Here is a 115,343-nt window from a genome sequence, read left to right as displayed (position 1 = left end):
ATTTCAGGGTTAAACCCAATGCCAGCAATAATGATAAAGGCGTGATCACTGTCAGCATGAACTTCCAGCTGGCACCAAGTTTCACGCTGGCAAACTCGTTCACATGTGTTTCCAGCTGTTTCATCAATGGACGACGGAACCAGGACAATAAAATAATCGAGAACAGTCCACCACCCACAATACCAATGTTGTTAGCGAAGTAGTCAATGATATCGACAAAGGTAATGGCACTATGAGTCGAGAACATCAAGGTGGATACAACTGCTGAACCACCCGCAATAATCGTCACTGACTTGTTCTTTGACCAGCCCAGCTTGTCCTGGAATGCCGCAATCGGCACCTGCAGGATACTGACCATGGAGGTAATACCCGCCACTGTTAATGACGCAAAGAATAGGAAGCCGAACAGGTCACCACCTGCACCTAAACTGGAAATGATTTTCGGGAAGGCAATAAAGGCCAGACCGATACCACCAGATACCACATCTTCAACTTTCGCACCTGAACTGAACGCCATAAAACCAAGTGCTGCAAAAACCCCAATACCTGCCAGGATTTCAAACGACGAGTTAGCTAATGCCACCACGACACCTGAACCGGTCAGGTTTGTTTTACGTTTCAGGTAAGAGGCATAAGTCAACATAATCCCGAAGCCCACTGAGAGTGAGAAGAAGATGTGACCAAAAGCAGCCAGCCAGACTTTATAATTGGTCATGGCTTCCCAGTTTGGGGTAAAGAAGGCATTTAAGCCATCGACTGCACCCGGTAAACGTACCGCCTGAATCACCAGAATCGTGAATAAAATTACCAGCAAAGGCATAAAGATTTTATTCGCCAGTTCCACCCCACGGCGTACCCCACCGTAAAGAATCAGCATCACGGCTGCCCAAACGATCACCAGACCAAAGAACAGTACAGGGACGAAACCGAAGGTTAGGCCCTCACCATTTTGCAGGTAGCTATTGAAGAAAAAGGCTTGAGTATCTGTGCCCCATTGCTGCCCAAAGGAATAAATCATATAGCTGCCGGCCCAAGACAGGACGCTGGCATAATAAATCCCGATGATCAGGGTCACCATGACCTGCCACCAACCCAGAGATTCTGCATTCATGAGTTTTTTATAGGCCATCGGTGGTGCGTTGCGGAACTTATGTCCGACTGCATAATCTAAAAATAATAGAGGTAAACCTGCTGCAAAAATCGCAATCAGATAAGGAATCAGGAATGCCCCGCCGCCGTTTTCATAGGCAACGTATGGAAAGCGCCAAATATTCCCCAAACCAACGGCAGAGCCAATGGCTGCAATAATAAATCCTGATCGTGCCGACCAATTCTCTCGAGTATCTGTCATAGAACACCTAAACTTTAAACTTCATTCAATACTGCTTGTTATGGTTATGTCGCGAGCACTGAAGAAGCATTTCAATTATTTCGGGTGTTTGAATTAGAGTTATACCTTTTGGGCATCGAATTCTAATATACAAACAGGTCAGCTAGCCGGACAGCTTGCTTAAAGTCTGAGTAGAAAGCCGACCTTGTAGATGGTTCAACAATACTGACTTTTTCAATTTTTTTCTGTAATTTCTGCTTAAAACATTCTTTTTTTATAATCTATTCTTATCAAATGCTCAATAATTCTACGCTGAGCCCTTGATTTTATTGGTTATATGTATATAAACTTTTTGGAATATATTGTTTTTAAGTTTTACTACAGTTTTCAAGCTATTTTTCGCTCTTAATTTATCAAGTATTAAATAGAGATTGAAAAAGTGTTTTTAAATCTTCTTCGTTCATTTTCTTCTGAATAAAAACAGAGCTGTGTCTTAGTTTATTCAGCTTATCTTTTCTACCTAGCCTGCTACCTTTTTAAGCAATAAAAAGCAAAATTCCACAACCGACCTGCCTTATGCCGATTGTGGAATAGTACTGATTGATTCGGTCAGCTTAACATTTGATGACAAGCATACGTTCTTCCTGCATGTCACGAATCGCAGACTGAATGCCTTCACGGCCCAGACCGGAATCCTTGACACCGCCATAAGGCATATTATCAACACGGAATGACGGAATATCATTGATAATCACACCGCCGACATGCAGATGCTCCCAGGCATACATCATCTTCTGCAGATTCTGGGTATAGATGCCGGCTTGCAGACCAAAGCGACTACTATTAATACAGGCAATCCCTGATTCAAAATCGCTATAAGCTTCAATAATGGCGACCGGACCAAACACTTCATTACGGTAAATTTCCAGTTGATGGTCTACCTTTTCCAACAGGATCGGTTCAAACATCGCACCCTTCACTTCACCACCAGTCAGTACATTAGCACCTTGCGCTACGGCATCTTCCATCCAGCGATGCAAACGTTTAGCTTCAGCTTCCTTGATCATTGGCCCTAACAAAGTTGTTTCCAGATCCGGATCACCGGCTTTCAGATGTTGCAGTTTCTGAACCAGCTTGTCTTTCAGTTCTTCAAAAATATCCTGATGCACCAGAATACGTTGCACACTGATACACACCTGCCCTGCATGACCATAAGCGCCACCAATCAGACGGTCAATCAGCTGTTCACTGAGTTCAGTATCTGGCTCAATCATCACTGCGGCATTGCCACCGAGTTCCAGAGTAACTTTTTTGCGGCCGGCACGGGCTTTCATATCCCAGCCCACGACATCGGAACCGGTAAAGCTTAGCAATTTAAAACGGTCATCTGTAACCAGTACATCTGCAAGATCGCGTGGACACGGCAGAACTGAGAATGCATTCTTCGGTAAATCAGTTTCTGCCAGAATCTCGGCAATTTTTAAGGCTGAAACTGGAGTCAGACTCGCCGGTTTCAACACGAATGGACAACCTGCAGCAATTGCCGGCGCAATTTTATGTGCGGTCAGATTCAATGGAAAGTTAAATGGACTAATCAGGGAAACAGCGCCAATCGGTACCTGTTTCACCATGCCCTGATAACCGGAAGCTGCGGCGGTGACTGCCAGAGGTAAAATACGCCCCTGATCCATTTGGGTGACCGCATCTGCCGCAATCTGGAAAGTATTGATCAGACGTTCTACTTCTGCGCCAGCTGCTTTACGTGGTTTGCCACCTTCGGCAATCAGGATTTCAGTCAGTTCTTCACGGATTTCATTAAACCGCTTCACACAATGCAACAGAATTTTCTGTTTCTGGAAAGGTTCCAATGCTGCCATTTCTGCTTCTGCCTGAGTCGCAGACTGAATTGCCTTTTCTAAAGTTTCAGCATCTGCCAGCGCGACACGTGCATAAAGCTCCTGACTATATTTATGTTTGACCTCCAACCATTCACCCGTTTGTACCGGCTGTCCTGCCACATATAATGGATAGTCTTGATGATGTTGTGCTGCTGTCGATCCCATTATTCTGCCCTTCACATTAGCATATACATTTTAGAAATTACCTATATCATGCACTTACTGATTACGTTTAAGAAGATGTATTTAGGTAACAAAATCGCTCAATTTAAAGAAAGCGTAAGGAAAATTAGAAATGCGTACACAATTATTCACTGCATTATTACTAGGATTAGGACTGAGCAGCATAGGCCATGCCGATGTGATTGGTCTTAAAGCAGATGCCAGCTACTGGAATTTTGACGGTTATAGCCAATCTGCCAATACCAGCAAACAGGACCTGGATCGCCAAGGCACGGCACAACTGTCGGTTGCATTTGAACATCCAGTACCACTACTGCCAAATGCCAAAATCAAATATGTGAGTCTGGACAATAATAGCGAACAAATTACCCCGCTGAATGCGGCTGATATCGAACTCAATAATATCGACTATATTCTGTATTACGAACTGCTAGATACCATTGTGCATGCTGATATCGGTGCTGGTCTGACCAATCTGGATGGTACAGTCAGAAACCTGAATGCAGGTGCCCTGACTCAGTACGATCTAGATGAATACAGTCCATTACTCTATGCTACAGCTGGGGTAAAACTGCCATTTACTGACATGAGTGCTAAAGCTGAAGCGGTTTACAGTCATGGTAGCGATATTAAAAAGACTGATGTTCAGGCTGAACTGCAATATGACTTTATTGATAACCTGCTGGTCGATGTAGGGGCTAAAGTCGGCTATCGCATCATGAATATTGATGCCGAACAAAATAATGCGCCAGATTTGGAACTGGAATTTAAAGGTCCTTATATCGGCTTAGATATACACTTCTAAGGAATATAATGACTTATGAAAATTGGTCTTCACCCTGTAAGCCCAGACGTATAAAGATAGATGTCATCGACGTCTATGCCAACTTTCAGGTTCAGACTATTCTACAAACATACAGAGCAGGAAGCTCAAATACCTAAGAACAAGAAGAATAAAGTAGTGCACCAGGACGTGAGGTACGACAGGAGTTATACCTAGACACGAGATACGAAAAAAGCCCCAACAGGATGTTGGGGCTTTTTTTATCTATAAATTGTCCCGTCCTGAAATAAGTTTACACCTTAAGAGACTTATTTTATGGAACATGCACAAGAACAACGAGTTAAACGCACACAACGTGATTATAGCTTCGCCTTTAAAATGATGGTTGTACATGAAGTAGAAAAAGGGCAAATTACTTATAAACAAGCTCAGGCAAAATATGGTATTCAAGGAAGATCAACTGTGCTGGTATGGTTACGCAAGCACGGACAACAGGACTGGACTTCGAATATGCCGACTTCTTCTAAACGCCAATTAACCCCCCAACAACGAATCCGCCAATTAGAAAAGCAGTTAGCCGCAGAAAAGCTTAAAACTGAATTTATTCAGGATGTGATTTATCACATTGATAAAGAATGTGGGACTGATCTTGGAAAAAAGTATACCGAGCACGTTTCAAAGATTGGCAAAGCCAAAGAAGACTAAGCGTTTCACGTTATTGTCAGTGGTTGGGAATCACCCGACAAGCTTATTATCAAGCAGAAAAACGTGCTCAAATGGCTGCACAAGCAACTGAACAAATACTTGAGTTGGTTATGGAATATCGTTGTCTCATGCCAAGTATCGGAACACGTAAGCTGTATTGGCTTATTAAAGGCAAATTGTTGCAGCGTGGTTTAAAGTGTGGACGGGATCAGTTATTTAAAATATTGAAAGAGCATAATTTATTGATTCGCCCCAAGCGTCGCTATACAAAAACTACGGATAGCAAGCATTGGATGAAGAAGCATCCAAATTTATTAAAGGATTATTCAGCAGTGCAAGCCAACGAAGTCTTTGTTAGTGATATTACTTATGTTGAGAGTGCTGAAGGCGTACATTATTTATCCTTAGTGACAGATGCTTATACCCGTCAGATTAAAGGTTATAAGTTATCGAATGATATGCGTGCGGAGAATGTTGTGCAGGCTCTACATATGGCGATGCAGCATGTGACGGATCGAGCGACAAGGATGATTCATCATTCAGACAGAGGCTCTCAGTATTGCTCTGAACTATATCAATCGGCATTACGCCATTATGGGGTATGTCCTTCTATGACAGATGGAGGAGACTGTTACCAGAATGCATTAGCAGAGCGGATTAATGGAATATTAAAGCAGGAGTTTTTAATTACACGATGTCAAACCATGAAAGAGTTAGATCACTTAATTGCGGAATCTATCATGATTTATAATTGCTATAGACCACATTTAAGTTTAAATATGAACACCCCGAATCAGACGTATGAGCAAACTAAAACCGAGCTAATTGCTTAACTCGGTTTGAAGTGGAATACTGTCAATCTATTTCAGGACAAGACAAATTCTTAGCATTGTTTAACAGTTCCGAGCTAAAAATCCAACATTGTAAGAATCGCTTTGTTGTTAATCTGAAAATCCTCACATTTTTTGGGAACAGCAATCATGGTAAAAAAGGTCCTCTTTATTACTTCAAACCAAGGCGTTGAACATGATGAACTGGTCGAGCCTCTAAATTTTCTAAAATCCAAAGGATTTGAAGTGATTCATGCGGCAGAAAAAAATGAAGAGGTGGCGACTGTAAAAGGCGATACTAAAGCTGCTACCTCATATACGCCTGATACCAGTTTTGATCATGTCACACTGGATGATTATGATCTCTTGGTTGTTCCTGGTGGCACTGTGAATGCAGATACTTTAAGAATTAATGAATCTGCCCAGAAAATCGTGCAGCATTTTGCTGATCAGCAAAAACCAATTGCCGCAATCTGTCATGCGCCATGGGTTCTGATTGATGCACAGCGAATTAAGGATAAAAACCTGACTTCGTACAAGAGCCTCAAACTGGATCTGGAAAATGCCGGTGGTAAATGGGTCGATGAACAAGTTCACCGTTGCAATACTGGCGACTGGGTACTGATTACTTCACGTAATCCGGATGACATTCCTGCTTTCAATGACGCCATCTTAAAAGAGCTGGAAGGCGATGCTGCCTAAGTTCACACTATAAAAAGCCTCCATCTGGAGGCTTTTTTATTTTCTTGATCTTATTTTATTTAAATGCCGCCTTTCAGGCTTTTTAGATAAGCCACTACATCTTTATTACCGGCCATTTCTGCCAGTTCTAAAGCGGTATAGGTACTGCGATGATCGACATCTGCGCCTTTGCTAACCAAGAGTTTAACTACTTCCAGATGATCGTTTTCAGCCGCGGCTTGCAAAGCGCTATAGCCTTCTTCATCGGCAGAATTGACGTCCAGACCTTCTTGTATGCCGTTCTCAACCTGTTCAACATCACCGATCGAGGCCCAGTATACCAGTTCAGGAAGATGCAGTTCGTCGTCATTTTCAGGGATTGGGGAGATAGAATTGAATTCCATAGTCATTTCCTAATGGTAATTTAGTTGAGTTAGCTTTTTACACAGTTCACTTTCTAAATTTTTTAACCCTTCCCCATTCTTTAAATAGATTAGAGATCTATGATGAATCATATCAGATGGAATATCACTTACACTTTGAGCAATTGGAATAACTAGTTTACCTAAAGTATGTGCAATTCCTGTTTCATACATGACATTTGGATTTTTACCACTGAAATCGACAATTACTACTCGAGCCCTAAATATTAAATCAAATATATCCTGAATGATCGTACTGTTATCCCAAATATCATCCGCTCTTAAACATCTAAAATTGGATCCTTTAGCAGCCTCTTTAATAGAAGAATAGACACCATCAAAACCTGAAAAAGGCATCATTACAGCTATTAAATCATTTTCTAAATCTACACTGGGTACATTAAATACTGAAGGAGAAAATGTAATTTTATTTGTAGCTACTTGATGCGATACATATAGAGTATTTTCATCATGGTATTTGTGATCTAGATAGTCTTTAATTGTTTGTAAGTAATGAGGGTTTTTTAAACTAATTGCCCTTAAAACATCAATAATATTAGCACCATAATCATCATCCCCAAAACTCAAACTTCTTAGCAGCCTAGGATGATTATGGACTATTTGATCCGCATTAACTAAAAGAGCAATTTCACTCCAATCACTAGCATTGAATTCTTTTTCTATTACTCTTTTTAATTCCAAGATAAGTTTATTAGTCTCTATCTGAGTATCATTCGAAGTTAAATTTGAATTAAACATAAATAGTATTTTTTGATTAAATTTTAGACATAATACTATAGATGTGAACAAAAAAAGCCTCCTTTTAGAGGCTTCTTATTTCAGACTTAAGTTTTAAGCTTTTGCAGGAACGGTATCTGCTGAACCAATCTTTTCAGATTCATCATCATGCATGATCAGAGCAACCGCAATCGCTGTAATCAGTACCGGTAAACCGACTGCCATAAAGTTAAAGTGTGCAGGCAGATTCATACCCAGTAAGCCACCGATCAGGATCGGGCCAACAATCGCGCCCATACGACCAATTGCAGATGACCAGCCAATACCTGTTGAACGAACTGCCAACGGGTAGAACTGTGCAACATAGCTGTATAGCAACATTTGCGAACCGATTGATGCTGCACCAGCCAGGAACACCAGGATGTAAAGCAGGAACTGGTTAGATGCAAAGCCCATCGAGCTCATCACAATCGCACCCATCATACCGAGGAACATCAATACCGGTTTCAAGTGGAAACGGTCAGCCAAAATACCACCACCGACAATACCAACTACTGCACCCACGTTCATCGCCATCATGAACATCAGGCTGTTATCCATTGAGTAACCTGCTGCCATCATCAGCTTCGGTAACCAGCTGCTTAGTGCATACATGGTTAGTAGGCAAGTAAAGAAAGCAACCCAGAACAATAACGTATTTACTGCACGACCACGACGGAACAGGCTCACCACGTTTGCTGCTTCAGGTACATTTTCCTGTGGCAGTTTAAATGTAGTAGTTTCTGTAACACTTAGATTTGGAGCCAAACGACGTACAATTTGACGTGCTTTTTCCTGTTTGTTGTCTTTGACGATAAAAGCTAAAGATTTCGGCAGGAATTTCCAGATCACAGGCAATAAAAATAATGGAATACCTGCGATAAAGAACATGATTTGCCAACCAAAACTTGGGGTAAACCATGAACCCAATAAGGCAGCCATCACACCACCTACCGCATAACCACTAAACATGGTGGTCACTAAGGTACTACGCATTTTTTGTGGTGCATATTCAGAGGTCAGTGCCACCAGGTTTGGCATTACACCACCAATACCCAGACCGGCAAGGAAGCGTAAAATACCGAACTCAGTCGGATTTGAAGCAAAACCGCCGGCAAAGGTCAGGCCACTGAATAAGACGATACAGATCATGATGACTTTTTTACGGCCAATTTTATCTGCCAGAGAACCAAAGATCATCGCGCCAAACATCATGCCGGCAAGCGCAGTACTGGCAAGCATTCCCGCTTGAACGGCACTTAGGCCCCAGTCCTGCATTAATAAAGGTAAAACAACACCATTGATTGCTAAATCGTAGCCGTCAAACAAGATAATGAGTAAACACCAAGCAACTACATTGAAGTGAAAAGGCGTAAATTTCGCATTATCGACTACAGAATTTATATCTACTGTTTCCGTTGTCATCGTTCTCATCTCCCATGAGTACTTGTCCATAAAATCCTTTTGAATATCCGGGGGAATATTCAAGTTTTAGCAATATACGCAAGTGAGATTTAGCACACAATAAGACCAAATGATGGAGCAATTTCGGCCATAAAATAGAGGCTATTTGTGTGACTTATCACATTTTTATAAAGCTAAATAATTGAATATTTAGACATTTATCATTCTCATTAAAATGCCTATATAAATAGTCTATAGACCAATGATTTTTTGATTTATTCGATTTTTTATGAATGATTTCTATACTTTAAACAAAAAATCCCTTTCTTATGAAAGGGATCTTTTGACTCAATTTAGATTTATAGCAAGTTGATTGGCAAAAAGTGACTAGGTTTTAATAGAATTCAGCTTCTGTTTCGCCAGTAAGGTCTCAGCATTCCGTTCTGCATTCAGATCTTTACGTACAATCATAGCCACTGAAATCGCACCAATAATGGCTGGAATCGCAACTGCCAGGAAGTTCATTTTATGTGGCAGCTCCATACCCAACAAGAATCCAATAATAATTGGACCAACGATTGCCCCTACCCGACCGACTGCGGACGCACAACCAATACCAGTAGAGCGGATTGCCAATGGATAGTACTGAGCCACGAAACTATAGAGCAGAATACTGCTACCAATTGCCGAAGCACCTGCAGCAGCGACTAACAGATAGATCACAGCCTGTGGAGAGTTAAAGCCTAATCCAACTAATGAAACTGCACCCAACAGGAACATGCCAATAATGACCGGTTTCAGATGGAAACGATCCGCCAGAATACCACCACCAATGGTTCCAACCACTGCACCAATATTCATCGCCATCAGGAACATTAAACTGTTACCCAGAGAATAACCCGCTGCCATCATCAGTTTTGGTAACCAGCTACCCAATGCGTAGACCATAAGCAGACACATAAAGAAGCAGCACCAGAATAATAAGGTACTCATGCTACGACCCTGCTTAAATAAAGCAGCAATGGAAGCATCCGGCGCATGCACTTCATTCAGTACAAACTGGGTACTTGCAGTGACATTTTGCTCAGGACTGATCTGCTGAACAATTTCGCTGGCCTTTGCATTTTGCTGTTTTTTTACCAGGAAAGTTAGAGATTCCGGTAAATATAAATACAGGATAGGCAGCATCAATAATGGAATACCTGCGATATAGAACATGATTTCCCACCCAAAACTTGGGGTAAACCAGGCACCTAATAACGCCGCCATAATCCCGCCAACTGCATAACCACTAAACATGGTAGTGACTAAGGTACTGCGCATTTTTTGTGGCGCATATTCAGAAGTTAATGCGACCAGATTCGGTAAAACACCACCAATACCTAAGCCGGCAATAAAACGCAGGATGCCAAATTCAGTCGGACCAGAGGCAAAACCGCCCCAGAACGTAAATCCACTGAATAAGGTCACACAAATCAGGATGACATTTTTTCGTCCAATTTTATCTGCCAGCATACCGAAGAGCATGGCACCAAACATCATGCCTGCCAGAGCGGTACTTGCAAGCATTCCGGCCTGAACTGCCGTCATACTCCATTCTTGCATCAGTAGGGGTAAAGCAACACCGTTGATTGCCAGATCATAACCGTCAAAAATAACGACAAATACGCACCAAAGTACGATCTTTAAATGAAAAGGTTTAAACTTTGCTTCATCCACTACAGCATTCACATTCACTGTTGTTGCTGTCATTTTTCCTCACCTCCAATTGTGAGCTTTTTTATTCTATGAAAAAATGAACGTTCATTCACTTTTGTATATAAAATGGATGATTCTTTAAACCTTGTCTACTGCAAAACTTACCAAGTTAGATTTTTTTAATAAAATTTAGGCTAAAGTTGTAGATTGAATATTTTTTAGACAGACCAATAAAAAATAAGACGAAGTTGATTAATTATACTTTTCACGTTATTTATATTTTTATTATCTAGGCACAATTAGGAGGTTATTTACTTCTTTTCCTAGAAATCTCACGCATAAAAAAAGCCCCCTGCGCTAGCAGAGGGCTTTTGGAATAATGAGCTGGCGATGACTTACTCTCACATGGGAGACCCCACACTACCATCAGCGCTAAGAGGTTTCACTTCTGAGTTCGGGAAGGGATCAGGTGGTTCACTCTTGCTATGGTCGCCAGCACAACTGTTTATGGATACTTGCTTTGGTCTTATGTCTCACTTTTCAGTGTATGCCAATGCTTTTTCCAAATGAGTTATTAACAGAATATCTGAGTTCTTGCGAGTAGAACTAAGCAGTGCTTAATTATACTCTCATTTGTTCGATTAGCTTAACTAAATCAAGGCTTCGTCTGATCGTTAGATCAATATGAAATCAATTGACGCTTTATATACAACTGCTTGGGTGTTGTATAGTCAAGCCTCACGAGCAATTAGTATTGGTCAGCTTCACATATCGCTATGCTTCCACATCCAACCTATCAACGTCGTAGTCTTCAACGGCTCTTTAGGAGACATAAAGTCTCGGGGAAATCTTATCTTGAGGTAGGCTTCCCGCTTAGATGCTTTCAGCGGTTATCCCTTCCGAACATAGCTACCCGGCGATGCGACTGGCGTCACAACCGGTACACCAGAGGTTCGTCCACTCTGGTCCTCTCGTACTAGGAGCAGATCCTCTCAAATTTCCAGCGCCCACGGTAGATAGGGACCGAACTGTCTCACGACGTTCTAAACCCAGCTCGCGTACCTCTTTAAATGGCGAACAGCCATACCCTTGGGACCTGCTTCAGCCCCAGGATGAGATGAGCCGACATCGAGGTGCCAAACACCGCCGTCGATATGAACTCTTGGGCGGTATCAGCCTGTTATCCCCAGAGTACCTTTTATCCGTTGAGCGATGGCCCTTCCATACAGAACCACCGGATCACTAAGACCTACTTTCGTACCTGCTCGACTTGTGGGTCTCGCAGTTAAGCGCGCTTTTGCCTTTATACTCTACGCGTGATTTCCGACCACGCTGAGCGCACCTTCGTACTCCTCCGTTACTCTTTAGGAGGAGACCGCCCCAGTCAAACTACCCACCAGACATGGTCCTCGCTCCCGATCAGGGAGCAGAGTTAGAACCTCAATATTACCAGGGTGGTATTTCAAGGACGGCTCCATGGCAACTAGCGTCACCACTTCAAAGCCTCCCACCTATCCTACACAAGTAAGATCAAAGTTCAATGTCAAGCTGCAGTAAAGGTTCACGGGGTCTTTCCGTCTAGCCGCGGGTACACCGCATCTTCACGGCGAATTCGATTTCACTGAGCCTCTGCTGGAGACAGCGCCGCCATCATTATGCCATTCGTGCAGGTCGGAACTTACCCGACAAGGAATTTCGCTACCTTAGGACCGTTATAGTTACGGCCGCCGTTTACTGGGGCTTCGATCAAGAGCTTCGCTTACGCTAACCCCATCAATTAACCTTCCAGCACCGGGCAGGCATCACACCCTATACGTCCACTTTCGTGTTTGCAGAGTGCTATGTTTTTAATAAACAGTTGCAGCGGCCTGGTTTCTGAGGCTGCCAACAGCTCAAGGAGCAAGTCCTATCACCGCCGGCAGCGTACCTTCTCCCGAAGTTACGGTACCATTTTGCCTAGTTCCTTCAGCAGAGTTCTCTCAAGCGCTTTGGTCTACTCGACCTGACCACCTGTGTCGGTTTCGGGTACGATTCCAGTGTAACTGAAGCTTAGAGACTTTTCCTGGAAGTATGGTATCAGCCACTTCACCAGTAAACTGGCTTGCTATCAACTCTCAGCATAGAGCACCCCGGATTTGCCTAAGATGCATGCCTACTGTCTTCCACCTGGACAACCAACGCCAGGCTGACTTAACCTTCTCCGTCCTCTCATCGCATTACACTGAAGTATTGGAATATTAACCAATTTCCCATCGACTACGCCTCTCGGCCTCGCCTTAGGGGTCGACTCACCCAGCCCCGATTAACGTTGGACTGGAACCCTTGGTCTTTCAGCGAACGGGTTTTTCACCCGTTTTGTCGTTACTCACGTCAGCATTCGCACTTCTGATACCTCCAGCAGACTTCTCAATCCACCTTCATCGGCTTACAGAACGCTCCCCTACCACTTGCAATAAATTGCAAATCCGCAGCTTCGGTACATAGTTTTAGCCCCGTTACATCTTCCGCGCAGGCCGACTCGACTAGTGAGCTATTACGCTTTCTTTAAAGGGTGGCTGCTTCTAAGCCAACCTCCTAGCTGTCTATGCCTTCCCACATCGTTTCCCACTTAACTATGATTTAGGGACCTTAGCTGGCGGTCTGGATTGTTTTCCTCTTGACTACGGACGTTAGCACCCGCAGTCTGTCTCCCGGATAGTACTCATTGGTATTCGGAGTTTGCATCGGTTTGGTAAGTCGGGATGACCCCCTAGCCGAAACAGTGCTCTACCCCCAATGGTATTCGTCCGAGGCGCTACCTAAATAGCTTTCGGGGAGAACCAGCTATCACCGAGTTTGATTAGCCTTTCACCCCTATCCACAAGTCATCCCCTGGCTTTTCAACGACAGTGGGTTCGGTCCTCCAGTTAGTGTTACCCAACCTTCAACCTGCTCATGGATAGATCACCCGGTTTCGGGTCTATACCCAGCAACTATACGCCCTATTAAGACTCGATTTCTCTACGGCTCCCCTATGCGGTTAACCTCGCTACTGAATATAAGTCGCTGACCCATTATACAAAAGGTACGCAGTCACCACACAAAGTGGCTCCCACTGCTTGTATGCATGCGGTTTCAGGATCTATTTCACTCCCCTCACAGGGGTTCTTTTCGCCTTTCCCTCACGGTACTGGTTCACTATCGGTCAGTCAGGAGTATTTAGCCTTAGAGGATGGTCCCCCTATATTCAGACAAGGTTTCACGTGCCTCGCCCTACTCGACATCATCATATCAGCCCTTTCGTGTACAGGACTATCACCCACTATGGTTGCACTTCCCAGAGCATTCCACTAAAACTGATATGACTTAATGGGCTGTTCCCCTTTCGCTCGCCGCTACTGAGGGAATCTCAATTGATTTCTTTTCCTACGGATACTGAGATGTTTCACTTCTCCGCGTTCGCCTCATAAACCTATGTATTCAGTTTATGATACCGACCTTATAGCCGGTGGGTTCCCCCATTCAGACATCTCCGGATCACAGGATATTTGCCGCCTCCCCGGAGCTTTTCGCAGGCTATCACGTCTTTCTTCGCCTCTGACTGCCAAGGCATCCACCACATGCACTTAATTACTTGACTATACAACCCCAAACAGTCGTTTATCCCACAAGTAAGATAAGCAACAGATTATGATGATTACTCATCACTCTCATACAGTTGGTGTCTCGTAGATTTAACTACCGTACAGCTTCAATTAGATTCATATACCAAAACGCTTGATTCAGTTAATTTCGCTAGTTCTCATTCAATCACTTCAACAATCAATCTTGCGATCTTTCGTTTCCGCTCTTTCATGAGTATGAACAAATTATTTCAACTCAAATATATTCTGTTAATGATTTAATGCATCCTCGTCGGACTGCATTACTGTGATAAATCACAGAGATTAATAACAATGCCGCGTATTATACGCCGCTTTCTTACTAAGCTCTATAAGCTATCAAACCGTTTGCTTAATGTTTAACTCATTGCATCGCAATGAGTGGTGGAGACTAGGAGAGTCGAACTCCTGACCTCCTGCGTGCAAAGCAGGCGCTCTACCAACTAAGCTAAGTCCCCAGCTTATCAATAAGTCAATGTTCTGATTTTCTGTTTTCTGGCAGATGGTGGGTCTGACAAGACTTGAACTTGTGACCCCACGCTTATCAAGCGTGTGCTCTAACCAACTGAGCTACAGACCCTCAGATACATCGTCATGAAGAACAACTTGTTGTGGATTCTTACCAATCGTCAATCTTTCGTTAAGGAGGTGATCCAGCCGCAGGTTCCCCTACGGCTACCTTGTTACGACTTCACCCCAGTCATCGGCCACACCGTGGTAAGCGTCCTCCCTAAGGTTAGACTACCTACTTCTGGTGCAACAAACTCCCATGGTGTGACGGGCGGTGTGTACAAGGCCCGGGAACGTATTCACCGCGGCATTCTGATCCGCGATTACTAGCGATTCCGACTTCACGCAGTCGAGTTGCAGACTGCGATCCGGACTACGATCGGCTTTTTGAGATTAGCATCTGCTCGCGCAGTAGCAACCCTTTGTACCGACCATTGTAGCACGTGTGTAGCCCTGGCCGTAAGGGCCATGATGACTTGACGTCGTCCCCGCCTTCCTCCAGTTTGTCACTGGCAGTATCCTTAAAGTTCCCACCCGAAGTGCTGGCAAATAAGGAAAAGGGTTGCGCTCGTTGCGGGACTTAACCCAACATCTCACGACACGAGCTGACGACAGCCATGCAGCACCTGTATCAGAGTTCCCGAAGGCACCAATCCATCTCTGGAAAGTTCTCTGTATGTCAAGGCCAGGTAAGGTTCTTCGCGTTGCATCGAATTAAACCACATGCTCCACCGCTTGTGCGGGCCCCCGTCAATTCATTTGAGTTTTAGTCTTGCGACCGTACTCCCCAGGCGGTCTACTTATCGCGTTAGCTGCGCCACTAAAGCCTCAAGGGCCCCAACGGCTAGTAGACATCGTTTACGGCATGGACTACCAGGGTATCTAATCCTGTTTGCTCCCCATGCTTTCGCACCTCAGTGTCAGTATTAGGCCAGATGGCTGCCTTCGCCATCGGTATTCCTCCAGATCTCTACGCATTTCACCGCTACACCTGGAATTCTACCATCCTCTCCCATACTCTAGCTAACCAGTATCGAATGCAATTCCCAAGTTAAGCTCGGGGATTTCACATTTGACTTAATTAGCCACCTACGCGCGCTTTACGCCCAGTAAATCCGATTAACGCTTGCACCCTCTGTATTACCGCGGCTGCTGGCACAGAGTTAGCCGGTGCTTATTCTGCGAGTAACGTCCACTTATCCCAGGTATTAACCAGGTAAGCCTCCTCCTCGCTTAAAGTGCTTTACAACCAAAAGGCCTTCTTCACACACGCGGCATGGCTGGATCAGGGTTCCCCCCATTGTCCAATATTCCCCACTGCTGCCTCCCGTAGGAGTCTGGGCCGTGTCTCAGTCCCAGTGTGGCGGATCATCCTCTCAGACCCGCTACAGATCGTCGCCTTGGTAGGCCTTTACCCCACCAACTAGCTAATCCGACTTAGGCTCATCTATTAGCGCAAGGTCCGAAGATCCCCTGCTTTCTCCCGTAGGACGTATGCGGTATTAGCGTCCCTTTCGGAACGTTGTCCCCCACTAATAGGCAGATTCCTAAGCATTACTCACCCGTCCGCCGCTAGGAATCAGGTGCAAGCACCCTATCCCCGCTCGACTTGCATGTGTTAAGCCTGCCGCCAGCGTTCAATCTGAGCCATGATCAAACTCTTCAGTTAAAATCATTTCGAGTTTTATAAGTAAAACTCTTAAACTTGGCTCATCAATTTCCTGACTTAAATTTCGCTCAAATAAACTTCGAGTAATTCAAACCAATCAATCAATGAAAATAATTTCGATCAATCAACCAGTAAAAATCCACACAAGTTGTTCTTCATAATCTCTTAATGATCTTTCTAACATCTCGTCAATGCCAGAAGCTGGACTCCGATAAACTTAACAACTCAGCAATCTGCTTCGTTCGTTTCCGTCTATCTCGTCGGTATGGGTGCATTCTAGAGGATTTCAGAATCATTGCAACCCCCAATTCACTATATTTTTCACGTATGTATCTTTTTTCTACGAATTTCGTTAAAAAATCGCTTTTTTATCTAAATTTTGAGCATTTTTCTTCAATAAAAGCCGTATTCATTGCAATTCAATTTAAAACAGTAAAATTTATTAAGACCTGATAACTATCAAAAAACTGTGATTTTTAAATAAGACCGTACAATTTAAGGGCTGTATCCAGAATTTTCCGAAACTCTCTTATATCAGGTTACATATTTTGCTGTTTTCTATCCGACTTATATATAGAGCTTTTTGTAAGATCAAAATCTTTGCTGTATACAGATTTTTCTTAACACTCGGTTTTAAAGAACAAAAATAAGGATATGATCTTTCTAGGTTTCAGATCATCCGGAAATCTTACTTAAGCGCAGAAGAATAAGCAGAAGATTAAAATCGATTAAGCCACATTTGAGTATTTATCTTTTATCCAGTGCTGCATCACTTCCTCAATCACTTCTTTCTTACCACTATAGTCTTCAGCAGCAAACAATAATTTGGCCCGACGTGGCAGGCGTTCTTTGACTAATGAAAAGAGTAAATAGTGGGAGGCAAGATCTAATTGCTGAAATAAGGCCTGTACCTGATCAAAAGATTTTTGTTTTCGCTCAGCAGACTCATATTCGAAGAGAAAACGCAAAATGAAATCGATGTCTTCATCAAACATCTGTTCAGTCTGGTATTGATACACCTTATTTACCTTTCTTTTTATAGATGGATTGAGATTCAAAGATAATTCATTTACCTCACCATGGATTTAACCTTAATCCAAGCTGATTCATCCATCTTTGTTTTGAATTTATTGAAGATTGAACATATAGCCAGACAACACCAATAAAAAAGGAAGAGATCTCTCCCAAAATCTCTTCCTTAGAATTGAATCTTTACCCGATCCATTACGTCATTATTATAGTTATTCACATTATATTAACTTGTCTCTTTACTTAGAGACCTGATCAATTATGGAGTTGTCTGTTATTGATCATTACCCTCTAGATATGCTTTTCACGGAATCTCTAGACGAATAAATCTTATACACAAAAAACCTGAAATGCAAGCCAAATGGAAAAATTTAAATGTTGTTTTTATAAGGTTTTTTTTGAATTTCTATATTTATATAATTCATATACAACTTAAAAAATAAAAGCAGGTCGAAGCCTGCTTTTATTTCAATAACTTAGAACCAGCTTTAGTCAACGAAGGTCACTTTTGCAATTGCTTTTTTGCTGGCCTGAATAATTAAAGTTACGTTCTCTTTCACAGAAAAAGACGCATCAACCGGTTTCCAGTCCACTTTCACAGTGCCGCGGCCTAAGGCATCTTTAGCTTGAGCAGCATTTTTGGTTAAGCCAGCTTCACGTAAAATTGAAGTAATGAAGATCTCACCACCAAATTCGCCACGTGAAATAGTCACTTCTGGCGTACCTTCAGGCAGTTCACCTTCAGTAATGATATTACCTGCACCTTTATGGGCATGAGCGGCAGCTTCAGCACCGTGGAAACGTTCTACCAGTTCCAGGGCAAGAATGCGTTTCACTTCCTGCGGGTTACGGCCTTCTTCGATTTCTTTCAGCAAGCCTTGAATTTCTTCTATAGATTTGAAGCTGAGCAGATCGAAATAACGCTCAATCAATGAATCTGGCATAGACAGTACTTTCTGATACATCGCGCCCGGTGCATCGAATACACCAATATAGTTGCCTAAAGATTTAGACATCTTGTTCACACCATCCAGACCTTCAAGAATTGGTACAGTGATACACACCTGTGCTTCCTGGTTATAACGGCCTTGCAGGGTACGACCCATCAACAGGTTAAAGGTCTGGTCTGTACCCCCTAACTCCACGTCAGCTTCCAAAGCAATTGAGTCATAACCTTGAACCAGTGGATATAAGAATTCGTGAATCGCAATCGGTTGCTGGTTGTTATAACGCTTGGTGAAGTCATCACGCTCTAACATACGTGCAACTGTTTGTTGTGATGCCAATTGAATCAGGTCAGCTGCAGTTTTTTGTGCAAACCATTCCGAGTTGAACACGACTTTGGTTTTGTTTGGATCAAGAATTTTAAATACTTGTTCCTGATAGGTTTTTGCGTTTTCCAGCACCTGTTCGCGTGACAATGGCGGGCGGGTTGCGCTCTTACCCGTCGGGTCACCGATCATCGCAGTATAATCCCCGATCAGGAAGTACACTTCATGACCCAAGTCCTGGAATACTTTTAATTTATTGATTAAAACTGTATGACCTAGGTGCAGATCCGGTGCAGTTGGGTCAAAACCCGCTTTAATTTTTAAAGGACGATTCTGCTTTAATTTCTTCAGAAGGTCTTCTTCAGAAATAATTTCGTGGGTGCCTCGTTGGATGAGGGCAAGTTGTTCTTCAGCCGGCAGGAAATTTGACATCACAAAATCCAAATACATCAGTTATTCAATTTGTGCGATATACTAACACTTTTTCAGCACATTGCAGGCTTAAGAATAATCATGACAGCGATCTATATTGGGGTAATGACCGGCACAAGCATGGATGGTGTCGATATTGTTGCTGCTTCTTTTGATCCACTTCAGCTTCATGCTACCCTCACCTTGCCTTTTGATCCCGATCTTCGTGATGAACTGATGGCACTGACTTTGCCAGATGACAATGAAATCGACCGCATGGGCAAAGCTGATGTTGCACTGGCACAGATGATTGGTCATGGCATCAATACGCTGATTGAAGAAAATAATTTAAACAAATCGCAAATCAAGGCAATTGGATCGCATGGTCAGACCATCCGGCATCGTCCTGAACATGGCTTTACCCTGCAAATTGGTGATCCAAATATCATTACTGAAATCACCCAGATTCCGGTCATTTCCGATTTCCGTCGTCGCGATCTGGCTGCTGGCGGCCAAGGTGCACCTTTAGTCCCCGCTTTCCATCAAGATATTTTCCAGCATGAGAGTATTCACCGTGTGATTCTGAATCTGGGCGGCATTGCCAATGTGAGTATTCTGCCGGCAGGTCAATCGGATCAGGTCTATGGCTTTGATACAGGCCCTGCCAATATTCTGATGGATGCCTGGTGTCAGCGTTATACCGGCCAGCCTTTTGATGAAAATGGTAACTGGGCAGCTTATGGCACGCCAATCCGTAGCTTATTGGACCGTTTACAGGAACATGAGTTCTTCTCAAAAGAGCCACCTAAAAGTACCGGCCGCGAAGACTTTAATCTGGAATGGCTGGATGAACAGATTGCTGATTGGCGCAATGATCTTCAATATGATGAACTTGAAGATACACCAGAGAATGTGCAAGCTACCTTAATGAAGCTCACGACCCGTGCGATTAAAAAAGCCATTTACCGTTCCGGTCTGGATACCGGTGAAGTTTATGTTTGTGGTGGTGGTGCCTATAATTCACATTTATTGGAACAGTTACGCTGGCGTTTGCGTAAACATCATTGGAGCGTACAAACCACAGCCGACCTTGGCTTAAATCCGACTTGGGTGGAAGGCACGGCTTTTGCCTGGCTGGCGATGCGTTTTATGAATCAACTCAGCGGCAATCTGCCGGCTGTGACAGGCGCATCAGGTTATCGCGTTCTGGGTACAATTACCTCTGTATAAGAGCAGCTTTAAGCTCACTATATAATAGTTATAAAAAGGGTCTGCATATTTGCAGACCCTTTTTATGATGAAGAACTATATTTAGATCATGTCTAAATTCTTCCTAACGCATCATTAGTTTGGCATTTTCATTTCTAAATGCACGCAGGATTTGCTGTCCTGCACGACCGGTCGGGCTTAAACCTAGACGGTTCTGTTCCTGACGAATCGCCTGACGGGTTTTATCTCCAATCAAACCATCCACCTCACCAATATCATAGCCACGGTGTAACAAGAATTGCTGGATCTCACGGCGTTCCGCACGTGACGTACCCGGATCATCGGTTGGCCAAGTTGCCTGGATGCTCCCTTTACCTTGTAAGCGGTCAGATAAATGTGCAATCGCTAAAGCATAACTTTCTGCTGCGTTATAGCTGTAAATAGCATCAAAGTTTTTAAAGACTAAAAATACCGGTCCATTTTCGCCTGCAGGCGCCAATAAGCCAGCCTGAGAAGATTCTGATAAATTGCCCTGCAATAGCAGAGTACCGTCAGCACGCACCACACCACGATTCATCCAGCTACTCAGTGATTTTTTATTGCGTCGGCTTTCGCCTGCAACAGACATGCCTTGTGGAATTTTTACTTCAAAGCCCCAAGGTTGGCCAGTCTGCCAGCCACGTTTTTTCAGGAAATTGGCTGTAGAAGCCAGTGCATCAGGAATACTGCTGACTAAATCACGACGACCATCCCCATCAAAATCAACCGCCAGCTCATCATAAGTCGATGGCATAAACTGGGTATGACCAAAAGCCCCCGCCCATGAACCTTTTAATTGGTTTTCATAGACATCACCCCGTTGCAGCAATTTCATGGTGGTAAAGAACTCACCACGGAAATAACTTTGACGACGACCTTCACAACTCAAGGTACCTAAGGCCTGTAATAAAGGATATTTTCCAGAAATATCCCCAAAATTACTTTCTACGCCCCATACAGCTATGATCGTTTCTGCCGGCACTCCATAGGCTGCGCTAATCCGGTTTAATACCTCACGATGTTGCTGCAGTTTTTGTCGACCCAGCTGTACACGTTCTTCATCCACCAGTCCGGACAGATAATCCCAAATTGGGGTCGAAAACTCAGGCTGATAATTCAACTTTTCAATCACAGAATAATCAGGTGTTAAATTTTGCGTATAACGATCGTAGGTTGAACCACTTACGCCTTGCGCAATCGCCTGACTGCGTAAATTGGCAAGACAATTCTGAAAATTATTTTGGGACGCATAATTGACCGGACTGCTCGGCACAGAAGACATATCCGTTGATGTCACACGCTGACCATTAATAATCAGTTCTGCCTGTGCCTGTGTAGCAGCTAAAACCAAAGAACCAACAAAAAGTGCAAGCCGTTGCATAAGACCCTTAAATATTTAGATTTTGAATTATGTTTCTACCTTAGCAGTTCATGATGAAAATTAAAGCGCCAATACGTAAATTTAAATTCATAATTCCTACACTTTTGAATTCATTTTGTAGCTTTTAAATTTAAAAACTTATCCACAAACTCATTTTAAATTCAAATCAAGCTTATTTTTAAATTTAAATTCAAAATTCAGGAAATTACTTTTGAATTTAAAAATGATTGTGGATAACTTACCTTTAAATCAGGATTCTTCAATCAATCAAAGGCTTATGGTATATAGCATTTCTATTTTAAATTCATTTTTATTAGAAGTAACTATTTTTAAATTCAAAACTTTAAATTCATTAATCAGCTTTTAAATTTGAATTCATATTTTTGAATTTAAATTTAAACAGCAAAGTTTAAATTCAAAGTTCATTTTTAAATTTGAATTTATTTTTATGAATTTAAATTCAAAACCTATTTCCAGTTTTAAATTCAAACTCAATGTTAATTTTATCCACAAGTGAATAACCTAGAATTCAGCTCAAAATAGCAGCAAATTAAATTATTATATTTATACTCAATTGATCAGTTTATAAGCAATTGATTTTAAAAATGATCCGACCAATGGCAAGGGATTTTTAAAGAGGCGCAATCATGCCTGAATCTGGACAAATAAAAAAGCGATCACCGAAGTGATCGCTTTTTTTATCAGCAGCTTAAAGCTTAGATGGTCATATCTTCGCTCAATGCCAGCGGATTTGGCAAAATCTTCGCCAGTTGACGACATAAAGTGGTCAGCTGAGCGCTGTCTGTGGGCATCAAAGTAATGTGGCCAATCTTGCGACCTTCACGCTCTGACTTGTTATATAGATGCAAGTGAGCGCCTTCTAAAGCCAGGACATCTTCAGATTTGGGATGCTGACCGATAATGTTTACCATCACGGTTGGACGCACCACTTCAGTTGAGCCCAGTGGCAGACCTGCGACCGCACGAACATGGTTTTCAAACTGCGAGCAAACAGCGCCTTCAATCGACCAGTGACCTGAGTTATGCACACGTGGTGCCATCTCGTTTGCATACAGGCCTTTGTCTGTCACAAACAGCTCAAGAGTCAATACACCCACATAATCCAAGTGATTCAGCAGGCGAGTGATGTAATCCTGCGCGACTGGTTGCAGATCCGCACTATTGGGTGCCGGAACAATCGAGTGCGACAGGATGCCGTTGTGGTGATAATTTTCAGCCAATGGCCAGGTTTTCACATCACCATTTTGACCACGTACCGCAATGATCGATACTTCACGCGAGAAAGTCACAAAACTTTCTGCGATCAGTTCACCAGCAGGGCCGAGTTCCGCCCAAGCCTGATCAATTTGATCAGCTGAACGTAAAACAAACTGACCTTTACCATCGTAACCACCACGAGAGGTTTTTAGCACGATCGGCAAGCCAAGCTCAGCCACGGCCGTCTGCAAGCTTTCCAGTGAAGTTACCGCTTTATACGGTGCAACCGGAATTTCCAGTTCATCAAATAGGGCTTTTTCAGACAGACGATGCTGTGCGATGGCTAAAGCCTGACGTGGTGGATGCAAATCTTTGTTTTGCGTTAAAACATCGATATCAGCCAATGGTGTATTTTCAAACTCCAGGCTAAAGACATCTGCGCTATTGATAAAGTCCTGCAAGCCATTTACAGCTTTGGTGGAGAAAACCGGACCTAAAGCCGCAGAAGGGCAGTCCGTATTGGCTTCAAAGAACGTACATTGAATATTTAGAGGTAGTGCGGCTTGTGCCATCATCCGGCCTAGCTGGCCGCCACCAAAAATACCGATGGTTTTATCCATTGTGTTTGATCCCGTATTAAGCTTGGACTTACATTTGACCTGGAATATTGTTACTTGCGATTTTCTCGGTTTGTGCCGCGCGGAAATCTGCGACATTTTTTGCGATCTCTGGGCGGGTTAAACCTAAAATCTGTGCTGCCATAATGGCTGCATTGGTTGCACCGGCAGGACCAATGGCCAATGTTCCTACGGCGATACCCGCTGGCATTTGCACGATAGAAAGCAATGAATCGACACCATTTAAAATCGATGATTTGACAGGTACGCCCAGTACTGGCAGATCAGTTTTGGCTGCACACATACCTGGTAAATGCGCTGCACCACCTGCACCGGCAATAATCACCTGAATACCACGATCACGCGCTTGTTCAGCATATTCAAACAGACGGTCCGGGGTACGGTGTGCGGAAACGACTTCGGCTTCAAATGGGACACCAAGCTGCTTGAGCATATTGGCAGTGTGTTCGAGAGTTGCCCAATCTGATTGAGAACCCATGATAATACCTACGAGAGGAGTATCTTGTGCAGCAGCCGCATTCATTGCAAATTTTCCAGAGATTAAAGTAAGAAAGATAAATCTCGACGAGAGAGCCAAGCTTGAATAGGAATGCATATTATAGACTGATTTTTCAGCTTCATAAAATTTAACGGTCAAAGCAAGGCTCGATTTTTCTTATTTTTTTAGCAGATTCTTAAAAACTGGAATAAAAATAGGGAAGTAGTGGCTAGTAGATGATTTCAAGAACTGCGGAATACAAAATAGACACAACCACAGAGACATAGCGCCGCCCATAAATAATCCAGTTTAAACGGCTGTTTGAACAGGAAGATCATAAAGGGAACAAAGACCAGTAGAGTGACGACTTCCTGAGTAATCTTCATTTGACCCACCGCCAGTCCCTGTTGGGCTAATAATTTGGTCGCTGGAATCATCAGGCTATATTCAAACAAGGCAATGGCCCAGCTAAATAAAATCGCCTGCCACAGCGGTGCATCATGCGGCAGGAATTTGAGATGTCCGTACCAGGCCAAGGTCATAAAACAGTTGGCAATCACCAGAAGAAATAGAGCCGGTAGCATCTGCATGCACTCTGCAAAAAGTTCGGGCTTATTTTACGATTTATTTTGCCAAAAGATATTCTGGAAGCTTGAAAATTTCCCTGAATTTGTCTGTGAAACAGGATTTAAAAAATCCCGCAGGAATGCTTGAACTTTGACTATCTTTTCGGTCAAAGCCTTGCTATCGTTGCTTGCAAATCGAATAAATCATGGCAACAGCACCAGTACAAAGTGATGTGTCAGGCAAAATGGAGTGAAGTAGATGCATCTGCATATTTTGGGTATTTGTGGCACCTTTATGGGTTCACTGGCATTACTGGCACGTGATCTAGGCCATAAGGTGACAGGATCGGATCAAAACGTTTATCCACCGATGTCGACCCAGCTGGAAAATGCAGGCATTACTTTAATGCAGGGCTACGACCGCAGCCATTTACAGCCGCATCCGGATCTGATCATTGTCGGCAATGCCATGAAACGTGGTATTGATGCTGTAGAATATATGCTGAATGAAGGCCTGCCTTATATTTCAGGTCCACAGTTTCTGGCAGATCATGTCCTGCAAGGTAAACACGTTTTAGGTGTAGCTGGTACGCATGGTAAAACCACAACTACCACCATGCTGGCATGGGTACTGGATCAGGCCGGTTTAGAACCTGGCTTCCTGATTGGCGGTGTACCGCTTGGCTTTTCTGAAAGTGCGCGTTTAGGTGGCGGGAAATACTTCTGTGTCGAAGCCGATGAATATGATTCTGCCTTTTTCGACAAGCGTTCCAAGTTCGTGCATTACCATCCTAAAACTGCGATTCTGAATAATCTGGAATTTGATCACGCCGATATCTTTGATGATCTGGCAGCGATTCAGAAACAATTCCATCATTTAGTCCGCACTATTCCAAGCGAAGGCCGGATTATCGCGCCGATTACTGAAAGCAATATTGATAAAGTGCTGGAGCAGGGCTGCTGGACGCCTGTAGTGCGCACCAGTCTAGATGCCAACGAGAAATCTGAACTTTATGCAGAACAATTGTCAGCAGATGGTTCACATTTCAAAGTCCTGCAACAGGGCGTAGTCAAAGGCGAAGTACAGTGGAATATGACGGGTCAGCATAGTGTAGCCAATGCACTGGCAACGATTGCTGCTGCTGAACATGTCGGTGTCTCTATTGAAACGGCTTGTGAAGCACTTTCAAACTTTGGCGGTGTTAAGCGCCGTATGGAACTGCTGGACACTGTACGCGGCATTGAAGTCTATGATGACTTTGCCCATCACCCAACCGCGATTGATACCACCCTTGATGGCGCACGCAAGCGTCTCGGTGAACGTAAGCTGTGGGCAATTATTGAACCACGTTCCAATACTATGCGTATGGGCAGTCATAAAGATGGTTTGGCACATTCCGCGCGTCTGGCGGATGAAGTGATCTGGTATCAACCTGAAGGTCTGGACTGGGATCTGCAACCGGTAATTGACGCTGCACTGAATAAAGCTGTAGTCGCACGTACTCTAGATGAGATTATCCAGACCGTAGTGGCTGAAGCAGGTGAGGGCGATGCCGTGGTGATCATGTCCAATGGCGGTTTTGGCGGGCTACATCAGAAACTGATTAGCGCTTTAAAAGCTTAAAAATTTATATGAAAAAGCCCGTAATTGCGGGCTTTTTTATTTTAAAAATTAAATTCGCTTTCTATCTTTTCTTAAGAAAATTGAACCTCATTCAAGTTCAAATCAACTTTCTTATTTTACTATTAAAACAGCTAAAATTTATCTTTTTTCTTTTCATTATCTTTTGTTGCAATCTGGACATAAGACTCATTGCAGTCTTTGAGTGCCCTAGGCACAATCAATAAGAACAACAGTATTTCGATCCTCTTTTATCCTTCACCCTCCTGATGATTTTCCAGGCTGTAAAGGCAGCAAAAAAATAGCTTTATCTCTCTTGTTCAGACCCTCATTTCCTTAGGAGATCTGTCATGACAACAATGAAAGCCATGGTTTATTACGGCGCCAATGATATCCGCTTTGAAGAACGTCCTATTCCCCAAATTCTGCAACCTACTGATGCCATTATCAAACTTAGCAAAGTCACCATTTGTGGTACTGACCTCGGGATCTGGAAAGGTAAAAATCCCGAAATTGAGGAGGTCGCAAAAGAAAAAACCGGCAGTTTTAATGGCCGGATTCTCGGTCATGAAGGTATTGGTATTGTGGAAGAAGTCGGCTCCGCAGTTCAAAACTTTAAAAAGGGCGATCGGGTGATTATTTCCTGTGTCAGCCGCTGCGGCACCTGTGAAAACTGTCAGAAACAGCTGTATGCCCATTGTAGAAACGAGGGTGGCTGGATCATGGGTTATATGATTGACGGTACACATGCCGAATATGTCCGAACCCCATTTGCCGATACTTCTCTCTATCATTTACCGGAAGGTCTGAATGAAGATGTTGCGGTCTTTCTTTCAGATATTTTGCCGACCTCACATGAAATTGGCGTGCAATATGGTCAGGTCAAACCAGGAGACAATGTAGCGATTGTCGGTGCCGGCCCGATCGGCATGAGTACCTTGCTCACCGCGCAGTTTTATTCTCCAGCCAATATCATCATGGTCGATGTCGATGACAACCGGCTAGAATTTGCCAAGACTGTTGGTGCCACCCATACCGTGAATTCAGCCAATGAAGATGCCATTCAACGTGTACTGGACCTCACTGATGGAAGAGGAGTGGACTGTGCCATTGAAGCGGTGGGCCTGGAAGCCACCTGGAATATTTGCCAGCATATTGTGAAAGAAGGCGGTCATCTGGCCAATGTCGGTGTACATGGCAAATCCGTCAATTTTGAACTGAATAAACTCTGGATCAAAAACCTGACCATTACCACAGGCCTGGTCAATACCAATACCACCGGGATGCTGCTCAAAACCTGCTGCTCCGGCAAACTGCCACTGGAAAAACTGGCCACCCATCACTTCAAGTTTGCTGAATTTGAAAAGGCTTATGAGGTGTTTAAACATGCCTCTGACGAAAAGGCGTTAAAGGTCATGATTGAAATGACTTAAATCATCATTGGCAACAAAAAAAAGTCCGCTATGCGGACTTTTTTATTTTTTAGCATCAATTAAAAATAGGGAATATAACCACGCTGTTTATAACCTTGAGGAGAAGCAAGATTGGCCTGATTTTCATCCAGACGATAGAGCAGTTCCAGGAATCCGCCCAGCTGTTCCTGTTGCAGTGCATGAGGTTCAAACTGGCCTAAACCGAAACGTGAAAATAAAGAAGAAATCTCACTATGTTTATGCACATATTTCATCGACCATTCCGAGAAATGTGGACGTTCTACCGTTGCATCCTGAAAGCGAAGCACCTGATGATGGCGTGGATCACGGCGAATGCTCTGAAACAGATTTTCTACCACCTCTGCTTCACCTTCCAGACATTGAAAAAACTTGCCATGGGAATAATATAAAACCCCGTTAATCTGATGATCTTTATTAAATTTTCTCGCTACAGATAATATATCGCTAAGATCCTGTAATAACTCTTGTTCAGATTCTATACGTTCACTGGCGTAGCAAAGCTGTAGCATAAGGTCATCTCACTGAAGAAAGAATTAAAAGCATAATTTAATCAATTATTTTAATTTAAGTCGATCATTTTTTAAGCAAATATCCGTTTTTGCTTACATTATTTTAGGTTTGCTTTTCCAAAGAAAACTTCTAACAATTACCTCCTGAGAGGAAATCAATGATTTCAGATGTATAGCGATAATGATGAAGGAGTGAAACCTGATGTTAAAAGATCTGATTTTCACTGTAGCGTTGTTGTGTATATGTTTTATGCTTTTGATTATGCTGAATGAGATGGCCTTGACGACAGAGACCAACATTCTGCTCAGTTCAGTTTTTGTAGGCTGGACGCTTTTACAGTTTGTTCGCCGTCGTATGTTTTTTTATATCAGTGTAAGCCTGATGATAGGAATACTTACGCTGTTAGGCAAATATGAAGAAGTGTTATGGAACAGCATAGGCCTGATGGCAGGTTATGGCGTATATAACCTGCTACAGCGTATTTCTGTACCTGCGCTTAAGGGCAAATTACAACATATCTCTATCTTGGATAAGTTTAATTCAATTGCTAAATAGCAGCTGCCACATCCTGTAGGCTGCGATCACGTTTAAACATGACATCTACATAGGAACACTGGGGAATAATTTTTAAGCTATTCTTGCGGGCAAAGTCGACCAGCACATCCAGCATTTTGCGTGCTACGCCTTGACCGCGTAAGGAATTATCTACCCAGGTATGATCAGCCACGATGGTCGATGCTTCTTGCCACTGATATGTAATTTCAGCAAGATGTCGACCATCTTCCTCCATAAAAAATACACCGCCGCGTTTTGAATCTTGATGTTGAATGTCCATACTGAAGGCTGATCCCTTGATAAGATTATTGGTTTATTTAATTTAAAACATCTTCCTGAAGAAATGATATGAATTATTGTTAAGTTTTTAATATTGGATGAAATTGTTTTATTTTCTTTCATCATTTCCTGTGAATTTTTTCAAATATTGATAACTTTTTATTTCTCTATTTTGCCTGATTAAGGGTGATGCAGTTTGAGTCATCACATATCACCCCCAAAAATTTAATTTTACCTACTCCCTAATTGAGAAAGACAGGATTAGAATGCAGCATCTTTTTGCATGCAACTTCGTATGTCTGACTCATCTTCCGCTTCTTCCGTCACCAAGCAATGGATTGGTGTCATCGCTTTAGCCTGTGCGGCTTTTATTTTTAACACTACCGAATTTATTCCTGTGGCATTACTGAGTGGAATCGGGCAAAGCTTTGCCATGTCCGCCACTCAGGCCGGCATCATGCTGACCATTTATGCCTGGATCGTGGCCCTACTATCTCTTCCGATCATGCTGCTCACTAAAGCCATAGAACGGCGTTTTCTGCTGATGCTGGTCTTTGCGGTCTTTATTTTAAGTCATGTGCTGTCCTATTTTGCCTGGAGTTTTAGCACGCTGGTGATCAGCCGGATAGGGATTGCCATTGCGCATGCCTTGTTCTGGTCGATTACCGCATCACTTGCGGTTCGGGTCGCACCGAAAGGTAAAGAGTTTCAGGCACTCGGTTTATTGGCCACAGGAACAGCGATGGCGATGGTGCTCGGTATTCCATTTGGCCGGATGATTGGTGAGGCATATGGCTGGCGTAACAGTTTTGCCTTGATTGCATGTCTTGCATTGATCATTTGCCTGATTCTGGCCAAAACCTTGCCCTTACTTCCAAGTGTCAATTCAGGCTCCCTCAGTAGCTTAAAAAGCCTGATCAAACGTCCCAGCCTGATGCTGGTCTTTGCCCTCACTATTCTGGTGATTACGGCGCAATTTACTGCTTATAGTTATATTGAACCGTTTTCCCTGAATATCGCCCACTTTGATTCAGCCCAGACCACAACTTTACTCTTGGTCTATGGCGGGGCAGGATTCCTAGGCTCCTATCTGTTTGGCCGTTTTGCTGCGCAGTTCCCAAAAATGACTATTCCTGCTTTTACTTTTGGACTGGTTATTTCCATGCTGCTGTTATTACCACTGTCGAGCACAGTCACAGGCCTCTCTGGCTTGTCTCTGCTGTGGGGTTTGAGCATCATTGGTTTTAGCCTGGCCCTACAATCCAAAACCCTGAACCTGGCTGCAGATGCCACAGATGTTGCCATGGCCATTTATTCAGGCCTGTATAACGTCGGTATTGGTGGAGGAGCTTTGCTTGGCAGCATAGTCACGCTTCAGATTGGACTATCGAGCATTGGCTGGGTAGGCGCAGGGCTGGCGATTTTTGGATTTCTGCTTAGTCTCTATTTGGTTCAGCGCCTAGATTTTTTGCCAAAAGCTGCTGATTAAACGCTGCTTTTTGTAAAATAATTTGTGATTATGCACAAAATCTGTCATGCTCATCTGATATTGAGCAATTGCTCAAACAGAATTGAGTTTGAACAAGGGGAGTAGCCTCCTCCAAACGTTTAAGAATGAAATTTCAGTTTTTGAACGTGTCAGAATATCGTCATTACACTTTGCAAAAAGTCGGTATCTGAGCATCTTTAGGTCACACTTGATATAAAAAAGTGAAACACTAAGATGTAGGCAAGACCTTGATCATGTTGTTATAGATGTTTTTCATCTGGCAGCTGGTCAAGGTTTTTTTATGGCCAGTCGTCCGATGTGGAGAATTCACATGGAAACAATTGGTACGCTCTGGCTGTATCTTGTCTTTTTCGCAATTGTCGCCGTCATGCTGGTGATCGATTTTGTCGGCTTTAAACATCAGCATGGTCAGGAAGTAAAAGTCCGTACCGCTGCCTACTGGAGTATCGCCTGGGTCAGTGTCGCGACTTTATTTGGTGGTGGATTATGGCTGTATCTGGAGCAGACTGCAGGTGCGGCAATTGCCAATACCAAGGTCATGGAATACTTTGCCGGTTATCTGCTGGAAAAATCCTTGGCAATTGATAATGTCTTTGTCTGGCTGATGATCTTTGCCGCCTTTGCCATTCCACCAGCGCTACAACGTAAATTGCTGTTATATGGTGTACTGGGTGCAATTGTGCTCAGAACAATCTTTATTTTTATTGGTGCCTGGTTTGTACAGGAATTCTCCTGGATTCTGTATCTCTTCGGTGCGTTCCTGGTGTATACCGGCTTCAAATTCCTGCGTGGTCAGCATGAAGAAGACAGCAATATTGAAGATATGGCCATTCTGAAATGGCTACGTAAACATATGCGTATCACCCCGCAACTTCAGGGCGATAAATTCTTTGTCCGTCAAAATGGTTTGCTTTGGGCAACGCCGTTATTCTTAGTGCTGATTCTGGTCGAAGCCTCTGATGTGATTTTTGCGGTAGACTCTATCCCGGCTATTTTTGCTGTCACCACCGACCCCTTCATTGTGCTTACTGCGAACCTGATGGCAATTTTAGGCCTGCGTGCAATGTTCTTCCTGCTCTCAGGTGCAGCCTCAAAAATGCATTATCTGCCTTATGGCCTAGGTTTGATTCTGGTCTTTATCGGCTTTAAGATGCTGATGCTGGATGTATTCCATATGCCGATCTGGATTTCACTGAGCTTTATTGTGATTGTCTTGACGGTGACTGCGATTTTGTCGATTCGTCATAGCAAGAAACATAACGAAACTACGCTGTAAAGCTAATCATAAAAAAAAGCCTGCTGATGCAGGCTTTTTTATTTGTCTATAAGCTCAGCTGCATACGCACGCTCTGTTGAAATTATTCGTGATTGTCTGATCTCATAAAAAATACGCATGGTTAAATATGAATGTTCATATAAACATGCTAATTTTTTCAGCTACAATCAATCGAAAAAATCAAAAAGCGCAGGTTTTAAATGTCTTCTATCATTGCAACGACGGCAATACGCGGTCGCTTCCTGGATATCAAGAATACGGTTGCCCAAGCGCGTGAAATTCACGACCAAGTGCGATATGTAGAAGATGGCTTGCTCATCAGCCAGAATGGTGAGATTCAATGGTTTGGCAGCTGGGAAGAGGAGCAGCAGCATCTGCCTGAAGGAGTGCAGGTATCTCATTATCCTGAGCAGCTGATCGTGCCAGGTTTTATTGATACCCATATCCATTTCCCGCAAACCGAAATGGTCGGTGCCTATGGTGAACAGCTACTGGAATGGTTAAATACTTATACCTTCCCGACTGAGATCCAGTTTCAGGATCCAGCTTATAGCCAGAAAATTGCACAGTTCTTTATTCAGGAACTGCTGAAGAATGGTACAACCACAGCTTTGGTGTTCTGTACCGTTCATCCGGCTTCGGTAGAAGCACTGTTCGAAGCGGCTACAGCACAGAATATGCGACTGATTGCCGGTAAAGTGCTGATGGACCGCCATGCACCTGAAGCCCTAACCGATACCGCAGAATCTGCCTATAGCGATTCTAAAGCCCTGATTGAGAAATGGCATGGTAAGGGACGTAATCTTTATGCGATTACGCCCCGTTTTGCTCCAACCTCAACCCCTGAACAGCTAGAAAAAGCAGGTCAGTTAAAAGCTGAATATCCAGATGTCTATGTCCATACTCATCTCAGTGAAAATAAAAACGAGATTGCCTGGGTAAAAGAACTCTTTCCGGAACGTGAAGGCTATCTGGATGTCTATCATCATTATGGGCTGACCGGTGCTAAATCCGTATTTGCCCATTGTGTGCATCTGGAGGAAGGGGAGTGGGATTGCATGCATCAAACCGACTCTGCGATTGCCTTCTGCCCAACCTCAAACCTGTTCCTGGGTAGTGGTTTGTTTCCGCTAAAGAAAGCCTGGGATAAAGGCGTAAAAGTCGGCTTGGGTACCGATATCGGGGCAGGAACCTCCTTTAATCAGCTCCAAACCTTAAATGAGGCTTATAAAGTGCAACAGCTGCAAGGAGAAAAACTTTCGGCTTTTGAGTCGCTATATCATGCGACCTTGGGTGGTGCGAAAGCCTTAAGTCTGGATGACCGCTTGGGGAATTTCAATGTGGGCAAAGAAGCAGACTTTGTGGTGCTGGATCTTAATGCCACAACCTTACAACAACTGCGGCAGAGCAGAGCCAAAAATATTGAAGATACTTTTTTTGCACTGACCATGCTGGGAGATGACCGTAATATTGCAGCAACTTATGTCTATGGACAGGCTGTCTATGTCAAAGCCCAATAAATCGCGTCAGCGTAGGATCATTTTGGCTGCAATCGTCGCCGTCTGTGCCTTTGCGCTAAAGAGAGATTCACAGCAGCCCAAAAATTGATTACATTTACAGCAAGTAAAACAGGTGCATCTCAAGCAAGGATGTATTAAAATTGCTGCAATTCAGGTGTTGCAGGTCAACACCTTTTTTATTTTGCTATTTTTATTTTTTAGGTATCTACCCATGACCGTTCAAATGAGCGTAATGATTTCCGCTGAAGAAATTCAAGCTAAAGTCAAAGAGCTTGGTGCTAAAATCGATGCACACTATGCCAATAGTGACAAAGAGCTTGTACTTATCGGTTTGTTACGCGGTTCAGTGATTTTCATGGCAGACTTGTGTCGTGCCATTACCAAGCCACATGAACTCGACTTCATGACTGTATCCAGCTACGGCGGCGGTACGATTTCGAGCCGTGATGTCAAAATCCTGAAAGATCTGGACGGTGAAATCCGTGGTAAAGATGTGCTGGTGGTTGAGGACATTATCGACTCAGGTAATACCTTAAGCAAAGTCCTGGAAATCCTGCAAACCCGTCAGCCAAACTCAATTGAACTGTGCACTTTGGTGAGTAAACCTTCACGTCGTGAAATCGAGCTAGAAGTAAAATTCCTGGGCTTTGAAGTCGAAGACAAGTTCATTGTTGGTTACGGTTTGGACTATGATCAAAAATACCGTCATATTCCATTTATTGGTGAAATCGGCATTTAAGAACCGGTTTAAAAGAAGTGGCTTCGTGCCACTTTTTTTATTTCTTGAATCATTTCAGTAACACAGCAAACAAAAACGCAACAGCCCGTTGCAGGACATGACTTTTTTCAGAGCTTTTCTTGTCGCAAGATAAACCTGATGTAAAAACAAAGACATGATAACAAGGAGTATGCTGATGTGGTCAATTATCGTTGCGATTGTGGTGGGTTTTATTGCGGGTCTGGTTGCACGCGCGATTCATCCTGGTGATGACAAAGCTGGATTCATTGTTACGACCCTGCTGGGGATTGCCGGTTCACTGGTTGCGACCTTTGCCGGACGTATGCTGGGCTTGTACTCCCAAGATTCTGCCGCAGGCTTTATTGCCTCAGTGATCGGTGCCGTAGTCATCCTGTTTATCTACAATATGGTGACCAAACGTAAACGGATCTAAGCCCTGCTTGGAATAAGTTTCTTTCATAAAAAAGAGCGCCTAGATAGGTGCTCTTTTTTTATTGATCATAGTAAGAATTTTACAGGCCGAATTCTTTGAAGCCTTGTTCAATCTGTTCTGCCGGCTGAGCGCCCATGACCTTAAAACCATTCGAGAAAATAATCGCTGGAGTGCCATTTACACCGAGTGATTGTGCCAGCTGTTTATTACGTTCAATTGGATTGCTACAGCTCTTTCTCGATTTAGGCTGTATACCTTGACCAATCAGGTCTTCCCAAGCCTGGGCCGGATTTTTTTCACAATAAACCTGTTTAGATGGCGCAATTGACTGCTGTTTTAAAGGCAGGATGAAGGTATAAATAGTGACATCTTTGAGTTTTTTCAGCTCTACTTCAAGTTGTTTACAATACGGGCAATTTGGGTCAGAAAAGATGGCAAGCTGACGTTTTCCTGTCCCTCTGACTGATTTAATCGCATCCTGAAGCGGTAACTTTTTCCAGTCGACACTGTTTTGTTTGAGTAATAAATCCTGAGTCAGATTATGCTGGTCCTGGATACGAAACATTGAACCGGCTAGGAGATGCTGGGCATCTTCATTCAGATAGACAATCTGCCCCTGCATGGAACCGCTATAGATTCCTTTCATTTCGGTAGGCTGAATATTTTCAATTTTCAGGTTGGGACTGTTTTTTGCCAGATTGGCTTTAACTGTATCCACATTGGCAAAGCTAAGGCCAGGGAAGAGGGTCAAAGCCAGCAGCATATTTCTTATTTGCATGAATGTCCTGCTCAGGTCCAAGTTAAATGTGTTTTGATTCTAGTCTTTTTAAAAAGAAAATTCTGACTATTTTATGTAGCCTGATGTTCAAATCGAACTGATCAATCAGTTATGTTTCACGTGGAACATTGACCCCTTAATGCTGATTGACTTCTATCGAGATATGCACGATTTCTTCATGAATAGAGATCGCCTCACGGATTTGATCGGCACTAATGGGGATTCCCGTTTGAACGGCAACAAAACAGGAAAATTTACCTTTACCGACTCTCGATACATGCAGGTCAGTTAAATGCAGATCATTCCCATATTCAGCAATGACTTCACGTATTTCTTCGACCACTGGGGCATCCATATCGGCATCCAGTAAAGTCTTGGCACTTTGCTTTAGCAGGCCAATCGCCCAGCGTGCAATCAGGATTGAGCCGACCAGTCCCAGTACTGCATCGAGAAAATCCCAGCCCATATATTTTCCAGCAATCAAAGCAATAATCGCCAGAACAGAAGTTACAGCATCAGCAACCACATGCAGAAAGGCCGCTTTATGGTTCAAGTCATGATGACCATGATTATTATCATGCTCGTGATGGGAATGCCGATGATGATGATCATGGTGATGGTGATGGTGCCCATCATCATGCAGCAACCAGGCACAGGCCAGATTAATCAATAGTCCTAAAATCGCGATTGGAATGGCTTCGTTATAATGAATCTGAACTGGCGAAAATAGACGTTCTACTGAATGAATCGCCATAAAACCGGCTACCACAAGCAATAAAATTGCACTGCTATAACTGGCCAGAATTTCAATCCGCCAGGTGCCCATATTAAAGCGGGGATCATTCGTATAATGGCGGGCAGCTTTATAGGCAAAGTAAGCCAGCCCCAAGGCCAATACATGCGAGCCCATATGCCAGCCATCGGCAAGCAAAGCCATTGACTGGAAGATCCATCCTCCTAATACTTCCAGCACCATCATGACGGCGGTCAGAATCGTGGCAAACAGAATCTTTTTCTGTGCGAGTGGATTACCTTTATCAAATTGATGGCTGTGCGAATTGGCGGTATGTTTTTGCATAAAAGGGAACTGTTATTAATACTCCCCCCTAGTATATTTATTTTTGGAGATTTGTGGTGAGTCATGTACATGATGATAAAAAAATATTAAACCGGATACGGCGCTTGCAAGGCCAGATGAACGCCGTAGAGCAGTCTCTCCAGAATCCTGAGACAGGCTGTATTCAGGTCCTGCAGCAGGTTGCAGCCGTTAAAGGTGCTATAAACGGTTTGATGAATGAGTTGATCGAGACCCATTTAAGAGAGCATGTCATTGGAGAAGCTGCGGTTAATGAAGAAGAATTGGCTGAGTTTTTAAAATTATTAAAACGTTATGGCTGATTGTTTAGTTCAACATTTTTGTTTTCTTTACAGCAAGATAATTGACCGCTTTTTCATCTAACCGATACACTGCCACCCATTCTCTTCTTTCTTCCACATCATTCTTTTTAAAATGTGGTGAAACTTTTACGGAGCTACATGACAGAAAATATCTCATGGCGACCTTTCGCCATGGTCAGTCTTGCATTGATTATGGGTACCATCGGCACAGCACTGGCAAGTCCGCTTTACCCCATTTATCAACAGATTTGGCATTTATCCCCAAGCCAGATTACCTATATTTTTGTCGCCTATATGTTTGGCTGTCTGGGTACCTTGTTATTCCTGGGACGTACCAGCAACACGATTGGTTTCTTAAGAACGCTACAAATTGGCCTGGTATTTATTAGCATCGGCTTGGTCATTTCAGTCTTTGCCGAGAATGCGCTGATTTTGTCGGTGGGTCGTTTTATTATTGGTATTGCTTCAGGCCTGATGACCACTTCAGCAATGCTGGGCATGATGCAAACCATTCCAGAGACTCATAAGCAGCTTGCACCACAATTATAGCTAAATACTAAATAAATCATTACAGTAATCTTTAAACAATTTATCAATATCTTTAACTCTAAATTTATTGCGAATCATTTTTACTCGTGACCACATTTTTTCTATAGGATTTAAGTCCGGGCTATATTTAGGAAGCCACACAATGTAATGGCCTGCACAACGTATCAACTCCTGAAGCCTTGTTCCTTTGTGAAAGGTGGCATTATCCATAATCAATACACTGGTTTTTTTCAGCTTTGGCAATAAATCCTGTTCAATCCAGCATTCAAATACCTCGGTATTCACTGAACAATCAAATACTCCAACTGTAAGCAATCTATTTTCGATTAATGCGCCAATCGCATTGCTACAATTTTTTAACTGCCAGTTAAATTCAGCTTCAGCTCGCGCTCCTTTATAGCTATAACTATGCGATCTCGTACTTTCGCTTTGAAAACCACTTTCATCGATATAAACCAGTGGTAATTGTTGTTCTAAACATTCAATCAAGTTCTGAAATTGCCGACGTTGATTTTGATCTGCTTTAGGGTGCTTTAACGTCTTTTTTTACGCGATATTCCTGCAGCATGTAGCGCATTAAATACTGCATGTGTACTGACACCAAAACGTTCTGCCCGTTCACTGATGTAATCATCGGGATATTGTTCAACATCATTCAATATTTGCTCTTTGCTAATTTTAGCTGGGCGACCAGGAATAGGTTTAGTTACAGTGGACTTTTTCCAATTCTGAATCGTCTGTATACAGACGTTAAAATGCTGTGCTGCTTTTCGCACAGACATTTTATCTCTAGTCATAATTTCTATGACTTTGTCTTTAAAATCTTTTGAATATCCCATGTTTCTATTGTTCTATATTTTTAAGTATTTGGCTATAGTATCAATTTTGACGGCCATAGGCTTTGGTTTGGGACCGTTTGTGGGTGGGGTAATTGCGCAGTTTTCTCAAGCTCCATTAATTACCCCATACCTCCCAATTATTCTTGGGGCAGTGCTGTGTTTTGTCGGATTATTCTGGTTAAAAACCCCTGCTTTTGAACGCCAGCCTTTTAGTATTGCACCGAAATTACTGCGTCCTGAACCTCAGTATCATGCTGTGTTCATGATTGTGGGATTAACTGCATTTAATGCCTTTGCTGCTTTCAGTTTATTTGCTTCACTGTCACCGTCTTTTGTGCAGGACATCTTGCCCTGGCATGGTCCTTTGGTCAGCGGTACTGCCATTACCTGCATTTTGCTGATTTCTGCTGTGGTGCAGTTCTTTGCTAAAGCTGTTCCTGCAAAAAAATGTCTGAATATTGGCCTGATGATTATGCTGGTGAGCTTGGTTAGTCTTGCTCTCTGCATGATCCTTAAAGCAAGTATCTTGTTCTTTGCCAGTGATATTCTATTCGGGATTGGACATGGTTTTGCCCTGATGGGCGCATTCGGTGTAATTCATGCGATTACAACCTTGCAAAACCGTGCAGCCGTGATGTCGACTTACCTGTTTATTGGCTATTTGGGCACGATTGTGCCGATTATCGCGGTGGGATATCTGGCTGATCACTTCGGCTTAGGATTTGCCGTGATCAGTTTCTGTGTGGCGATCAGTGCACTCTGTCTAATCCTTTGGTTATGGCATCAAAAACTGCAGGTAAAAGCCTAATAAAAAAGCCCACATTTGAGGGCTTTTATTAAACTATCTTCTAAAACAACTCTAGTTGATAAAAGTTTTCTATTTCTCGCATTTGCTTTCTAAGCAATGGTTTAAGTTGTTGCCCATAAAGTTTCAAATGCCGCCCTGACATACTGGCAATTTCACTCGCATAGGCATAATCCCTACATAACTGCTCATACATCAACTTCAAAGATTTTGAATCAAACATTGGGTTTTGAATCACATGCATTTGCATAAATTTTTCCTAAAATTTACTTTCAACAAAAGCAACGCGAATGAAGTATTCCAAAATTCAAGACAAAACTCCTCTAAAGCTCAATAAGGATACAAGTAGAAAATTGTATTTACTGACGTTATAGAAAAGTCTATATTGATTTCTTAATAAAAAGCTTTGGTTTTCATTCTAGTCGCTCTAGTTGTTTTCCATTGTTTAGGGATGTTTGCAGACATCCCACCTTAAAATGCCCAGCCCCACGCTGGGCATTTTATTTTTTAAAATAAAAGAGTTTATGTTTCAGGGTCTCGATCTAAAGTACCAAAAAGATTGACCTTATTAACACCATGCATCAGACGTACACTTCCTATTTATTTCTATGAATTACTTTAAAAGAGTTATACACAAAGGGCTACCTGTTTACTGAACAAGTGCATTAATTGTTGTCGCGAAATATCATCAAAAGTTCATAAAAATATTTTATCAGCCAGTTACTTATAAATCTTCAAATGATAATCTAAGGCTAAAATATAAATCCACAAGATATAAAAAAAGCATCCGAAGATGCTTTTTAAATACGTTTAGTCTTATTTACCAATACAGAATGATCCAAAGATCTTACCCAGCAAATCATCCGCACTAAAGTCACCCGTAATCTCACCCAGTGCATTCTGTGCCAAACGTAAAGACTCTGCGACCAGTTCACCTGCATTATAAACAACAAGTTGCTCACGAGCTTCAGCCAAATACATTTGAGTGCGCTTCATTGCGTCTAAATGACGGGTACGGGCAATAAAGGTATCTTCTTCTGGCTGGAAGCCTGCATGCGCTGTAATCGCATCTATGAGCGATTGAACGCCAGTTTCCTGCTTGGCTGAGACAGTAATATGACGGAAGCCGTTAAAATCTCCCATGACAGCATCGGCACCGGTCAAATCCGCTTTGTTCCCGATCAGGACCAGACGTTTCGGCTCGAGATGCTCGGCAAAATATTCTTGAGCGAGTTGTAATGGATCATCACCTTGGCTCAGGTCATAAACCAGCAACAGCAGATCGGCCTGTTCAATTTCTTTAATTGCGCGGCGAATACCTTCTTTTTCCACGATATCGCCGGTTTCCCGCAGACCAGCAGTATCGGTCAGGGTAATCGGCAGGCCATTCAATGTGATCTTTTCATGCAATACATCACGGGTGGTTCCGGCAATATCGGTCACAATCGCACGTTCATTACCTGCTAGGGCATTAAGCAGGGAAGATTTGCCTGCATTGGGTTTACCGGCAATCACCACTTGCAGACCTTCACGCAGTAACTGTCCCTGACGTGCAGATTGCTGAACCTGAGTGACGGCATTTGCCACGCCATCCAGCAGATTTAAAATCTTGCCATCCGCCAGGAAGTCAATTTCCTCTTCCGGGAAATCGATCGCCGCTTCGACATGCAAACGCAAATGAATCAGCTGTTCCAATACCGTATTGACCTTGGTCGAGAAAGCCCCTTGTAGCGAACGCACGGCAGACCGTGCCGCCGCTTGGGAGGTCGCATCGATCAGATCGGCAATCGCTTCTGCCTGTACCAGATCCAGCTTGCCATTTTCAAAGGCACGCATCGAGAATTCACCGGCTTTGGCTGCAGTGGCACCCAGTTCCAGCAAACGGCCCAACAGGGCATTCTGGATCACTGGACCACCATGGCCTTGCAGTTCGACCACATCTTCACCAGTAAAGGAATTCGGATTCGGGAAGCAGATCACCAGACCTTCGTCCATCACTTCGCCGGCTGCATCATAGAACTGGCGAAACCCAGCAAAACGGGCTTTGGGCAAATCTTTTTGGCTCAAAGCCTGGGCAATTTCATAAGACTTGGGACCCGACAGGCGAATGACACCTACACCGCCACGTCCTGGGGGAGTTGCAATCGCAGCAATCGTAGTTCGGTCGAGCATAACATTCACCTAGAAAAAACTTAAAAATACAGCAAAAAAAATCCGCTCAAGATTACCATCTTAAGCGGATTTATTCAGCCCATCAGTACAACTTAGTTGACTGGTGTTGCCTCATCGCGTTTAGCACGGTCTTTAGCAACCGACTTGTTGATCAGTGTTTGCTGCAAGATCGTGATCAAGTTGTTCACAATCCAGTACAACACCAGACCTGCCGGGAAGAACAGCAAGAATATTGTAAAGATCACTGGCATAATCTTGAACACTTTCGCCTGCATTGGATCAGTTGGTTGCGGATTCAGCATCTGCTGAATATACATGGTCGCACCCATGATCAATGGCAGGATGAACCAAGGATCCATTGAAGATAAATCCTGGATCCAGAACATCCATGGTGCATGGCGCAGTTCTACAGATTCCATCAGTACCCAGTACAGTGCCAGGAAGATTGGCATTTGCAGTAGCAGTGGTAAACAACCAGCAAGTGGATTCACCTGCTCACGTTTGTACAGTGCCATCATTTCCTGAGAGAAGCGCATACGGTCTTCACCGAACTCTTCTTTCATGCGTTGCATTTCAGGTGCAATCACACGCATTTTCGCCATAGAGCGGTAGCTCTTCGACGACAATGGCCACAGAATCAGTTTAACCAGTACAGTTAACAGAATGATCGCCCAGCCCCAGTTACCCACTAGACCGTGGAAGAACTCAAGACCAACAAACAGCAGTTTGGCAATTGGCCATAACCAGCCATAGTCCACCGTCTGGTTCAGACCAGTCGCCAGATCTTTCAGCTCTGATTGAACTTTTGGACCAGAGTAGAAGGTCGCATCGATTTCAGCTACGGTACCTGCAGGCACATTGAAAGTTGGAGAAGTAAAACCAATGATATTCATGTTATCAGTTGATTTACGTGATTCCAGCTTTGCGCTGTAAGCTTCACCATTGGCTTGAGTCAGCTTCAGGTTACCTGGCACCCAGGCACTCACAAAGTAGTGCTGAACCATCGCAACCCAGCCACCTTTAGCTTCGGTATTCAGTTTTTCTTCAACAAAGTTGTCAAATTTTAACTTGTTGTAGTTTTCATCCGGTGTACCCCAAGCGCCGCCCAGGAACGTTCCCAATGTGAAGATACCCTGATCAGATTTACCTGGATCTTCAGAGTTGTCACGTTTGATCTGACCGAACATCTGACCTTGCCAGGTCTGGCCGCTGCGGTTGACCACTTTGTGATTCACAACTACCGGATATTCACCTTCAGTAAAGTTGAAGGTTTTAATAACTTCTACACCATCAGCCGTTTTAAAGACCATAGGTACAGAAAGTACTTTGACAGTTTCACCATCTTTATTTTTAGCAGCTTTGGCATCTGCCATTGTATAAGCCGTTTTTTCCAGCTCATAAGTTGGACGGCCATTACGGCTGCTGTCCGGTCCATTCAGACCGATCAGACCCGACTGAGCGACATACGTCCGTTTCGCATCGCTTTCCAGCATGACGAACGGTTCATCGCTGTCTTTATTCTTGTCATGATTGAGTAATTCAACACGAACAATATCACCACCTTTAGGATTGATCCAAAGATGATAAAGGTCAGTTTGTACTGAAATAAGCTGCTGACTTACAGGTGCGGTGGCATCCGTTGCTTGCTGCGCTGGCATATTTGCTTGTGGCAGATCAGAGGCGGTCGTCGCCGTCTGAGCATTTGGCAAATCTGCAGATACTTCATGTGAAACAACCGCAGCTTCTTGCTGTGGTTTGGTTTCAGCATTGCCATAATCTTTTTGCCACGCCAAAATGAGCAAATATGCGACAACAAACATGGCTCCGAGAATTGCAATCCTGGCCCATTGTTGCATATGTATTACCCCAAGTGGTTAGAGTGATTTTGGTTCAATAAACGATCACGAAAGGGTACAGCAACGTGAAGCGTTTGAGAATCTATTTGCTGAAATGAAATAAAACGAATCGCTTTCGGGGGAACCGGATCATATCCAGAGCCACCCCACGGATGACAACGGCAAATACGCTGAGTAGCCAGCCACACACCACGTACAGCTCCATGTGTATGGACTGCTTCCAAGGAATATTGAGAACATGTTGGAATATAACGACAGCGTGGTCCCAATAAAGGACTAATCGCAATCTGATAGAAACGTATTAACCAATGCAGTAAACGTACCATTGGCCATCTCTACTTTTGTGGGGAGGATGATGCTATTTTGGAATGCTTTTTGGCAAGACGGTTGAGTTTCTGCCAGGCAAATTGTAATTGCTGATGCAACTCTGCGTTCGGCACTGCTTCTATACCTACTTTAGGCATAACCACAATATCCAAATCATCTAGTTGCTGTTGATGCAGGCGAAAACTTTCGCGAGCAAGTCGTTTTACTCGATTTCGTTCGTGCGCACGGCGCACTTTTTTCTTGGCAACAACTAAACCCAAACGGCTGTTTGGCAGTTCGGAATGTTTTGCAAGAAAAAGGAAATGGGGTTGATGCACTTTAAAAAGCGCACCATCAAAGACTCCTTTATAATCTGCAGCACAGCGTAAACGAAGCTCTGTACCAAAACTATAAAGTGTAGTCATAACACCCAAAATCGGCAAAGCCTAACTGATTAAACAGTTAAGCTGTGACGACCTTTTGCACGACGGCGAGCTAGAACTTGACGACCAGCTTTAGTAGCCATACGAGCACGGAAACCATGAACGCGTTTACGCTTTAATTCAGATGGTTGGAATGTACGTTTCATATTGAAACTCCAAAAATGATCTTTCTATAAAGGTCCGCGATTTTAGTGCTCATTGCTTGAGCTGTCAATGCAAAAGCCATTTTCTTTTCAAATAAGACTGAAATCAAAATTGTAAATAGGGGTTAAAAAAATTGGATTCAAATACCTATATATAAGTTAACCACAATATAACTATTTGTTTTAAAATTAAATATAAGTTATTAACACTTATATCAACATAGTTATCCACAACTTATGTGAAATCTAAATTTAACTCTTGAATTTTGAATTTAAATTTAAGCTTTTCTCAGTTATCCACAAAAGAATCGAATCTTATAAATAAATTCAAATTTATAAATTTAAATTTATTACTATTAGGGTGGACTTTTTCTGTGGAAAAGCTAATTTTGTATAAAATAAACAAAAACTTAGTTTGTGGATAAAACTGTTTTTATTAATTTTATACTTTGTGGATAACTTTGTGCTATATTTTATCCACAGCTTGCGGATAAACTTATCCACACCAGCTTTTAAATTTAAATTTATCCACCATGACTGCTTTTTGCACAAAATCTGTGGAAATTGCCATGACAGATGTGGATAACTTGGTTAGAATGGCGACCCGCTTTGGTCGCGGTCAGCCTTTTTTGATTAACAATGGAATGAATAGGGGATTCACATGCTTTGGACAGACTGCTTAAATCGCTTGCGACAAGAGCTCTCTGGAAATGTCTTTACAATGTGGATTCGCCCGTTGGTTGCAGAAGAGCTGGACGATACCCTGCGTCTTTATGCACCTAATCCGTATTGGACGCGCTACATTCAAGAGCATCATCTGGAACTGATTTCGATTTTGGCCGAACAGCTATCTGAAGGTCGCGTACGTAAAGTTGAAATTCTGGTGGATTCCCGCCCAGGTGCAATTTTATCTGCCAGTGAACAGCCAGCGACGACAACAGCGGCTTTGGAATCTGCACCTGTGGTTGCGCCAGCACCGCGTCCTAAGAAAGAAAAAGAAGATTCAGGCAAAAATAGCCGTAAACGTCAGCTGAATCCTTTATTTACCTTCTCGTTATTTGTTGAAGGCCGTTCTAACCAGATGGCGGCTGAAACCTGTCGTAAGGTGTTAACCCAACTTGGGGCTTCGCAGCATAACCCGCTATTTTTATATGGCCCGACTGGTCTGGGTAAAACCCACTTGATGCAGGCAGTCGGGAATGCATTATTACAGGCAAAACCCAATGCCCGCGTGATGTATATGACTGCAGAAAGCTTTGTACAGGATTTTGTCAGTTCCTTACAACAGGGCAAGGTTGAAGAGTTTAAGAAAAACTGCCGTTCACTGGATCTTTTGCTGGTCGATGATATTCATTTGCTCGCAGGTAAAGAAGCCAGTCTGGTGGAGTTCTTCTATACCTTTAACGCACTATTGGATGAATCGAAGCAAATTATCCTCACCTCGGATCGTTACCCTAAAGAATTGACAGAACTGGATCCACGTCTGGTTTCACGTTTTTCCTGGGGGCTTTCTGTGGGGGTGGAACCACCGGATATCGAAACCCGAATTGAAATCTTGCTGAAAAAAGCCGAAAACACCGGTGTAGATTTACCACGTAACTGTGCGCTATTTATCGCCCAACAAGTGGTAGCGAACGTCCGTGAACTAGAAGGTGCGCTCAACAAAGTGGTGGCGATCTCGCGTTTTAAAGGAACGCCGATTGATTTGGATGTGGTGCGTGAGTCTTTGAAAGATGTCCTCGCAATTCGTGCCCGTACCATCAGTACTGAAAATATTCAGCGTGTAGTGAGCGAATATTTCCGCATCCCGCTTAAAGAGCTGGTAGGTCCAAAACGTACCCGTATTTATGCCCGTCCACGTCAGCTTGCAATGGGTCTGGCACGTGAACTGACTGGAGACAGTTTCCCGGAAATTGGTATGGCTTTTGGTGGTCGAGATCACAGTACAGTCATGCATGCCTGCGAAAAAGTGCAAAGCTTGCGTGAAGAAGATCCGATCTTCAATGAGGACTATAAAAACCTGCAACGCCTGTTGCAGAGTTGACCTAAAACGCTCAAATTCTGTTCTTGCTATGCGGCCTGTTTTGCCGCATAGTTAATTGCTAAAAATTCAACTTTTATCTTATTAATCTTCAGCTATAGAGGAATGTACCGTGCGTTTAAAAATCGCGAAAGAAAGCTTACTGAATGTTCTCTCACATGTCGTAGGAGCGGTTGAACGTCGCCATACCTTAAATATTCTTTCAAACCTGAAAATCCAGGTGACTGCTGAAGCTTTAACCGTCACTGGTTCGGATCTGGAAGTGGAACTGGTTGCCAGCACCCAGTTGGCTGAAGGTGCATGTCTGCAAGCCGGTGAAACCACTGTTCCAGCACGTAAGCTGATTGATATCTGTAAATCTCTACCATCAGCAGCCCTGATCGACCTGCAAATTACCGATGACCAGCGTTGTATTCTGAAATCTGGAAATAGTCGTTTTGTGCTCGGTACTTTGCCTGCAGATGACTATCCATTATTGAATACTGAAAATAACCAAGGCACGCAAGTGACTGTGACTCAGCGCGAATTAAAGCGTCTGTTTGAAAAAACGGCTTTCGCGATGGCAGTGCAGGACGTACGTTTCTACCTGACTGGTACTTTACTTGAAATTGATGCCAATCAGCTTCGTGCGGTAACGACAGATGGTCACCGTCTGGCACTATGTGAAACAGCAGCACAATCGACAGCAACTCAACCGATTCAAGCTATTGTTCCACGTAAGGCAGTCGCTGAATTGCAACGTTTATTAAGCGTTGAAGATGAGCAGCTTTCTCTGCTGATTGGCCGTGAATTATTGAATGTGACCATTCGTATGGCCAGCCGTGATAAAGAACAGGCAGATATCACAGTTCGTTTCACCACGAAACTGATTGACGGTAAATTCCCGGACTACCGCCGTGTGATTCCACGTGGTGGCGACAAGAATGTGATTATTGCGCATGACGTGTTCAAGCAATCTTTACAACGCGTGGCTATTTTGAGTAATGAAAAACTACGTGGCGTATTCCTGAACTTTAATGCTGGTTCATTACAACTTCGTGCCAATAACCCGGAACAGGATGAGGCGATTGAGGATCTAGCCATCCAGTATGCAGATGCACCACTGGAAATGTCATTCAATGCGCAATACCTGATTGAAGTCCTAGGTGTGCTAGATGGTGAAGATGTATCCATGACCATGACTGAAGCGAATCAGTCTGTACTGGTTCAGGATCCATCTCATATCGATCAGACTTATGTCGTGATGCCAATGCGTGTCTAAGCGACAGCTGAGCTAAGCCAACGCTATGCATATTACGCGTCTTCATATTGAACGTGTACGAAACTTAAAAACGGTTGCACTCCAGGGATTGCAACCGTTTAATGTTTTTTATGGCCAGAATGGTTCAGGCAAGACTTCAGTACTGGAAGCTATTCATTTACTGGCCACAGGACGTTCCTTTCGTACCCATATCCCGAAAAATTACATTCAGCATGGCGCCTCGGATGCGATTGTGTTCGCCCAATCGGAAATAGAAAAAGTCGGCATGCAAAAAATGGCAAGCGGGGAACAGCTGATTAAGGTCAATGGCGATGCGATTGCAACCCAGGGTCAGCTTGCCAAGATGTTGCCCTTACAACTGCTTGATCCACAAAGTACCGATATTATCGATCATGGTGCCAAACCACGTCGTCAACTATTGGACTGGTTAATGTTCCACGTGGAACCAGAGTTTTATCATGCCTGGCAATATTATTCACGCGCCCTAAAACAGCGGAACAGTCTGCTTAAATCCAAGCGTTTCTTGAGCCTGTCAGATCTGGAACCATGGAACCAGATGCTGAGTGAATATGGCGAGATTTTGCACTCCCAGCGTGTCGGCATCGTGGAACAGTGGAAGCCATTTTTTGAGGATGATCTCAAGCATCTACTGCCGGATCTGGAGATCTCTCTGGAATACAGTCCCGGCTTTCACAGTGAAAACGGCCTGCTGAATGACCTGACCAATCACCATGACAAAGATGTAGAACGACGCTATACCGAATATGGTCCACATCGCGCAGATTTGCGCCTCAAGACCCCTTTGGGGGATGCTGATGTGATCCTGTCCCGTGGACAAAAAAAGCTTTTAATGATGGCACTTAAACTGTCGCAAATCGCAATGCTGCATTCTTGTAATAAGGAAACTGTGGTATTATTAGATGATGTGACAGCAGAATTAGATTTAACCGCACAACAACGTTTAATTGAGCGATTGAGCCAGCTTGGTAGTCAAGTTTTTATTACCACTTTAGACCATGAATCAGTACAAAAGCACCTACATGATCTGTCTATCTCATATCAGTTATTCAATGTTGAAAACGGTACAGTTCAAGTTGTTGTGCAATAGTTTTTAAATTTTTTACCTATCTTTGGATAAACCTATATTTCACTAGGGAGAAACCATGAGTTCAGAAGATCAAGCTGCTTCTCAAACAGAACAAACCACTGAAAAAGCTTATGATTCCTCTAGCATCAAGGTATTACGTGGTTTAGACGCAGTACGTAAGCGTCCAGGCATGTACATTGGTGATACAGACGATGGTACCGGCTTACACCACATGGTCTTCGAGGTCGTAGATAACTCGATTGATGAGGCGCTGGCAGGTCACTGTGATGAAATTTTAGTGACTATTCATGAAGATGAATCAGTTTCAATATCAGATAATGGCCGTGGTATTCCGACCGACATTCATCCTGAAGAAGGTGTGTCTGCTGCAGAAGTAATTCTAACCATTCTGCATGCTGGCGGTAAGTTTGATGATAACAGCTATAAAGTTTCTGGCGGTCTGCACGGTGTAGGTGTATCCGTAGTAAATGCGTTGTCAGAAAAACTGGAATTAACTATTCATCGTGCCGGTAAAATCCATGAACAGGAATACCGTCATGGTGATCCACAATTCCCGTTAAAAGTAGTAGGTGAGACCGATAAGACCGGTACTCGCGTGCGTTTCTGGCCAAGTGCTGAAACCTTTAGCCAGACCATTTTTAATGTCGACATTCTGGCACGTCGTTTACGTGAACTGTCCTTCTTGAATGCAGGTGTACGAATCGTATTACGTGATGAACGTATCAATGCCGAATACATTTTTGACTATGAAGGCGGTTTGGCTGAGTTTGTTAAGTACATTAATCAGGGTAAAACCCACCTGAATGACATTTTCCATTTCACCACTCAGGCAGAAAACGGCATTGGTGTGGAAGTTGCACTGCAATGGAATGATTCTTATCAGGAAAATGTACGCTGCTTTACCAACAACATCCCGCAAAAGGATGGTGGTACTCACTTAGCCGGTTTCCGTGCAGCTCTGACCCGTGGTTTAAATAACTACATGGACAGTGAAAATATCCTGAAAAAAGAAAAAGTTGTGGTATCAGGGGATGATGCGCGTGAAGGTCTGACTGCAATTGTGTCAGTAAAAGTGCCTGATCCGAAATTCTCTTCACAAACCAAAGAAAAGCTGGTGTCGAGTGAAGTGAAATCTGCCGTTGAGCAGGCCATGAACAAAGCCTTCTCTGAATATCTGTTAGAGAATCCACAGGCGGCTAAATCAATTGCTGGCAAGATCATTGATGCAGCGCGTGCCCGTGATGCGGCGCGTAAAGCGCGTGAAATGACACGTCGTAAGAGCGCGCTCGATATCGCCGGCCTTCCAGGTAAACTGGCGGATTGCCAAGAGAAAGATCCAGCTTTATCTGAACTATACCTGGTCGAAGGTGACTCTGCGGGCGGTTCTGCAAAACAGGGCCGTAACCGTAAGATGCAGGCAATTCTGCCGCTAAAAGGTAAGATCCTGAACGTGGAACGTGCCCGTTTTGACCGTATGATTTCTTCTGCAGAAGTGGGTACGCTGATTACGGCACTCGGCTGTGGGATTGGTCGTGAAGAATATAACCCGGACAAGCTGCGTTATCACAAAATCATCATCATGACCGATGCTGACGTGGATGGTTCACACATCCGTACGTTGCTGTTGACCTTCTTCTTCCGTCAAATGCCGGAACTGGTCGAGCGTGGTCATATCTATATCGCACAGCCGCCGTTGTACAAGCTGAAAAAAGGTAAACAGGAACAGTACATCAAGGACAATGATGCACTGGAAACTTACCTGATTTCCAACGCGATTGATGAGCTGGAACTGCATATCAGTGCCGATGCCCCTGCGATTCGTGGGGAAGCTCTGGCCAATGTGATTACCGATTATCAAACTTCACAAAAGAGTTTGGCACGTTTAACTGTACGTTATCCTGCAAGCTTGCTGGATGCCTTGATTTCACTGGAAGCATTCAAGCTAGATCAGCTGGAAGATAAACCTTATGTGGAAACTTGGGGTGAAGACCTGCGTGCTGCGATTGAAAAAATCCAGCCAAGTTTACGTCCTGAATTGAGTCTGGAGCGTTTTGAAAAAGATGTTGATGGCCAGATCGTAGAAAGCTGGTTACCACGGATTACAATTTATGTGCATAACCTGCCACATCATTACCTGCTAGATGCTAGCTTGCTCAGCTCAAGTGAATATGCGCGTTTACTGAAAAACTCGAAAAGCTGGTTCACGCTGCTTGAAGAGGGTGCTTATTTACAGAAAGGTGAGCGTAAGATTCAGGTCAGCAGTTTCCATCAGGTTTGGCAGCATATTCTGCAAGACTCTCGCCGCGGCATGATGATCCAGCGTTATAAGGGTCTGGGTGAGATGAACGCAGACCAGTTGTGGGAAACCACGATGGATCCGGAAAACCGTAACATGCTACAAGTGACGGTACAGGATGCGATTGAAGCAGACCGCATGTTCTCTTGTCTGATGGGAGATGATGTAGAACCACGTCGTGCCTTTATTGAAGAAAATGCCTTGAATGCTGATATTGATACCTGATCCATCGGAATAAATCGAAACGAAAAAGCGCCTTTTAAGGCGCTTTTTTTACGTAAATTTTCTATTAATACCAGATGAACTGTTTAGAATAATTTTAATCTAAGCAGTTTTTAGACCAATGATCCGCTGATATTAGGTTTCAAAAAAGCCTGGTTCAGGAGAATCAAGTCTTATTTATAAAGAGGTTTATCCATGGATAGCCAGCTTGAAGAAATACGTGAGATCTGGGCAAATGCATTCTACAGTGGCGACTATGATCTGCTGCGCCACTATGAACATCAGGACTTTCAGGTGATTTTTGAACAGGAAGGGCGTGTAGAAGGAAGTTATCTGCGTTATGACCGGATTGCTCATGCGGTACAAAACGGCGTATGGAAACCGCTGAAGCCAGAAATAGAATATGAAGAATACGAGTACAATGAAGACCAGACCGAATGCCGGATCTTGATTGGACTGGAAAATAATAAACAGCGTCTTCAGGAGATCTGGAAGCTAGAGGATGAATGGAAAATTCTAGAACTTAGATTTTTGAAATCCTAAACTTTCGATGATTTATCAAGTTAATTCGAAATTTTCTAAAAATACTTGAATAGTGTTATTTTAAATCTTGCTTAAACCCTGATCAATTGTGTGGATAACTACAAAGTTATCCATATTTTTTATGTGAATAAGATAGTATTTATCCACAAGTCATATTGTCTTTCTTGTTTTTCATTTTTTAAATTCAAATTTACTTTCTATATCTTGTGGATAAGTATTTTTAAATTTAAAATAGGGTTTTGAATTTAAAAGACTAGCTGGAGCCATATCTTCTCTGTTTTTAAAATTGACCAGTTCAGGTGATTTTTTATCTGTTTTTAATGGAAAAATTATATAAATAACTTAAAAATTAATAGCTTATGTTAATATTATAGATTTAATTAACAATCAGCGTGGAACATATTTTAATTATAAAAATCTTCACTGTAGTTAAACTACATAATTAATTTAATAATCAAGTGAAATTTCATTTTTTTCAATGAATCATAGGGTTATAGATTTTTCTAACTTTTACTTCTATAGCTTAGTCTTTTAAGCTGGGTCATCACCTGACCTAGTGCCAGTTCATCTGATAACAGGCAATAGATCTGAACTTTTAAAACTGAAAATAGAAAAAATACGATTTATAAAATAAGTGTAAAAATAAAAAAAGCGCCTAACGGCGCTTTCTATTTTTTTAACCATTCTATTTATGGGGTCAGAATAACTTTACGACAGTCTTCTTCTTTTTTATCAAAAATACGGTAACCTTCCGCAGCATCTTCCAGTTTCATGCGATGGGTAATAATCAGATCTGGAGACAGATCTCCATTTTCAATATGTTCTAGCAACTGCGGCAAGTAATTATGCACATGAGTTTGTCCCATTTTAAAGGTTAAACCTTTGTCAAAGGCATCACCAAACAGGAAGCCATGAATTGGACCAGCATAAACTCCAGGTACACTCACCACACCGCCGCGGCGGACCGCTGCAATACATTGTCTTAACGCTGAACCACTCGAACCTTCTAATTTCAGGTTAGTCATTACGGTTTCCAGCATGCTGCCTTTGGCTTCAAAACCGACCGCATCAATGACGGCATCGACTCCACGATAACCCGTGGTATTTTGAATGATAAATTCAGCGGCATCGACTTCATCAAAATTGACCGGAATCACCCCATAGGTTTGATGTGCGAAACTCAGACGATAAGGATGGTGATCGACCATAAAAATCTGCTCGGCACCGAGCATCCGTGCACAGGCAGCAGCCAGCAGACCAACTGGGCCAGCACCATAAATCGCCACACTGGAACCTCGACCAACTTGGGCATTGTTCACTGCTTGCCAGGCGGTTGGTAGAATATCGGTCAGGAATAATACTTTTTCATCAGGCAGGGAGCCTGGCACTTTAAATGGTCCGACATTGCCCTTGGGGATCCGCACATATTCAGCTTGACCACCCGGTATACCACCATACAGATGGCTAAAGCCAAATAAAGCTGCACCCGGTGGAATCTGTTTTTTATTGATAATTGCACCACGGCCGGTATTGGTATTTTCACAGGCAGCCATCAGTTCATGTTCACAGAAAAAGCAGTGACCACATGCAATCACAAAAGGAATAATGACCCGGTCGCCTTTTTTGACTTCTGTGACTTCAGGGCCGACTTCTTCTACAATTCCCATAAATTCATGGCCGAAAATATCGCCATCTTCAGTGGCCGGAATTTTACCCCGGTATAGGTGCAGATCTGAGCCACAGATGGCAGTCGCTGTCACCCTTAAAATGACGTCATCTGGTTCCTGAATCACTGGATCTGGAACGGATTCAACTCGTACATCCCGAGCACCATGATAGGTAAGAGCACGCATGCGGATTTCCTCTCTCTAGTTCAACATTAAACAGACTCGTATCAAGGCTGCCAAAAATAAAAAACACTTTTATTAGAGCCTTATGCGCCAAGAAACCGCTGTAAATTAATGTATGAAATAAGATATCCGAGTGTTTAAAAAATAAACTTATATAGGATTTGCGTAATTCACTACAAAATATGTCAAAAATGGTTTCGATGAAGAAATCAGGGAAAAGATGGAGAGAGCAATATATAAAAAGTATAAAAAAAGAGATTAGCTCCAGTTGTAGCTAATCTCCAAGATTTGAATCAAGGTTTAAAACTTAACCTTCCTGAAAAGATTGCTCCAAACTTTCCAGCTCCATCATCAGTTCTAGCATTTGCTCTTCGGCAGTTTCCAGTTTCTGTTTCAGTTCTGTCTGCTCATTCATGAGTTTTAGCAAGTCATCTTTACGTGCAGCTTCATATAAAGCGCTATCTGCCAGTAATTCTTCAATTTCTGCCAGACGCGGCTGTAGTTTGTCGATTTGAGCTTCACATTTTTCAATATTCTTGCGAATCGGACGAGTCTGCTCACGACGCTGGGCGGCCAGTTTACGCTGTGCTTCCTTATCTACTTTGGCTACAACTACAGGTTTAGTTTCTGTTTCTACTACCTGTGCTTTGGCCAAGGCGTTCTGCGCATTGATCTGCTGTTGACACGCTTCACGTAACCATTTGGCATAGTCCTGCAGATCGCCTTCAAATTCGGTACAACGTCCGGCATGTACTAACAATAATTCATCACATACTGTCGCAATCAATTGACGTTCATGCGAAACGAGTACCACCGCACCTTCAAAATCCTGCAAAGCCATAGTCAGGGCATGGCGCATATCCAGGTCCAGGTGGTTCGTCGGTTCATCCAGAATCAGTACATTTGGACGCTGCCAAACAATTAAAGCCAAAGCCAAACGTGCACGTTCACCCCCAGAGAAATTCTCACATGGAGTATCCATGCGCTCACCGCTAAAACCGAAACTGCCGAGGAAAGAACGTAAAGAAGCTTCACTAATTTTTGGATCGGCGATACGTGCCAGTTGTAGCATTGGGCTGGCATTAGCATCCAAAGCATCCATCTGATGCTGAGCAAAATAACCAATATTGAGTAATTCTGAGGCCTTGCGTTGACCATTTAATAACGGCAAATCTCCGACTAAGGTTTTGATCAGGGTTGATTTACCCGCACCATTCATCCCCAATAACCCAATGCGAGAATTTGGAGTGATTTGCAGGTTAATTTTGCTGGCAATCGATTTATCGCCATAACCAATTTCCGCCTGTTCCAAGGCCAGAAGTGGTGAACTCATTTTGGTCGGTTCACGGAAACTGAAGGTAAAAGGTGTATCGACATGAGCAGGGGCGAGATCCTGCATGCGCTCCAGCATTTTAATCCGACTTTGGGCCTGACGTGCTTTGGTCGCTTTGGCTTTGAAACGGTCAATAAATTTTTGTAGATGTGCCCGGGCTTCCTGCTGTTTCTCAAAGGCCTGTTGCTGTTGTGCCAGACGCTCGCTACGGGTCACTTCAAAAGTTGAATAATTGCCAGTATAGAGAGTCAGTTCCTGATTTTCGATATGCAGAATATGATCCGTCACGGCATCCAGAAAATCACGGTCATGCGAAATTAGCACTAAAGTGCCTTCATAGGCCTTTAACCAGTCTTCGAGCCACAAGATCGCATCCAGATCCAAGTGGTTGGTTGGTTCATCGAGTAATAGCAGGTCTGAACGGCTCATCAGGGTACGGGCCAGATTCAGACGCATCCGCCAACCACCTGAAAAGCTGGAAACATCTAGACGGATCTGATGATCCATAAAGCCTAAACCGGCCATCAACTGAGCTGCTTTAGAGGGAGCGGAATAGCCATGAATCTCGTCAAAACGGCCATGTAGCTGTGCCAGTTCTGTATCGGATAGCTGCTCTGGGTGTGCCAGTTTGGCCTGTATATCCCAATACTCTTCATCGCCTGACAGAACAAAATCAATGGCCGGCATATCTAGCGCTTTAATTTCCTGAGCCATATGCGCCACTGTCCAAACGGATGGTCGGGTTAGCGAACCTTCATCTGCACTGAGCTCACCTAGAAGAGCCGCAAACAGGGTCGATTTTCCTGCGCCATTCACGCCGGTTAAACCAATTTTCCAGCCGGGATGAAGCTGCATGGAGGCTTTTTGAAATAACACTCGCCCACCACGGCGTAACGAAACTTGGTCTAACTGAATCATTGAACTTACTAACAAGGGCAAAAGAGAATGCCGCTATTCTAAAGGAAAGCCGGAAGAAAACAAAAAATCTTCGTTGCAGTTTATCCTGTTCAGGCTTTAAAAATTTAGGTGGTGTTTTAAAAAGTATGCTGACATTAAATGAAGCCATTATTGATGTAAAAGAAAGTTGAGTCGAAGGCTTTAAAATGGTTTTCAAGCTTTTTGGAGAAATTACAACTTCTTCTAAAACCACGCCTTATTCGATGCCTTATTTGCAATTATTACCTTCAATTCCTACAGTAAATAACTTACCAATATTTTGCTTGCAGTTTTTAAAAGCAGTGATGAAACTGTCCCAATGATCACTTGCTATTCGGGTGTAGTGAATACCTAATTGTTTAAGCTTTGTCTTCAACCTTTGGACTGTAGCTAAATCTCTCTTACCCCAAACATAAGCAACAATCTCACCTGTTTCTCGATGGTAGGCGTAAATAAGCCATTGTTTATTATTTTTATTTCCAACAAAAGTCCAGAATTCATCTACTTCGAGAGATTCATAAGGACTTTGTTTAGGCTGAATTTGATAGGCCCATTCAGTTAAAGTCCGTAAGACTTTACCGATACTAATGCGCTCAACTTCAGCGATATCTCGTATACCGCTGCCTCTGACCATTCACTGTAATATTTTACGAGTAATGCCAGAATTACATCTTAGATAGCTCAGAGCATGGTCACCAATAAACTGACGTTTGCAGTCTTTGCATTGGTAGTTTTGTTTCCCATCTACTTTGATGCCATTTTTCTTTATACTGTCACTGAGGCAGGTTGGACATTTGATTTCTAGAGTTATTTGCATTTCTCTATTTTATCAAAATTCAACCTGCTTTTTTTTAGCATACTTTTTGATACACCACCTGGATTTAACCAAGCAGGGTATCTATGACGCTGGCATGATGACCGTATTAAAACGGGCACGCTGTACTGTAGAAAGAACTAATTTCGAATGCTCAATTAGTGGTGAATAGTTTTAAAATCATGTATATCTTTGTAACTACATCGAATGAAATGTAATTCAAAGTAATCAAGTTAAAATATTAAGATACTGATATATTTATAAAAAAATAAGATGAAAGAAATCAGAAAAAGCTGATTTATCTTTATAGGCCAAAAAGCCGCTTTTATCTGGAGTAAAAGCTCTATTTTTTTGAAATAAATTTGCTTAATATTTGACGCGTGTACGGACACTCAGCTAACAACAAGATTTCAAAGGATAACTAAAATGAAAAAAACACTCTTATCATTGGCTGCATTTTCTGCATTTGGTTTTGCAGGTGTGGCACATGCAGAAAGGGTCGATATCTGTGTGTTTGACCTACTTGGTAAATCTGGCGAGTCTTTCCAGATGGCTCAGGAATGGGCGCTGGCAGCAAAAGGCTGGGGCGCAGATATCAATCTGATCGCCCGTCAGGATGAAGCCGTCGCTGACAATGATTTCAAGGCTGGCAAATGTGATGGTGTATTCATGACTGCTATGCGTGCCCGTCAATACAACAAGTTTGCTGGTTCAATCGATGCCTTAGGTGGCGCACCAAGTAATGCCATTGTGCAGCGTGCGATTAGCTTCGCTTTGGATAAGCGTAATGCGGCTAAAATGGTCACGACCATGGGCGGTAAAAAATATGAGGTGGCCGGGATTGCGCCACTGGGTTCAGCTTTTATCTTTGTGCGTGACAAAAATATTAACTCTATTGAAAAAGCAGCAGGCAAGAAGTTTGCAGTTCTTGGCTATGATGATGCGCAAAAAATCATGGTTCAACGTGTAGGTGCTCAGGCTGTAGTGTCTGATGTATCCAACTTCGTGGCCAAGTTTAATAATGGTCAGGTCGATATGGTGGGCGCACCGGCGTATGCGTACAAGCCACTCGAAATCTATAAAGGTTTGGGCAATAGCGGTGCGATGTTTAACTTCCCGGTACTGCATGTTACCTCTGACTTTGTGATTCGTCCGGAAAAATTCCCAGCTGGTTTCGGCCAGAAGTCTCGTGACTGGTTCATTAAAAATCTGCCTAAGAGCATGGCGATGATTAATCGTCTGGAAGCCGGTATTCCAGCGAAATATAAGCTGAATCTGAGTGCAGAAGATAAAACCAAGTACCAGAAGTTATTACGTGAAGGGCGTATGGATATGACCAAGCGTGGAATCTATGATGCCAGCATGATGTCGGTACTGAAACGTGCGCGTTGCTCTGTCGATAAAGCCAACTTTGAATGTTCACTTTCTGGTGAATAATTTGATTTTTAAGGAAAAAAGCTTAGATTTATCTAAGCTTTTTTTATATTAAACAAAGTCAGATCTGCCATTGCAGATCACAGCAAAGCAGTTAAGCTGATTAAAAATAATGCTTTCATGTTTAGTATAAAAAACAATAACATGTAGCACTTAAAGCAGATAACAAAAACAAGGCAATCAAGGAAAGCAAAATGATGCAGAGAGGATGGAAAGCCCTGGCTGTAGGTGCAGCACTCACGGCAGTTTCAGGTCTGGCGCAGGCTAAACAGGTGGTATGTGTATTCGATCTGGTCGGCAAAAATGGTGACGTCTATGCCGTAATGAAAGACTATCAGCTGGCCGCAAAAAACTGGGGTGCTGATATCGAGCTCAGGGTAAATACCAATGAAGCCGTCGTCGCAGAAGATTTTAAGGCCGGTAAATGTGACGGGATCAGTGTCACTGGTATGCGCGGCCGTCAGTTCAACCGATTTACCGGTTCACTCGATGCGATTGGCGCGATTCCAGATTTGAACCTGGCGGTAAAAGTCATGCAAGGCCTAGCAAGTCCGACCTTTGCCAAGCTCATGGTTCAAGGCAAATATGAAGTCGCAGGGGTGATTCCGGTAGGCGATGCCTTTCTGATGGTCAATGACCGAAGTATTAATACTGTGGCGAAAGCAGCAGGTAAAAAAATTGCTGTACTCGACTATGACGAAGCACAAAAAATCATGGTTCAACAAGTGGGTGCACAGGCAGTCAGCGCTGATGTGACCAACTTTGGCTCTAAATTTAACAATGGCCAGGTCGATATTATTGGTGCGCCAGCTGCCGTATTTAAACCATTAGAATTGCATAAAGGTTTGGGAAGCAAGGGTGCTATTGTGAATTATCCGGTGTTGCAGGTCACTGGTAATATCATTATTCGTCCGGATAAATTCCCGGCAGGATATGGACAAAAATCACGTGAATGGGTGAAGAGCCAGTTACCACGTGCTTTTGGTATTTTAGGTAAGATGAAGGCAGATATTCCATCTAAATACTGGATGGATATTCCGGAGGCAGATAAGCCAGGTTACCAAAAGCTGATGCGTGATTCGCGGATTGATCTGACCAAACGCGGTATTTATGACAAACGCATGATGAAGTTACTCTGGCAATTCCGCTGCAAGCAGAATCCGAAAAACTTCGAATGTGCATTACAGGATGAGAACTATAAACAATCCTGATAAAATTACTCTGATTTGACTTTTAATCTCTACAGACTGACCATATATTGAGTGTGTTATACTTGAAATATGGTCTTTTCTTTTTAAAGACATTCCATTCAACAGAGGAATCCGCCATGAATGCTCAAGCGCTTGTGCTCACCGACAATGCCGCAAATAAAGTACGCCAGTTGCGTGACAGTGAAGGTAACCAAGACTTAATGCTCCGTGTGTATGTCACCGGTGGCGGCTGTTCAGGTTTCTCTTATGGCTTTAACTTTGCAGAAAGCCAAAATGAAGATGATGCAGAATTCGTCAATGGTGATGTCAAAATGCTGGTTGATTCTCTGAGCTATCAATATCTGGTTGGTTCAGTGGTTGACTATGTTGAAGGTCTGGAAGGTTCACGTTTTGTGGTACAAAACCCGAATGCTACAACGACCTGTGGTTGTGGATCTTCATTCTCGATCTAATCCCTATTGAGTCGATAAAAAAGTCCTCATATGAGGACTTTTTTATGTCTGAAGAAAGCTTAGCTTTCCAGTTTGACCGCTTCAAGCAGGTCAAAAATCACTGTAGTGACATCCTGACTCAGTTCACGGTTATTAAATATCTCGTAGGCTGTAATGGTAATGTCTGTATCGCTCGGCAATAGACGTTGTTCCTCTTCAATTAAGTCATTGATCGGCAATAAGGTCTGTTTCACCTGCAGATGCAAAATATCCTTAAATTCAAGATTTTCATCATCCAGCTCGATCAGCTGTTCATTGAAATAAGGCAGCAAAATTGAATGAAGATAAGGTTGAATATCCTCGATATCAAAGATCTCGATATCACGGGTTTCATCAATCGTACTAATGTGGTCATTTACTTCAATTAAAATATGGTAGTAACTCACATGAATCTCCAAGAAAGTTGGCCTAAGACGTCCTACTGTTCTTCACAATAACATGAAATGAAACCAGGTTGTATTTTTACTAGCCTAAACACATAAATAATATAGGGAATTAAAACCTGAATTTTATCGGGTATACAACAAGGTCTTGTCTGCCGGACGCAGTCTGAAATCTTGCAGATTCTGTTCACCCAATACGGGATACATCAAGGCTTCCGGATCATTATGATGATAGAGGCCCAAGGCATGGCCCAGCTCATGTGCCAAAGTTAAACGTAAATCATCTTTGGCATCAAACTGGTAAATCTGGATCTTATCTCCCATAAAAATGCCTTTATGAAACTGGCGTGGGGGAAAGCGCTGCTGGGCCTGCTTGATATTTCGCTGATGACTTTGCACACTATTTTGATGAACAGAAACCTGCTGGTTAAATGAAGATAGCTGTGCCTGAAGATAGGCATATTCGCGCTTAAAACTTTCCAGTTTAGGCTTGAGCATTTCCATCTCATACTGAAGCTGTTCACGCTCGGCAGATGAGTTGGCCTGTTGACGGCGTTGCAATAGGGTTTGAAATTCAAATTCAAGCTGACTTTTTTGCTGGATCAGGCGTTGCTGCTGATCTTCCAGATTTTTTTGCGAAACTTGCAGATTGCTGACTTCACGCTGATATCTGGCTTCATCGGCAAGTAACTTTTTTTCGACCTTTTTAAAGGCTTCATAGTCCTGTTGGCGTTGATCATAGATCAGTTGAATGGCCAGCTGAGCATTCTCATCATAGACCATCAGATCATCGCGATTGGTCCCTTCATGCCAGATCTGAATCGCTTCCTGACCTAATTGAATGACCTCATCACGGGTCAGGCCAAAACCCGGATCGACTTGGTCAATCCGGAAACGTAGGCGGGTATCAAAAGGATGGGTCAAACGGTCAGCCAGGGAATTAAATTTTAATTGTGGATGGGTCTTGGTTTGTAGATGCAAAAACAGTGACACAATGAAAACGACAATCCCCAGAAAGCTTAAAAGACGCATAGTATTTTTTTAAATATTGTTTGGCTCAATGTAGCTAAAAAAACAGCAAAATCCTAGCGTCAGAGCGATAAAGAGTGGCAATAAAAACCGTGCTTATGCACGGTTCTGCTCAGGTTAGATTATGATTTTTTACCTTTCCACTGTTCAACCTGTCTTGGCATATTGGAATGATAAATAAAACCAAGGCCTATACCATTCAATAAGAAGATCATAAATTCAATTAAATATTTCAGATTATAGGAATGTCTGGTTTGGTGATTAAAGGCATACAGCGTGATTTCAGATTTAAAGATCTGGAAAATAATATAGCTCAGCAATCCAATACCTAGAATGATAAAACCTTTTCCAGAAGGGTAACGTTGAGGTACAGCCAGGATCAGCAACACAATGATGGCAATCAGAAAGCCTAAGGAAAAAGAAGCTTCAATTCCGAAGGTTTGCAGGTAATTAAAAGGTGCTAGTACCACATTCGGCGGTAAGATCAGAAGCAGATTGCCCATCGGGTAGAGCAGCATGATCGCAAGCCCGGAAGCCAGAAGAAAAAGCTTAATAAAATTCTGCATACATTTTTATTTTTAAGTTATTTATTTCATTATAGTTTAATTAAAAAAGATTCTATTGCCTATGCATTGAGCAAAAAAAAGACCGCATAAAATGCGGTCTTTTTCTCAAAGTGACAAATTATTTTTTGTCATCTTTTACTTCAGTGAATTCAGCATCAACTACGCCGTCATCTGCTTTTTGGGCTTGGCCTTCGCCGCCTTGGAATGCATTAGGATCGAAACCTTGTGCACCGCCTTGGCCTTGAGCTGCTTCATAAGCACGTTGAGTGATCGGCATAATAATGTTTTGCAATGCTTCAGTTTTCGCTTTGATTGCTTCAACATCATTTTCTTTCGTAGACGCTTCTAACTCAGAAACCGCAGTTTCGATTGCAGTTTTTTCGTCAGCAGTCACTTGTTCGCCAAGATCTTTTACTGCTTTTTGAGCAGAAGAAACTAGCGCATCCGCTTCGTTACGTGCTTTTGCAAGCTCTTCGAACTTACGGTCTTCTTCAGCATTCGCTTCAGCATCTTTGATCATTGCTTCGATTTCAGCATCAGACAAACCTGAGTTTGCTTTGATCTGGATAGATTGCTCTTTACCAGTGCTCTTATCTTTCGCAGATACTTTCAAGATACCATCCGCGTTGATGTCGAACGATACTTCAATTTGTGGCACACCACGTGGAGCAGGTGGGATGTCGCCTAACTGGAAGTTACCCAACAATTTGTTTTGTTGAGCCATTTTACGTTCACCTTGGTAAACTGAAATGTCTACAGCAGGCTGGTTGTCCGCAGCAGTTGAGAACACCTGAGATTTCTTCGCAGGAATCGTCGTGTTTTTCTCAATGATTGGAGTCAACACGCCACCCATGGTTTCAATGCCAAGAGTTAGTGGAGTTACGTCAAGAAGAAGTACGTCAGTTTTATCACCAGACAATACCGCACCTTGGATCGCAGCACCCATTGCGACTGCTTCGTCCGGGTTCACGTCTTTACGTGGCTCGCGACCGAAGAATTCTTGTACTTTTTGTTGTACAAGTGGCATACGAGACTGACCACCTACCAAAATTACGTCAGAGATGTCAGAAGTTGAAAGACCTGCATCTTTCAGCGCAATCTTACAAGGCTCGATGGTACGAGCTACAAGATCAGCAACTAAACCTTCAAGTTTTGCACGAGTTACATTGATCACTAAGTGTTTAGGACCAGTCGCATCTGCAGTGATGTATGGAAGGTTGATTTCAGTTGCGTTAGAAGAAGAAAGCTCGATTTTTGCTTTTTCAGCTGCTTCTTTCAGACGTTGTAACGCAAGTGGATCGTTCTTCAAGTTCACATTTTGTTCTTTCTTGAACTCTTCAACCAAGTAGTCGATCAATGCGTTATCGAAGTCTTCCCCACCAAGGAAGGTATCACCATTAGTTGATAACACTTCGATTTGCTGGTCGCCATCAAGGTCAGCAATTTCAATGATTGAAACGTCGAATGTACCACCACCCAAGTCGTATACCGCAACTTTACGGTCGCCTTCTTTCTTGTCCATACCGAACGCAAGCGCCGCAGCAGTTGGTTCGTTGATGATACGTTTAACTTCTAGGCCTGCAATTTTACCTGCATCCTTAGTTGCTTGACGTTGTGCATCGTTGAAGTAAGCAGGGACAGTAATCACCGCTTCAGTGACTGTTTCACCCAGGTAGTCTTCTGCAGTTTTCTTCATTTTTTTCAGAACTTCTGCAGAGATCTGTTGTGGAGCAAGTTTCTTGTCGTTTACTTCAACCCAAGCATCGCCATTGTCAGCTTTCAGGATTTTGTAAGGAACCAGACCGATATCTTTTTGTACTGCCTGGTCTTCATAACGACGACCGATCAGACGTTTGATCGCGAATAATGTGTTTTTAGGGTTGGTTACCGCTTGACGTTTAGCTGATTGACCAACAAGGATCTCGCCATCTTTGTACGCAATAATAGATGGAGTTGTACGTGCGCCTTCAGCGTTTTCGATAACTTTAACTTTGTCGCCTTCAAGTACTGCAACACATGAGTTTGTAGTACCTAAGTCAATACCAATGATTTTAGCCATTTGGATGTTTCCTCAAAAATTTTTTTGTGATTTACACTTGTTATCCGATATGAGAGCCGTTCAATTTTTTTCAAGTAAATTTTTAGAAAAAATTTCACAAACTCCCGATTTATTTCGCTTAAGCGCCAACCATGACCATTGCAGGACGTAATAAACGACCATTGAGGGCATAGCCTTTTTGCAAGACTGTACCGATTTCATTAGATTTGGCATTTGGATCAATACCGACTGCCTGATGCAATTCAGCATTAAAACCATTTGCGGTATCAACTGCGACTACACCAAATTTCTCTAGTGTATTGAGCAACGCTTTCAGCGTCAGTTCTACGCCTTCACGTAATGGGCCCTGTTCTTCCCCTGCAGCAACAATCGCGCGCTCCAGGTTATCTACTGTATCTAGCAGTTCTTTAGAGAACTTTTCCAGAACAGTGTCTTTATGCTTTTCTGATTCACGCTGGATACGTTCTACACTTTTTTGTGCTTCGTAAACTGCATTGGCAGTGCGTGCTTTTTCTAACTTTAAGTCACCTTCAAGTTGTGCAATCTGCTCTTGTAAAGATTCAACGGTAACTTCTACTTGCTCAGGTTCAGCTTGAGTTTGCTCTATCTCTTGTGTCGCTTGCTCTTGCTCAAGATCTTGAGCTTGTTCGTTCTGCTCAGTTGCCATTGATTTACTCCGTTTAAATGGGTTCTTAAACATGTACAGTCCTTGGGCGTCAGAGTTAACTGCGTTAATACTGAACTGCCATGATTGAAATTTTTAATTATTTAAAGAAATCGGGGCAGGGGCAAAAAATTCAAGCACAAGTACAGATTAATTTTAGGATTTATTTGGATTTAATGACTTTAATAAAAGCAGCATCGTATTTTTAGATAGAAATAATAATTTTTATCTGTTTTAAATATTTTTAAGACCGGTGCATCATAGCGTCATTAACAGCGACCTTGTTCTGAGGAGAGAGCTGAACCAGGTTGCTGTTGCCTTATTTTTTAAACTGTTTTTTCCAGTCGGATCCCTCACACAGGGTCCGGCTTTTTTTGTCCAGATTATTTTTTAGACATAAAAGCGATTAATAACCAAGCAATAAAGTATTACACAAAAAATGAGCAACGCTATATTATTCATTTCAGATTCTATCGCTGTAGTTTCTTCTCTTTTTTAGAAATGTGTTTTCGTGGCTTATCTTTTCTCTAGATAAGCCTTTTTTTGCCTGAGATTTGTTACGGTTTTTCGACTTATAAGATGGGATCATCTTAATCAAGACTATGCTGAGTGAAAACATTTCTTCTATTAAAAGAAAATAACTAGAATGAGATCAAAACCATAAAACTCAGTCCATAAAAAAGCCCTGATTTAAATCAGAGCTTCTCTGTTTATTTATATTCTGCCTAATCGCGACGATTACGTGGTCGCTGCTGTTCCTGTTTACGTCGCTGATCATTCCAGCGTGGATTATTGGAGCGGTTTTGCTGAACCCGTTTTCGCTGCTGTTCTGCCACATTCTTACGTTGTTCCAGCTGCTGGCGACGTTTACGTTCGGCCTGAGCCTGTTTCTGACGCTGATTACTCAGATTCTTGCGTTGCTGTTCCAGACGTTGTCGTTCCAGCTGAGTTTTACGACGATCCAGTTCTATTTGCCGACGCCGTTCCTGTTCCCAGTTACGCTGCTGAATATTTTTGCGACGTTCCAGTTCCAGTCTTTTACGCTGCTGTTCGTATTCCCAGCGTTGCCGGTCATAGCGACGGTCTTGATCATAACGATAATCATAACCTCGATCGCGACGGTCATAACGTCCATCATAATAACCATCATCAGGAAAAGCCACACAGCCTACGGCTAAAAATGCAGTGGCTAAAGATACCGTTATTATTTTTATCGCCATAAGCTATCTCCTTTTATACAGACTTCTACATTAAAGTCGCAAAAGTGCTGTAAAAATCTCACTTAAACTATCAATGACATTTGATTAAATTCAGGTTAGCGTATTTGGCAGATGAGCTATGTACATTGATATTAAGACTTATATAAGAATATGGTCACTAAAACCCTGATCATGTAGAAAAAATGAAGAATTATGGGAAAAGGATGAAAACTCATGGGTGCGAATAATCCGGTCACGAAATTTGTAATGGATAAGGAGCAGGGTGCTGCAGCACGTTTGCTGGATTGCCTGCCGAGCTTTGCACAAGAACGTCTGGTAAAAGCATTGGATTATCCTTATGACTATCCTGATTTGGATCCTTATATAAAATGCTTGATGGCGACTCAGATCAAACAGGGACAGCACAGTTTTATTAGTGAAGATGCGGTGCAATCACGTCAACTGTTTGATGAACGCATGAAAGCTATTCAGGCAAAACCGACACCGGTCAAGGCAGTCGAGGATCTGCGTCTGCCATTGCAAAATGGCACTATCTTTGCCCGACATTATCATCCGGCACCACAGAAAAAATTGCCGATGGTCATTTTCTATCATGGCGGTGCATTTATAGTGGGTGGTCTGGATACACATGATGAGTTCTGCCGTTTATTGGCGGTGCATGCCAAGGTGCAAGTGCTCAGCGTGGCTTATCCGCTAACGCCAGAATACAGTCCTTTGCAGATGGTACAGGTCTGTGAAGATGCTCTGGCTTGGGTACATCAAAACATCAAGCAGTTGAAAATCTATAAAAACCAGATTGTAGTGGCAGGGGATAGTGCAGGTGGAAATCTGGCGGCAGTGGTTGCGCAGCGGAGTGCCGATAAAATCTATGCGCCTCGCGCACAGTTATTGCTTTACCCGGCTGTCGATTTTAAAAGCCGTCATCCTTCTTTTTATGCATACAATCAAGGCTTGGTACTTTCAGCTCAGGATATTGATCTGGTGACCAAGCTATATGCTGAAACACATCAAGTCGAACTGGACGATCCGCTGATTTCACCGACCTATGGTGAACTGAAAAATCTGCCACCTGCCTATGTGATCACTGCCCGTCATGATGTGTTACATGATGAGGGTTCAATCTATGCACTGAAGTTACGTGAGAATGGGGTACGAGTGTATTATCAGGAATATACGGATCAGGCACATGGTTTTATCAATCTGACCCCAATTCATAAACGTTCGAAAAAGCAGGTCATCGAACTCAGCAAGAATTTCCGTAAATTTCTAGACAAAAAGATCTGATTCAAAAATAGATGTAAAAAAGGTGTTTCACGTGAAACACCTTTTTTATTTTTTATGGATCTTGGCTTCTGGAAAGACCAGATTGAATTTAGGCACATAAAAGCTTTGTAAATATTTAGCCTTAGAAAAATCCGGAAATATATTCTGAGTATCTTGCCACTCTGCCTGAGTAAGCTTGGATAAATAACCGCGGAATTGAGGGCTAAACTGATAATGTTGGGATTTCCAGGTTTGCCGGATTTTTAGCATGGAGCTTGGAAGATGATGACTATTTAAATAGAAGGAACGAGGAGATTTAGGTTTTTTAAGACGAAGCGTCATGCTTTGCCCACGATGAGTAATGCGACAAATCGTTTCCTGCCCCTGTTCTTGCCAATCAAACTCTGCATATTCTTTAGGAATGCCCCACAAGTGCTGACCATGCACAATAGATTCATGAGTAGAGACATAAATTTTCGGAATAGTCGAAAGACGCCGTCTGCTAATTAAAGGATGATCCATAATCAGCAATTCATCATAAGGACCCACAGGAGAATGATGATAGCGCACCAATAGAACCTGAACGACACGGCCGAGTGGAGATGGCGCAATCCGAAAACTCTGAAATTCACGAATGAAATGAGGGGTAATCCAGTAATTCAGAATAAAACCCTCCCCCTGCAAATGCCAGGGCGGAAATTGATGGACGCTTTTCTCCTGTAGTAATGCCCTGTAGTAATGCATGGCTCATTATTATTCTCTTGTCTTTAGTCGGCAGGTCACTGCATTATTAGTCATTAGTCATTAGTCATTAGTCATTAGTCATTAGTCATTAGTCATTAGTCATTAGTCATTAGTCATTAGTCATTAGTCATTAGTCATTAGTCATTAGTCATTAGTCATGAAAGATTAATATGTTGTGAATCTCAACCTTTCTTTATCAGTAGATGAGTTAAAAAATGTTAAAAAAATCATTATCTGCTATCGCGTTGATCGCATTTAGCTTGCCAAGTTTTGCTGCCAATACCCTGATCGAGATGAAGACCTCATCCGGTAATATCGAAATTGAACTCTTTAATGACAAAGCACCGATTACGGTGAAAAACTTTGAAGAATATGTCAAAAGCAACTTCTATACAGGAACCATCTTCCATCGGGTTATTCCAGGCTTCATGATTCAGGGCGGAGGCTTTGATCTCAACATGCAGGAAAAAGCCAATAATAAAGCTTCAATCAAGAATGAATCAGATAATGGTTTGCAAAACAAACGTGGCACTTTGGCCATGGCACGTACCAATGATCCTAATTCGGCTAAAGCGCAGTTTTTTATTAACCTGGTAGATAACAGTTTTCTGGACCGTTCACCAAGAAATGCTGGATATGCGGTATTTGGGCGGGTTACTAAAGGTATGGAGGTAGTCGATAAGATCGCTCAAGTACCTACTCAGAACTATGGCATGCATCAGGACGTCCCGAAAACAGCAGTAAAAATTAACAGTGTGACTATTAAAGCACCAAGCGTGAAAAAGTAAGTGAAAAATAAAACATAAATGTTTTGTTTATATTTTCTTTGGAATATTATGAACTTATGTAACAATTGGTAGAAAAATGAACCAATTTGGTGCATAAAAATGAAACAGTCATGATTGGTGTGCGTTAAAAGCACTTGCTTGTGTAGGAAATTGCCCTATAATGAGCTCATACCGACGAGATAGACGGAAACGAACGAAGCAGATTGCTGAGTTGTTAAGTTTATCGGAGTCCAGCTTCTGGCATTGACGAGATGTTAGAAAGATCATTAAGAGATTATGAAGAACAACTTGTGTGGATTTTTACTGGTTGATTGATCGAAATTATTTTCATTGATTGAATGGTAGAAATTACTCGAAGTTTATTTGAGCGAAATTTAAGTCAGGAAATTGATGAGCCAAGTTTAAGAGTTTTACTTATAAAACTCGAAATGATTTTAACTGAAGAGTTTGATCATGGCTCAGATTGAACGCTGGCGGCAGGCTTAACACATGCAAGTCGAGCGGGGATAGGGTGCTTGCACCTGATTCCTAGCGGCGGACGGGTGAGTAATGCTTAGGAATCTGCCTATTAGTGGGGGACAACGTTCCGAAAGGGACGCTAATACCGCATACGTCCTACGGGAGAAAGCAGGGGATCTTCGGACCTTGCGCTAATAGATGAGCCTAAGTCGGATTAGCTAGTTGGTGGGGTAAAGGCCTACCAAGGCGACGATCTGTAGCGGGTCTGAGAGGATGATCCGCCACACTGGGACTGAGACACGGCCCAGACTCCTACGGGAGGCAGCAGTGGGGAATATTGGACAATGGGGGGAACCCTGATCCAGCCATGCCGCGTGTGTGAAGAAGGCCTTTTGGTTGTAAAGCACTTTAAGCGAGGAGGAGGCTTACCTGGTTAATACCTGGGATAAGTGGACGTTACTCGCAGAATAAGCACCGGCTAACTCTGTGCCAGCAGCCGCGGTAATACAGAGGGTGCAAGCGTTAATCGGATTTACTGGGCGTAAAGCGCGCGTAGGTGGCTAATTAAGTCAAATGTGAAATCCCCGAGCTTAACTTGGGAATTGCATTCGATACTGGTTAGCTAGAGTATGGGAGAGGATGGTAGAATTCCAGGTGTAGCGGTGAAATGCGTAGAGATCTGGAGGAATACCGATGGCGAAGGCAGCCATCTGGCCTAATACTGACACTGAGGTGCGAAAGCATGGGGAGCAAACAGGATTAGATACCCTGGTAGTCCATGCCGTAAACGATGTCTACTAGCCGTTGGGGCCCTTGAGGCTTTAGTGGCGCAGCTAACGCGATAAGTAGACCGCCTGGGGAGTACGGTCGCAAGACTAAAACTCAAATGAATTGACGGGGGCCCGCACAAGCGGTGGAGCATGTGGTTTAATTCGATGCAACGCGAAGAACCTTACCTGGCCTTGACATACAGAGAACTTTCCAGAGATGGATTGGTGCCTTCGGGAACTCTGATACAGGTGCTGCATGGCTGTCGTCAGCTCGTGTCGTGAGATGTTGGGTTAAGTCCCGCAACGAGCGCAACCCTTTTCCTTATTTGCCAGCACTTTGGGTGGGAACTTTAAGGATACTGCCAGTGACAAACTGGAGGAAGGCGGGGACGACGTCAAGTCATCATGGCCCTTACGGCCAGGGCTACACACGTGCTACAATGGTCGGTACAAAGGGTTGCTACTGCGCGAGCAGATGCTAATCTCAAAAAGCCGATCGTAGTCCGGATCGCAGTCTGCAACTCGACTGCGTGAAGTCGGAATCGCTAGTAATCGCGGATCAGAATGCCGCGGTGAATACGTTCCCGGGCCTTGTACACACCGCCCGTCACACCATGGGAGTTTGTTGCACCAGAAGTAGGTAGTCTAACCTTAGGGAGGACGCTTACCACGGTGTGGCCGATGACTGGGGTGAAGTCGTAACAAGGTAGCCGTAGGGGAACCTGCGGCTGGATCACCTCCTTAACGAAAGATTGACGATTGGTAAGAATCCACAACAAGTTGTTCTTCATGACGATGTATCTGAGGGTCTGTAGCTCAGTTGGTTAGAGCACACGCTTGATAAGCGTGGGGTCACAAGTTCAAGTCTTGTCAGACCCACCATCTGCCAGAAAACAGAAAATCAGAACATTGACTTATTGATAAGCTGGGGACTTAGCTTAGTTGGTAGAGCGCCTGCTTTGCACGCAGGAGGTCAGGAGTTCGACTCTCCTAGTCTCCACCACTCATTGCGATGCAATGAGTTAAACATTAAGCAAACGGTTTGATAGCTTATAGAGCTTAGTAAGAAAGCGGCGTATAATACGCGGCATTGTTATTAATCTCTGTGATTTATCACAGTAATGCAGTCCGACGAGGATGCATTAAATCATTAACAGAATATATTTGAGTTGAAATAATTTGTTCATACTCATGAAAGAGCGGAAACGAAAGATCGCAAGATTGATTGTTGAAGTGATTGAATGAGAACTAGCGAAATTAACTGAATCAAGCGTTTTGGTATATGAATCTAATTGAAGCTGTACGGTAGTTAAATCTACGAGACACCAACTGTATGAGAGTGATGAGTAATCATCATAATCTGTTGCTTATCTTACTTGTGGGATAAACGACTGTTTGGGGTTGTATAGTCAAGTAATTAAGTGCATGTGGTGGATGCCTTGGCAGTCAGAGGCGAAGAAAGACGTGATAGCCTGCGAAAAGCTCCGGGGAGGCGGCAAATATCCTGTGATCCGGAGATGTCTGAATGGGGGAACCCACCGGCTATAAGGTCGGTATCATAAACTGAATACATAGGTTTATGAGGCGAACGCGGAGAAGTGAAACATCTCAGTATCCGTAGGAAAAGAAATCAATTGAGATTCCCTCAGTAGCGGCGAGCGAAAGGGGAACAGCCCATTAAGTCATATCAGTTTTAGTGGAATGCTCTGGGAAGTGCAACCATAGTGGGTGATAGTCCTGTACACGAAAGGGCTGATATGATGATGTCGAGTAGGGCGAGGCACGTGAAACCTTGTCTGAATATAGGGGGACCATCCTCTAAGGCTAAATACTCCTGACTGACCGATAGTGAACCAGTACCGTGAGGGAAAGGCGAAAAGAACCCCTGTGAGGGGAGTGAAATAGATCCTGAAACCGCATGCATACAAGCAGTGGGAGCCACTTTGTGTGGTGACTGCGTACCTTTTGTATAATGGGTCAGCGACTTATATTCAGTAGCGAGGTTAACCGCATAGGGGAGCCGTAGAGAAATCGAGTCTTAATAGGGCGTTTAGTTGCTGGGTATAGACCCGAAACCGGGTGATCTATCCATGAGCAGGTTGAAGGTTGGGTAACACTAACTGGAGGACCGAACCCACTGTCGTTGAAAAGCCAGGGGATGACTTGTGGATAGGGGTGAAAGGCTAATCAAACTCGGTGATAGCTGGTTCTCCCCGAAAGCTATTTAGGTAGCGCCTCGGACGAATACCATTGGGGGTAGAGCACTGTTTCGGCTAGGGGGTCATCCCGACTTACCAAACCGATGCAAACTCCGAATACCAATGAGTACTATCCGGGAGACAGACTGCGGGTGCTAACGTCCGTAGTCAAGAGGAAAACAATCCAGACCGCCAGCTAAGGTCCCTAAATCATAGTTAAGTGGGAAACGATGTGGGAAGGCATAGACAGCTAGGAGGTTGGCTTAGAAGCAGCCACCCTTTAAAGAAAGCGTAATAGCTCACTAGTCGAGTCGGCCTGCGCGGAAGATGTAACGGGGCTAAAACTATGTACCGAAGCTGCGGATTTGCAATTTATTGCAAGTGGTAGGGGAGCGTTCTGTAAGCCGATGAAGGTGGATTGAGAAGTCTGCTGGAGGTATCAGAAGTGCGAATGCTGACGTGAGTAACGACAAAACGGGTGAAAAACCCGTTCGCTGAAAGACCAAGGGTTCCAGTCCAACGTTAATCGGGGCTGGGTGAGTCGACCCCTAAGGCGAGGCCGAGAGGCGTAGTCGATGGGAAATTGGTTAATATTCCAATACTTCAGTGTAATGCGATGAGAGGACGGAGAAGGTTAAGTCAGCCTGGCGTTGGTTGTCCAGGTGGAAGACAGTAGGCATGCATCTTAGGCAAATCCGGGGTGCTCTATGCTGAGAGTTGATAGCAAGCCAGTTTACTGGTGAAGTGGCTGATACCATACTTCCAGGAAAAGTCTCTAAGCTTCAGTTACACTGGAATCGTACCCGAAACCGACACAGGTGGTCAGGTCGAGTAGACCAAAGCGCTTGAGAGAACTCTGCTGAAGGAACTAGGCAAAATGGTACCGTAACTTCGGGAGAAGGTACGCTGCCGGCGGTGATAGGACTTGCTCCTTGAGCTGTTGGCAGCCTCAGAAACCAGGCCGCTGCAACTGTTTATTAAAAACATAGCACTCTGCAAACACGAAAGTGGACGTATAGGGTGTGATGCCTGCCCGGTGCTGGAAGGTTAATTGATGGGGTTAGCGTAAGCGAAGCTCTTGATCGAAGCCCCAGTAAACGGCGGCCGTAACTATAACGGTCCTAAGGTAGCGAAATTCCTTGTCGGGTAAGTTCCGACCTGCACGAATGGCATAATGATGGCGGCGCTGTCTCCAGCAGAGGCTCAGTGAAATCGAATTCGCCGTGAAGATGCGGTGTACCCGCGGCTAGACGGAAAGACCCCGTGAACCTTTACTGCAGCTTGACATTGAACTTTGATCTTACTTGTGTAGGATAGGTGGGAGGCTTTGAAGTGGTGACGCTAGTTGCCATGGAGCCATCCTTGAAATACCACCCTGGTAATATTGAGGTTCTAACTCTGCTCCCTGATCGGGAGCGAGGACCATGTCTGGTGGGTAGTTTGACTGGGGCGGTCTCCTCCTAAAGAGTAACGGAGGAGTACGAAGGTGCGCTCAGCGTGGTCGGAAATCACGCGTAGAGTATAAAGGCAAAAGCGCGCTTAACTGCGAGACCCACAAGTCGAGCAGGTACGAAAGTAGGTCTTAGTGATCCGGTGGTTCTGTATGGAAGGGCCATCGCTCAACGGATAAAAGGTACTCTGGGGATAACAGGCTGATACCGCCCAAGAGTTCATATCGACGGCGGTGTTTGGCACCTCGATGTCGGCTCATCTCATCCTGGGGCTGAAGCAGGTCCCAAGGGTATGGCTGTTCGCCATTTAAAGAGGTACGCGAGCTGGGTTTAGAACGTCGTGAGACAGTTCGGTCCCTATCTACCGTGGGCGCTGGAAATTTGAGAGGATCTGCTCCTAGTACGAGAGGACCAGAGTGGACGAACCTCTGGTGTACCGGTTGTGACGCCAGTCGCATCGCCGGGTAGCTATGTTCGGAAGGGATAACCGCTGAAAGCATCTAAGCGGGAAGCCTACCTCAAGATAAGATTTCCCCGAGACTTTATGTCTCCTAAAGAGCCGTTGAAGACTACGACGTTGATAGGTTGGATGTGGAAGCATAGCGATATGTGAAGCTGACCAATACTAATTGCTCGTGAGGCTTGACTATACAACACCCAAGCAGTTGTATATAAAGCGTCAATTGATTTCATATTGATCTAACGATCAGACGAAGCCTTGATTTAGTTAAGCTAATCGAACAAATGAGAGTATAATTAAGCACTGCTTAGTTCTACTCGCAAGAACTCAGATATTCTGTTAATAACTCATTTGGAAAAAGCATTGGCATACACTGAAAAGTGAGACATAAGACCAAAGCAAGTATCCATAAACAGTTGTGCTGGCGACCATAGCAAGAGTGAACCACCTGATCCCTTCCCGAACTCAGAAGTGAAACCTCTTAGCGCTGATGGTAGTGTGGGGTCTCCCATGTGAGAGTAAGTCATCGCCAGCTCATTATTCCAAAAGCCCTCTGCTATCGCAGGGGGCTTTTTTTATATATAACATATAAACCTTTTTTTATCTTTAACGACTAATTTTTTACGGCTGTATAATCTCTGATCAGCTGTAAAATGTTATACTACTCGTGTAAATATTTTTTTATTCTCTGAGTCATATGCAGCAGATTCTCATGAACACATTTGTGTTGATATGGCTCAGTTTGATTTCTCCACAGCTATACGCTGTAACAGAATTAAATTTTGGGTGGTGTTTTAAAAAGTATACTGACATTAAATGAAGCCATTATTGATGTAAAAGAAAGTTGGTGGTGTTTCAAAAAGTATGCTGGCGTTAAACAAATCCGTTATTAAGGTAAAAGAAAGTCAAATCAAAGGCTTTAAAATGATTTTCAAGCTTTTTAGAAAAGTTGCAACTTCTCCTAAATCCACGCCTGATTCGATGACGAATTCTACAATTGTTACCTTCAATACCGACGGTAAAAAACTTACCGATCACTTGCTTGCAACATTGAAATGCTGTGATAAAACTATCCCAATGATCACTCGCAATTCGAGCATATTGAACCCCAAGCTTTTTAAGTCTAGCTTTAAGACGTTGAACCGTTGCTAAATCCCGCTTACCCCAAACATAAGCAACAATTTCTCCAGATTCTCGATGGTAGGCATAAATAAGCCATTGTTTATTTTGCTTATTCCCTACAAAAGTCCAAAGTTCATCGACTTCAAGACATTCGTAGTGGCTTTGTTTAGGCTGAATCTGATAGATCGATTCACTTAAGGTTCGTAATACCTTGCCAATGCTGATACGCTCGACTTCAGCAATATCTCTTACACCGCTTCCTCTGACCATCAAATGTAATATCTTGCCGGTAATACCTGAGTTACACCCTTGATAGCTTAATGCATGATCACCAATAAACTGACGTTTGCAATCTTTGCACTGATGGTTTTGTTTCCCATCTACTTTGATGCCATTTCTCTTTATATTATTACTTAGACAGGTAGGACATTTGATTTGTAGCGTTATTTTCATACCTCTATTTTATCAAAAGCCATATTGTTTTTTTCAGCATACCTTTTGAAACACCACCAGAAAGTTAAGTCGAAGGCTTTAAAATGGTTTTCAAGCTTTTTGGAGAAATTACAACTTCTTCTAAAACCACGCCTTATTCGATGCCTTATTTGCAATTATTACCTTCAATTCCTACAGTAAATAACTTACCAATACTTTGCTTGCAGTTTTTAAAAGCAGTGATGAAACTGTCCCAATGATCACTTGCTATTCGGGTGTAGTGAATACCTAATTGTTTAAGCTTTGTCTTCAACCTTTGGACTGTAGCTAAATCTCTCTTACCCCAAACATAAGCAACAATCTCACCTGTTTCTCGATGGTAGGCGTAAATAAGCCATTGTTTATTATTTTTATTTCCAACAAAAGTCCAGAATTCATCTACTTCGAGAGATTCATAAGGACTTTGTTTAGGCTGAATTTGATAGGCCCATTCAGTTAAAGTCCGTAAGACTTTACCGATACTAATGCGCTCAACTTCAGCGATATCTCGTATACCGCTGCCTCTGACCATTCACTGTAATATTTTACGAGTAATGCCAGAATTACATCTTAGATAGCTCAGAGCATGGTCACCAATAAACTGACGTTTGCAGTCTTTGCATTGGTAGTTTTGTTTCCCATCTACTTTGATGCCATTTTTCTTTATACTGTCACTGAGGCAGGTTGGACATTTGATTTCTAGAGTTATTTGCATTTCTCTATTTTATCAAAATTCAACCTGCTTTTTTTTAGCATACTTTTTGATACACCACCTTAAATTTTGATCATCATCAGTATGTCAAACTTGATGGCGAATAGGATTTTTATTCCAATCAGCTGATTGATCCCATTTCTGAGCAGCAGCCCTCTCAATTAAATTCCCCTAGTCAGACTCTTGCTGCTGAAAAAGTTCATTTACCTAATTCTTTCCTGACCTTAACAGGTCATAAAGACCATATTGGAACTTTTCAAAAAGCCTTCAGGCTGCCTGAATCAGTCATCAATCATGCGGTTTATATTTATGTGCCTTATCAGTATGGGGCTTATCGCATGTATGTCGATGATCATCTGCTGATAGAAGTAGGGCAGGTAGGCATACATGGTCAGCATCAGACCATGATGGCGCCAAAGTTGGCTTCTTTCTTTCCCTCACAGCGGGAAGTGACGATTACCATTCAGGCTTCAAGTTATCACCATATCCGTGGCGGGCTGGAAAACAGCATGTTTATTGGCTTTAACCAGCCTATTCTGGATAAGTTTTATGATCAGGTAATTCCTTTAAGTGTGATCAGTGGCGTTCTGCTGATGATTGGCTGCTTTATGGTGTTCTTTGCAGTATTTCGTAGCCTTAAAACGCAAGCAGGTAATTTGCTGCTGTTTCTAGGGTTATTTATTCTGTGCTTGAGCCTGCGTAGCTTCTTTGCAGTCCCATTCATTTATACTTTATTCACGAATATTTCCTGGGTATGGGGCACACGATTTGAGTATTTACTGAATGAATTGGCGACTCTGTTCTTCTTGATTTATATCTATTTATTGCCGTATCGACTGTTAAATCCTTATTTAATAAAAATCACAGCTTTGTTAATTAGTATCAATGTGGCTGTGACCCTGTTTAAGCTGCCTTATATCTTCCAGAGCTTCTTTTTTCCAAAGCTTTAGTATTGCAGTACTGGTTTTTATTAATCTGCTTTATGGCGCTTACCGCATGCACAAATCGCATGTGCGTTATTCCAAGATCAATTCTATTGCGGTGGTGCTGGTCTGCCTGACCTTCCTGCATGACTATTTACTTGCGCTTAAGGTAATTGATTCGGTTGAAATTGCATTTTATACCTCCTGTGCCTATTTTATTTTAATTACCTTTCAGCTCAGCCGTGATTATGCGGTGCAAAGTATTAATACCGAGTTGTTAAACAAGCAGCTTTTGCGACTGAATAAAGAACTTGATCAGAAGGTTCAGGACCGTACGCATGATATCACCTTGCTCAATAAGGAACTCGCGCAGCAGGTGAGGCTGGATTCGCTGACAGGTGCCTATAATCACTTTGCCTTAATATGAACAGCTTCAGCAGCAATATGAGCATGCGATAGCAAACCAATCTTCGCTGGCTGTTTATATGATCGATGTGGATTATTTTAAAAACTATAATGACTATTATGGCCATCTCAAAGGTGACTATATTTTAAAAACACTGGTTCAAACTATTCAGCAAATATTGCCTGAAAATGGCTTTTTGGCCCGCTATGGTGGAGAGGAATTTGCAGTTTTACTGGCAGATATTTCCTGGCAGGAAGCTAAAGCTTTTGCCGAGCAACTTTGTGAGGTTATTCGTCAGCTCAATTTAGAACACGCCAATCGTGGGGATGACAAAACCTGGATCAGTATCGGTGTCGGAGCAGCGATTATGGATGCAGAGCATATTTATAAAAATGTTGATCGTTTACTAAAAACAGCCGATCAGCAGTTGTATCAGGCGAAAATTCTTCACGATTCAGCCTGTATTAAATAATAAAAAACTCAATTAATGCATCAGCTATCTTATTGAGATTATGTTATATCCGCTTACGATTCCTTTACTTTTTTATTATTTTAGCCGCTGTCTGGAATGCTAAATTGGTACTTATCTGAATGAAATTAGCATGAAGAATAACAATGAAACAGACTCAAATAGCAGCAATTTTATTATTAGGCTTAGGTTCTTATAGCCTGACTGCCTGTGCCCAAGACAAGACTTCAGCATCCCCAGCTGGACAATCTGCTGCCAAAACCACACAGCAAGCTTATAAAGTCGAAGAGTTTGCGCAGTTGAATGAGCCATGGGCACTGATTGAGCTGCCAGATCAGCGTTTACTGATTACCGAAAGATCAGGAAAATTAAAATTATTTAATCCAGCCAATCGCAGCACTCAAACTGTTCAGGGTATTCCTCAAGTGGCCTATGGCGGACAAGGTGGCTTAGGCGATATCGCACTCCATCCTGACTTTGCCAAGAATCAGTGGGTATATCTCAGTTATGCCGAACAGGGGCAGGGTGGCTATGGTGCAGTTGTGGTTCGTGGCAAGCTCGATCTCACCAAGAGCACGCCACAGCTCACTCAGATTAAGAAAATCTGGACTCAGGTACCGAAATTTTCTTCAGGACAAGGCCATTATGGGCACCGGATTATCTTTGGCTCAGATAATAAACTCTGGATCAGTTCGGGTGAACGTCAGCAATTTAATCCAGCCCAGGACATGAAATCCAATGCCGGCAAGATTATTCGTCTGAATGACGATGGTTCAATTCCTTCCAATAATCCATTTATGAATCAGGGCGAAATTGCTAAGCAGGTCTGGAGTCTGGGACACCGTAATCCTCTCGGTTTGGCATTTGATCCACAAGGGCAGCTTTGGGTGATTGAAATGGGTCCTAAAGGCGGTGATGAGCTGAATAAAGTGATGAAGGGCAAAAATTATGGCTATCCGATCGTCTCCAATGGGGAGCATTATGATGGCAAGCCGATTCCAGATCACACTACCCGACCAGAGTTTGAAGCACCAGCATTAGATTGGACTCCGGTAATTTCTCCTTCAGACTTGCTGTTCTATACTGGCAATAGCTTTCCTCAATGGAAAAATAAAGCCATTGCTACAGGTCTGTCTTCTCAGGCAATGATCGTGATTGATACCACTCAAAATCCTGCGAAAGAAATACAGCGACTGGATATGAAAGAGCGGATTCGTGGTGCGATTCAGGCCAAAGATGGCTCACTCTGGGTGATTGAAGATGGTCCAAAAGCCAAGTTGCTTAAGATGACCGCACCTTAGTAAAAAGCTAAATAGTTAATAACACAATGAAAGAAAAAGGCCCCAACTCCTGTGAGGGCCTTTTCAAATTTAGCTCAGATACCTTTCCTCCGGTATCGATCAGCATCCTGCCGATGTTTTATTCTTGTTTTTGCAAGGCTTCCTGTCTTGGTATGCACTCAATATAACCTGAGTCAGAAAAACCGAGTAGAGGCGACAAGCTCACTTAAGAATATTTATCCGATTAATTCCAGAGTTCTCAGGATAATTTTACGATATGGTAGAGATAGGAGGCCTTATTGAAGCTCATCTCTCTATTCAATAAAAAATATCTAAAAGAATTCAATAAAATAATAAAAAGGAAAAGCACATGCCTACCGTTCAAATTGAAGTCCGGCAGCAGTATTCCCAGGCTGATGAAGAGCAGTTACTCGACAGCGTATTTCAATGTGTGAAAAATGCGTTTCAGCTGCCTGACTATGACCGTAATATCCGGCTGGTGGTACATGAAGCCCATCGTTTTCAGTATATGACTCATCTGACCCAGCCTGAATACTTTACCTTGATCGGTATTGACTGCTTCGCTGGCCGGAGTCTGGAGACCAAGCGCAAACTGTATCAGCAGATTGTGTAGAAAGCTTGGGAAAACTGGGCATTCCGCCTGATCATATCCTGATTCATCTGTGAGAAAGTCCATTGGAAAACTGGGGAATCCGAGGCGGACAAGCAGCCTGTGATGTCAATTTAGGCTTTAATATAGAGATCTGATTTTTTAAAAAAATACCAGATTTGTCTTGTCCTGAAATAGATTGACAGTATTCCACTTCAAACCGAGTTAAGCAATTAGCTCGGTTTTAGTTTGCTCATACGTCTGATTCGGGGTGTTCATATTTAAACTTAAATGTGGTCTATAGCAATTATAAATCATGATAGATTCCGCAATTAAGTGATCTAACTCTTTCATGGTTTGACATCGTGTAATTAAAAACTCCTGCTTTAATATTCCATTAATCCGCTCTGCTAATGCATTCTGGTAACAGTCTCCTCCATCTGTCATAGAAGGACATACCCCATAATGGCGTAATGCCGATTGATATAGTTCAGAGCAATACTGAGAGCCTCTGTCTGAATGATGAATCATCCTTGTCGCTCGATCCGTCACATGCTGCATCGCCATATGTAGAGCCTGCACAACATTCTCCGCACGCATATCATTCGATAACTTATAACCTTTAATCTGACGGGTATAAGCATCTGTCACTAAGGATAAATAATGTACGCCTTCAGCACTCTCAACATAAGTAATATCACTAACAAAGACTTCGTTGGCTTGCACTGCTGAATAATCCTTTAATAAATTTGGATGCTTCTTCATCCAATGCTTGCTATCCGTAGTTTTTGTATAGCGACGCTTGGGGCGAATCAATAAATTATGCTCTTTCAATATTTTAAATAACTGATCCCGTCCACACTTTAAACCACGCTGCAACAATTTGCCTTTAATAAGCCAATACAGCTTACGTGTTCCGATACTTGGCATGAGACAACGATATTCCATAACCAACTCAAGTATTTGTTCAGTTGCTTGTGCAGCCATTTGAGCACGTTTTTCTGCTTGATAATAAGCTTGTCGGGTGATTCCCAACCACTGACAATAACGTGAAACGCTTAGTCTTCTTTGGCTTTGCCAATCTTTGAAACGTGCTCGGTATACTTTTTTCCAAGATCAGTCCCACATTCTTTATCAATGTGATAAATCACATCCTGAATAAATTCAGTTTTAAGCTTTTCTGCGGCTAACTGCTTTTCTAATTGGCGGATTCGTTGTTGGGGGGTTAATTGGCGTTTAGAAGAAGTCGGCATATTCGAAGTCCAGTCCTGTTGTCCGTGCTTGCGTAACCATACCAGCACAGTTGATCTTCCTTGAATACCATATTTTGCCTGAGCTTGTTTATAAGTAATTTGCCCTTTTTCTACTTCATGTACAACCATCATTTTAAAGGCGAAGCTATAATCACGTTGTGTGCGTTTAACTCGTTGTTCTTGTGCATGTTCCATAAAATAAGTCTCTTAAGGTGTAAACTTATTTCAGGACGGGACAATTTTAAATACAAAAAAGCCTCAACATCCTGTTGAGGCTTTTCTGGATTTGCTTCTCAGATCTGACTCCTGTCTGACCTGTCAACGTCCTGTTACTCTGCGTTTTTTATTGTTGTTGTATCGCTTTGCAGACTTCCTGTCTGTCTATGAATCAAACTATAGCCTTGAACTGAAAGTGAGAATAGCCGACAAATTCTGCGCTGCCTGTAGGCTAAAGCGCACATCGCTGTCGTCCTCAGGCACTGACATACTGGATCAGCTTATCCACGACATCTCTAAGTGTTTTATTGTCGAATTCATTTCCTTCAAAGCTGTAGTCTTTATTGCGACTAAAAATGTCCCGCAGCTCTACAATCGCATTGGTATCCACCATGCCAAGCTGAGTGCCGACCTGACGGATCTGATCAATGGAACGTGAGCCGTTGGTGACGCCATAACCGATATAAGCTGCCGGTTTGCCTTGCCATTCCTTGGCTAGATAATCCAGCGCATTCTTTAATGCTGGGCTATAGCCATGGTTATATTCAGGACTGATAAAAATAAATGCATCCGCAAGAGCGATAAAGTCGGCCCATTCCTGCTGTTTCGGTTGATCATAAATACCGGTCAATGGGGGATGAGAACCAGCAAAAAGCGGAAGATCCCATTCTTTTAAGTCGACAAGTTCGGTTTCAAGCGTGCTAAAACCATATTTTTTAATTTCCTGTAGTACCCAATGTGCGACCTTAATTGCTGTACGTCCTTCACGCACACTGCCAACCACAATATAAATTTTCATATCTTTCCCTTTCTTATCGCATGCTCATCAAATTAAATTAATCAGATTTCTGAACAGAGACTAGAGAGGATTTGTATCCAGAAACTAAAAAAGCTCCCGAAGGAGCTCTTTTAAATCATGTGATTAGCCGATATTACATCAGCTTCACGCCTTGCTGGCCAGCTGGAGTAACTTTGAAGATTTCAACTTCAAAGGTGATATTTTTACCTGCAAGCGGATGATTAAAGTCCACTTCGGTAATATCATCATTTACGGATCTTACTACGCCATACAAAGTCGATTTGGCCTTGTCTTCAAACTCGATCATGTGACCTTCGATCGGACGTTCGCCAAATTTCACCGTATCAAATTTTTGGACATTTTCAGGATTCCACGGACCAAAAGCATCTTCGGGCGGAAGGCTGACAGTACGACGGTCACCAGCACGCAAGCCCATTAAAGCTTTTTCAAAACCTGGTAATAGGTTGCCATCACCAATGGTCAGGCTTACCGGTTCTTCACGGCTACGGGTATTGTCAATTTCTACGCCACTTTCGATCGCGACAGAAAAATGAAGCTCGACTTTAGAGCCGTCTTCAACACGAGTTTCCTCGTTAGGATTAATAAAATCAGTCATGTTGCGCCTGTGCACGTTGAATTCGGTGTTTTTCCAGGAAAAACGTATCAATCAGCAGCAGAATCGTACCTAAAGTAATGGCACTATCCGCAATATTAAAAGCAGGGAAGTGACTGTTCTGATAATAGACATGAATAAAGTCGACCACATAACCTAAAGAAATGCGGTCAATCAGGTTACCAATAGCACCACCCAGAATCAGGGCAACTGCTAGTGGCAAGACTTTCATGCTCTTTGGCATACGCATCAGCCAGAACACGAAAACCACAGACACTAAACCTGCAAGAGAGGTAAAGAAATAGCGTTGCCAGCCACCAGCATCGGACAAGAAACTAAAGGCAGCGCCATAGTTATGTAATAGTGTCCAATTTAAAAAGGGCAGGACGGGCACCGGATCTGCATATTCCAGATGTGTTACCGCAATCCATTTGGTCCATTGATCTAGAATGATCGCCAGAATAGCCAGTCCGATCCACCACAAATTGTGAGGATAGAACTGGAACAGACCCTTTTTCTGCTGTGGGTTAGGCATATTTTCTCTCTTCACCTTGGCCGCTCGGGAGGTTAATGATACAACGACCGCATAGTCCTGGATGTGAAGCATGTGTATTCACATCAGGAAGCACATGCCAGCAGCGTACACATTTCTCGCCATCTGCCGCAGATACTTTTACGCGTAGGCCTTCAAGTTCAGCGTCATTGCCTTGAGCAGCATCAAACGGATTCACGATTACCTGAGAAGTGATCAGAACGAAACGCAGCTCATCACCCAGACGGTCTAGAACAGCTTTCAGTTCATCATCGGCCCACAGCTCAACTTTGGCAGACAGGTTTGAACCCACTAGTTTCTCGTTACGCGCATTTTCAATGTGCTTGTTGACCGCAGATTTGACTGCAATCAGGGTTTGCCAGTCTGCTTCAGACAACAGGTTTTCTTGTGCTGAAACTGGAATATCGTACCATTCAGCAGTGAACACATATTTCTCGCTTTGACCTGGAATTAGTGGCCATGCTTCTTGAGCGGTGAAGCTCAGGATTGGTGCCATCCAGCGTACAAAGGCTTGTACCAGATGATATAGCGCAGTTTGCGCAGAATGACGTGCCTGTGAATCTGCTTTAGTGGTGTACTGACGGTCTTTGATGATGTCTAAGTAGAAACCACCAAGGTCGTTAATACAGAAGTTGGTCAAGGCATTGGTCACGATATGGAAGTTCATATCTTCATATGCTTTCTTGATGGTTTCCTGTACATCATTCGCGCGTTGCAGGATGTATTGATCCAGTGCAATCAGTTGATCTACAGGTAGAGCATCAGTTGCCGGGTTGAAGCCATTCAGGTTTGCCAACAAGAAACGCAGGGTATTACGGATACGACGATAACCATCTGACGCACGGTTAAAGATTTCTTTACCTGCGGTCATTTCATAACGGTAATCTGCTGAAGCGATCCAGAAACGCAGGCCGTCTGCACCCATGTTCTTGATAATGTCTTGCGGAGTAATGATATTACCCAGCGATTTCGACATCTTGCGGCCTTTCTCATCGACCACGAAACCGTGAGTCAGCAGACCTTTGTATGGCGCACGTTGATTGATTGCCATAGAGGTCAATAATGAAGACTGGAACCAGCCACGGTGCTGGTCAGAACCTTCAAGATATAGATCAGCTGGATCGGTCAATTCTTCACGGTCACGCAGCACTGCATAGTGGGTTGTACCAGAGTCAAACCATACATCTAAGGTATCGCGAACCGCGTTGTACTGCTCAGCATCATCACCGATGAAGTCTTTGGCTTCACGGTTATACCAGGCATCAATACCTTCCTGTTCGATCAGTTTCGCGACTTCTTCGATCAGTTCAGGTGTACGAGGATGCAATTCATTGGTGTCTTTATGCACGAAGAATGGAATTGGTACACCCCAGGTACGTTGACGTGAGATACACCAGTCCGGACGGCCTTCGATCATCGCCTGGATACGGTTTTTACCCCAATCCGGTACAAAGCTGATGTCATTTTCAATGGCATTCAACGCACCCTGACGCAGACCTTTTTCATCCATGCTAATGAACCATTGTGGGGTCGCACGGAAGATAATCGGAGTTTTATGACGCCAGCAGTGCGGGTAGCTATGCTTGATAGGCTTATGTGCCCATAGCTTGTTAGCTTCGCCAAGTGCCGCAATAATTTGGGGATTGGCCTTGTAGATGTGCTCGCCTGCAAATAGTGGTGAAGTCGGTAAATACACACCATTACCGCCCACTGGATTATCTACTTTCAGGTTATACAGCAGACCAACTTTATAGTCGTCCACACCATGGCCAGGCGCAGTATGTACAGCACCGGTACCGCTGGTTGCGATGACGTGTTCACCCAGAATCACTGGCACTTGACGCTCAGCAATTAGAGGATGTTGCAGTACCAGATTCTCAAGTTTCGCACCGGTAAAATCAGCAATCACTTCAACCGCATTAAAGCCATAGCGCTCAGTTGCAGATTCAACCAGATCTTTAGCCAGAATAAAGTTTTGTGCAGCTTTATCTTCACCACGTGCTTTAACCAGTTGGTATTCAATTTCAGCATGCAGGGCAACCGCCTGGTTCGCAGGAAGTGTCCAAGGCGTTGTGGTCCAGATCACGATATCAGTTGAGTCTTTAACTTCAACACCTAAACGTGCAGACAGATCCGCCAGATCAACCACGTTAAAGCCGACGTCGATTGCATCTGATTTTTTATCTTCATATTCAACTTCAGCTTCAGCCAGTGCTGAACCACAGTCCAGACACCAGTTCACCGGTTTAAGACCTGGCTGGATATGGCCATTTTTCGCGATTTCACCGAGTGAACGTACAATGTTGGCTTCCTGATTGAAGTTCATGGTGAGGTAAGGATTGCTCCAGTCGCCAAACACACCCATACGGATGAAGTCTTTTTTCTGTAGCTCAACCTGGCTCAATGCATATTCGCGGCAAGCTTTACGGAAAGTAGACGCATCCACTTTGACACCGACCTTACCGACTTTTTCTTCAACTTTGAGTTCAATTGGAAGACCGTGACAATCCCAGCCCGGTACATAAGGCGCATCAAAACCGTCCATGATGCGGCTTTTAATGATGATGTCTTTAAGTACCTTGTTGACTGCATGACCTAGGTGAATCTGGCCATTGGCATATGGAGGGCCGTCATGAAGCACGTATTTTTTCTTGCCAATTCGCGATGCACGAATCTGCTGATAAATGTCATCGGCATACCACTCTTCTAACCATTTCGCTTCACGTACTGCCAGATTTGCTTTCATTGCAAAGTCAGTACCTGGGAGGTTCAGCGTGGCTTTATAATCCACTGCATTTTCAGGAGTTTGCTTATCGCTCATGCAAGTTGTCTTCCAATTTAATCAGTCATTAGACTGACACGTTTTACAATAAAAATACGGGACATTAAAAGGGAAATGTGGGGTGTTTTCGACGAAACTCAAGCAGTTTCTCAACATCATCATCAATTCCGGCCTTTAACGCTTCAAGCGAAGGATAATCTTTTTCGCCATGCAGATAATTCAAGAAGGTTACCCGCATTAACAGGCCATACAGATTAGCAGAAACATCAGGAAAATGTACTTCTAATCGCCATTCCGGATGAGTCTGTTTGATCGCAGGGCGGGTACCCACATGACCGGCACCAAACAGGCTGCCCTGATCATAGCCGGCAATACCCGGCTGTTCAGGATTTTCCTGCTGAACCTTGGCGCTGAGTGATCCGGTTTCACAGACGACTTCAACCCCATAAATTCCCTGCAGGCAGGGTTTATGCCGGTTTAACCGGACATTAATGGTCGGGAAATCAATGGTACGGCCAATCTGGTCGCCGTATTGCACCCGGCCGGTAATACTATAAGGACGTCCCAGTAATTTGGCTGCCAGAGCCAGGTCGCCCGCTTGCAGGGTCTGACGGATGCGGGTAGAACTGACCCGTTCACCATCTAACGCAATAGTATGCAGGTTGGTGACCTTAAATCCGTAATCTCGCAGGAATTCACTATTGCCCTGACGGTTTTTACCAAAGTGAAAATCATCCCCCAAGACCAGATGTGCTGCATTCAGTTTATCTTTCAGAATGTCGGCAAAGGCTTCGGCACTCAGGCTTCGGAAATGATGATCAAACTTGGCGACCGCAATATAGTCCACACCCAGTTCACTTAGATATTCTACCTTTTCACGCAAAGAAGAAATACGTGGCGGTGCTTCATAACCTTTAAAAAATTCAAGCGGTTGTGGCTCGAAGATCATCACAACAGTTTTTAGTTGCTCAGCTTCTGCAACAGCTTTTAACTGTTTGATCATGGCCTGATGACCCAGATGCACGCCGTCAAAATTACCAATCGTAACGGCGGTTTTTGGCAATTCAGAATGGGACGCTAAAGCATTGAGACGGAGCAGCTGCATAGGCGAAATCAGGGAATTGAAAAATAGGAAAGGCTATATATTGCCATAATCTCAACGATTCGTCTTGTTGTTGTGTTTTTATGCAAAAAAATTATTGAAAAATCACGAAACACATTAAGAAGAAAGCGTGCCATTCAAGAATCTTCTGTGGTTATTTAAGTGAAAGATCTACAAAATAGAAATCTAAAAACCCGCTTTTCATTGCCCGGATTTTGCTTTCTAATGTCACGGTTTTCTCAGTCTCGGGTAGTTTGCATGTCAGATTCGGCACTCATTATGGCATTGGCCAGTGAATCCAAAGGTTTGTTCGAAGCAGAAGGTGCAGAAGTCCACTATAGTGGCATCGGCAAGGTGAATGCTGCTTTTAAGGCTTTTGAAGTGATTCAGAAAACTGGCTGCAAGACCCTGATTAATCTCGGCACCGCAGGCAGTTCCCATTTCAAAGCGCATGAACTGCTCGAAGTTAAGCGTTTTGTACAACGTGATATGGATGTTTCACCACTAGGATTTGAAGTTGGTATTACCCCGATGGATGATCATTTGCCAGGCGCAATTGATCTGGAACCGTTTTTTGCCCATTTACCGAAAGGAATTTGTGGAACAGGGGACAGCTTTGAAACAGGCTTGCCGAAAGTGGCTTGTCAGCTGGTGGATATGGAAGGCTATGCGCTGGCCAAGGTATGCAGAAAATTGAATGTGCGCCTAATTTCAGTTAAATATATTACTGACGGTGCAGATGATAGTGCTCATTTGGACTGGGAAGATAATCTGCTGCTAGGTGCGCAGAAATTATTGAATTTATATCAAACGTTAAAATAATAATAAAGGGTGAGAGAAGGGGTCGGCGACCATAAAATTTATGGTCGTATGCCAAATGCTTTTTGCGTTGACCTATTTTTCTTGTGTACGCGGAAGTACGCCGTACAGCATCATATGTACAGTATGCTGGATAATCCGTTGTTGCATGCTGCGGTTACGCAAGGTCTTACCTGTTACCATTTCCATCTGAGTCGCGAAATCTGCATAGTTCTGGGTCACGGCCCAGATATTCAGAATCAGCAGTTCAGGATCGATATCTTTAGAAATCTTGCCTTGTTCCTGCCAGTTTGAAATCACTTTGGCTTTACGCTTGACCAGTTTTTTCAATGGACCTTTTAAGATTTCTAAAATGTGCGGCGCACCCTGAATCACTTCCAGAGCAAATAAGCGCGAAGCTTTAGGCTGGGTACGCGATACTTCAATTTTTTGCATCAAATAATTGGTAATCGCTTCTTCAGGCTCAAGATCAGCTTCTAGCATTTGTAAAGGTGCCAGCCATTTTTGTAGAACGGTCGTTAAAACCTCTACATAGAGCGCCTCTTTATTTTCGTAATAATAGAAAATATTCGACTTATGCATTTCTGCAATTTGTGCGATCTCATCCAAACTCGCCCCATTAAAACCGTATAGGGAAAAAACATCGAGTGCAGCATTCAGCAGCTGGTTGCGTTTTTGAGTACTCTTTTTTTGTTCCATCAGCAAATATTAAAAACAATTAAAAAAGGGAATTTTTAATTGTACGTCAAATCATCAGATTTGTGCATCAAGTCAGGCGCTAATTTTATGAATAACGATGATTTATTCTTTAGATTAAAGATACAATTAGTATCGGTTTAAGGCGTAAGAATTAAAAACCAAGTTTTTGAAAAGGTTGATTATTTTTTAAGTACTAATTATTACCTTGAGGCATCATAAAGTTAAAATAAAATTAATGAATGAAGTTGAAATTTTGCCAATTGCTGAATAAATAATCAATAAGATGTAGGTTCTCTAGATTCGAAATAAAGAAATCCAGAATAAACAGCTATTCCGGATTCCCTCGCATTTCAGGTTGCCAAAACCGCATTCAGAACCTGTTGTTCAAGTTCGGCGAATTTCACATTCTTTTGTCGTGGACGTGGCAGATCAACTTTGAACTCTTTGGCAATATGGCCTTTATCTAGCAGGATAATCCGGTCAGCGAGTTGTACGGCCTCACTCACGTCGTGGGTGACCAGAATCGCGGTAAAGCCTTGTTCAGTCCATAATTTTTCAATCAGGTTCTGCATATCCAGACGGGTCAAGGCATCCAGTGCACCAAGTGGTTCATCCAGCAGTAAAATACGCGGCTTATGCGATAAGGCGCGTGCCAGGGCAGTACGCTGACGCTGACCACCAGACAGTTGTGAAGGCCAGAGCCCGGCTTTCTCTTTTAAGCCGACTTTCTCCAGCATTTGTGAAGCATTGTCATGCCGGTCTTTTGGTAGGCCGAGTTGCACATTCTGTTCGATGCTCCGCCATGGCAATAAACGCGGATCCTGAAACATCACACGGATATCATCAGCGGTAATGCCTTCACGGATATGACGCGCAGACTTGAATTTAATTTCGCCATAGCTCTGTTTTTCAAGATCGGCAATCAGACGGAGCAGGGTACTTTTACCACAGCCACTACGTCCAACAATCACCAGAAATTCACCCGGCTGAATATGCAGGTCTAGATCTTCCAGTACCTTCACTGAGCCATAGAACTTGTGCAGCTGTTCAATAATGATTTCGGCACCCGCAACGGCATTGGGATTGATATCGGTTGCAGCAGGCCCCTGCACTGCAGTCGAATCATTGGCAAGACGCCCTAAGCTGAGATCAGTCATCACATGCTCCTCAATATTTTTTCAATTATTTTTGATAGCCAGCATGCCAGCGCAGCAGGAATCGTTCCAAGGCTACAGCCAGGACATCTGCCAGTTTACCGAGCAGGGCATACAGTAAAATACCTACCAGTACGATATCGGTTTGCAGGAATTCACGTGCATTCATGGTCATATAACCAATCCCGGACTGTGCAGAAATGGTTTCAGCCACAATCAGCAGTACCCACACTAAACCTAACGAGAAACGTAAACCCACCAGAATCGAAGGCATTGCGCCTGGTAAAATAATTTCTTTATACAGTTGCCAACGGGTGAGCCCATAGCTTTTACCCATTTCGATCAGCTGCGGATCGACTGAGCGAATGCCATGATAGGTATTGATATAGATCGGGAAGAACACGCCGATGGCGACCAGAAACAGCTTGGCTGATTCATCGATGCCGAACCACAAAATCACCAGTGGAATTAGGGCCAGGGCAGGGATGTTCCGGATCATCTGTAAAGTGGTATCGAGCAGGGTAGAGGCAGCCTTGGACGAACCATTGAGTAAACCTAGAAGCAGCCCCAAACCACCACCCACCAGTAAACCACTCAGGGCACGGCCAGCACTGACTTTTACATGGGTCCAGAGTTCGCCACTCATCAGCAGAGCCCAGAATGCGGCGATGACTGCACTCGGTGCAGGCAAAATTCGGCTTTCCAGCAGGCCAGTACTTGACGCGATCTGCCAGATCAAAATTAATCCAATGGGAACTAACCAGGGCAGCAAACGCTGCCCGAGTTGTGTTCCACGTGAAACCTTCTTTTCTGCAATGGTTTCAACAGAAACGACTTTCGACATTAAGCTGGCTCCTGAACACTCGCAGCCTTCTTGTTCTCATCTGGCATGTAGTTATTTGCCACAATTTCACCGAATGGACCAGTCAGGTTTGGCTGAGCCAGTTTTTGTTGAGTTTCTAATGGAAGCAATGGGAATACCAGTTCAGCAAAACGGATCGATTCTTCCAGATGTGGGTAGCCTGAGAAAATGAAGGTATCGATACCTAGATCAGCATATTCCTGAATACGTGCTGCGACAGTTTCTGGATCACCTACAAGCGCTGTACCTGCACCACCACGTACCAGACCTACACCTGCCCACAGGTTCGGAGACACTTCGAGTTTGCTACGGTCGCCATTATGCAGTTCAGCCATACGACGCTGACCGACAGAGTCCATTTGCTTGAATTTTGCCTGAGCTGCTGCAATGGTTGCATCATTTACATACTGGATCAGCTCTTCTGCGGCCTTCCATGCTTCTTCATTGGTTTCACGAACAATCACATGTAAACGGATACCATAGCTAAGCTTACGGCCTTTCGCTTCAGCTTTGGCACGGACATTTTCAATCTTTTCTTTGACTGCTGCAGGTGATTCACCCCAAGTCAGGTAAGTGTCAACCTGATCTGTTGCAAGTTCAATCGCAGCATCTGAAGAACCACCGAACCACAGTGGAGGATATGGTTTTTGAACTGGTGGATAAAGCAGTTTGGCCTCGTCCACACTTAAGCGTTCACCATGGAAAGTGAAGCTTTCGCCTGTATGTGAACGGGTCAGAATTTCACGCCAGATGGTGGTGTATTCAGCCGCAGTCTTGTAGCGTGTTGCATGATCTTCATAAACGCCGTCACCTTTTAGTTCTTGCTCATCACCACCCGTCACCAAGTTCAGCAATACACGGCCACCAGATAGACGGTCAAAAGTTGCAGCCATACGTGCAGTCAGGGCAGGCGTAGTAACACCTGGACGCAGCGCGACGAGGAATTTCAGTTTTTTAGTGGCATCAATCAGGCTGGCTGCAGTTAACCATGGATCTTCACATGAACGGCCAGTCGGGATTAATACACCTTCATAACCAAGATTATCGACCGCAACCGCAATCTGCTTCATGTAGGCATGATCAACCTGGCGTGCACCTTTGCTGGTACCTAAGTAGCGGCTGTCGCCATGTGTCGGGATAAACCAGAAAATTTTCATGTCTTTGATCCTTAGATTATTTGCCTGCCCAAACGGCTTGCTGAATATTGATAGATTTCGGAATTATCTTGAGTTCGCTGAAACGGTTTGCGAGTTCCTGCTGATCGGCAATTACTTTCTTGGTGAGCGGTACAGCACCAGACGGATTTGGACGACGCTGGATAAAGGTCTGGCTGACAATCGGTTTTAGACCGGTACTTTGTGCAAAGATGCTTGCAGTTTCAGCCTTATGGCTTTGTACCCATTTATCTGCAACATTGACCTGCTTGATAATGCCTTTTAAGGCTTGCGGATGATTTTTGATTAAATTTTCTGAAGCGAGGTAAAAGGTGTAATTTGGACTTAAGCCCTTACCTGAAGATAAAACTCTGGCTTTATTTTCTACTTGAGCCGCAGCATAGTAGGGATCCCAAATCGCCCACGCATCAATCGCCCCTTTCTGGAAAGCTGCACGCGCATCAGCAGGGCTTAACCAGATCGGCTGGATATCAGTCCATTGCAAACCCGCTTTGCGTACTGCCTGTACCAGTAAATAATGTGAGCTTGAACCGCGGTGCACGCCAACACGTTTACCTTTGAGCTGGCTCAGCTTGGTAATTTTGGAATTATGCTGGACCAGAATGGCAGAAGATAAAGGTTTTGCAGTTTCATAAGCAAAATAGTGCAATGGCTTATTGCCTGCCTGAGCGTAGACAGGAGGTGTATCTCCAGTTGCACCCACATCGATAGAACCTACCGCCAATGCTTCTAAAATTTGTGGTCCGCCTGGGAATTCATTCCAGCTGATTTTTGCATTTGGAAATTCTTTTTCAAACAGCTTTTGCTGCTGTGCAATGACCAGGTTCACAGAGGCTTTTTGGTAGCCCACACGAAGCTGTTTAACAGAAGGATCTACTGCCCAAGTGGCACTTGAACCCAACATCGCGCAAGCAACTAATGCAGCTTTCATCCCATGACTGGAGGTCTTGAACCATGTGATTGCTTTGTTGTGTAGCTGATGTTGAGTCATGATTAAATCCCCTAAATTGTTCTTTGGTTTACTTCGCGATAATTGCAGATTGAATATGCAGTTTTGCTGGAATCAGTTGCTGGCCATAGAAGGCATCAGCCACTTGTTGTTGTTTTTGTGCCACTTCGGGAGTGAGTGGTTTTACCCCAAAGCCCATGCGTGAAATAGACGTTTTCAATACATCAAATGCCAGACCTGTTGGTTTTTCCAGAAGTTTGGCTGCTTCATCCTGATGAGCAGAGACCCACTCAGTGGTCAGATTGAGTTCATTCACGACAGCTTCAATAATTTGTGGGTTGGCTTCAGCAAACTTGCGATCTGCCAGATAGAACTGATGGTTACTGACGATGTTCTCCCCCGTGGCGATGACACGCGCACCAATCTGATTTTCTGCTGCAGCGAAGAATGGGTCCCAGATCACCCAGGCATCGACAGCACCGCGTTCAAAAGCGGCACGGGCATCAGAAGGTGGCAGGTAAACTACTTCGATATCGCTGAGTTTCAGATTATTGGCTTCAAGGACTTTAAGTAGTAAGTAATGAACATTTGAGCCTTTATTTAAGGCAACACGTTTGCCTTTCAGATCCTGTACAGATTGAATTTTCGAGTCTTTTTGTACGATTAGCGCTTCAGCTTTCGGTGCTTCAGGCTGATTGGCCACATAGACCAGATTTGAGTTCGCTGCTTGAGCAAAGATCGGTGGCGCTTCACCGGCTTCACCAAAAGATACGCTGCCGACATTCAAGCCTTCCAGCAACTGAGGACCAGCCGGGAATTCAACCCATTTCACATTCACGCCTTGTTCTTTTAATGACGTTTCTAAGGTGACACGTTCTTTTAAAATCGGCAGTACGCCATATTTCTGGAAACCAATATTCAGGGTCACGGCTTCTTGTTTTTTGCCACAGCCAGAAAGCATCATCACGCCAGCCACCGCAGCACTAAGGACCGCAGTTTTTGTGAATAATTGAATGTGTGATTGGCGCATTAATCAGAACTCCTGAAAATTTAGAAATGTGAAATGAAGAACTTAGGCATACGCTAAAGCTTTTTACTTTTCTAAAAAAATAACTATTCAGGAATTTCTAATGAATAAAAAAGATAAATAAAAAAGTGCAAAACTTATGCAGGAAAGTGATTTACATATTAATTTAGGAAGAAAGAGTAATTAATATAAGATAATGAAATATAAAATTATTTATTCTAAATAAAGTGGCCAGATATGCTTATTAGAAAATCAGCAATAAGATTTTTATACTGAATGCAGGTTTTATGAATATCGTTATCTAAAATAAAAATATGAGAGCGCATAAAAAAAGTCACTTTAAAGTGACTTTTTACAGACAATTGAATTGCGCTGATAATTATAAAAAGCCTGTCGGGCATCGGGCAAATCATCTACTGATGCCGGTTCAAAACCCTGTTCCAGAAACCAGTGTGCAGTACGGGTCGTTAAAATAAACAGTTGCTGAATACCCAGACTTTTGGCTTTATCTTCCAGATAATGCAGGATCTGGCTACCGCGGTTGGATTGACGGTAACTTGGATCTACTGCAACGCAGGCGATTTCTGCAGAACGCAGTTCATTGCCCGTAGTCGGAATCGGATACAGGGCTGCACAGGCCAGAATCATGCCATCACGCTCAATTACGGCGAACTGGTCAATTTCATTTTCCAGACGCTCCCGCGAACGGTAAACCAGAATGCCTTCTTCTTCCATGGGGCGGAGCAAACGGATCAAGCCACCGACATCTTGAATGTCGGCCATACGCACTTCTTCATAATGCGCATCGGTGATCATGGTGCCGGAACCATCCCGGGTGAACAGTTCTTCCAGCAAGGCGCCGTCATAGGTATACGAAATCAGGTGAACGCGATTGACGCCATTTCGGGACGCTTCCTGAGCGGCCTTGAGCTGGAGCCGAATTTCAATATCCTGTTCATCAGAAAGAATATAGTCATCCAGTTGCTGTGGGGTTACTTCCCGTTTTAACTGACCCTTACTGTCGAGCAGACCATGCTGTCGACCCAAGATAATTAGTTTATCGGCTTTAAGACGAGTCGCAGTTTTGGTTGCGACTTCCTCAGCTAGAAGGTTAAAAACTTCACCTGTGGTTGAATAGCCGGTCGGACCGAGAATCACAATATTATGATTGTCCAGATGACGTTGAATCGCATCGGTATCAATGGCCCGAACTTCACCAGTTAACTGAAAATCGACCCCGTCACGGATGCCATAAGGTTTGGCTGTCACAAAATTTCCTGAAACGGCATCAATGCGCGCACCATACATAGGTGAGTTGGCCAGTCCCATCGACAGTAAGGCCTCAATCTGTAAACGGATCGATCCTACTGCATTCAGTACACAACTTAAGGATTCACGAGTCGTCACCCGACGCTGCTGGTGGAAAGGGGTCTCGAAGCCACTCGCAGCCAGATTCTGGTTAATCTGCGGACGCGCGCCGTGCACCAGAATCAGACGGATTCCTAAAGAATTGAGCAGGGCAATATCATGAATGATGTGCTGAAAGTTATCATGCGATACCGCTTCACCATCAAACATGATCACAAAGGTTTTATTGCGATGAGCATTGATATAAGGCGCAGAATGGCGAAACCAGTGCACGTATTGCAAGGTGTTGCTCGGTGAGGTTTCTGCTGCAGTCATAGCTGTGCCTATTTCAACATTTAAAGATCTAGCTTTGATTCTAATGAAAAAATACTGAAGTGGAAGTACAGATATAAAAAAACACCTGAAGCGAGCTTCAGGTGTCTGCTAGAAGGGCAGAAAAGGGAATGATTAGTTGATGATTCGAACAATCTTGTCGTTACGATCGTTGACTAGTACATAGTCACCATTGATTTTGTACCATTGCTGGTTTTTACCTGCTTTCGGCAAACGGCGTGCTTCATAGCCACTGACTTCAAAGCGACGGTTGTCATACTGGTTTGGCAGTTTTTGACCTACGCGCCAGTCACGGCTTGGGTTAACCCCACGGTTGTTATAACGACGGTCATCGCGGCGATCATCCCATTTTTTCGCATCTTTATGATCCCAGTGTGGTAATGGTTTATGCGGTGCATAACGTGGATCATGATGCTGCGGTGCTGCCATTGCAGAAGTAGCAACCAGCGCACTAAGAGATAAGGCAATTGTAGTTAAAACTTTTTTCATGGCTCTCACCTAAAAATCTGTACATGTTTTCGATGAGATTAAATTAGCGAATAAGTGGATAGAAAGCGTGAGGCCAGTTTAGTGGAATTGTTAAGTGCATGAAGGAATTTAGGAGATTAGCCACGATTAAAAGGAAAGCTCTAAAATAAGAAAAAGCCTAAAAAGGCTCATCCGAAAAATCAAAAAGCCCAAACGAGGTTGGGCTTTGCATCAGGTTCTGAATCAGTCTCCGATGATCCGGACAATACTGTTATTTTCAGAGTTCACCAGAATGTAGTCATTGTTGACTTTGTACCATTGCTGCTTACGGTCTGGTTTAGGCAGTTTATGATCCTTATATTCGACCTTGTAGCCATTACTGCGATAATGCTGCGGCATGACATAGCCTGGCTGCCAGCGTAACTGTTGCAGACGTTTAACACCACGTTCTTCACGCATACGACGTTTATCATACTGGTCTTGGTGATCGTCATGGAACTCACGCGCTTTCTTGGCCTGATGATGACCCGGACCCCGTTCCATACGCTGTTCATCATTGAAATGAGGGGCAGCGTTTGCAACATTTGCCAGCATGAATGCACTGCAGGACATTGCCAATGCTACCAGAACCTTTTTCATGTTGAACCCTCATTCAATTGTTCATTTTCTACAGTAACTAATGTATGGAAAAATTGCAGAGAAACTGTGAAGAACTGGCTGAAGTTTTATATCAATTACAGAGAAATTATGATTATGCCATGATTTTACATAAGCTTAGGATGCACTTCAGTCAGTTGACCAGTTATGCCCAGCCCCATTGGCATTTCAGCAAAACCGGGATCAAGATGCAAGCGCAATGTCCTGAATTGTGTATCAAAACCGTCTCAAATTAGTGGAAAAAATATTCTTTTTAAACACCGGATCTTGATTTGGTCATTGCAATTTTTCAGTTCCACTGTTCCGTTAAACCCTGTAAGGACTGAATGGCTTCAGCCACAGACTCTGCCTCGACTGCATCTTCTAAAGCCAAAATCAGGACAGTTGATAACTGCAAGTTTTCAATACGACGAATAGTTTCAGTTTTACGTTTTTGGTCTGCCATTTAATTTTCCTTCGCTTTGATTTAACTTGAAAAGCATTATAAAAATTTTATATTAATTTGGAAAACCGAATAATTTTATATTATTGATTTGTTAAAACGATTTATATCTGTTTTTTAAAGAATTTAAGGATAAAAAAAGAGCATCATCTGTAAATGTGCTCTTTCGGGATCTAATGAACGATCTTAATAGGCATAGTTCAGATCAGTATAGTCACTTAGGGATTTCTGTACATGTGCCTGAATAAAAGTACGCACATCTTCTGCTGTCATTGCTTTGCCCTGATTGCTGATCACATGTTCAATTTCAGGCTGACCTTCGATCTTGATGCGATAGACAAAGTGTTTCGCTACCTGATAACGATCGTCCAGCTTTTCGATACCCGTCACATAATGATAGGAATGTTCAAAATTCAGATCGGTATGGGAAAAGACAAACTGGTCAAACAGTTTCAGTTTTTGACCATTTTCGAGTGCCTGAATGTCATCGACAATGCTGGCATCAAACTTCATGCCGTATTTTTCAGAGATCGGCTGCTGATCGACCAGCAGAGAGACCATGCCATCTTCCAAAGTCGTCACGGTGATGTTGTTTAAGTCAGTCATGTTGCACTCAAATAAAAATCTGTTGGCGCTAGTATAGGGGAATTTGCAGCGAACTGAATAAAGACAGTATTGTAGAAATAAGAAGGGTCTGGCTGATTCAGTCTGAAATCTGGATGAATTGGGCAGAAGAATAAGCCAGCTTTCAAATGGGTCTTATCTTTATAGAGTTTAAAAAAACAAAAAGCCAATGCGGACATTGGCTTTTAAATAGGTGTCAATTAAAGATTAGTCCTGCGCATTAATACTTTGACCGTTCATATGCAAGCTATCTTCACCCATGAGGTACAGATAGGCTGGCATGATGGAATCCGGTGTCGGTAAGGTTTTCGGATCTTCATTCGGATAAGCCTTGGCACGCATTGCTGTACGTGTAGCACCCGGATTGATACAGTTAAAGCGGATATTCGAATTGACCCGTTCTTTGGCAAATAACTGGCTCACTGCTTCAATGGCAATTTTTGAAACTGAATAAGCGCCCCAGCATTCCCGGGCTTCGCGCCCTACACCGGAACTGGCAAAGACCACAGAAGCGTGTTTGGATTTTTCCAGCAGGGGCAACAGGGCTTGGGTAATCACAAAAGGCGCACGAAGGTTAACCGCCATGACATCATCCCAGACATTAACCGGATAATCTGCCAGTGGTACTCGCTCGCCTAAAATACCGGCATTATGCAAAATCCCGTCTAAACGGCCAAACTGGCGATCGAGCGTGTCGAGCAATAATTCATAATCACGTTCAGAGGCACTAGATAACTGTAATGGGAGAATGGCAGGTTGCGGCGCACCCAAGCTTTCAATCTCATCATAGATAACTTCAAGCTTGTTTAAGGTACGCCCGTGCAGAACTACAGTTGCTCCATGCAGAGCATAGCTGATTGCTGCTGCACGACCAATGCCATCGCCCGCACCCGTGATCAGGATAATACGATCTTTTAACAGATCGGGGCGAGGTTGATATTCTGAATGCTTCATTATCTACCTCCTCATTATTATTGTTAAGTGTCTTCAGTAGTTTCAGGAATCAAGACAGGACACTTGGCTCGCTCAAGACCAGTTTTTGAATGTGCTGATGTAACTCATTCACTGTATTCACTATATAGTCGGCTTGCCAAGCTGTTAAGTCATCTTTGTATTGCAGTGGTAAATAACCGTATGCTGCCAGTATGGTATACATCTTGGCATTGCGGCCTGCATCAATATCACGTGGATGGTCCCCGACATAGATGCAGTCCTCTGCAGCCAGCTGTAACTGCTGAGCAGCCAGATACATCGGCTCCGGATCTGGCTTGGTTCGAGTCACATCTTCCGGACAGACCAGTACGGCACAGCGCTCGGTCAAGTTTAAAGCTTTGAGTAAAGCTTCGCTCAACCAGCGCGGTTTATTGGTCACGATTCCCCAAGGGATATCATTTTCCTCTAATTCTTCAAGTAAAGGATACATTCCGCTGAACAGGTCTGTATCTACTGCAATATCTGCACCATACATATCCAGAAAACGCTGGCGATGGTCCAAGAAAACCGGGTCTTCCAGTTGCAGTTCTGGATAGACCAGCTTGACCATGGCTCGAGCGCCTTCTGAAACCTGGGTGCGGATCAGATCAGCTTCCACCACGTCACGGCCAGCTTCGCGGCACATATGCTGGATAATCCGGATAAAGTCAGCCGCGGTATCAATTAAAGTACCATCGAGGTCGAATAGAACAGCCTTCATTGGGTGGCCTCTTGCGCGCTTTCTTTAACGGTATACACCATATAGTTTACATCGACATTCGGTGCCAGCCAGTAACGCTTGGTCAGCGGGTTATAATGCAGACCAGTCATATCTTTCAGTTTTAAACCGGCATTGCGGATGTCATGTGCCAGTTCAGACGGCTTGATGAATTTACTGTAATCATGTGTACCTTTGGCCAGCATACGCAGGATATATTCTGCACCGATGATCGCAAACAGATAAGATTTTGGATTACGGTTAATGGTCGAGAAGAAGACATGGCCACCCGGTTTGGCCAGTTTATAACAGGCCTGAATAATAGAGGCTGGATCAGGTACATGTTCCAGCATTTCCATACAGGTCACGACATCGTATTGACCGGCTTGTTCTTCTGCAAGTTGCTCTACTGGAATCTGACGGTATTCAATATTGCTGACACCTTCCTGCTCGGCATGGATGCGTGCCACATTCAGTGGCGCTTCGCCCATATCAATGCCCAGCACCTGAGCACCACGGCGCGCCATGCTTTCTGACAGGATTCCACCGCCACAGCCTACATCCAGCACTTTCTTGCCGCTCAAGCCACCAGCATGTTCATCAATCCAGTTGAGACGCAGGGGATTAATCATATGCAATGGGCGGAACTCGGAATGCTGATCCCACCATATAGCTGCAAATGCTTCAAACTTGGCAATTTCTTGTGGATCAACATTCAATTGCGACATCGGTGTCACCTCAATCAGTCGTGATTATTTAAAATTTGAGTTCGCCCAGAGGCGGTATAAACAGATTTAACTTCTTGTAAATCAGTACACTTGTTTAGTGTAGCGATTCTGAAAAAAAAAGCGATAAAAGCTGTAAAAAAGTTCACAGAATAAAAACGAAACCGGCATAATTACTTTATAGTGAAGCCATAAATTAGACATAATGATTTAGAGGACGATAATCCCAATGAAAAAATTTATTTTAGGCACTGTAGCCGCATCTGTTTTGGCATTTTCTGGCAGTGCAATGGCCGCCAACTTTGTAGCAGGTCAAGACTATCAAGTCCTGGCGAATCCAGTAAAAGTTGAAAAGCCGGGGAAAATTGAAGTCCGTGAATTCTTCTGGTATGGCTGTGGTCACTGCTATTCTCTTGAACCACACATGCAAAGCTGGTTAAAAAAATTGCCTAAAGATGTACGTTTTGTACGTACCCCAGCCGCGATGAATCCGCTATGGGAACAGGCAGCTCGTGCGTATTATGTGTCTGAAGCTCTAGGTGTTCGTCAAAAAGCACATTTGCAGCTATTCCATGATATTCATGCGAAGAAACAGCCAATTCTGGAACAGGCTCAATTAGCCAAGTTCTATACCCGTTATGGTATTTCCGAAGCGAAATTTAATACCACTTATAAATCATTCCCGATTTCTTCAAAAATCGCACAGGCCAAAAATCTGGCTGCGACTTATCAGTTAAGCGGTGTACCAGCGGTAACTGTGAACGGTAAGTATGTAGTTCAGGGCGATGGTGCCAAAGTAGTTCAAGTGGTAAATTATCTGGTTGAGAAAGAGCGTAAAGCTAAATAACACCAGATCTGCATGAATCTAAAAACCTGCATCTATATGTGGGTTTTTTTATATCAGGATAAAATTGAACTGCGAAATAGATTTCACTCAGATGAGATCTCAGGCTTGAGATAAAATTCCACGAAATAACAGTTCTAACTGCTTTAGGCTTTGGGCTTTGAAGTCATTTATCCGAGTTTGTCGCAGTTCAAGATCAGGTTGTGCCTGAAGCTGAATCCAGCCCATAGCCCAGTTTAATGCGAGAGGAACCAGAATCTGTGCCAGTGCAGTTAACTCGGCTGGAAAAGGAGATTGCTGGGTGGCTGGAATCTGTTCCAAGGTATGCCGCAAGTCTTGGGTCAGATAATGAATTTCCCGCTCAATCCCTTGTCTGAGAATATTGGAACCGCCCCAACGTTCGGCACTAACAAATGTCCAGGCTTCGGGATGAGCATCAACTGCCTGAAAAAACAGTTCGATCTTAGATGAAAGCTCATCCAGAGAAAAGTCTGCAGGTCCCAACTGATTCAGCACACCTTTGAGATGAATCGACACCTGATCCAGAAGTTCCAGTCCCAACTGATCCATATTCTGAAAGTGTCGATAAAATGCGGCAGGCACCAGTCCGACTTCATGAGTGATTTCGCGCAGGCTGATGCTGCTAAATGCATGGCCACGGCTGCTCAATGCCAAGGTAGCATCGAGGAGGGCCTGACGGCTTTGTTGCTTGCGTTCTTCACGTAAAGACATAGGGATTTTCCTTCAGCAGATCTGCAGTTTAGCAAAAAACATCTGCCCATCGCAGTAGAGCAGATGGACTGAAAAATCTATACAAGCAAGGCGTGTCCAGTGATTTTGTAAATGATCTGTCCTCTGTCCCAATCTTGGCGGAGGCTTCTGTTATACTGAGCCGCAATTATTTTTAGTCAACAGCAGGACCTATTATGCGTATCGACCAACGAGCATTAGATCAATTACGTGAAGTGAAAATTACCCGTAACTATACACGTTATGCGGAAGGTTCCGTATTGGTTGAATTTGGTCATACCAAAGTGCTGTGTACTGCCAGTGTGGACAGCTCTGTACCACGTTTCCTGAAAGGTCAGGGCCAAGGCTGGGTAACAGCAGAATACGGCATGCTGCCACGTTCAACACATACCCGTAGTGATCGTGAAGCTGCTCGTGGCAAACAAAGTGGCCGTACTCAGGAAATTCAGCGTTTAATCGGTCGTAGCCTACGTTCAATGGTCGATCTGAAAAAACTCGGTGAAAATACCATTACTATTGACTGTGACGTGATCCAGGCAGATGGTGGTACCCGTACTGCATCAATTACGGGTGCTGCAGTAGCATTGATTGATGCCATGAATGTATTGCTTGAGAAAAAGAAAATCAAACAGGACCCACTTAAGGGTCTAGTGGCTGCAATTTCTGTAGGTATCTTTAAAGATGAAGTACTACTAGATCTTTGCTATGAAGAAGATTCAAACTGTCAGACTGACTTAAATGTCGTGATGACTCAGGCAGGTGAATTTATTGAAATTCAGGGGACTGCTGAAGATAAGCCATTTACCCGTGAGCAATGCAATGACATGCTAGCCATGGCTGAAAAAGGGATTCAGGAACTGATCAAGAAACAGCAAGAAGCTTTGGGCTGGTAAGTCTTTCAAGCTGTAAAAAACGCATCTTCGGATGCGTTTTTTTATTATAGCTACACATTGCCTGACAAAAAATGAACAGGATCTGTCTACTGTGTAACCCCTGTTTTAAGCGATGATCTTTCACCAAATCTCATTCAGAGGGTTATAACATGAAAATATGGTTGATGGCATTTTCAGTATTTGCTGTACTGGGTTTAACTGCCTGTGACTCGAATTCTCGTGATGAAAACCGCGATGGTGCAAATATGGAACGAGGAAGTGATACCAATTAACAGAGTAGAGGCCATTCAACCTCTATGATTTATATCCTTGAGAATAAGAAAAAGGGTGCTATGGCACCCTTTTTAAATAATAAGACTTTAACCATTAAAACGCATCGATAGGTCAATAGCCTTCACATCTTTGGTCAATACGCCCATCGAAATATAATCTACGCCTGTACTCGCCACTTCACGTAAGTTATCAATGGTGATATTGCCTGAAGCTTCCAGTTTGCAACGGCCAGCCACATGTTTGACCGCATCAATCATTTGCTGCTGACTGAAATTATCCAGCATCACGATATCGGCATGGGCTTCGAGTGCCTGATTCAGTTCATCCCAGGTTTCAACTTCCACTTCCACCGGTTTACCCGGTGCAATCTGGTGCGCCTTGGCAATCGCCTGGCGAATGCCACCAGCCGCCATAATATGATTTTCCTTAATCAAGAAAGCATCGAATAGGCCCAGACGATGATTCTGACCGCCACCGATAGCGACTGCATATTTTTGGGCAATACGTAAGCCTGGCAGCGTTTTACGGGTATCTAAGAGCTTGGTATTCAAACCTTCCAGCTCTTTGACATAGTTTGCCGTCTTGGTCGCAACTGCAGACAGCGTCTGTACAAAGTTAAGAGCAGGGCGTTCTACAGTCAGCAAGCTACGTGCAGAACCGGCCAGTTTTAGAAAAGCTTCATTGGCAGCGACATGATCGCCGTCATTTTTTAGCCAGATCACTTCTACACTCGGATCATAGGCCTGAATCAAGGCATCGACCCAAGGCTGACCAGCAAGAACCATTGCTTCACGGCTAATAATCGTGGCAGTCGCCTGTTCATCTTCAGGAGTCAGCAGGGCAGTAATGTCACCATCGCCAATATCTTCGGAGAGTGCCTGTTGAATATTGATCTGAATCGACTGTTCTAGCAAAGCCTGAGATATGCTCATGAGTATTTCCGTATCTTTTTTAGCCGTGAAAAATTGTGCGTTATCTTAACACCGTTACATTAAAATGAGCGATTTTTCATACAGTCTGCCGAGATGAATTGAGATTTGCCTATGAAAGTTTTAGCATTAAGCCGGCTGCAATCCTGATATTGCAGATTTTATTTTTGTACAGGACAGTTTTATGCAACAGGCAGCTGAGTTTCAAATCCGGGACGGGCAATTGCTCGGGGCGCGCCAGATCCCTTCTCCAAATTTTAATCAGCGGCCTGAACATACCGACATTCAGTTACTGGTGATCCATAACATCAGTCTGCCACCGTCACAGTTTGGTGGTGGTTATATTGAACAGTTTTTTCAGAACCAGCTGGACTGGTCAGTGCATCCGTATTTTCAGACTGTTGAAGGCATGCAGGTATCTGCACATCTGCTGATTTTACGTTCTGGTGAAGTACTGCAGTTTGTGAATTTCAATGACCGGGCCTGGCATGCAGGTCGTTCCAGCTATCTGGCCAAAAAAGAATGTAATGATTATTCCATCGGGATTGAACTGGAAGGCAGTGATGACCTGCCGTTTGAACAGGCACAATATGATGCCTTGGTCAAAGTCACCGCCTGTTTACAAAACTATTATCCAAAAATGCAGCAGCATATTGCCGGACATTCGGACATTGCACCGGGACGTAAAACCGATCCGGGACCGTATTTTGACTGGTGTGCTTTTCGTGCCCAGTTACAACATTATAAGAACCCAAGACCCTTCAGGAAGTCATGTGATTAAGCAATGAACTTCTTTTGCAAGTTTCATTACAATAGGCCCAAATTAATTATTAGGTGAATAGGATGGCGCTTTGGCGTTCGACCGTAATTGTCAGTGCGATGACCATGTTATCGCGGGTTCTGGGATTGGTCCGGGATGTGGTTTTACTGAATGTATTCGGTGCCGGTAAAGATTTCGATACCTTCGTGGTGGCATTTCGTATTCCAAACTTTTTCAGACGGCTATTTGCAGAAGGGGCATTCTCCCAAGCCTTTATTCCGGTACTGACTGAATATAAAACCAGCCGTACCCATGCTGAAGTACAGATCCTGATCAGCCGGGTTTTTGGCTGTTTGGCCACCTTCATGACCACCCTAACCATGATTGCCATCATTGCCGCACCTGTGATCATGTATATCTATGCGCCAGGCTTCCATGGCGATGAAGCAAAGTTTGCGCTGGCCACAGACATGTTCCGTCTGACTATTCCTTATCTGCTGTTTATGTCATTAACGGCTTTTGCCAGCAGTATTCTGAACAGTTATGGCTCTTTTAGTACGCCAGCCTTTGCTCCAGTTTTATTGAATATTGCCATGATTGCCGGTGCGCTCTGGCTCACGCCTTTTATGGCAGAGCCGATTATGGCGCTAGGTTGGGCCGTCGTGATTGCCGGGATTTTGCAGCTGGCAATCCAAATTCCAGAGTTATGGCGTAAAAACCTGTTGATTCCACCGAAAGTAGACTTCAAGCATGAAGGGGTGGATCGCATCATGAAACTGATGCTACCCGCTTTGTTTGGCGTATCCGTCACCCAGATCAACCTGTTACTGAATACAGTTTGGGCCTCTTTCATGCAGGACGGTTCAGTGTCGTGGCTGTATAGTGCTGAACGGATGACCGAGTTACCATTGGGTTTGATTGGCGTGGCAATCGGTACCGTGATTCTGCCGTCTTTATCCACACAGCATACAGAAAAGAATCCGGAAAAATTCCGCGGCATGATGGACTGGGCGGCGAAAGTCATCGTACTGGTGGGTTTGCCAGCCAGTATTGCCCTGTTCATGCTGTCAACACCGATTATTCAGGCATTATTTGAACGTGGACAGTTCACCTTTGAAGATACCCAGATGACGGCGCTGGCATTGCAATGTATGAGTGGCGGTGTAATTGCTTTTATGTTGATTAAAGTCTTTGCTCCCGGCTTTTATGCCCAGCAAGATACCCGTACACCGGTACGCGTTGGTTTAATGGCTGTAGCAGCCAATGCAATTCTGAACGTGATCTTTATTGGTTTCTTTAAGCTGATTCATTGGGAAGCAGAACATATGGCGTTGGCACTGGCTTCGACCGGTTCAGCCATGGTCAATGCGGGTCTGCTGTATTTTTATCTGCATCAACGCAATATTTTCCGTTTTGGGGCGCACTGGAAAAAAATCTTCCTGCAATTCATGTTTGCCAATGTGGTGATGATTGCAGCTTTGGCCTATGCACTGAGCTGGTACAATGGTGATGTATCACAGTGGATGCGTGTACTGGAAGTGTTGATTTTATGTGTGGTGGGAGTCGTGGCGTATTTGGCTGCACTGGTGGCTGCTGGTTTCAGACCACGCCATATCAAACCGTAATCCATTTTGGGCGCATAAAAAAACAAGAGCCAAATGGCTCTTGTTTTTTCTGTAGCAAACTTTTCCTTAAGCAAAACTCAGTCGCTAGACCTTGCCGCGAGAAAGGAAACCAACAATGGCAAGAATAACGGCAATCACCAATAAGATAATCGCGAAATCCTTAGATAATCCTGCTACTCCACCGAAACCAAGTAGACTGGCAATTAAGGCAATCACAGCAAAAATAATAGCCCAGCGAAACATATCAATTCTCCATGTGTTTTTATTCTCAAATCCAGTATAGGAATATTCGATTTTGGGCACTGTTAGTGTTTTGTTGATGTACTGTCTCTGATTTAACAATAGTTTACGTGATATTAATAAGATTCACGTCCCTACATTTCCTTTGTTGAGACTTGGTATAATAAGCTGATTTTTACCATAGCCGTTTTGATTATGTCTGATGCCTTACGTCCATACTTCTGGAAAAAATATAGTCTCACTGAGCTGACGCCAGAAGAATGGGAAGCGCTTTGTGATGGTTGTGGGCTTTGCTGCCTGATCAAGCTGGAAGATGAAGACACCCACGAAGTTGCCTATACCAAAGTGGCTTGCAAATTACTGGACTGTAAAACTGCCCGCTGTTCGGATTATCCGAACCGGCTGCAATATGTGCCGGATTGTATCCAGCTAACACCTGAGAAACTGGACACCATTCACTGGTTGCCATCAAGCTGTGCCTATCGCCGAGTTGCTGAAGGGAAAAGCCTGCCATCCTGGCATTATCTGAAGACAGGTTCACGACAAAGCGTAATTCAGGCCAAAAAATCTGCTGCTGGTCGCTGCTTAAGTGAAGTCGATATTGATGAAGATGAAATTGATGAATATATCGTACGCTGGGTGCGCTAGCTGTTAGCGCAATCCAACCCCGTCAAATAATTAAATAAAAAAAATTAAGCGGCCTGCTGTAGCAGTTGCTGTGCTGAAGACCCCGACATAGGTCGGTAAAAATAAAAACCCTGTCCGATCTGGCAATCACAATTAATCAGCGTGTCCAGCTGTTCGGTATTCTCAATACCCTCGACCAGTACATCCAGAGAAATACTGGAACCAATCTGGGTAATGGCTTTGACAATGGCCAGCGCAGACGGATCATTATTCATGCGTTCTACAAAATTGCGATCAATCTTGATGCAGTCGACCGGATATTCCTGCAAACGGTTCAGGGAAGAATGACCGGTACCGAAGTCATCCAAAGAAATATGAATTCCATGTTTTTTCAGCAGGTTTAGTGCCCGGATCACATAATTTGCTCCGCCTTCTGATAAGCTCTGCTCGGTAATTTCCAGTTCAACCTTATGTGCAGGAATATCGAATCGGGATAAACGAGCCAGGAATTTCTCAGCATAGTCATCGCGCAGGAATTCAACTGGAGCTGCATTGATTGAAATTGGCAGTATATCCAGACCCTCGGCTTGCCAGCGGCTCATATCCTCAAAGACTTTTAGTTGCATGGTTTCACTGATGCGCGAAGCCAGATCATAGTCCTGGAAAGCAGAAAAAATATGAGAGGGTAACTGGATCTGATGCTGTTGATCCTGCCAACGCAGTAAGGCTTCGAAACCAATCACCTCACCATCAGAAAGGCGGACCTTAGGCTGATAATAAGGAATAATCTGATCCGCATGAATAATCTTGCGTGCCAGCGTCAGTTGTTTGGTCATGTTTTCCAGTGATTTGAACATCTCCTGATTAAACATGCGAATCCCGCCACGACCACTATTTTTCAGATCATTCAGGGCAATATCGGCACATTTCAGCAGGTTAGAGCTATTCTGGGCATCACGCGGATAAACGGTACAACCGATACTCATACCGATACTCATACGATGGCCGACATAACTTACTGGTTGTTCCAGTTGGGCATAGGCCAGTTGTGCAGTATTAATCAGCTGGGCTTCGTTTTCCAGGTTTTTGACTAAAATAGCAAACTCATCGCCACCCAGACGGGCAACGACTATATTGTTTGAGCCAAAACAGGCCTGAAAACGCTTGCCCAAGACATGCAGCAAATGGTCCCCGGCAATATGACTCAAAGTGTCATTGATATGCCGGAAATAGTCTAAGTCGATCAGGAGCAGGCCAACCATTATTTGCTGTTGCTTGGCTTTTAGCAGTACCTGTTTAAAGGTCTTATAAAAGGCATTGCGGTTATACAGTCCGGTCAGCTCATCACGCTGAATTACGGCTTTTAAACGGCTTTCAGCTATTTTTTGCTGACTGACATTGCGTGAAACACACAGGATATTTTGGGGAATATTATTTTCGTCCAATACCGGAGTCAGTAAATGATCCCAGTATTGTGGGTCCTCATTCTCCGTCTGGGCTTTTTCTACAAAACGGCTATTTAAACCTTGAGCAGCCTGTTTTAAAGCGCGTTGTCCGGTTTTTTTAACTTCAGCGGGTAACAGGCTTAACCATGAATGCGGGGCAGGCTGCTGTTCAGGATCAATCCCTAACTTATGACAGGCTGACTGATTGATATGACGGATTTCGCCTTGTGGAGACATCACTTTAATACAATCGACACTGGCATCCAGCATGTTTTTCTGGGTAGAAATCACCTGAGACAGTTGTTGCTGAATCTCAAAATATTCATGGATATCGGTCAGTGATACCGACCATTGCAGCAGATGTTCTGCTGTATGCTGAAACTTGATGGCCAAGGCACACATATGGTAGCTGGAATCAGCCGATTTAATCCGGCACTGGGTATTAAAGCCTTGTTGCTGATTCAGGGCAGCATGCCATTGCTCAGAAAACGCTGGCTGATCATCTGGATGAATCAGGCTTTGCCATTCTTTAGGACCATATTCACTTAAATTAGTACCTAAATAATCCGAAAGTGCCTGATTAAAATATTCAATATTATCCTTGCCCAGCACCCAAAGCGGATGCGGCACATCATTGATCAGATCTTGTAATAATCTGGATTTTGCCTGTTGTTCATTAGAAGATTGTATCGAGGTTGAAATAAGCGAATCAGCGCATTCTGCAGTTGTTCGTCCAGATTTATTATGCTTCATGCATCCCCACCGATACCACCCAAAGAGCATCCAATCAGTTGCTCAAGTCCATTCTAATTAATATGAGATAATGTGAAATTTACAAGGTTATTAACCTGTAATTAATCATGTTCTATTTATCTACTTTTCATAAGATTAATCCATTCATTGTAAAAAAAATAGAGATTTCTTACATAAATTAAATTTTTCTCATAAATGTTTGAAATATTGGAATCAAAACTACCAGTGTTAGAATGAAAGCAGAATTTAATTTGAGCCAATAATAAGATGTCAGACAGTCATATCCCGCTTCCAGAACGCTTGCGGCCTCGCGACCTTGCAGAAATTATCGGGCAGGATCACTTGCTTGGAGAGAATGCACCTCTACGTCAGATGATTGACCAAGGGCATTTACCATCGATTATCTTCTGGGGTCCACCTGGAGTAGGTAAAACCACGATTGCCTTGCTACTTGCCCAAGCGGTGGACCGGCCATTTATCAGCCTGTCTGCACTCAATACCGGTGTGAAAGAATTGCGTGAAGTCATTGCGGAAAGTGGTGATCTGCTGACGCCTGTAGTGTTTATTGACGAGATTCACCGTTTTAATAAATCCCAGCAGGATGCACTGCTGAATGCCGTCGAAAAAGGCAAAATTACCCTGATTGGCGCGACGACGGAAAATCCATCTTTTGAAGTCAACAGTGCCTTGCTGTCACGTTGTCAGGTCTATACCTTGAATGCGCTGAGTGATAAAGCGATTCAGACTTTACTGACTCAGGCCATTCAGACTGACAAATTTCTGCAGGAACGCTATATTCAGATTGAAGAATTTGACGCCTTATTACAGTTTGCCGCGGGGGATGCACGTAAGGCACTTAATCTGCTAGATCTGATTGCCAGCACTTTTGAGGCTGATCAGGAAAATACCATTACCAATGCGATTGTGGTCAAAGTCGCACAGCAGAATATTGCCCGTTATGACAAGTCTGGCGAGCAGCACTATGATCTGGTTTCGGCCTTCATCAAGTCGATTCGTGGTAGTGATCCGGATGCAGCCCTGTACTGGATGGCACGCATGCTCAAAGGCGGTGAAGATCCGGTCTTTATTGCCCGCCGTATGCTGATTGCGGCGTCCGAAGATATTGGCAATTCCAATCCGAATGCCTTATTGCTGGCGGGCGAATGTTTCCGCTCAGTTCAAGCGATTGGCATGCCGGAATGCCGGATTATTCTGGGACAATGTGCGGTTTACCTGGCGACCAGTGCCAAAAGTAATAGTACCTATCTCGCCATTAATAAAGCGATGGATCTGGCTGAAAAAACGGCCAATTTGCCAGTGCCTTTACATCTGCGTAATGCACCGACCAAGTTGATGAAAGAGCAGGGTTATGGGGTAAACTATCTGTATCCGCATAACTATCCGGAACATTTTGTCCTGCAAGATTACCTACCGCCTGAGCTGAAAGGCACCAAGCTGTACGAATCGGCACGTAATAAGCGTGAAGTGGAAGGCGAACGTTTACAACAACGTCGCTGGCAGAAGAAACAACAGCAGCAATAAATAAAAAAAAGCCCAATTCAAGGAGAATTGGGCTGAAATAGGATGTCTTGGGGGAGATACATCCTAGAGGGTAAGGGTATAAATCTAGCCGACAACATCAGATGGATTGCATCTGCTGGGGATGTTGCTGGGATGCAGTAATATTAAGGCATGCATTGAATAATGTAAAAACGATCATTTTTATTAATAAAATTCATTTTTTCGATCATAAGATTAGACAATAAAGAACCGGGCTATTAACCCGGTTCTTTGAAGCATTATTAGTGCTTAGATATCTTCAAGATTGATACCTAAACGTGCAGCAACTTCTTCGTACGCTTCAACCACGCCGCCTAGGCCTTGACGGAAACGGTCTTTATCCAGTTTTTTCTTGGTGTCTTTATCCCATAGACGGCAGCCGTCTGGAGAGAATTCGTCACCCAGTACGATACGGTCGTGGAACACACCAAATTCAAGTTTAAAGTCAACCAGAAGCATATTACCCGCTTCGAATAATGCTTTAAGCACATCGTTCACTTGGTAAGTCAGTTCTTTCATTTTTGCCAGTTGTTCAGCAGTCGCCCAACCTAAAGCAATCGCTTGAGATTCGTTCACCATTGGATCGCCTAGCGCGTCATCCTTGAAGAACAATTCGAATGTAGGAGGAGTTAACTCTTTACCTTCTTCTACACCCAGACGACGGCATAAAGAACCCGCAGCATAGTTACGTACTACACATTCTACTGGAATCATTTTAAGTTTTTTCACCAGCACTTCAGTCGGTGTCAGCAGTTTCTCAAAATGAGTTTCAATACCAGCAGCAGCCAGCTTTTCCATAATGAAGGCGTTAAAACGGTTATTCACCTTACCTTTACGATCCAGTTGTTCGATTTTTTCGCCATTGAATGCGGACGCATCGTCACGAAAAACTAAAATCAGGTGGTCTTCACTGTCCGTGGTATAGACAGATTTCGCTTTACCAGTATAGAGCAAGGTTTGTTTTAACATGAGGGAACCTTCTACAAAAAAAAATGCCTAGAAAATGTCTAGGCTGGCCAATTTTGGTAAATCTGGTTTAACAGTTCTGCTGCTTTTTCGCGGTCGGCAAAACTGTTATCGGGATTAAACACAGCCAGGGTGTTACTCGAACCTGCGGGAGAGAGTCTTAAAACATAGGTTTGCTGATCGATCTGAATCGCTACTTCATAACGATCTTTATTTTGACCAACGATAGAATGGTTAAGGCTGCTAAGCGTGGCAAGAGTGTATTGCCATATTGTAGCAGCATTTCCATCAATTTTGAGCAGTGGATTTTGATTTCCGTCAGTGACTAATTGCGGCTTTCCCGAAAAATTTTCTTGAGTTTCATCTGCTTGAGTTGAATTTACTGGCTGTGCAGTAGGACGTGGCATCGCAAAGCGGTTACCACGCTGATTTTCAAGCTTTGGTGCATTTTCCAGGGCAAGCGGATCTACGGTCGGAGCAGGGTACAAAGGCGTTGCAGGACGAACCATTGACCCTTCAGGATATTGTAATGGTTGCAGCGTGGTTGTCTCTTTATAGTCCAAGGTACCGTTTTTAAAGGCCATTGAACTACAACCTGCTAAACTGAATACTGAAAGTGCCAGGGTAAGTCCTAAACGTAATTGCATAATCATTGCTCTTTATTTAATGACGCTCGCTTCTACAAGTGCCTCATGAAGCGGAGCGCGATATTGTTCTGCAAGTGGTGTTAATGGAAGGCGAATACCTGTACCAATTAAGCCCATATCATGGAGAGCCCATTTCACAGGAATTGGGTTTGATTCGCAAAATAGAATATTGTGTAAATTTGCAACCTGAGCATTCATCTCTTCAGCACCTGCCGCATCTCCTGCAATGGCAGCAGCACATACTTCACTCATGACTTTAGGTGCAACGTTAGCAGTCACGGAAATATTGCCTTTGGCACCATGACCCATTAACTCATAGGCAGTTGCATCATCACCTGAGTAAACAGTCATGTTTTTGCCTGTCAGACCTTCAATCAGGGCAGCACCACGGGCTACATCACCTGTTGCATCTTTAATGCCCACGATCTGTGGGATATCTGCCAGACGGATCACGGTTTCGTTGGCCATATCTACGCCAGTACGACCTGGAACGTTATAAAGAATTTGAGGTAGGTCAACCGCTTCAGCAATCGCTTTATAATGCTGGTATAGACCTTCCTGAGTCGGTTTGTTGTAGTAAGGAGTAACCAGCAGGGCAGCATCAGCGCCAAGTTCTTTGGCTTCCTGAGTCAGCTCGATTGCTTCACGAGTCGAGTTTGCGCCTGTACCGGCAATGATAGGAATACGTTTGTTGGCAACACGAATGATTTCTTTGATCACTTGAGTGTGCTCGCTCATGCTGAGCGTTGATGCTTCACCAGTAGTACCAACCGCGACGATACTGTTAGTGCCTTCTGCAATATGCCACTCAACCAGCTTCTCGAGACCCTTCCAATCTACGCTGCCATCTTCAAACATGGGGGTGACGATTGCGACAATGGAACCCTGAATGGTCTGTGCTTGCTGAGTCATTTTAAAAAACTATCCTATTTGTCCATCCGAAGAGAATGAGAAAACATATTTGGGATGGGTTTGTATTTTGATTTGTAGCAAATTCAATAGATTTGCACTGAATTGAATATTGCTTATGCAAATTATGACTGATCAAACGCATAAGAACAATATGCTTTAGTAAAAGCCACTGAATTCTTTATACAAAGCCTCCAGGCAACAATCAAGTTTTAATCGTTATGATTTTTTGCTGTCCAAATCATCCTTTATCCTCCAGCAGTATGAAAGCTAATGAATTCATTTTTTCAGTAAAAAATACACATAATAAGTCACTTAAGTGAATTAGATAGATTTAGAAAACATTCTTTTATGGCGTTTTAGGGGAGTATTAATATTTATATTCGATGAATTAAGAGCTAAAATATATCGAATAATAAATCTCATTTATGATGAATAAAAAGCAAAAATGCCTGAACTAATCTTTTTTCGTATTGGTGATCGGCCCCGAATTTTTCTCACTGTTGAATTTCCGGGTTTGATGTATAAGTCTAAATCCAAAAATACTGGGATTTTAATACTCCTCATTAATTGCTTTTTTGACTTTATCGAACAGCATCTTAAAGTCATTAATTTTCTGGATTTTTCAGTATATCCGAGCCAATTGTTCAACTTATTGGTAGTTAATTCTATTTAGCGGCTCATAGATGATGGCCTCTCTTTTGAACGCTGATTGAACAAGAATATTCCAATGGAAAAATCAGACAATAAGCACGCGATCATCACGGTAGGGATCTGCTTTCTGATCGCTGTGATTGAAGGCTTGGATATTCAGGCTGCCGGGATTGCCGCTGCTGGTATTCGTGAGCACTTTGGTCTTGATAGCTCACAATTGGGAGTGTTTTTTAGTGCAGGGCTTCTGGGCCTATTGCCTGGTGCACTGGTCGGTGGTCGATTTGCGGACCGTATTGGCCGTAAGAAAGTATTAATCTGGTCAACCGCAATTTTTGCACTATTTACCTTATGTACCGTGTGGGTGAACAGTTTCCACAGTTTGCTGGCAGTTCGTTTTCTGGCGGGTGCGGGTCTTGGCGGTGCAATGTCGATCTTAATCACGCTAGCTTCTGAAGCCGTGGCTCCTCAAAACCGTGGACGTGCCGTGGGTCTGATGTACTGCGGTATGCCAGTGGGTGCTGTAATCTTGTCCTTAATCGCAGCAACTGAATTCGGTGCAAACTGGAAAAATGTTTTTTACTTGGGTGGTTTATTGCCCATCATTGTGATTCCTCTGATGATGGTGTGTCTGCCTGAATCTAAAGAATACATAAAGGCACAAAACAAGACAGCCGCAGAACGTGCAGCATCTCCTCAGGGTTCATTCAAGGATTTGTTTAACTCTGACAACCTGCTTCGTACGCTTTGCATCTGGGTGAGCTACTTCTTCACCCTGATGGTGGTGTACATCATGTTGAGCTGGTTGCCTTCACTCTTTATGGAGCTGGGCTTCACCCGTAAAGATGGTTCAACTGCACAGTTCTATTTCATGGTGACTGCAACGATTGGTACCGTGATTCTGGGTATGCTGACGGATCGCCTGAAAAAAGCGTATGTCATTCTGTTGATGTATGGCGGTATCCTGGCAGGTCTATTGGCACTCAACGGTGCAAGCTAACTTGAGCAAATGTACATGGCAGCAGCACTGGCAGGTGCCTTCGTGATTGGTTGTCAGGGCGTACTCTATGCCTTCGGCAGTATTGTTTACCCAACTGAAGTACGTGGTACAGGTGTAGGTGTTGCTTCTGCAGTTGGTCGTATCGGTGCCATGCTTGGCCCTGCAATTGCAGGTCAGCTACTGATAGCAGGCTTCGGTGCAGCAGGGGTAATCTCGGCAGCGATTCCATGTATCGTAATCTCTGCGGTATGTATGCTATTCCTGGTCAGCCGTACCAAAGTTTAAAAATAAAAAAATGAATATCCGAAAAGCCTGCACTGATGCAGGCTTTTTATTTTCTAATATCAGTTCCGCTTAAGACAAATTCTTTCTATATTTTGCAGAGCAATAGCTTTTACAGTTAACTCATCATGAGTTTTATCAGAATGCAGAGTCATTCTATTTTTACCTAAAGGACTAAAAATTTTCTTTAGTTTTAAGCTATGCTTGGATGCAAACTCAGATTTCAAGGGATGAAAATGATGCAGAATGCGGCGCTGATTGTGGTGGATGTACAAAAAGGATTTACCCCGGGTGGAAATCTGGCTGTTACTAATGCCGATCAGATTATTCCGAA

Annotated in this window: 98 protein-coding genes, 4 tRNA genes, 6 rRNA genes and 7 pseudogenes (2 of these 115 only partly in view); 47 read left to right on the top strand and 68 right to left on the bottom strand. The window is 43.4% G+C overall.

Annotation, left to right across the window (positions count from 1 at the left end; translation table 11 throughout):
* Together C3F22_RS14625 and C3F22_RS14620 are read right to left on the bottom strand one after the other, a co-directional pair.
* Nucleotides 1–1,351 carry the 5' portion of a sodium-dependent transporter gene (locus tag C3F22_RS14625; RefSeq protein ID WP_104426818.1) on the bottom strand. The gene continues 125 nt to the left of window position 1, outside the view, so only the first 1,351 of its 1,476 coding nucleotides appear in the window; it begins with the start codon at nucleotides 1,349–1,351; its stop codon lies off the left edge, out of view.
* Nucleotides 1,352–1,944: 593 nt separating this feature from the next.
* Nucleotides 1,945–3,393, bottom strand: a complete 1,449-nt coding sequence (locus tag C3F22_RS14620) for an aldehyde dehydrogenase family protein (RefSeq protein WP_104426817.1) — start codon at nucleotides 3,391–3,393, stop codon at nucleotides 1,945–1,947.
* A gap of 130 nt (nucleotides 3,394–3,523) precedes the next feature.
* Here C3F22_RS14620 and C3F22_RS14615 point away from each other — a divergent pair, with 130 nt between their 5' ends.
* From C3F22_RS14615 to C3F22_RS14605, 3 genes are all read left to right on the top strand, one after another.
* Nucleotides 3,524–4,216: a TIGR04219 family outer membrane beta-barrel protein gene (locus tag C3F22_RS14615; RefSeq protein WP_104426816.1), complete on the top strand. Its 693-nt coding sequence runs from the start codon at nucleotides 3,524–3,526 to the stop codon at nucleotides 4,214–4,216.
* 294 nt (nucleotides 4,217–4,510) lie between these two features.
* Nucleotides 4,511–5,733 (top strand): IS3 family transposase gene (locus C3F22_RS14610; protein WP_104426777.1). Its coding sequence is split into 2 segments (ribosomal slippage): nucleotides 4,511–4,847 and nucleotides 4,847–5,733, totalling 1,224 coding nucleotides; the frame shifts between segments, so codons are not numbered across the junction.
* 147 nt (nucleotides 5,734–5,880) lie between these two features.
* On the top strand, nucleotides 5,881–6,432 hold the full coding sequence (locus C3F22_RS14605) for a type 1 glutamine amidotransferase domain-containing protein (protein ID WP_004780385.1): 552 nt from the start codon (nucleotides 5,881–5,883) through the stop codon (nucleotides 6,430–6,432).
* Nucleotides 6,433–6,491: 59 nt separating this feature from the next.
* Here the strand turns inward: C3F22_RS14605 and C3F22_RS14600 are convergent, their stop codons facing one another.
* From C3F22_RS14600 to tyrS, 11 genes are all read right to left on the bottom strand, one after another.
* Nucleotides 6,492–6,815: an ankyrin repeat domain-containing protein gene (locus tag C3F22_RS14600; RefSeq protein WP_104426815.1), complete on the bottom strand. Its 324-nt coding sequence runs from the start codon at nucleotides 6,813–6,815 to the stop codon at nucleotides 6,492–6,494.
* 9 nt (nucleotides 6,816–6,824) lie between these two features.
* On the bottom strand, nucleotides 6,825–7,643 hold the full coding sequence (locus C3F22_RS14595) for a hypothetical protein (protein ID WP_228203553.1): 819 nt from the start codon (nucleotides 7,641–7,643) through the stop codon (nucleotides 6,825–6,827).
* A 42-nt stretch (nucleotides 7,644–7,685) separates the two neighbouring features.
* Nucleotides 7,686–9,035: an aromatic acid/H+ symport family MFS transporter gene (locus C3F22_RS14590; protein WP_104426814.1), complete on the bottom strand. Its 1,350-nt coding sequence runs from the start codon at nucleotides 9,033–9,035 to the stop codon at nucleotides 7,686–7,688.
* Between the two features lie 366 nt (nucleotides 9,036–9,401).
* Nucleotides 9,402–10,766: an MFS transporter gene (locus C3F22_RS14585; protein WP_104426813.1), complete on the bottom strand. Its 1,365-nt coding sequence runs from the start codon at nucleotides 10,764–10,766 to the stop codon at nucleotides 9,402–9,404.
* A gap of 328 nt (nucleotides 10,767–11,094) precedes the next feature.
* Nucleotides 11,095–11,209, bottom strand: a 5S ribosomal RNA gene (gene rrf, locus C3F22_RS14580).
* A gap of 230 nt (nucleotides 11,210–11,439) precedes the next feature.
* Nucleotides 11,440–14,331 (bottom strand): 23S ribosomal RNA (locus C3F22_RS14575).
* 404 nt (nucleotides 14,332–14,735) lie between these two features.
* Nucleotides 14,736–14,811 (bottom strand) — tRNA-Ala (locus C3F22_RS14570).
* A gap of 45 nt (nucleotides 14,812–14,856) precedes the next feature.
* A tRNA-Ile gene (locus C3F22_RS14565) sits at nucleotides 14,857–14,933 on the bottom strand.
* Between the two features lie 61 nt (nucleotides 14,934–14,994).
* Nucleotides 14,995–16,532: ribosomal RNA gene (locus C3F22_RS14560) — 16S ribosomal RNA — on the bottom strand.
* A gap of 728 nt (nucleotides 16,533–17,260) precedes the next feature.
* Nucleotides 17,261–17,551: a hypothetical protein gene (locus C3F22_RS14555; protein ID WP_104426812.1), complete on the bottom strand. Its 291-nt coding sequence runs from the start codon at nucleotides 17,549–17,551 to the stop codon at nucleotides 17,261–17,263.
* Nucleotides 17,552–18,049: 498 nt separating this feature from the next.
* On the bottom strand, nucleotides 18,050–19,282 hold the full coding sequence (gene tyrS / locus C3F22_RS14550; RefSeq protein ID WP_161792066.1) for a tyrosine--tRNA ligase: 1,233 nt from the start codon (nucleotides 19,280–19,282) through the stop codon (nucleotides 18,050–18,052).
* A gap of 63 nt (nucleotides 19,283–19,345) precedes the next feature.
* Here tyrS and C3F22_RS14545 point away from each other — a divergent pair, with 63 nt between their 5' ends.
* Nucleotides 19,346–20,473 (top strand): anhydro-N-acetylmuramic acid kinase, encoded by a 1,128-nt coding sequence (locus tag C3F22_RS14545; RefSeq protein ID WP_005233064.1) that lies wholly within the window; start codon nucleotides 19,346–19,348, stop codon nucleotides 20,471–20,473.
* A gap of 103 nt (nucleotides 20,474–20,576) precedes the next feature.
* Here the strand turns inward: C3F22_RS14545 and C3F22_RS14540 are convergent, their stop codons facing one another.
* The 4 genes from C3F22_RS14540 to C3F22_RS14525 form a co-directional block, all read right to left on the bottom strand.
* Entirely contained in the window at nucleotides 20,577–21,872 is a 1,296-nt protein-coding gene (locus C3F22_RS14540; protein WP_104426811.1) for a lytic murein transglycosylase, read from the bottom strand.
* 716 nt (nucleotides 21,873–22,588) lie between these two features.
* The gene (locus C3F22_RS14535) at nucleotides 22,589–23,710 is read right to left on the bottom strand and encodes a 5-(carboxyamino)imidazole ribonucleotide synthase (protein ID WP_104426810.1); all 1,122 of its coding nucleotides are present in this window, start codon (nucleotides 23,708–23,710) and stop codon (nucleotides 22,589–22,591) included.
* A 28-nt stretch (nucleotides 23,711–23,738) separates the two neighbouring features.
* Nucleotides 23,739–24,251 carry a 5-(carboxyamino)imidazole ribonucleotide mutase gene (purE, locus tag C3F22_RS14530; protein ID WP_104426809.1) on the bottom strand — a complete coding sequence of 171 codons (513 nt, stop codon included), beginning with the start codon at nucleotides 24,249–24,251 and terminating at the stop codon, nucleotides 23,739–23,741.
* A gap of 197 nt (nucleotides 24,252–24,448) precedes the next feature.
* Nucleotides 24,449–24,790 carry a DMT family protein gene (locus C3F22_RS14525; RefSeq protein ID WP_004780323.1) on the bottom strand — a complete coding sequence of 114 codons (342 nt, stop codon included), beginning with the start codon at nucleotides 24,788–24,790 and terminating at the stop codon, nucleotides 24,449–24,451.
* 241 nt (nucleotides 24,791–25,031) lie between these two features.
* Between C3F22_RS14525 and mpl the strand changes: the two genes are divergently transcribed.
* Nucleotides 25,032–26,396, top strand: coding sequence for a UDP-N-acetylmuramate:L-alanyl-gamma-D-glutamyl-meso-diaminopimelate ligase (mpl, locus tag C3F22_RS14520; RefSeq protein ID WP_104426808.1), 1,365 nt, complete (start codon nucleotides 25,032–25,034; stop codon nucleotides 26,394–26,396).
* 347 nt (nucleotides 26,397–26,743) lie between these two features.
* Nucleotides 26,744–27,826: a zinc-dependent alcohol dehydrogenase family protein gene (locus tag C3F22_RS14510; RefSeq protein ID WP_104426806.1), complete on the top strand. Its 1,083-nt coding sequence runs from the start codon at nucleotides 26,744–26,746 to the stop codon at nucleotides 27,824–27,826.
* Nucleotides 27,827–27,885: 59 nt separating this feature from the next.
* On the opposite strand, the gene C3F22_RS14505 is transcribed toward C3F22_RS14510, so the two are convergent.
* Nucleotides 27,886–28,356, bottom strand: coding sequence for a BLUF domain-containing protein (locus tag C3F22_RS14505; RefSeq protein ID WP_104426805.1), 471 nt, complete (start codon nucleotides 28,354–28,356; stop codon nucleotides 27,886–27,888).
* A 202-nt stretch (nucleotides 28,357–28,558) separates the two neighbouring features.
* On the opposite strand from C3F22_RS14505, the gene C3F22_RS14500 reads away from it, so the two are divergent.
* Nucleotides 28,559–28,912 (top strand): hypothetical protein, encoded by a 354-nt coding sequence (locus tag C3F22_RS14500; RefSeq protein WP_104426804.1) that lies wholly within the window; start codon nucleotides 28,559–28,561, stop codon nucleotides 28,910–28,912.
* Here the strand turns inward: C3F22_RS14500 and C3F22_RS14495 are convergent.
* Entirely contained in the window at nucleotides 28,905–29,192 is a 288-nt protein-coding gene (locus tag C3F22_RS14495) for a GNAT family N-acetyltransferase (RefSeq protein ID WP_104426803.1), read from the bottom strand. The two genes, C3F22_RS14500 and C3F22_RS14495, sit on opposite strands and share 8 nt — an antisense overlap.
* A 294-nt stretch (nucleotides 29,193–29,486) precedes the next feature.
* Between C3F22_RS14495 and C3F22_RS14490 the strand changes: the two genes are divergently transcribed.
* The 5 genes from C3F22_RS14490 to C3F22_RS14470 all read left to right on the top strand — a co-directional run bounded on the left by C3F22_RS14490 (nucleotide 29,487) and on the right by C3F22_RS14470 (nucleotide 34,669).
* Nucleotides 29,487–30,680: a sugar transporter gene (locus tag C3F22_RS14490; protein WP_171284732.1), complete on the top strand. Its 1,194-nt coding sequence runs from the start codon at nucleotides 29,487–29,489 to the stop codon at nucleotides 30,678–30,680.
* Between the two features lie 331 nt (nucleotides 30,681–31,011).
* Nucleotides 31,012–31,977 (top strand): TerC family protein, encoded by a 966-nt coding sequence (locus tag C3F22_RS14485; RefSeq protein ID WP_004780335.1) that lies wholly within the window; start codon nucleotides 31,012–31,014, stop codon nucleotides 31,975–31,977.
* A 200-nt stretch (nucleotides 31,978–32,177) separates the two neighbouring features.
* Nucleotides 32,178–33,497 carry a guanine deaminase gene (gene guaD, locus C3F22_RS14480; RefSeq protein WP_104426801.1) on the top strand — a complete coding sequence of 440 codons (1,320 nt, stop codon included), beginning with the start codon at nucleotides 32,178–32,180 and terminating at the stop codon, nucleotides 33,495–33,497.
* A 211-nt stretch (nucleotides 33,498–33,708) separates the two neighbouring features.
* Nucleotides 33,709–34,236, top strand: coding sequence for a hypoxanthine phosphoribosyltransferase (hpt, locus tag C3F22_RS14475; RefSeq protein ID WP_104426800.1), 528 nt, complete (start codon nucleotides 33,709–33,711; stop codon nucleotides 34,234–34,236).
* Between the two features lie 175 nt (nucleotides 34,237–34,411).
* Nucleotides 34,412–34,669: a GlsB/YeaQ/YmgE family stress response membrane protein gene (locus tag C3F22_RS14470; protein WP_034171345.1), complete on the top strand. Its 258-nt coding sequence runs from the start codon at nucleotides 34,412–34,414 to the stop codon at nucleotides 34,667–34,669.
* A 79-nt stretch (nucleotides 34,670–34,748) separates the two neighbouring features.
* Here the strand turns inward: C3F22_RS14470 and C3F22_RS14465 are convergent, their stop codons facing one another.
* Together C3F22_RS14465 and dmeF are read right to left on the bottom strand one after the other, a co-directional pair.
* Nucleotides 34,749–35,447 (bottom strand): DsbC family protein, encoded by a 699-nt coding sequence (locus tag C3F22_RS14465; protein ID WP_104426799.1) that lies wholly within the window; start codon nucleotides 35,445–35,447, stop codon nucleotides 34,749–34,751.
* A 136-nt stretch (nucleotides 35,448–35,583) separates the two neighbouring features.
* Entirely contained in the window at nucleotides 35,584–36,525 is a 942-nt protein-coding gene (gene dmeF, locus C3F22_RS14460) for a CDF family Co(II)/Ni(II) efflux transporter DmeF (RefSeq protein ID WP_104426798.1), read from the bottom strand.
* Nucleotides 36,526–36,581: 56 nt separating this feature from the next.
* Here dmeF and C3F22_RS14455 point away from each other — a divergent pair, with 56 nt between their 5' ends.
* Together C3F22_RS14455 and C3F22_RS14450 are read left to right on the top strand one after the other, a co-directional pair.
* Nucleotides 36,582–36,845, top strand: a complete 264-nt coding sequence (locus tag C3F22_RS14455; RefSeq protein WP_104426797.1) for a metal/formaldehyde-sensitive transcriptional repressor — start codon at nucleotides 36,582–36,584, stop codon at nucleotides 36,843–36,845.
* A 171-nt stretch (nucleotides 36,846–37,016) separates the two neighbouring features.
* A pseudogene (locus C3F22_RS14450) lies at nucleotides 37,017–37,391 on the top strand (MFS transporter); the annotation flags it as partial.
* Nucleotides 37,392–37,394: 3 nt separating this feature from the next.
* Here the strand turns inward: C3F22_RS14450 and C3F22_RS14445 are convergent.
* Together C3F22_RS14445 and C3F22_RS14440 are read right to left on the bottom strand one after the other, a co-directional pair.
* Nucleotides 37,395–37,883 (bottom strand): transposase, encoded by a 489-nt coding sequence (locus C3F22_RS14445; RefSeq protein WP_158651686.1) that lies wholly within the window; start codon nucleotides 37,881–37,883, stop codon nucleotides 37,395–37,397.
* Nucleotides 37,884–37,927: 44 nt separating this feature from the next.
* Nucleotides 37,928–38,176, bottom strand: a complete 249-nt coding sequence (locus C3F22_RS14440; RefSeq protein ID WP_248115011.1) for a transposase — start codon at nucleotides 38,174–38,176, stop codon at nucleotides 37,928–37,930.
* A gap of 91 nt (nucleotides 38,177–38,267) precedes the next feature.
* Here C3F22_RS14440 and C3F22_RS14435 point away from each other — a divergent pair.
* Nucleotides 38,268–39,041 (top strand): annotated as a pseudogene (locus C3F22_RS14435) (MFS transporter); the annotation flags it as partial.
* A 40-nt stretch (nucleotides 39,042–39,081) separates the two neighbouring features.
* On the opposite strand, the gene C3F22_RS14430 reads toward C3F22_RS14435, so the two are convergent.
* The 6 genes from C3F22_RS14430 to rpmH all read right to left on the bottom strand — a co-directional run bounded on the left by C3F22_RS14430 (nucleotide 39,082) and on the right by rpmH (nucleotide 43,961).
* Entirely contained in the window at nucleotides 39,082–39,288 is a 207-nt protein-coding gene (locus tag C3F22_RS14430) for a hypothetical protein (protein WP_104426796.1), read from the bottom strand.
* Between the two features lie 566 nt (nucleotides 39,289–39,854).
* Nucleotides 39,855–41,210 (bottom strand): tRNA uridine-5-carboxymethylaminomethyl(34) synthesis GTPase MnmE, encoded by a 1,356-nt coding sequence (mnmE, locus tag C3F22_RS14425; RefSeq protein WP_104426795.1) that lies wholly within the window; start codon nucleotides 41,208–41,210, stop codon nucleotides 39,855–39,857.
* Between the two features lie 92 nt (nucleotides 41,211–41,302).
* Nucleotides 41,303–43,066 (bottom strand): membrane protein insertase YidC, encoded by a 1,764-nt coding sequence (gene yidC / locus C3F22_RS14420; RefSeq protein ID WP_104426794.1) that lies wholly within the window; start codon nucleotides 43,064–43,066, stop codon nucleotides 41,303–41,305.
* Nucleotides 43,067–43,071: 5 nt separating this feature from the next.
* Entirely contained in the window at nucleotides 43,072–43,392 is a 321-nt protein-coding gene (yidD, locus tag C3F22_RS14415) for a membrane protein insertion efficiency factor YidD (protein WP_004780345.1), read from the bottom strand.
* A 9-nt stretch (nucleotides 43,393–43,401) separates the two neighbouring features.
* Nucleotides 43,402–43,797 (bottom strand): ribonuclease P protein component, encoded by a 396-nt coding sequence (rnpA, locus tag C3F22_RS14410; RefSeq protein WP_034706193.1) that lies wholly within the window; start codon nucleotides 43,795–43,797, stop codon nucleotides 43,402–43,404.
* 29 nt (nucleotides 43,798–43,826) lie between these two features.
* Nucleotides 43,827–43,961, bottom strand: coding sequence for a 50S ribosomal protein L34 (gene rpmH / locus C3F22_RS14405; RefSeq protein ID WP_000831329.1), 135 nt, complete (start codon nucleotides 43,959–43,961; stop codon nucleotides 43,827–43,829).
* A gap of 658 nt (nucleotides 43,962–44,619) precedes the next feature.
* Here rpmH and dnaA point away from each other — a divergent pair.
* The 5 genes from dnaA (at nucleotide 44,620) to C3F22_RS14380 (ending at nucleotide 51,429) form a co-directional block, all read left to right on the top strand.
* A complete protein-coding gene (gene dnaA, locus C3F22_RS14400) occupies nucleotides 44,620–46,002 on the top strand; it encodes a chromosomal replication initiator protein DnaA (protein ID WP_004780349.1) in 1,383 nt (460 codons plus the stop codon).
* A 109-nt stretch (nucleotides 46,003–46,111) separates the two neighbouring features.
* The gene (gene dnaN / locus C3F22_RS14395; RefSeq protein ID WP_104426793.1) at nucleotides 46,112–47,260 is read left to right on the top strand and encodes a DNA polymerase III subunit beta; all 1,149 of its coding nucleotides are present in this window, start codon (nucleotides 46,112–46,114) and stop codon (nucleotides 47,258–47,260) included.
* Between the two features lie 25 nt (nucleotides 47,261–47,285).
* Nucleotides 47,286–48,368, top strand: a complete 1,083-nt coding sequence (gene recF, locus C3F22_RS14390; protein ID WP_104426792.1) for a DNA replication/repair protein RecF — start codon at nucleotides 47,286–47,288, stop codon at nucleotides 48,366–48,368.
* 55 nt (nucleotides 48,369–48,423) lie between these two features.
* On the top strand, nucleotides 48,424–50,889 hold the full coding sequence (gyrB, locus tag C3F22_RS14385) for a DNA topoisomerase (ATP-hydrolyzing) subunit B (protein ID WP_104426791.1): 2,466 nt from the start codon (nucleotides 48,424–48,426) through the stop codon (nucleotides 50,887–50,889).
* 192 nt (nucleotides 50,890–51,081) lie between these two features.
* The gene (locus C3F22_RS14380; protein ID WP_004780355.1) at nucleotides 51,082–51,429 is read left to right on the top strand and encodes a hypothetical protein; all 348 of its coding nucleotides are present in this window, start codon (nucleotides 51,082–51,084) and stop codon (nucleotides 51,427–51,429) included.
* Between the two features lie 689 nt (nucleotides 51,430–52,118).
* On the opposite strand, the gene C3F22_RS14375 is transcribed toward C3F22_RS14380, so the two are convergent.
* The 3 genes and pseudogenes from C3F22_RS14375 to C3F22_RS14365 form a co-directional block, all read right to left on the bottom strand.
* Nucleotides 52,119–53,282: a zinc-dependent alcohol dehydrogenase gene (locus C3F22_RS14375; protein ID WP_104426790.1), complete on the bottom strand. Its 1,164-nt coding sequence runs from the start codon at nucleotides 53,280–53,282 to the stop codon at nucleotides 52,119–52,121.
* Between the two features lie 304 nt (nucleotides 53,283–53,586).
* Nucleotides 53,587–55,530 carry an ATP-binding cassette domain-containing protein gene (locus C3F22_RS14370; RefSeq protein ID WP_104426789.1) on the bottom strand — a complete coding sequence of 648 codons (1,944 nt, stop codon included), beginning with the start codon at nucleotides 55,528–55,530 and terminating at the stop codon, nucleotides 53,587–53,589.
* 134 nt (nucleotides 55,531–55,664) lie between these two features.
* Nucleotides 55,665–56,365: pseudogene (locus C3F22_RS14365) on the bottom strand (IS1 family transposase).
* A gap of 58 nt (nucleotides 56,366–56,423) precedes the next feature.
* Between C3F22_RS14365 and C3F22_RS14360 the strand changes: the two are divergent.
* The 4 genes and pseudogenes from C3F22_RS14360 to erpA form a co-directional block, all read left to right on the top strand.
* A pseudogene (locus C3F22_RS14360) lies at nucleotides 56,424–56,534 on the top strand (putative solute-binding protein); the annotation flags it as partial.
* Between the two features lie 254 nt (nucleotides 56,535–56,788).
* Nucleotides 56,789–57,799 carry a putative solute-binding protein gene (locus C3F22_RS14355; protein ID WP_104426788.1) on the top strand — a complete coding sequence of 337 codons (1,011 nt, stop codon included), beginning with the start codon at nucleotides 56,789–56,791 and terminating at the stop codon, nucleotides 57,797–57,799.
* A 194-nt stretch (nucleotides 57,800–57,993) separates the two neighbouring features.
* Nucleotides 57,994–59,007, top strand: a complete 1,014-nt coding sequence (locus C3F22_RS14350; protein ID WP_104427028.1) for a putative solute-binding protein — start codon at nucleotides 57,994–57,996, stop codon at nucleotides 59,005–59,007.
* 116 nt (nucleotides 59,008–59,123) lie between these two features.
* Nucleotides 59,124–59,459 (top strand): iron-sulfur cluster insertion protein ErpA, encoded by a 336-nt coding sequence (gene erpA / locus C3F22_RS14345; protein ID WP_004780362.1) that lies wholly within the window; start codon nucleotides 59,124–59,126, stop codon nucleotides 59,457–59,459.
* 59 nt (nucleotides 59,460–59,518) lie between these two features.
* On the opposite strand, the gene C3F22_RS14340 is transcribed toward erpA, so the two are convergent.
* The 6 genes from C3F22_RS14340 to C3F22_RS14315 form a co-directional block, all read right to left on the bottom strand.
* Nucleotides 59,519–59,896, bottom strand: a complete 378-nt coding sequence (locus tag C3F22_RS14340; RefSeq protein ID WP_162835342.1) for a hypothetical protein — start codon at nucleotides 59,894–59,896, stop codon at nucleotides 59,519–59,521.
* A 111-nt stretch (nucleotides 59,897–60,007) separates the two neighbouring features.
* On the bottom strand, nucleotides 60,008–60,913 hold the full coding sequence (locus tag C3F22_RS14335; protein WP_104426787.1) for a matrixin family metalloprotease: 906 nt from the start codon (nucleotides 60,911–60,913) through the stop codon (nucleotides 60,008–60,010).
* A gap of 119 nt (nucleotides 60,914–61,032) precedes the next feature.
* Nucleotides 61,033–61,428 carry a hypothetical protein gene (locus tag C3F22_RS14330; RefSeq protein ID WP_228127210.1) on the bottom strand — a complete coding sequence of 132 codons (396 nt, stop codon included), beginning with the start codon at nucleotides 61,426–61,428 and terminating at the stop codon, nucleotides 61,033–61,035.
* 166 nt (nucleotides 61,429–61,594) lie between these two features.
* Complete coding sequence (gene dnaK, locus C3F22_RS14325; RefSeq protein ID WP_104426786.1) at nucleotides 61,595–63,535, bottom strand: molecular chaperone DnaK; 1,941 nt, start codon at nucleotides 63,533–63,535, stop codon at nucleotides 61,595–61,597.
* Nucleotides 63,536–63,653: 118 nt separating this feature from the next.
* A complete protein-coding gene (gene grpE / locus C3F22_RS14320) occupies nucleotides 63,654–64,202 on the bottom strand; it encodes a nucleotide exchange factor GrpE (RefSeq protein ID WP_104427027.1) in 549 nt (182 codons plus the stop codon).
* Nucleotides 64,203–64,924: 722 nt separating this feature from the next.
* Nucleotides 64,925–65,419, bottom strand: a complete 495-nt coding sequence (locus tag C3F22_RS14315) for a hypothetical protein (RefSeq protein ID WP_104426785.1) — start codon at nucleotides 65,417–65,419, stop codon at nucleotides 64,925–64,927.
* A 213-nt stretch (nucleotides 65,420–65,632) separates the two neighbouring features.
* Here C3F22_RS14315 and C3F22_RS14310 point away from each other — a divergent pair, with 213 nt between their 5' ends.
* On the top strand, nucleotides 65,633–66,703 hold the full coding sequence (locus C3F22_RS14310; RefSeq protein ID WP_104426784.1) for an alpha/beta hydrolase: 1,071 nt from the start codon (nucleotides 65,633–65,635) through the stop codon (nucleotides 66,701–66,703).
* 45 nt (nucleotides 66,704–66,748) lie between these two features.
* Here C3F22_RS14310 and C3F22_RS14305 read toward each other — a convergent pair whose 3' ends face one another.
* Nucleotides 66,749–67,426, bottom strand: a complete 678-nt coding sequence (locus C3F22_RS14305; protein WP_104426783.1) for an acetoacetate decarboxylase family protein — start codon at nucleotides 67,424–67,426, stop codon at nucleotides 66,749–66,751.
* A gap of 215 nt (nucleotides 67,427–67,641) precedes the next feature.
* On the opposite strand from C3F22_RS14305, the gene C3F22_RS14300 reads away from it, so the two are divergent.
* The 6 genes from C3F22_RS14300 to rrf (C3F22_RS14275) all read left to right on the top strand — a co-directional run bounded on the left by C3F22_RS14300 (nucleotide 67,642) and on the right by rrf (C3F22_RS14275) (nucleotide 74,087).
* Entirely contained in the window at nucleotides 67,642–68,214 is a 573-nt protein-coding gene (locus C3F22_RS14300; protein WP_104426782.1) for a peptidylprolyl isomerase, read from the top strand.
* 435 nt (nucleotides 68,215–68,649) lie between these two features.
* Nucleotides 68,650–70,187, top strand: a 16S ribosomal RNA gene (locus C3F22_RS14295).
* A gap of 61 nt (nucleotides 70,188–70,248) precedes the next feature.
* Nucleotides 70,249–70,325 (top strand) — tRNA-Ile (locus C3F22_RS14290).
* A gap of 45 nt (nucleotides 70,326–70,370) precedes the next feature.
* Nucleotides 70,371–70,446, top strand: a tRNA-Ala gene (locus C3F22_RS14285).
* 404 nt (nucleotides 70,447–70,850) lie between these two features.
* Nucleotides 70,851–73,742 (top strand): 23S ribosomal RNA (locus C3F22_RS14280).
* A 230-nt stretch (nucleotides 73,743–73,972) separates the two neighbouring features.
* A 5S ribosomal RNA gene (gene rrf, locus C3F22_RS14275) occupies nucleotides 73,973–74,087 on the top strand.
* 338 nt (nucleotides 74,088–74,425) lie between these two features.
* On the opposite strand, the gene C3F22_RS14270 is transcribed toward rrf (C3F22_RS14275), so the two are convergent.
* Both C3F22_RS14270 and C3F22_RS14265 read right to left on the bottom strand, forming a co-directional pair.
* A complete protein-coding gene (locus tag C3F22_RS14270; protein WP_004730370.1) occupies nucleotides 74,426–75,127 on the bottom strand; it encodes an IS1 family transposase in 702 nt (233 codons plus the stop codon).
* Nucleotides 75,124–75,860, bottom strand: a pseudogene (locus tag C3F22_RS14265) (IS1 family transposase). Before C3F22_RS14265 ends, C3F22_RS14270 begins: the two are co-directional and overlap by 4 nt.
* 335 nt (nucleotides 75,861–76,195) lie before the next feature.
* On the opposite strand from C3F22_RS14265, the gene C3F22_RS14260 reads away from it, so the two are divergent.
* From C3F22_RS14260 to C3F22_RS14240, 5 genes and pseudogenes are all read left to right on the top strand, one after another.
* Nucleotides 76,196–76,807 (top strand): hypothetical protein, encoded by a 612-nt coding sequence (locus C3F22_RS14260; protein ID WP_104426781.1) that lies wholly within the window; start codon nucleotides 76,196–76,198, stop codon nucleotides 76,805–76,807.
* A gap of 46 nt (nucleotides 76,808–76,853) precedes the next feature.
* Complete coding sequence (locus tag C3F22_RS14255) at nucleotides 76,854–77,207, top strand: hypothetical protein (protein WP_104426780.1); 354 nt, start codon at nucleotides 76,854–76,856, stop codon at nucleotides 77,205–77,207.
* A gap of 58 nt (nucleotides 77,208–77,265) precedes the next feature.
* The gene (locus tag C3F22_RS14250; RefSeq protein WP_265735204.1) at nucleotides 77,266–77,658 is read left to right on the top strand and encodes a GGDEF domain-containing protein; all 393 of its coding nucleotides are present in this window, start codon (nucleotides 77,266–77,268) and stop codon (nucleotides 77,656–77,658) included.
* A gap of 143 nt (nucleotides 77,659–77,801) precedes the next feature.
* Nucleotides 77,802–78,956, top strand: a complete 1,155-nt coding sequence (locus tag C3F22_RS14245; protein WP_104426778.1) for a PQQ-dependent sugar dehydrogenase — start codon at nucleotides 77,802–77,804, stop codon at nucleotides 78,954–78,956.
* Between the two features lie 349 nt (nucleotides 78,957–79,305).
* A pseudogene (locus C3F22_RS14240) lies at nucleotides 79,306–79,703 on the top strand (tautomerase family protein).
* Nucleotides 79,704–79,770: 67 nt separating this feature from the next.
* Here the strand turns inward: C3F22_RS14240 and C3F22_RS14235 are convergent.
* From C3F22_RS14235 to ribF, 6 genes are all read right to left on the bottom strand, one after another.
* Nucleotides 79,771–80,993 (bottom strand): IS3 family transposase gene (locus C3F22_RS14235; protein ID WP_104426777.1). Its coding sequence is split into 2 segments (ribosomal slippage): nucleotides 79,771–80,657 and nucleotides 80,657–80,993, totalling 1,224 coding nucleotides; the frame shifts between segments, so codons are not numbered across the junction.
* A 277-nt stretch (nucleotides 80,994–81,270) separates the two neighbouring features.
* Entirely contained in the window at nucleotides 81,271–81,813 is a 543-nt protein-coding gene (locus tag C3F22_RS14230; RefSeq protein ID WP_005232867.1) for an NADPH-dependent FMN reductase, read from the bottom strand.
* Between the two features lie 133 nt (nucleotides 81,814–81,946).
* Nucleotides 81,947–82,429 (bottom strand): FKBP-type peptidyl-prolyl cis-trans isomerase, encoded by a 483-nt coding sequence (locus C3F22_RS14225; RefSeq protein WP_004781352.1) that lies wholly within the window; start codon nucleotides 82,427–82,429, stop codon nucleotides 81,947–81,949.
* On the bottom strand, nucleotides 82,422–82,961 hold the full coding sequence (gene lspA, locus C3F22_RS14220) for a signal peptidase II (RefSeq protein ID WP_004781354.1): 540 nt from the start codon (nucleotides 82,959–82,961) through the stop codon (nucleotides 82,422–82,424). The genes C3F22_RS14225 and lspA overlap by 8 nt, the downstream gene beginning before the upstream one ends.
* Nucleotides 82,954–85,800: an isoleucine--tRNA ligase gene (gene ileS / locus C3F22_RS14215; RefSeq protein WP_104426776.1), complete on the bottom strand. Its 2,847-nt coding sequence runs from the start codon at nucleotides 85,798–85,800 to the stop codon at nucleotides 82,954–82,956. The genes lspA and ileS overlap by 8 nt, the downstream gene beginning before the upstream one ends.
* A 64-nt stretch (nucleotides 85,801–85,864) precedes the next feature.
* Nucleotides 85,865–86,866, bottom strand: coding sequence for a bifunctional riboflavin kinase/FAD synthetase (gene ribF / locus C3F22_RS14210; RefSeq protein ID WP_104426775.1), 1,002 nt, complete (start codon nucleotides 86,864–86,866; stop codon nucleotides 85,865–85,867).
* Nucleotides 86,867–87,121: 255 nt separating this feature from the next.
* Between ribF and C3F22_RS14205 the strand changes: the two genes are divergently transcribed.
* Nucleotides 87,122–87,685: a 5'-nucleosidase gene (locus C3F22_RS14205; RefSeq protein ID WP_104426774.1), complete on the top strand. Its 564-nt coding sequence runs from the start codon at nucleotides 87,122–87,124 to the stop codon at nucleotides 87,683–87,685.
* Between the two features lie 72 nt (nucleotides 87,686–87,757).
* On the opposite strand, the gene C3F22_RS14200 is transcribed toward C3F22_RS14205, so the two are convergent.
* The 9 genes from C3F22_RS14200 to C3F22_RS14160 form a co-directional block, all read right to left on the bottom strand.
* On the bottom strand, nucleotides 87,758–88,381 hold the full coding sequence (locus tag C3F22_RS14200) for a TetR/AcrR family transcriptional regulator (RefSeq protein ID WP_005232857.1): 624 nt from the start codon (nucleotides 88,379–88,381) through the stop codon (nucleotides 87,758–87,760).
* 350 nt (nucleotides 88,382–88,731) lie between these two features.
* Nucleotides 88,732–89,538, bottom strand: a complete 807-nt coding sequence (locus C3F22_RS14195; protein WP_104426773.1) for an ABC transporter ATP-binding protein — start codon at nucleotides 89,536–89,538, stop codon at nucleotides 88,732–88,734.
* A 25-nt stretch (nucleotides 89,539–89,563) separates the two neighbouring features.
* Nucleotides 89,564–90,379, bottom strand: coding sequence for an aliphatic sulfonate ABC transporter permease SsuC (gene ssuC / locus C3F22_RS14190; RefSeq protein WP_104426772.1), 816 nt, complete (start codon nucleotides 90,377–90,379; stop codon nucleotides 89,564–89,566).
* Nucleotides 90,379–91,554, bottom strand: coding sequence for an FMNH2-dependent alkanesulfonate monooxygenase (ssuD, locus tag C3F22_RS14185; RefSeq protein WP_104426771.1), 1,176 nt, complete (start codon nucleotides 91,552–91,554; stop codon nucleotides 90,379–90,381). Before ssuD ends, ssuC begins: the two co-directional genes overlap by 1 nt.
* Nucleotides 91,555–91,570: 16 nt before the next feature.
* Nucleotides 91,571–92,563, bottom strand: coding sequence for a sulfonate ABC transporter substrate-binding protein (locus C3F22_RS14180; RefSeq protein ID WP_104426770.1), 993 nt, complete (start codon nucleotides 92,561–92,563; stop codon nucleotides 91,571–91,573).
* A 28-nt stretch (nucleotides 92,564–92,591) separates the two neighbouring features.
* The gene (locus C3F22_RS14175; RefSeq protein WP_104426769.1) at nucleotides 92,592–93,551 is read right to left on the bottom strand and encodes a sulfonate ABC transporter substrate-binding protein; all 960 of its coding nucleotides are present in this window, start codon (nucleotides 93,549–93,551) and stop codon (nucleotides 92,592–92,594) included.
* Between the two features lie 336 nt (nucleotides 93,552–93,887).
* Complete coding sequence (argA, locus tag C3F22_RS14170; RefSeq protein WP_104426768.1) at nucleotides 93,888–95,231, bottom strand: amino-acid N-acetyltransferase; 1,344 nt, start codon at nucleotides 95,229–95,231, stop codon at nucleotides 93,888–93,890.
* A gap of 132 nt (nucleotides 95,232–95,363) precedes the next feature.
* The gene (locus C3F22_RS14165) at nucleotides 95,364–95,738 is read right to left on the bottom strand and encodes an RcnB family protein (RefSeq protein ID WP_104426767.1); all 375 of its coding nucleotides are present in this window, start codon (nucleotides 95,736–95,738) and stop codon (nucleotides 95,364–95,366) included.
* Between the two features lie 222 nt (nucleotides 95,739–95,960).
* The gene (locus tag C3F22_RS14160; protein WP_004781371.1) at nucleotides 95,961–96,356 is read right to left on the bottom strand and encodes an RcnB family protein; all 396 of its coding nucleotides are present in this window, start codon (nucleotides 96,354–96,356) and stop codon (nucleotides 95,961–95,963) included.
* A gap of 44 nt (nucleotides 96,357–96,400) precedes the next feature.
* On the opposite strand from C3F22_RS14160, the gene C3F22_RS14155 reads away from it, so the two are divergent.
* Nucleotides 96,401–96,610, top strand: a complete 210-nt coding sequence (locus C3F22_RS14155; protein ID WP_034170274.1) for a hypothetical protein — start codon at nucleotides 96,401–96,403, stop codon at nucleotides 96,608–96,610.
* A gap of 53 nt (nucleotides 96,611–96,663) precedes the next feature.
* On the opposite strand, the gene C3F22_RS18385 is transcribed toward C3F22_RS14155, so the two are convergent.
* The 5 genes from C3F22_RS18385 to ubiG all read right to left on the bottom strand — a co-directional run bounded on the left by C3F22_RS18385 (nucleotide 96,664) and on the right by ubiG (nucleotide 99,858).
* On the bottom strand, nucleotides 96,664–96,819 hold the full coding sequence (locus C3F22_RS18385; protein ID WP_171284731.1) for a hypothetical protein: 156 nt from the start codon (nucleotides 96,817–96,819) through the stop codon (nucleotides 96,664–96,666).
* 183 nt (nucleotides 96,820–97,002) lie between these two features.
* Complete coding sequence (locus C3F22_RS14150) at nucleotides 97,003–97,422, bottom strand: hypothetical protein (RefSeq protein ID WP_004781373.1); 420 nt, start codon at nucleotides 97,420–97,422, stop codon at nucleotides 97,003–97,005.
* A 225-nt stretch (nucleotides 97,423–97,647) separates the two neighbouring features.
* Nucleotides 97,648–98,394, bottom strand: coding sequence for a YciK family oxidoreductase (locus tag C3F22_RS14145; RefSeq protein WP_104426766.1), 747 nt, complete (start codon nucleotides 98,392–98,394; stop codon nucleotides 97,648–97,650).
* Between the two features lie 49 nt (nucleotides 98,395–98,443).
* Complete coding sequence (locus C3F22_RS14140; protein WP_034170271.1) at nucleotides 98,444–99,133, bottom strand: HAD family hydrolase; 690 nt, start codon at nucleotides 99,131–99,133, stop codon at nucleotides 98,444–98,446.
* Nucleotides 99,130–99,858, bottom strand: coding sequence for a bifunctional 2-polyprenyl-6-hydroxyphenol methylase/3-demethylubiquinol 3-O-methyltransferase UbiG (gene ubiG, locus C3F22_RS14135; protein WP_034170270.1), 729 nt, complete (start codon nucleotides 99,856–99,858; stop codon nucleotides 99,130–99,132). The genes C3F22_RS14140 and ubiG overlap by 4 nt, the downstream gene beginning before the upstream one ends.
* Nucleotides 99,859–100,084: 226 nt before the next feature.
* Between ubiG and C3F22_RS14130 the strand changes: the two genes are divergently transcribed.
* Entirely contained in the window at nucleotides 100,085–100,702 is a 618-nt protein-coding gene (locus C3F22_RS14130) for a thiol:disulfide interchange protein DsbA/DsbL (RefSeq protein ID WP_005232804.1), read from the top strand.
* 99 nt (nucleotides 100,703–100,801) lie between these two features.
* On the opposite strand, the gene C3F22_RS14125 is transcribed toward C3F22_RS14130, so the two are convergent.
* Nucleotides 100,802–101,431, bottom strand: coding sequence for a TetR family transcriptional regulator (locus C3F22_RS14125; protein WP_004781383.1), 630 nt, complete (start codon nucleotides 101,429–101,431; stop codon nucleotides 100,802–100,804).
* 194 nt (nucleotides 101,432–101,625) lie between these two features.
* Here C3F22_RS14125 and rph point away from each other — a divergent pair, with 194 nt between their 5' ends.
* Both rph and C3F22_RS18750 read left to right on the top strand, forming a co-directional pair.
* Nucleotides 101,626–102,342, top strand: a complete 717-nt coding sequence (gene rph, locus C3F22_RS14120) for a ribonuclease PH (RefSeq protein ID WP_004781384.1) — start codon at nucleotides 101,626–101,628, stop codon at nucleotides 102,340–102,342.
* A gap of 149 nt (nucleotides 102,343–102,491) precedes the next feature.
* Entirely contained in the window at nucleotides 102,492–102,614 is a 123-nt protein-coding gene (locus C3F22_RS18750; protein WP_005232802.1) for a hypothetical protein, read from the top strand.
* 87 nt (nucleotides 102,615–102,701) lie between these two features.
* Here the strand turns inward: C3F22_RS18750 and nadC are convergent, their stop codons facing one another.
* Nucleotides 102,702–103,547 (bottom strand): carboxylating nicotinate-nucleotide diphosphorylase, encoded by an 846-nt coding sequence (nadC, locus tag C3F22_RS14115; RefSeq protein WP_104426765.1) that lies wholly within the window; start codon nucleotides 103,545–103,547, stop codon nucleotides 102,702–102,704.
* A gap of 181 nt (nucleotides 103,548–103,728) precedes the next feature.
* Here nadC and ampD point away from each other — a divergent pair, with 181 nt between their 5' ends.
* Together ampD and murJ are read left to right on the top strand one after the other, a co-directional pair.
* A complete protein-coding gene (ampD, locus tag C3F22_RS14110; protein WP_104426764.1) occupies nucleotides 103,729–104,325 on the top strand; it encodes a 1,6-anhydro-N-acetylmuramyl-L-alanine amidase AmpD in 597 nt (198 codons plus the stop codon).
* Nucleotides 104,326–104,378: 53 nt separating this feature from the next.
* Nucleotides 104,379–105,929 (top strand): murein biosynthesis integral membrane protein MurJ, encoded by a 1,551-nt coding sequence (gene murJ, locus C3F22_RS14105; RefSeq protein ID WP_171248451.1) that lies wholly within the window; start codon nucleotides 104,379–104,381, stop codon nucleotides 105,927–105,929.
* 84 nt (nucleotides 105,930–106,013) lie between these two features.
* Here the strand turns inward: murJ and C3F22_RS14100 are convergent, their stop codons facing one another.
* Nucleotides 106,014–106,172, bottom strand: coding sequence for a DUF1328 domain-containing protein (locus tag C3F22_RS14100; RefSeq protein ID WP_004647174.1), 159 nt, complete (start codon nucleotides 106,170–106,172; stop codon nucleotides 106,014–106,016).
* A gap of 192 nt (nucleotides 106,173–106,364) precedes the next feature.
* Here C3F22_RS14100 and C3F22_RS14095 point away from each other — a divergent pair, with 192 nt between their 5' ends.
* A complete protein-coding gene (locus C3F22_RS14095) occupies nucleotides 106,365–106,817 on the top strand; it encodes a YcgN family cysteine cluster protein (RefSeq protein ID WP_004781392.1) in 453 nt (150 codons plus the stop codon).
* A 44-nt stretch (nucleotides 106,818–106,861) separates the two neighbouring features.
* On the opposite strand, the gene C3F22_RS14090 is transcribed toward C3F22_RS14095, so the two are convergent.
* Nucleotides 106,862–109,024 carry a putative bifunctional diguanylate cyclase/phosphodiesterase gene (locus C3F22_RS14090; protein ID WP_104426763.1) on the bottom strand — a complete coding sequence of 721 codons (2,163 nt, stop codon included), beginning with the start codon at nucleotides 109,022–109,024 and terminating at the stop codon, nucleotides 106,862–106,864.
* A 237-nt stretch (nucleotides 109,025–109,261) separates the two neighbouring features.
* Between C3F22_RS14090 and C3F22_RS14085 the strand changes: the two genes are divergently transcribed.
* Nucleotides 109,262–110,536, top strand: a complete 1,275-nt coding sequence (locus C3F22_RS14085; protein ID WP_104426762.1) for a replication-associated recombination protein A — start codon at nucleotides 109,262–109,264, stop codon at nucleotides 110,534–110,536.
* A gap of 267 nt (nucleotides 110,537–110,803) precedes the next feature.
* On the opposite strand, the gene purC is transcribed toward C3F22_RS14085, so the two are convergent.
* From purC to dapA, 3 genes are read right to left on the bottom strand one after another with little or no spacing between them, the layout of a single operon-like run.
* Complete coding sequence (gene purC / locus C3F22_RS14080; RefSeq protein WP_004781395.1) at nucleotides 110,804–111,523, bottom strand: phosphoribosylaminoimidazolesuccinocarboxamide synthase; 720 nt, start codon at nucleotides 111,521–111,523, stop codon at nucleotides 110,804–110,806.
* Nucleotides 111,524–111,561: 38 nt separating this feature from the next.
* Nucleotides 111,562–112,167 (bottom strand): lipoprotein-34 precursor (NlpB), encoded by a 606-nt coding sequence (locus C3F22_RS14075; protein WP_104426761.1) that lies wholly within the window; start codon nucleotides 112,165–112,167, stop codon nucleotides 111,562–111,564.
* A gap of 12 nt (nucleotides 112,168–112,179) precedes the next feature.
* Complete coding sequence (gene dapA, locus C3F22_RS14070) at nucleotides 112,180–113,079, bottom strand: 4-hydroxy-tetrahydrodipicolinate synthase (protein ID WP_005232794.1); 900 nt, start codon at nucleotides 113,077–113,079, stop codon at nucleotides 112,180–112,182.
* Nucleotides 113,080–113,806: 727 nt separating this feature from the next.
* On the opposite strand from dapA, the pseudogene mhpT reads away from it, so the two are divergent.
* Nucleotides 113,807–115,012 (top strand): annotated as a pseudogene (mhpT, locus tag C3F22_RS14065) (3-(3-hydroxy-phenyl)propionate transporter MhpT).
* Nucleotides 115,013–115,245: 233 nt separating this feature from the next.
* A protein-coding gene (pncA, locus tag C3F22_RS14060; protein ID WP_104426760.1) for a bifunctional nicotinamidase/pyrazinamidase crosses the window boundary here: on the top strand, nucleotides 115,246–115,343 show its start. It continues 532 nt past the right edge of the window; only the first 98 of its 630 coding nucleotides appear in the window; the start codon lies at nucleotides 115,246–115,248; the stop codon falls past the right edge of the window.

The organism is Acinetobacter sp. ACNIH1 (assembly GCF_002934695.1).
Taxonomy (GTDB): Bacteria; Pseudomonadota; Gammaproteobacteria; order Pseudomonadales; family Moraxellaceae; genus Acinetobacter; species Acinetobacter variabilis.
Note: the sequence above shows the minus strand (reverse complement) of the source record. Positions and strands in the feature narration are given on the sequence as shown.

Bases quoted from the DNA above. Each gene is read 5' to 3' on its own strand.
- C3F22_RS14620 (WP_104426817.1), bottom strand. From the start codon at position 3,393: ATGGGATCGACAGCAGCACAACATCATCAAGACTATCCATTATATGTG.
- C3F22_RS14615 (WP_104426816.1), top strand. From the start codon at position 3,524: ATGCGTACACAATTATTCACTGCATTATTACTAGGATTAGGACTGAGC.
- C3F22_RS14605 (WP_004780385.1), top strand. From the start codon at position 5,881: ATGGTAAAAAAGGTCCTCTTTATTACTTCAAACCAAGGCGTTGAACAT.
- C3F22_RS14600 (WP_104426815.1), bottom strand. From the start codon at position 6,815: ATGGAATTCAATTCTATCTCCCCAATCCCTGAAAATGACGACGAACTG.
- C3F22_RS14590 (WP_104426814.1), bottom strand. From the start codon at position 9,035: ATGACAACGGAAACAGTAGATATAAATTCTGTAGTCGATAATGCGAAA.
- C3F22_RS14585 (WP_104426813.1), bottom strand. From the start codon at position 10,766: ATGACAGCAACAACAGTGAATGTGAATGCTGTAGTGGATGAAGCAAAG.
- tyrS (WP_161792066.1), bottom strand. From the start codon at position 19,282: ATGTATTTGGATTTTGTGATGTCAAATTTCCTGCCGGCTGAAGAACAA.
- C3F22_RS14545 (WP_005233064.1), top strand. From the start codon at position 19,346: ATGACAGCGATCTATATTGGGGTAATGACCGGCACAAGCATGGATGGT.
- C3F22_RS14540 (WP_104426811.1), bottom strand. From the start codon at position 21,872: ATGCAACGGCTTGCACTTTTTGTTGGTTCTTTGGTTTTAGCTGCTACA.
- C3F22_RS14535 (WP_104426810.1), bottom strand. From the start codon at position 23,710: ATGGATAAAACCATCGGTATTTTTGGTGGCGGCCAGCTAGGCCGGATG.
- purE (WP_104426809.1), bottom strand. From the start codon at position 24,251: ATGAATGCGGCTGCTGCACAAGATACTCCTCTCGTAGGTATTATCATG.
- C3F22_RS14525 (WP_004780323.1), bottom strand. From the start codon at position 24,790: ATGCTACCGGCTCTATTTCTTCTGGTGATTGCCAACTGTTTTATGACC.
- mpl (WP_104426808.1), top strand. From the start codon at position 25,032: ATGCATCTGCATATTTTGGGTATTTGTGGCACCTTTATGGGTTCACTG.
- C3F22_RS14510 (WP_104426806.1), top strand. From the start codon at position 26,744: ATGACAACAATGAAAGCCATGGTTTATTACGGCGCCAATGATATCCGC.
- C3F22_RS14505 (WP_104426805.1), bottom strand. From the start codon at position 28,356: ATGCTACAGCTTTGCTACGCCAGTGAACGTATAGAATCTGAACAAGAG.
- C3F22_RS14500 (WP_104426804.1), top strand. From the start codon at position 28,559: ATGTTAAAAGATCTGATTTTCACTGTAGCGTTGTTGTGTATATGTTTT.
- C3F22_RS14495 (WP_104426803.1), bottom strand. From the start codon at position 29,192: ATGGACATTCAACATCAAGATTCAAAACGCGGCGGTGTATTTTTTATG.
- C3F22_RS14490 (WP_171284732.1), top strand. From the start codon at position 29,487: ATGTCTGACTCATCTTCCGCTTCTTCCGTCACCAAGCAATGGATTGGT.
- C3F22_RS14485 (WP_004780335.1), top strand. From the start codon at position 31,012: ATGGAAACAATTGGTACGCTCTGGCTGTATCTTGTCTTTTTCGCAATT.
- guaD (WP_104426801.1), top strand. From the start codon at position 32,178: ATGTCTTCTATCATTGCAACGACGGCAATACGCGGTCGCTTCCTGGAT.
- hpt (WP_104426800.1), top strand. From the start codon at position 33,709: ATGACCGTTCAAATGAGCGTAATGATTTCCGCTGAAGAAATTCAAGCT.
- C3F22_RS14470 (WP_034171345.1), top strand. From the start codon at position 34,412: ATGTGGTCAATTATCGTTGCGATTGTGGTGGGTTTTATTGCGGGTCTG.
- C3F22_RS14465 (WP_104426799.1), bottom strand. From the start codon at position 35,447: ATGCAAATAAGAAATATGCTGCTGGCTTTGACCCTCTTCCCTGGCCTT.
- dmeF (WP_104426798.1), bottom strand. From the start codon at position 36,525: ATGCAAAAACATACCGCCAATTCGCACAGCCATCAATTTGATAAAGGT.
- C3F22_RS14440 (WP_248115011.1), bottom strand. From the start codon at position 38,176: ATGTCTGTGCGAAAAGCAGCACAGCATTTTAACGTCTGTATACAGACG.
- C3F22_RS14430 (WP_104426796.1), bottom strand. From the start codon at position 39,288: ATGCAAATGCATGTGATTCAAAACCCAATGTTTGATTCAAAATCTTTG.
- mnmE (WP_104426795.1), bottom strand. From the start codon at position 41,210: ATGCTCGACCGAACTACGATTGCTGCGATTGCAACTCCCCCAGGACGT.
- yidC (WP_104426794.1), bottom strand. From the start codon at position 43,066: ATGCAACAATGGGCCAGGATTGCAATTCTCGGAGCCATGTTTGTTGTC.
- yidD (WP_004780345.1), bottom strand. From the start codon at position 43,392: ATGGTACGTTTACTGCATTGGTTAATACGTTTCTATCAGATTGCGATT.
- rnpA (WP_034706193.1), bottom strand. From the start codon at position 43,797: ATGACTACACTTTATAGTTTTGGTACAGAGCTTCGTTTACGCTGTGCT.
- rpmH (WP_000831329.1), bottom strand. From the start codon at position 43,961: ATGAAACGTACATTCCAACCATCTGAATTAAAGCGTAAACGCGTTCAT.
- dnaA (WP_004780349.1), top strand. From the start codon at position 44,620: ATGCTTTGGACAGACTGCTTAAATCGCTTGCGACAAGAGCTCTCTGGA.
- recF (WP_104426792.1), top strand. From the start codon at position 47,286: ATGCATATTACGCGTCTTCATATTGAACGTGTACGAAACTTAAAAACG.
- gyrB (WP_104426791.1), top strand. From the start codon at position 48,424: ATGAGTTCAGAAGATCAAGCTGCTTCTCAAACAGAACAAACCACTGAA.
- C3F22_RS14380 (WP_004780355.1), top strand. From the start codon at position 51,082: ATGGATAGCCAGCTTGAAGAAATACGTGAGATCTGGGCAAATGCATTC.
- C3F22_RS14375 (WP_104426790.1), bottom strand. From the start codon at position 53,282: ATGCGTGCTCTTACCTATCATGGTGCTCGGGATGTACGAGTTGAATCC.
- C3F22_RS14370 (WP_104426789.1), bottom strand. From the start codon at position 55,530: ATGATTCAGTTAGACCAAGTTTCGTTACGCCGTGGTGGGCGAGTGTTA.
- C3F22_RS14355 (WP_104426788.1), top strand. From the start codon at position 56,789: ATGAAAAAAACACTCTTATCATTGGCTGCATTTTCTGCATTTGGTTTT.
- C3F22_RS14350 (WP_104427028.1), top strand. From the start codon at position 57,994: ATGCAGAGAGGATGGAAAGCCCTGGCTGTAGGTGCAGCACTCACGGCA.
- erpA (WP_004780362.1), top strand. From the start codon at position 59,124: ATGAATGCTCAAGCGCTTGTGCTCACCGACAATGCCGCAAATAAAGTA.
- C3F22_RS14335 (WP_104426787.1), bottom strand. From the start codon at position 60,913: ATGCGTCTTTTAAGCTTTCTGGGGATTGTCGTTTTCATTGTGTCACTG.
- C3F22_RS14330 (WP_228127210.1), bottom strand. From the start codon at position 61,428: ATGCTGCTCTACCCGATGGGCAATCTGCTTCTGATCTTACCGCCGAAT.
- dnaK (WP_104426786.1), bottom strand. From the start codon at position 63,535: ATGGCTAAAATCATTGGTATTGACTTAGGTACTACAAACTCATGTGTT.
- grpE (WP_104427027.1), bottom strand. From the start codon at position 64,202: ATGGCAACTGAGCAGAACGAACAAGCTCAAGATCTTGAGCAAGAGCAA.
- C3F22_RS14315 (WP_104426785.1), bottom strand. From the start codon at position 65,419: ATGGCGATAAAAATAATAACGGTATCTTTAGCCACTGCATTTTTAGCC.
- C3F22_RS14310 (WP_104426784.1), top strand. From the start codon at position 65,633: ATGGGTGCGAATAATCCGGTCACGAAATTTGTAATGGATAAGGAGCAG.
- C3F22_RS14305 (WP_104426783.1), bottom strand. From the start codon at position 67,426: ATGCATTACTACAGGGCATTACTACAGGAGAAAAGCGTCCATCAATTT.
- C3F22_RS14300 (WP_104426782.1), top strand. From the start codon at position 67,642: ATGTTAAAAAAATCATTATCTGCTATCGCGTTGATCGCATTTAGCTTG.
- C3F22_RS14270 (WP_004730370.1), bottom strand. From the start codon at position 75,127: ATGAAAATAACGCTACAAATCAAATGTCCTACCTGTCTAAGTAATAAT.
- C3F22_RS14260 (WP_104426781.1), top strand. From the start codon at position 76,196: ATGTATGTCGATGATCATCTGCTGATAGAAGTAGGGCAGGTAGGCATA.
- C3F22_RS14255 (WP_104426780.1), top strand. From the start codon at position 76,854: ATGCACAAATCGCATGTGCGTTATTCCAAGATCAATTCTATTGCGGTG.
- C3F22_RS14250 (WP_265735204.1), top strand. From the start codon at position 77,266: ATGATCGATGTGGATTATTTTAAAAACTATAATGACTATTATGGCCAT.
- C3F22_RS14245 (WP_104426778.1), top strand. From the start codon at position 77,802: ATGAAACAGACTCAAATAGCAGCAATTTTATTATTAGGCTTAGGTTCT.
- C3F22_RS14230 (WP_005232867.1), bottom strand. From the start codon at position 81,813: ATGAAAATTTATATTGTGGTTGGCAGTGTGCGTGAAGGACGTACAGCA.
- C3F22_RS14225 (WP_004781352.1), bottom strand. From the start codon at position 82,429: ATGACTGATTTTATTAATCCTAACGAGGAAACTCGTGTTGAAGACGGC.
- lspA (WP_004781354.1), bottom strand. From the start codon at position 82,961: ATGCCTAACCCACAGCAGAAAAAGGGTCTGTTCCAGTTCTATCCTCAC.
- ileS (WP_104426776.1), bottom strand. From the start codon at position 85,800: ATGAGCGATAAGCAAACTCCTGAAAATGCAGTGGATTATAAAGCCACG.
- ribF (WP_104426775.1), bottom strand. From the start codon at position 86,866: ATGCAGCTGCTCCGTCTCAATGCTTTAGCGTCCCATTCTGAATTGCCA.
- C3F22_RS14205 (WP_104426774.1), top strand. From the start codon at position 87,122: ATGTCAGATTCGGCACTCATTATGGCATTGGCCAGTGAATCCAAAGGT.
- C3F22_RS14200 (WP_005232857.1), bottom strand. From the start codon at position 88,381: ATGGAACAAAAAAAGAGTACTCAAAAACGCAACCAGCTGCTGAATGCT.
- C3F22_RS14195 (WP_104426773.1), bottom strand. From the start codon at position 89,538: ATGACTGATCTCAGCTTAGGGCGTCTTGCCAATGATTCGACTGCAGTG.
- ssuC (WP_104426772.1), bottom strand. From the start codon at position 90,379: ATGTCGAAAGTCGTTTCTGTTGAAACCATTGCAGAAAAGAAGGTTTCA.
- ssuD (WP_104426771.1), bottom strand. From the start codon at position 91,554: ATGAAAATTTTCTGGTTTATCCCGACACATGGCGACAGCCGCTACTTA.
- C3F22_RS14180 (WP_104426770.1), bottom strand. From the start codon at position 92,563: ATGACTCAACATCAGCTACACAACAAAGCAATCACATGGTTCAAGACC.
- C3F22_RS14175 (WP_104426769.1), bottom strand. From the start codon at position 93,551: ATGCGCCAATCACACATTCAATTATTCACAAAAACTGCGGTCCTTAGT.
- argA (WP_104426768.1), bottom strand. From the start codon at position 95,231: ATGACTGCAGCAGAAACCTCACCGAGCAACACCTTGCAATACGTGCAC.
- C3F22_RS14165 (WP_104426767.1), bottom strand. From the start codon at position 95,738: ATGAAAAAAGTTTTAACTACAATTGCCTTATCTCTTAGTGCGCTGGTT.
- C3F22_RS14160 (WP_004781371.1), bottom strand. From the start codon at position 96,356: ATGAAAAAGGTTCTGGTAGCATTGGCAATGTCCTGCAGTGCATTCATG.
- C3F22_RS14155 (WP_034170274.1), top strand. From the start codon at position 96,401: ATGGAAAAATTGCAGAGAAACTGTGAAGAACTGGCTGAAGTTTTATAT.
- C3F22_RS18385 (WP_171284731.1), bottom strand. From the start codon at position 96,819: ATGGCAGACCAAAAACGTAAAACTGAAACTATTCGTCGTATTGAAAAC.
- C3F22_RS14150 (WP_004781373.1), bottom strand. From the start codon at position 97,422: ATGACTGACTTAAACAACATCACCGTGACGACTTTGGAAGATGGCATG.
- C3F22_RS14145 (WP_104426766.1), bottom strand. From the start codon at position 98,394: ATGAAGCATTCAGAATATCAACCTCGCCCCGATCTGTTAAAAGATCGT.
- C3F22_RS14140 (WP_034170271.1), bottom strand. From the start codon at position 99,133: ATGAAGGCTGTTCTATTCGACCTCGATGGTACTTTAATTGATACCGCG.
- ubiG (WP_034170270.1), bottom strand. From the start codon at position 99,858: ATGTCGCAATTGAATGTTGATCCACAAGAAATTGCCAAGTTTGAAGCA.
- C3F22_RS14130 (WP_005232804.1), top strand. From the start codon at position 100,085: ATGAAAAAATTTATTTTAGGCACTGTAGCCGCATCTGTTTTGGCATTT.
- C3F22_RS14125 (WP_004781383.1), bottom strand. From the start codon at position 101,431: ATGTCTTTACGTGAAGAACGCAAGCAACAAAGCCGTCAGGCCCTCCTC.
- rph (WP_004781384.1), top strand. From the start codon at position 101,626: ATGCGTATCGACCAACGAGCATTAGATCAATTACGTGAAGTGAAAATT.
- C3F22_RS18750 (WP_005232802.1), top strand. From the start codon at position 102,492: ATGAAAATATGGTTGATGGCATTTTCAGTATTTGCTGTACTGGGTTTA.
- nadC (WP_104426765.1), bottom strand. From the start codon at position 103,547: ATGAGCATATCTCAGGCTTTGCTAGAACAGTCGATTCAGATCAATATT.
- ampD (WP_104426764.1), top strand. From the start codon at position 103,729: ATGCAACAGGCAGCTGAGTTTCAAATCCGGGACGGGCAATTGCTCGGG.
- C3F22_RS14100 (WP_004647174.1), bottom strand. From the start codon at position 106,172: ATGTTTCGCTGGGCTATTATTTTTGCTGTGATTGCCTTAATTGCCAGT.
- C3F22_RS14095 (WP_004781392.1), top strand. From the start codon at position 106,365: ATGTCTGATGCCTTACGTCCATACTTCTGGAAAAAATATAGTCTCACT.
- C3F22_RS14090 (WP_104426763.1), bottom strand. From the start codon at position 109,024: ATGCTCTTTGGGTGGTATCGGTGGGGATGCATGAAGCATAATAAATCT.
- C3F22_RS14085 (WP_104426762.1), top strand. From the start codon at position 109,262: ATGTCAGACAGTCATATCCCGCTTCCAGAACGCTTGCGGCCTCGCGAC.
- purC (WP_004781395.1), bottom strand. From the start codon at position 111,523: ATGTTAAAACAAACCTTGCTCTATACTGGTAAAGCGAAATCTGTCTAT.
- C3F22_RS14075 (WP_104426761.1), bottom strand. From the start codon at position 112,167: ATGCAATTACGTTTAGGACTTACCCTGGCACTTTCAGTATTCAGTTTA.
- dapA (WP_005232794.1), bottom strand. From the start codon at position 113,079: ATGACTCAGCAAGCACAGACCATTCAGGGTTCCATTGTCGCAATCGTC.